The sequence below is a fragment of the Gardnerella sp. KA00127 genome, from assembly GCF_049244125.1.
Lineage (GTDB): Bacteria > Actinomycetota > Actinomycetes > Actinomycetales > Bifidobacteriaceae > Bifidobacterium > Bifidobacterium swidsinskii.
In genome coordinates this window covers 807,400-922,742 of record NZ_CP058377.1, presented here as the reverse complement: position 1 = coordinate 922,742, position 115,343 = coordinate 807,400, and the positions used below count along the sequence as shown (strand labels likewise).

90 protein-coding genes, 5 tRNA genes, 4 pseudogenes and 1 riboswitch (2 of these 100 only partly in view) are annotated in these 115,343 nt (G+C 38.2%); of the genes and pseudogenes, 59 read left to right on the top strand and 40 right to left on the bottom strand.

Features of this window, described 5'->3' with window-relative positions:
• Both HXT48_RS03635 and HXT48_RS03630 read left to right on the top strand, forming a co-directional pair.
• Nucleotides 1-73 carry the 3' portion of a DUF3791 domain-containing protein gene (locus HXT48_RS03635; protein ID WP_004111475.1) on the top strand. The gene continues 155 nt to the left of window position 1, outside the view, so only the last 73 of its 228 coding nucleotides appear in the window; its start codon lies beyond the left edge, outside the window; the stop codon is at nucleotides 71-73.
• Nucleotides 74-193: 120 nt separating this feature from the next.
• Complete coding sequence (locus HXT48_RS03630; RefSeq protein WP_421792960.1) at nucleotides 194-2,395, top strand: InlB B-repeat-containing protein; 2,202 nt, start codon at nucleotides 194-196, stop codon at nucleotides 2,393-2,395.
• Nucleotides 2,396-2,431: 36 nt separating this feature from the next.
• Here the strand turns inward: HXT48_RS03630 and HXT48_RS03625 are convergent, their stop codons facing one another.
• Nucleotides 2,432-5,095, bottom strand: a complete 2,664-nt coding sequence (locus HXT48_RS03625; protein ID WP_421792958.1) for a DNA gyrase/topoisomerase IV subunit A — start codon at nucleotides 5,093-5,095, stop codon at nucleotides 2,432-2,434.
• A 161-nt stretch (nucleotides 5,096-5,256) separates the two neighbouring features.
• On the opposite strand from HXT48_RS03625, the gene HXT48_RS03620 reads away from it, so the two are divergent.
• On the top strand, nucleotides 5,257-6,516 hold the full coding sequence (locus HXT48_RS03620) for an alkaline phosphatase family protein (RefSeq protein WP_004111479.1): 1,260 nt from the start codon (nucleotides 5,257-5,259) through the stop codon (nucleotides 6,514-6,516).
• Between the two features lie 133 nt (nucleotides 6,517-6,649).
• Here the strand turns inward: HXT48_RS03620 and sepH are convergent, their stop codons facing one another.
• On the bottom strand, nucleotides 6,650-7,858 hold the full coding sequence (sepH, locus tag HXT48_RS03615) for a septation protein SepH (RefSeq protein ID WP_012914123.1): 1,209 nt from the start codon (nucleotides 7,856-7,858) through the stop codon (nucleotides 6,650-6,652).
• Between the two features lie 158 nt (nucleotides 7,859-8,016).
• Between sepH and HXT48_RS03610 the strand changes: the two genes are divergently transcribed.
• The 3 genes from HXT48_RS03610 to HXT48_RS03600 all read left to right on the top strand — a co-directional run bounded on the left by HXT48_RS03610 (nucleotide 8,017) and on the right by HXT48_RS03600 (nucleotide 11,264).
• Nucleotides 8,017-8,310: a DUF4193 domain-containing protein gene (locus HXT48_RS03610; protein WP_004111484.1), complete on the top strand. Its 294-nt coding sequence runs from the start codon at nucleotides 8,017-8,019 to the stop codon at nucleotides 8,308-8,310.
• A complete protein-coding gene (gene dut / locus HXT48_RS03605; protein WP_012914124.1) occupies nucleotides 8,311-8,790 on the top strand; it encodes a dUTP diphosphatase in 480 nt (159 codons plus the stop codon).
• A 122-nt stretch (nucleotides 8,791-8,912) separates the two neighbouring features.
• On the top strand, nucleotides 8,913-11,264 hold the full coding sequence (locus tag HXT48_RS03600; protein ID WP_012914125.1) for a RelA/SpoT family protein: 2,352 nt from the start codon (nucleotides 8,913-8,915) through the stop codon (nucleotides 11,262-11,264).
• A gap of 89 nt (nucleotides 11,265-11,353) precedes the next feature.
• Here the strand turns inward: HXT48_RS03600 and HXT48_RS03595 are convergent, their stop codons facing one another.
• The 12 genes from HXT48_RS03595 to HXT48_RS03540 all read right to left on the bottom strand — a co-directional run bounded on the left by HXT48_RS03595 (nucleotide 11,354) and on the right by HXT48_RS03540 (nucleotide 23,938).
• A complete protein-coding gene (locus tag HXT48_RS03595; RefSeq protein ID WP_004119480.1) occupies nucleotides 11,354-11,635 on the bottom strand; it encodes an HU family DNA-binding protein in 282 nt (93 codons plus the stop codon).
• Between the two features lie 205 nt (nucleotides 11,636-11,840).
• Nucleotides 11,841-14,276: a lysylphosphatidylglycerol synthase transmembrane domain-containing protein gene (locus HXT48_RS03590; RefSeq protein WP_012914126.1), complete on the bottom strand. Its 2,436-nt coding sequence runs from the start codon at nucleotides 14,274-14,276 to the stop codon at nucleotides 11,841-11,843.
• Nucleotides 14,277-14,291: 15 nt separating this feature from the next.
• Nucleotides 14,292-15,734 (bottom strand): adenylosuccinate lyase, encoded by a 1,443-nt coding sequence (purB, locus tag HXT48_RS03585; protein ID WP_012914127.1) that lies wholly within the window; start codon nucleotides 15,732-15,734, stop codon nucleotides 14,292-14,294.
• Between the two features lie 62 nt (nucleotides 15,735-15,796).
• Nucleotides 15,797-17,404: an alpha/beta hydrolase gene (locus HXT48_RS03580; RefSeq protein WP_012914128.1), complete on the bottom strand. Its 1,608-nt coding sequence runs from the start codon at nucleotides 17,402-17,404 to the stop codon at nucleotides 15,797-15,799.
• Nucleotide 17,405: 1 nt separating this feature from the next.
• Nucleotides 17,406-17,594, bottom strand: coding sequence for a hypothetical protein (locus HXT48_RS03575; RefSeq protein ID WP_041160494.1), 189 nt, complete (start codon nucleotides 17,592-17,594; stop codon nucleotides 17,406-17,408).
• Nucleotides 17,595-17,704: 110 nt separating this feature from the next.
• The gene (locus HXT48_RS03570) at nucleotides 17,705-18,295 is read right to left on the bottom strand and encodes a DUF6466 family protein (RefSeq protein WP_012914129.1); all 591 of its coding nucleotides are present in this window, start codon (nucleotides 18,293-18,295) and stop codon (nucleotides 17,705-17,707) included.
• The gene (locus tag HXT48_RS03565) at nucleotides 18,292-19,407 is read right to left on the bottom strand and encodes a vWA domain-containing protein (protein ID WP_012914130.1); all 1,116 of its coding nucleotides are present in this window, start codon (nucleotides 19,405-19,407) and stop codon (nucleotides 18,292-18,294) included. Before HXT48_RS03565 ends, HXT48_RS03570 begins: the two co-directional genes overlap by 4 nt.
• Nucleotides 19,404-20,540 (bottom strand): vWA domain-containing protein, encoded by a 1,137-nt coding sequence (locus tag HXT48_RS03560; RefSeq protein ID WP_012914131.1) that lies wholly within the window; start codon nucleotides 20,538-20,540, stop codon nucleotides 19,404-19,406. The genes HXT48_RS03565 and HXT48_RS03560 overlap by 4 nt, the downstream gene beginning before the upstream one ends.
• Nucleotides 20,540-21,067, bottom strand: coding sequence for a hypothetical protein (locus HXT48_RS03555; protein WP_012914132.1), 528 nt, complete (start codon nucleotides 21,065-21,067; stop codon nucleotides 20,540-20,542). The genes HXT48_RS03560 and HXT48_RS03555 overlap by 1 nt, the downstream gene beginning before the upstream one ends.
• A 1-nt stretch (nucleotide 21,068) precedes the next feature.
• Nucleotides 21,069-22,010: a DUF58 domain-containing protein gene (locus HXT48_RS03550; protein WP_012914133.1), complete on the bottom strand. Its 942-nt coding sequence runs from the start codon at nucleotides 22,008-22,010 to the stop codon at nucleotides 21,069-21,071.
• Nucleotides 22,007-23,131 (bottom strand): AAA family ATPase, encoded by a 1,125-nt coding sequence (locus HXT48_RS03545; protein ID WP_041160574.1) that lies wholly within the window; start codon nucleotides 23,129-23,131, stop codon nucleotides 22,007-22,009. The genes HXT48_RS03550 and HXT48_RS03545 overlap by 4 nt, the downstream gene beginning before the upstream one ends.
• 90 nt (nucleotides 23,132-23,221) lie before the next feature.
• Nucleotides 23,222-23,938, bottom strand: coding sequence for a uracil-DNA glycosylase (locus tag HXT48_RS03540; RefSeq protein ID WP_004106746.1), 717 nt, complete (start codon nucleotides 23,936-23,938; stop codon nucleotides 23,222-23,224).
• Nucleotides 23,939-24,065: 127 nt separating this feature from the next.
• Here HXT48_RS03540 and HXT48_RS03535 point away from each other — a divergent pair, with 127 nt between their 5' ends.
• Together HXT48_RS03535 and groL are read left to right on the top strand one after the other, a co-directional pair.
• Nucleotides 24,066-24,734 (top strand): LytR C-terminal domain-containing protein, encoded by a 669-nt coding sequence (locus tag HXT48_RS03535; protein WP_012914135.1) that lies wholly within the window; start codon nucleotides 24,066-24,068, stop codon nucleotides 24,732-24,734.
• A gap of 200 nt (nucleotides 24,735-24,934) precedes the next feature.
• Nucleotides 24,935-26,560 (top strand): chaperonin GroEL, encoded by a 1,626-nt coding sequence (groL, locus tag HXT48_RS03530; RefSeq protein ID WP_102155205.1) that lies wholly within the window; start codon nucleotides 24,935-24,937, stop codon nucleotides 26,558-26,560.
• A 122-nt stretch (nucleotides 26,561-26,682) separates the two neighbouring features.
• On the opposite strand, the gene HXT48_RS03525 is transcribed toward groL, so the two are convergent.
• Nucleotides 26,683-26,976 carry a WXG100 family type VII secretion target gene (locus tag HXT48_RS03525; RefSeq protein WP_004111519.1) on the bottom strand — a complete coding sequence of 98 codons (294 nt, stop codon included), beginning with the start codon at nucleotides 26,974-26,976 and terminating at the stop codon, nucleotides 26,683-26,685.
• Between the two features lie 52 nt (nucleotides 26,977-27,028).
• Between HXT48_RS03525 and HXT48_RS03520 the strand changes: the two genes are divergently transcribed.
• The 6 genes from HXT48_RS03520 (at nucleotide 27,029) to HXT48_RS03495 (ending at nucleotide 35,429) form a co-directional block, all read left to right on the top strand.
• Nucleotides 27,029-27,934, top strand: a complete 906-nt coding sequence (locus tag HXT48_RS03520) for a hypothetical protein (RefSeq protein WP_012914137.1) — start codon at nucleotides 27,029-27,031, stop codon at nucleotides 27,932-27,934.
• A gap of 78 nt (nucleotides 27,935-28,012) precedes the next feature.
• Entirely contained in the window at nucleotides 28,013-28,753 is a 741-nt protein-coding gene (locus HXT48_RS03515) for a response regulator transcription factor (protein ID WP_004111521.1), read from the top strand.
• Between the two features lie 2 nt (nucleotides 28,754-28,755).
• Nucleotides 28,756-30,702 (top strand): sensor histidine kinase, encoded by a 1,947-nt coding sequence (locus tag HXT48_RS03510; RefSeq protein ID WP_102155203.1) that lies wholly within the window; start codon nucleotides 28,756-28,758, stop codon nucleotides 30,700-30,702.
• A 191-nt stretch (nucleotides 30,703-30,893) separates the two neighbouring features.
• Nucleotides 30,894-31,283, top strand: coding sequence for a cold-shock protein (locus tag HXT48_RS03505; protein WP_064621422.1), 390 nt, complete (start codon nucleotides 30,894-30,896; stop codon nucleotides 31,281-31,283).
• A 17-nt stretch (nucleotides 31,284-31,300) separates the two neighbouring features.
• Nucleotides 31,301-32,689, top strand: coding sequence for a DUF3027 domain-containing protein (locus tag HXT48_RS03500; protein ID WP_102155201.1), 1,389 nt, complete (start codon nucleotides 31,301-31,303; stop codon nucleotides 32,687-32,689).
• A 151-nt stretch (nucleotides 32,690-32,840) separates the two neighbouring features.
• On the top strand, nucleotides 32,841-35,429 hold the full coding sequence (locus HXT48_RS03495; RefSeq protein WP_012914140.1) for an ATP-dependent Clp protease ATP-binding subunit: 2,589 nt from the start codon (nucleotides 32,841-32,843) through the stop codon (nucleotides 35,427-35,429).
• A gap of 91 nt (nucleotides 35,430-35,520) precedes the next feature.
• On the opposite strand, the gene HXT48_RS03490 is transcribed toward HXT48_RS03495, so the two are convergent.
• Together HXT48_RS03490 and HXT48_RS03485 are read right to left on the bottom strand one after the other, a co-directional pair.
• Entirely contained in the window at nucleotides 35,521-36,204 is a 684-nt protein-coding gene (locus tag HXT48_RS03490; RefSeq protein ID WP_119504414.1) for a DUF4190 domain-containing protein, read from the bottom strand.
• A 308-nt stretch (nucleotides 36,205-36,512) separates the two neighbouring features.
• The gene (locus HXT48_RS03485) at nucleotides 36,513-36,653 is read right to left on the bottom strand and encodes a type IIL restriction-modification enzyme MmeI (RefSeq protein WP_421792953.1); all 141 of its coding nucleotides are present in this window, start codon (nucleotides 36,651-36,653) and stop codon (nucleotides 36,513-36,515) included.
• Between the two features lie 632 nt (nucleotides 36,654-37,285).
• Between HXT48_RS03485 and HXT48_RS03480 the strand changes: the two genes are divergently transcribed.
• The 4 genes from HXT48_RS03480 to HXT48_RS03465 all read left to right on the top strand — a co-directional run bounded on the left by HXT48_RS03480 (nucleotide 37,286) and on the right by HXT48_RS03465 (nucleotide 44,596).
• The gene (locus tag HXT48_RS03480) at nucleotides 37,286-39,256 is read left to right on the top strand and encodes an ATP-dependent nuclease (RefSeq protein ID WP_421792951.1); all 1,971 of its coding nucleotides are present in this window, start codon (nucleotides 37,286-37,288) and stop codon (nucleotides 39,254-39,256) included.
• A 14-nt stretch (nucleotides 39,257-39,270) separates the two neighbouring features.
• The gene (locus HXT48_RS03475) at nucleotides 39,271-41,016 is read left to right on the top strand and encodes a UvrD-helicase domain-containing protein (protein ID WP_421792949.1); all 1,746 of its coding nucleotides are present in this window, start codon (nucleotides 39,271-39,273) and stop codon (nucleotides 41,014-41,016) included.
• 671 nt (nucleotides 41,017-41,687) lie between these two features.
• A complete protein-coding gene (locus tag HXT48_RS03470) occupies nucleotides 41,688-42,638 on the top strand; it encodes a recombinase family protein (RefSeq protein ID WP_421792947.1) in 951 nt (316 codons plus the stop codon).
• Nucleotides 42,635-44,596: a hypothetical protein gene (locus HXT48_RS03465; protein WP_410310535.1), complete on the top strand. Its 1,962-nt coding sequence runs from the start codon at nucleotides 42,635-42,637 to the stop codon at nucleotides 44,594-44,596. Before HXT48_RS03470 ends, HXT48_RS03465 begins: the two co-directional genes overlap by 4 nt.
• A gap of 429 nt (nucleotides 44,597-45,025) precedes the next feature.
• Here HXT48_RS03465 and HXT48_RS03460 read toward each other — a convergent pair.
• Nucleotides 45,026-45,121 (bottom strand): annotated as a pseudogene (locus HXT48_RS03460) (type I restriction endonuclease subunit R); the annotation flags it as partial.
• Nucleotides 45,122-45,412: 291 nt separating this feature from the next.
• Between HXT48_RS03460 and HXT48_RS03455 the strand changes: the two are divergent.
• The 8 genes and pseudogenes from HXT48_RS03455 (at nucleotide 45,413) to HXT48_RS03420 (ending at nucleotide 53,636) form a co-directional block, all read left to right on the top strand.
• A complete protein-coding gene (locus HXT48_RS03455; protein ID WP_421782530.1) occupies nucleotides 45,413-46,234 on the top strand; it encodes an SMODS domain-containing nucleotidyltransferase in 822 nt (273 codons plus the stop codon).
• A gap of 1 nt (nucleotide 46,235) precedes the next feature.
• Nucleotides 46,236-46,790 carry an SLATT domain-containing protein gene (locus tag HXT48_RS03450; protein ID WP_421782532.1) on the top strand — a complete coding sequence of 185 codons (555 nt, stop codon included), beginning with the start codon at nucleotides 46,236-46,238 and terminating at the stop codon, nucleotides 46,788-46,790.
• A 22-nt stretch (nucleotides 46,791-46,812) separates the two neighbouring features.
• Nucleotides 46,813-48,275, top strand: a pseudogene (locus HXT48_RS03445) (RNA-binding domain-containing protein).
• 601 nt (nucleotides 48,276-48,876) lie between these two features.
• Nucleotides 48,877-49,437 (top strand): hypothetical protein, encoded by a 561-nt coding sequence (locus tag HXT48_RS03440; protein ID WP_012914150.1) that lies wholly within the window; start codon nucleotides 48,877-48,879, stop codon nucleotides 49,435-49,437.
• Nucleotides 49,438-49,446: 9 nt separating this feature from the next.
• Nucleotides 49,447-50,373, top strand: a complete 927-nt coding sequence (locus HXT48_RS03435; RefSeq protein WP_174182812.1) for a hypothetical protein — start codon at nucleotides 49,447-49,449, stop codon at nucleotides 50,371-50,373.
• A 431-nt stretch (nucleotides 50,374-50,804) separates the two neighbouring features.
• Nucleotides 50,805-51,026 (top strand): annotated as a pseudogene (locus HXT48_RS03430) (recombinase family protein); the annotation flags it as partial.
• 203 nt (nucleotides 51,027-51,229) lie between these two features.
• A complete protein-coding gene (locus HXT48_RS03425) occupies nucleotides 51,230-52,630 on the top strand; it encodes a hypothetical protein (protein WP_102155182.1) in 1,401 nt (466 codons plus the stop codon).
• A 214-nt stretch (nucleotides 52,631-52,844) separates the two neighbouring features.
• Nucleotides 52,845-53,636 (top strand): hypothetical protein, encoded by a 792-nt coding sequence (locus HXT48_RS03420; RefSeq protein WP_421792945.1) that lies wholly within the window; start codon nucleotides 52,845-52,847, stop codon nucleotides 53,634-53,636.
• 100 nt (nucleotides 53,637-53,736) lie between these two features.
• Here HXT48_RS03420 and HXT48_RS03415 read toward each other — a convergent pair.
• Nucleotides 53,737-54,033 (bottom strand): annotated as a pseudogene (locus tag HXT48_RS03415) (hypothetical protein); the annotation flags it as partial.
• A gap of 188 nt (nucleotides 54,034-54,221) precedes the next feature.
• Here HXT48_RS03415 and HXT48_RS03410 point away from each other — a divergent pair.
• The 5 genes from HXT48_RS03410 to HXT48_RS03390 all read left to right on the top strand — a co-directional run bounded on the left by HXT48_RS03410 (nucleotide 54,222) and on the right by HXT48_RS03390 (nucleotide 58,957).
• Nucleotides 54,222-55,082: a hypothetical protein gene (locus HXT48_RS03410; RefSeq protein ID WP_012914156.1), complete on the top strand. Its 861-nt coding sequence runs from the start codon at nucleotides 54,222-54,224 to the stop codon at nucleotides 55,080-55,082.
• A gap of 457 nt (nucleotides 55,083-55,539) precedes the next feature.
• Nucleotides 55,540-56,841, top strand: coding sequence for a hypothetical protein (locus tag HXT48_RS03405; protein WP_004109077.1), 1,302 nt, complete (start codon nucleotides 55,540-55,542; stop codon nucleotides 56,839-56,841).
• Nucleotides 56,842-56,980: 139 nt separating this feature from the next.
• A complete protein-coding gene (locus tag HXT48_RS03400; RefSeq protein ID WP_004109059.1) occupies nucleotides 56,981-57,121 on the top strand; it encodes a hypothetical protein in 141 nt (46 codons plus the stop codon).
• Nucleotides 57,122-57,190: 69 nt separating this feature from the next.
• Nucleotides 57,191-57,358, top strand: coding sequence for a hypothetical protein (locus HXT48_RS03395; protein ID WP_012914158.1), 168 nt, complete (start codon nucleotides 57,191-57,193; stop codon nucleotides 57,356-57,358).
• Nucleotides 57,359-57,619: 261 nt separating this feature from the next.
• Nucleotides 57,620-58,957, top strand: coding sequence for an ATP-binding protein (locus tag HXT48_RS03390; RefSeq protein ID WP_102155180.1), 1,338 nt, complete (start codon nucleotides 57,620-57,622; stop codon nucleotides 58,955-58,957).
• Between the two features lie 267 nt (nucleotides 58,958-59,224).
• Here HXT48_RS03390 and HXT48_RS03385 read toward each other — a convergent pair whose 3' ends face one another.
• Both HXT48_RS03385 and HXT48_RS03380 read right to left on the bottom strand, forming a co-directional pair.
• Complete coding sequence (locus HXT48_RS03385) at nucleotides 59,225-59,557, bottom strand: type II toxin-antitoxin system RelE/ParE family toxin (protein WP_033888429.1); 333 nt, start codon at nucleotides 59,555-59,557, stop codon at nucleotides 59,225-59,227.
• Entirely contained in the window at nucleotides 59,554-59,859 is a 306-nt protein-coding gene (locus HXT48_RS03380) for a type II toxin-antitoxin system RelB/DinJ family antitoxin (protein ID WP_004109047.1), read from the bottom strand. Before HXT48_RS03380 ends, HXT48_RS03385 begins: the two co-directional genes overlap by 4 nt.
• Before the next feature lie 485 nt (nucleotides 59,860-60,344).
• Between HXT48_RS03380 and HXT48_RS03375 the strand changes: the two genes are divergently transcribed.
• The gene (locus HXT48_RS03375; RefSeq protein ID WP_102155177.1) at nucleotides 60,345-61,103 is read left to right on the top strand and encodes a hypothetical protein; all 759 of its coding nucleotides are present in this window, start codon (nucleotides 60,345-60,347) and stop codon (nucleotides 61,101-61,103) included.
• Nucleotides 61,104-61,828: 725 nt separating this feature from the next.
• Here the strand turns inward: HXT48_RS03375 and HXT48_RS03370 are convergent.
• The 5 genes from HXT48_RS03370 to HXT48_RS03350 all read right to left on the bottom strand — a co-directional run bounded on the left by HXT48_RS03370 (nucleotide 61,829) and on the right by HXT48_RS03350 (nucleotide 70,688).
• Complete coding sequence (locus tag HXT48_RS03370; RefSeq protein ID WP_102155175.1) at nucleotides 61,829-65,131, bottom strand: type I restriction endonuclease subunit R; 3,303 nt, start codon at nucleotides 65,129-65,131, stop codon at nucleotides 61,829-61,831.
• A 55-nt stretch (nucleotides 65,132-65,186) separates the two neighbouring features.
• Entirely contained in the window at nucleotides 65,187-66,140 is a 954-nt protein-coding gene (locus HXT48_RS03365; protein ID WP_102155173.1) for an Abi family protein, read from the bottom strand.
• A 111-nt stretch (nucleotides 66,141-66,251) separates the two neighbouring features.
• Nucleotides 66,252-67,478, bottom strand: coding sequence for a restriction endonuclease subunit S (locus HXT48_RS03360; protein ID WP_421793186.1), 1,227 nt, complete (start codon nucleotides 67,476-67,478; stop codon nucleotides 66,252-66,254).
• Nucleotides 67,475-69,121, bottom strand: a complete 1,647-nt coding sequence (locus HXT48_RS03355; RefSeq protein WP_102155169.1) for a type I restriction-modification system subunit M — start codon at nucleotides 69,119-69,121, stop codon at nucleotides 67,475-67,477. Before HXT48_RS03355 ends, HXT48_RS03360 begins: the two co-directional genes overlap by 4 nt.
• A 703-nt stretch (nucleotides 69,122-69,824) precedes the next feature.
• Nucleotides 69,825-70,688, bottom strand: a complete 864-nt coding sequence (locus HXT48_RS03350) for a DUF3800 domain-containing protein (protein ID WP_102155165.1) — start codon at nucleotides 70,686-70,688, stop codon at nucleotides 69,825-69,827.
• A gap of 152 nt (nucleotides 70,689-70,840) precedes the next feature.
• Here HXT48_RS03350 and HXT48_RS03345 point away from each other — a divergent pair, with 152 nt between their 5' ends.
• Nucleotides 70,841-73,147, top strand: coding sequence for a KAP family P-loop NTPase fold protein (locus HXT48_RS03345; protein ID WP_102155163.1), 2,307 nt, complete (start codon nucleotides 70,841-70,843; stop codon nucleotides 73,145-73,147).
• Between the two features lie 66 nt (nucleotides 73,148-73,213).
• On the opposite strand, the gene HXT48_RS03340 is transcribed toward HXT48_RS03345, so the two are convergent.
• Nucleotides 73,214-74,245: a hypothetical protein gene (locus HXT48_RS03340; RefSeq protein WP_421793185.1), complete on the bottom strand. Its 1,032-nt coding sequence runs from the start codon at nucleotides 74,243-74,245 to the stop codon at nucleotides 73,214-73,216.
• Between the two features lie 367 nt (nucleotides 74,246-74,612).
• On the opposite strand from HXT48_RS03340, the gene HXT48_RS03335 reads away from it, so the two are divergent.
• The 14 genes from HXT48_RS03335 to HXT48_RS03270 all read left to right on the top strand — a co-directional run bounded on the left by HXT48_RS03335 (nucleotide 74,613) and on the right by HXT48_RS03270 (nucleotide 89,619).
• A tRNA-Gly gene (locus HXT48_RS03335) sits at nucleotides 74,613-74,685 on the top strand.
• A 28-nt stretch (nucleotides 74,686-74,713) separates the two neighbouring features.
• Nucleotides 74,714-74,784: transfer RNA gene (locus HXT48_RS03330), tRNA-Cys, on the top strand.
• Between the two features lie 30 nt (nucleotides 74,785-74,814).
• A tRNA-Val gene (locus tag HXT48_RS03325) sits at nucleotides 74,815-74,886 on the top strand.
• 39 nt (nucleotides 74,887-74,925) lie between these two features.
• Nucleotides 74,926-74,998, top strand: a tRNA-Val gene (locus HXT48_RS03320).
• A 258-nt stretch (nucleotides 74,999-75,256) separates the two neighbouring features.
• Nucleotides 75,257-75,346, top strand: a riboswitch (TPP riboswitch).
• Nucleotides 75,347-75,539: 193 nt separating this feature from the next.
• Nucleotides 75,540-76,781 (top strand): hydantoinase/carbamoylase family amidase, encoded by a 1,242-nt coding sequence (locus HXT48_RS03315; protein ID WP_102155159.1) that lies wholly within the window; start codon nucleotides 75,540-75,542, stop codon nucleotides 76,779-76,781.
• Between the two features lie 306 nt (nucleotides 76,782-77,087).
• Nucleotides 77,088-78,572 carry an allantoin permease gene (allW, locus tag HXT48_RS03310; RefSeq protein WP_102155157.1) on the top strand — a complete coding sequence of 495 codons (1,485 nt, stop codon included), beginning with the start codon at nucleotides 77,088-77,090 and terminating at the stop codon, nucleotides 78,570-78,572.
• Between the two features lies 1 nt (nucleotide 78,573).
• Nucleotides 78,574-79,950 carry an allantoinase AllB gene (allB, locus tag HXT48_RS03305; protein WP_102155154.1) on the top strand — a complete coding sequence of 459 codons (1,377 nt, stop codon included), beginning with the start codon at nucleotides 78,574-78,576 and terminating at the stop codon, nucleotides 79,948-79,950.
• A 73-nt stretch (nucleotides 79,951-80,023) separates the two neighbouring features.
• Nucleotides 80,024-80,221: a sulfur carrier protein ThiS gene (gene thiS / locus HXT48_RS03300; RefSeq protein ID WP_421793183.1), complete on the top strand. Its 198-nt coding sequence runs from the start codon at nucleotides 80,024-80,026 to the stop codon at nucleotides 80,219-80,221.
• Nucleotides 80,222-80,845, top strand: coding sequence for a sulfur carrier protein ThiS adenylyltransferase ThiF (gene thiF / locus HXT48_RS03295; protein WP_102155153.1), 624 nt, complete (start codon nucleotides 80,222-80,224; stop codon nucleotides 80,843-80,845).
• Entirely contained in the window at nucleotides 80,835-81,602 is a 768-nt protein-coding gene (locus HXT48_RS03290) for a thiazole synthase (protein ID WP_004108959.1), read from the top strand. The genes thiF and HXT48_RS03290 overlap by 11 nt, the downstream gene beginning before the upstream one ends.
• 143 nt (nucleotides 81,603-81,745) lie before the next feature.
• Nucleotides 81,746-81,821, top strand: a tRNA-Gly gene (locus HXT48_RS03285).
• Between the two features lie 201 nt (nucleotides 81,822-82,022).
• The gene (locus HXT48_RS03280) at nucleotides 82,023-85,466 is read left to right on the top strand and encodes a tetratricopeptide repeat protein (protein WP_421793181.1); all 3,444 of its coding nucleotides are present in this window, start codon (nucleotides 82,023-82,025) and stop codon (nucleotides 85,464-85,466) included.
• 133 nt (nucleotides 85,467-85,599) lie between these two features.
• Nucleotides 85,600-88,488, top strand: coding sequence for an NAD-dependent DNA ligase LigA (gene ligA / locus HXT48_RS03275; RefSeq protein WP_421793180.1), 2,889 nt, complete (start codon nucleotides 85,600-85,602; stop codon nucleotides 88,486-88,488).
• 3 nt (nucleotides 88,489-88,491) lie between these two features.
• The gene (locus tag HXT48_RS03270; protein ID WP_064621697.1) at nucleotides 88,492-89,619 is read left to right on the top strand and encodes an Mrp/NBP35 family ATP-binding protein; all 1,128 of its coding nucleotides are present in this window, start codon (nucleotides 88,492-88,494) and stop codon (nucleotides 89,617-89,619) included.
• A gap of 93 nt (nucleotides 89,620-89,712) precedes the next feature.
• Here the strand turns inward: HXT48_RS03270 and HXT48_RS03265 are convergent, their stop codons facing one another.
• Nucleotides 89,713-91,083 carry a DUF349 domain-containing protein gene (locus tag HXT48_RS03265; protein WP_064621586.1) on the bottom strand — a complete coding sequence of 457 codons (1,371 nt, stop codon included), beginning with the start codon at nucleotides 91,081-91,083 and terminating at the stop codon, nucleotides 89,713-89,715.
• 96 nt (nucleotides 91,084-91,179) lie between these two features.
• Between HXT48_RS03265 and hisS the strand changes: the two genes are divergently transcribed.
• The 12 genes from hisS to HXT48_RS03205 all read left to right on the top strand — a co-directional run bounded on the left by hisS (nucleotide 91,180) and on the right by HXT48_RS03205 (nucleotide 106,148).
• Entirely contained in the window at nucleotides 91,180-92,580 is a 1,401-nt protein-coding gene (gene hisS / locus HXT48_RS03260; RefSeq protein WP_004108947.1) for a histidine--tRNA ligase, read from the top strand.
• A gap of 88 nt (nucleotides 92,581-92,668) precedes the next feature.
• Nucleotides 92,669-94,465, top strand: coding sequence for an aspartate--tRNA ligase (gene aspS, locus HXT48_RS03255; protein WP_012914188.1), 1,797 nt, complete (start codon nucleotides 92,669-92,671; stop codon nucleotides 94,463-94,465).
• 146 nt (nucleotides 94,466-94,611) lie between these two features.
• Nucleotides 94,612-95,424: an amino acid ABC transporter ATP-binding protein gene (locus HXT48_RS03250; protein ID WP_012914189.1), complete on the top strand. Its 813-nt coding sequence runs from the start codon at nucleotides 94,612-94,614 to the stop codon at nucleotides 95,422-95,424.
• 70 nt (nucleotides 95,425-95,494) lie between these two features.
• Nucleotides 95,495-96,328: a glutamate ABC transporter substrate-binding protein gene (locus HXT48_RS03245; RefSeq protein WP_102155150.1), complete on the top strand. Its 834-nt coding sequence runs from the start codon at nucleotides 95,495-95,497 to the stop codon at nucleotides 96,326-96,328.
• A 1-nt stretch (nucleotide 96,329) separates the two neighbouring features.
• Nucleotides 96,330-97,007 (top strand): ABC transporter permease subunit, encoded by a 678-nt coding sequence (locus HXT48_RS03240; RefSeq protein ID WP_004574250.1) that lies wholly within the window; start codon nucleotides 96,330-96,332, stop codon nucleotides 97,005-97,007.
• Between the two features lie 5 nt (nucleotides 97,008-97,012).
• The gene (locus HXT48_RS03235; RefSeq protein ID WP_064621584.1) at nucleotides 97,013-98,098 is read left to right on the top strand and encodes an amino acid ABC transporter permease; all 1,086 of its coding nucleotides are present in this window, start codon (nucleotides 97,013-97,015) and stop codon (nucleotides 98,096-98,098) included.
• A 209-nt stretch (nucleotides 98,099-98,307) separates the two neighbouring features.
• Complete coding sequence (locus HXT48_RS03230; RefSeq protein WP_102155148.1) at nucleotides 98,308-99,747, top strand: UTP--glucose-1-phosphate uridylyltransferase; 1,440 nt, start codon at nucleotides 98,308-98,310, stop codon at nucleotides 99,745-99,747.
• A 292-nt stretch (nucleotides 99,748-100,039) separates the two neighbouring features.
• Nucleotides 100,040-101,959, top strand: a complete 1,920-nt coding sequence (locus HXT48_RS03225; protein ID WP_004108930.1) for a helix-turn-helix transcriptional regulator — start codon at nucleotides 100,040-100,042, stop codon at nucleotides 101,957-101,959.
• 2 nt (nucleotides 101,960-101,961) lie between these two features.
• Nucleotides 101,962-102,303 (top strand): hypothetical protein, encoded by a 342-nt coding sequence (locus HXT48_RS03220; RefSeq protein ID WP_102155146.1) that lies wholly within the window; start codon nucleotides 101,962-101,964, stop codon nucleotides 102,301-102,303.
• Nucleotides 102,304-102,330: 27 nt separating this feature from the next.
• Entirely contained in the window at nucleotides 102,331-104,964 is a 2,634-nt protein-coding gene (locus HXT48_RS03215; protein WP_102155144.1) for a DEAD/DEAH box helicase, read from the top strand.
• Nucleotides 104,965-105,073: 109 nt separating this feature from the next.
• On the top strand, nucleotides 105,074-105,421 hold the full coding sequence (locus HXT48_RS03210; RefSeq protein WP_004106625.1) for an RNA polymerase-binding protein RbpA: 348 nt from the start codon (nucleotides 105,074-105,076) through the stop codon (nucleotides 105,419-105,421).
• Complete coding sequence (locus HXT48_RS03205) at nucleotides 105,414-106,148, top strand: HAD hydrolase-like protein (RefSeq protein ID WP_012914194.1); 735 nt, start codon at nucleotides 105,414-105,416, stop codon at nucleotides 106,146-106,148. Before HXT48_RS03210 ends, HXT48_RS03205 begins: the two co-directional genes overlap by 8 nt.
• A gap of 645 nt (nucleotides 106,149-106,793) precedes the next feature.
• Here the strand turns inward: HXT48_RS03205 and HXT48_RS03200 are convergent.
• From HXT48_RS03200 to tsf, 12 genes are all read right to left on the bottom strand, one after another.
• Nucleotides 106,794-107,399, bottom strand: a complete 606-nt coding sequence (locus HXT48_RS03200; protein ID WP_102155140.1) for a MerR family transcriptional regulator — start codon at nucleotides 107,397-107,399, stop codon at nucleotides 106,794-106,796.
• The gene (locus tag HXT48_RS03195; protein WP_102155138.1) at nucleotides 107,377-107,817 is read right to left on the bottom strand and encodes an FHA domain-containing protein; all 441 of its coding nucleotides are present in this window, start codon (nucleotides 107,815-107,817) and stop codon (nucleotides 107,377-107,379) included. The genes HXT48_RS03200 and HXT48_RS03195 overlap by 23 nt, the downstream gene beginning before the upstream one ends.
• A gap of 18 nt (nucleotides 107,818-107,835) precedes the next feature.
• Entirely contained in the window at nucleotides 107,836-108,672 is an 837-nt protein-coding gene (locus HXT48_RS03190) for a DUF881 domain-containing protein (RefSeq protein WP_004108919.1), read from the bottom strand.
• Nucleotides 108,673-108,675: 3 nt separating this feature from the next.
• Nucleotides 108,676-109,008 carry a small basic family protein gene (locus HXT48_RS03185; protein ID WP_004106615.1) on the bottom strand — a complete coding sequence of 111 codons (333 nt, stop codon included), beginning with the start codon at nucleotides 109,006-109,008 and terminating at the stop codon, nucleotides 108,676-108,678.
• Between the two features lie 2 nt (nucleotides 109,009-109,010).
• Nucleotides 109,011-110,060: a DUF881 domain-containing protein gene (locus HXT48_RS03180; RefSeq protein WP_081378935.1), complete on the bottom strand. Its 1,050-nt coding sequence runs from the start codon at nucleotides 110,058-110,060 to the stop codon at nucleotides 109,011-109,013.
• A gap of 15 nt (nucleotides 110,061-110,075) precedes the next feature.
• On the bottom strand, nucleotides 110,076-110,684 hold the full coding sequence (locus tag HXT48_RS03175) for a CDP-alcohol phosphatidyltransferase family protein (RefSeq protein WP_064621630.1): 609 nt from the start codon (nucleotides 110,682-110,684) through the stop codon (nucleotides 110,076-110,078).
• A 123-nt stretch (nucleotides 110,685-110,807) separates the two neighbouring features.
• The gene (gene rpe, locus HXT48_RS03170) at nucleotides 110,808-111,473 is read right to left on the bottom strand and encodes a ribulose-phosphate 3-epimerase (RefSeq protein WP_004108916.1); all 666 of its coding nucleotides are present in this window, start codon (nucleotides 111,471-111,473) and stop codon (nucleotides 110,808-110,810) included.
• A gap of 79 nt (nucleotides 111,474-111,552) precedes the next feature.
• Entirely contained in the window at nucleotides 111,553-112,470 is a 918-nt protein-coding gene (lgt, locus tag HXT48_RS03165) for a prolipoprotein diacylglyceryl transferase (protein WP_004108913.1), read from the bottom strand.
• Between the two features lie 42 nt (nucleotides 112,471-112,512).
• Nucleotides 112,513-113,544, bottom strand: coding sequence for a phosphatidate cytidylyltransferase (locus HXT48_RS03160; protein WP_004108908.1), 1,032 nt, complete (start codon nucleotides 113,542-113,544; stop codon nucleotides 112,513-112,515).
• Nucleotides 113,545-113,577: 33 nt separating this feature from the next.
• Nucleotides 113,578-114,132 carry a ribosome recycling factor gene (gene frr, locus HXT48_RS03155; RefSeq protein ID WP_004106603.1) on the bottom strand — a complete coding sequence of 185 codons (555 nt, stop codon included), beginning with the start codon at nucleotides 114,130-114,132 and terminating at the stop codon, nucleotides 113,578-113,580.
• A gap of 19 nt (nucleotides 114,133-114,151) precedes the next feature.
• Nucleotides 114,152-114,901 (bottom strand): UMP kinase, encoded by a 750-nt coding sequence (pyrH, locus tag HXT48_RS03150; protein WP_004108906.1) that lies wholly within the window; start codon nucleotides 114,899-114,901, stop codon nucleotides 114,152-114,154.
• Between the two features lie 174 nt (nucleotides 114,902-115,075).
• Nucleotides 115,076-115,343, bottom strand: partial view of a translation elongation factor Ts gene (gene tsf / locus HXT48_RS03145; protein ID WP_004106601.1) — the 3' end only. Its footprint extends 584 nt past the window's final position; the window shows 268 of its 852 coding nt (coding positions 585-852); its start codon lies off the right edge, out of view; the stop codon is at nucleotides 115,076-115,078.

Sequence of the window (115,343 nt, the reverse complement as noted above, 5' to 3'; positions counted from 1 at the left end):
TATGAGCGACGGATATTTGGTTCAAGATTTGCTTGATGAGATGCATAATTCTAAAATGTGTGTTAATGCATGACTTTTGTAATAAATTAAACGATTGTGTGATATACCATGCTTGCATTTGTATTTCGACTATAAAGCGTACAATGTGTATACGTTTTTACATTATCTCGTTATCTATTTTTTAAGAGGGTAAATGAATAAGAGAACTGGTCTTATGTTGACTGCCACTATGATGGGTATTGCTACTGCTGCTTGTGCTTTCTGCATGGGGCAAAGTGCGAATGCTGCCGAAACTTCAGCTTCTTCTGGTGTTAATACGACTGTAAATTCTTCTACAAATAATTCTTTTACCACAGCTTCTAATACAGAAACTTCCTCTACAGAAGGTTCTTCTTCCGTAACTTCTTATAACGCAGCTTCTAATACGCCCAATGGGGGGGCTGCTTTAGATAGCACTTCCGCAAAACCTTCTGGAAATACTGTACCTTCCAAGTCTAGCGAAACTGCAAAAACTGCCGAAACCACAAAATCTACTAAATCTTCTAAAGCTTCTGAATCTGTAACTGATGCTGAAAATTCTGAAAATGCTAGACTTACACAAACTCTTATAGATGTAAGCAATACTAATCTTCAAACAAATAATCGTGAAGATAGAAGCGTACACGCATCTGCAGAATCTAAAGCAGCATCAACTGATTCGGGTACTACAGATGATGCATCTTTAACTTGGACGAAGGACGACTTTAACATTTCTGACGATGGTAAAACTATTGGAGGTAGGAAAAATGTTTATTATCCGGAGACCGGTCAAACGGTAAATGAGTATGTGGACGGACTTAGTGCCAAAGGCAAGGAGAAACTTAAGAAAAATCATCATGTTGTGATTCCTGAGGGTATTGAGGTAATTCATGAATGTGCTTTTACCGGTCAGGCTGACAAAGTCGGGAATAAGCATAAACACGTTGACGGCGAGACTTATATTGAGGGTGTCACTCTTCCGCAATCTCTTAGAATAATAGAATATGGAGCTTTTGGTTGGAATAAAATTAAAGGAACCGTTGTTATTCCAAAAAATGTGGTTTCAGTAAGCGATGCAGCCTTTGTTGCTAATGAAATTGAAAAAGTTGTGTTTGAAGGCGTGCTTGATGATAAGGGAAAAGAGCACGATACAGATACTAATCCGTATTATCTTGCTGGAGTTGGTAGTGTTGCTTTCCAAGGTAATAAAATTTCTGAAATTGTCGTAAAAGGTAATTTAGGACAATATAAGTTTCGCTCAGGGGAAAATGATTCACCGTTTGACAATCAAAATCCTGGACCTTTCACTATTGAAGTGGGAGAGGAATACAAAAATCCTATCAAAATTACGCAAGAAAGCGCTGGTCATACAATCAGTGTTATGGAGGGTTTTGAGGAGAATGGAAATCCTGTAACGATTGACCTCTCACCATATTTTAAGAAAAATGCTGATGGCAAATATGTAGCTGTAAAAACTGGCACACTTGAAGGTCAGTGCATTTTTTATGACTTTGTTCAGCGTGTGCCTAGGATGATTGGTAGATCGCGTTTTACATACAACATTGTTCCTAAAGCTACGATTTACACAGTTACTTTTGTAAATGGCGCTAATTCTCATTATGCTTCTGTGCAAGTTAAGGAAGGCAAGAGCATAAACGATAAGAGTGTTGATAGTCAGTCTATGCCTAAAGATCCTACGAAGATTGGGTACACTTTTGAAGGGTGGAATGAAGATCAAGACGGTACTGGTGCAGTGTTCCTTGCCAGCACTAGTGTAAACAAAAATTTGAAAGTTTACTCTATTTTTAAGAATTACTTACCAGTTATTACAGTTCAGAATAAGACTATTACTGAGGGTGATTCACTCGATTTGAATAGTCTTGTTGTGTCTGTTAGTGATATTGAGGATAATTCTATAGCAACTAAGGTTAAGCGTATTAGTGACGGTGGTTTTAATAACAATGTTCCAGGTGTTTACACTATCACGTTTAGCGTAACGGACAATGGCGGTGCTACTGCAACAGCAGTTGCAACAGTAACTGTTAATAAGAAGCCAACGCCTCTAATTCCACCAGCTCCTGCGCCGGAACCGGAGCTAACTCCAACTCCTGTTCCACTTCCTGAGTCGTCGGCCCCTGTCGCTCCAGGTCCGATTCTGACACCCTCTGAGTCTGAGACAGAACCTGAGTCAGCTCCAGCTCTTTCGCAACCCGAGCAACCGGAAGCTAAGCGCGTTGTTAAGCATCTTCCTAAAACTGGCTCTTCAGTAGCTATGGTAATAAATTATTTGTTTGCATCTGTGACTGCAGGAATTTTTGCACTTGTAGAAGCTAGAAAATCACTTCGCAGATATTCCAAGCATGCTCGCAAAAACTAGCTTTAAAAAGTGTAAAACTAGCAAGCAAAAACATTACTACCCAATGTGCGCAATTGGGGAAACGAGTTCAGTTCCAGAAGCATCCCTACGCATATCTGGCTTAGGTAACTCAACATTGCTTCCGCCTTCTGTAACGGCTTGCAATGGATAGTATCCAACGTACGCGTGTATCAACGTATCTTGACCTTTAAGGAATCTTTGCGAGCGCACGCCACCAGTTGCGCGACCTTTTGTTGGGTACATGTCAAATGGAGTAATCTTTGCAGAACCGTTTTCGGTTCCAGGAAGAGCTTCACTGTCTCCAGCAACGGTGAATACAACTGTTCCAGAAGCGGAGAATAAACCATTTTCACCTTCTTCGTAATGCCACTCTATTGATTTTTCTGGCACTACTGCGAAGGTTGCAACTTTAGCACCTTCTGCTAAACGAATGCCTGCCATTCCGCCTGCTGTGCGCCCTTGAGGTCTAACTTGTTTAGCGTCAAAGGTAAGTAATGAAGAATCACTACTAATGAACACGAGTCTGTCGTTGTCTTTTGCTGGAGCTGCGGCAATAACGGTGTCGTCGTCTTTTAAGTCAATTATGCTCCATGAATCCATGGTAGTTGGAGCTTCAAAATTCCATCTTTTAACTACACCGTTTCGTGTTCCAATTGCAAGTGGAGTAGCGTTTTGTGAGGCATCAAATGCTATTGCTGAAACTACGCGTTCTCCTCTTACTGGATCCGTGCTTTGCGTGAAAGTTAGCAGTTCTTGTGCTTTTACTCCGTGGTTGAGCAGCGCAGGTTTTCCTTCTTCATAGTTAAGTTGTGGCAAATCTGCAACATGAGCTAGAACTAGTCGACCAGATGAAGTAACAAGAGCACAAGTTGAACGCGTTGTTGTTGCAAACATTGTTTTACAAGGAGTGTTAAATACGTTGTTGTTGTGCGAATTCCAATGTTCTAACACTGCAATGCTTGTTCTGGCAATTAACCCTGAAGTGCTTAATGCTACTGCGCAAGGTTCGTCACTTAATTGCATTGCAACAGAAGATGCGTCAGCTTCTCCAGTTTTACGAGCTGCATTAGCTGCTGCAGCCAAATCTGCTTGAGTTGAAGTAATTTTATTTGCTGATTGCACAGCTTTAATCGCAATATCCTCACTGTTTTTATTTATGCTGGAGGCTACTGGAGTAAAACTACCATCTTCATTTTCGTCAAGCAAAATTGTTCTGCGTGGAGTATCCCATTGTTTAACTGCAGAATCCATATCTGCTATTACGACGTTGTCGAGTTTAGCTTCAGAACTTAATATTTGATTTAGCTCTTCAATTTTTTTGAGCAAATCGTCGCGTTCAGCTTCGAGCTCTATTCGGCTCATTTTAGTAAGTCTGCGAAGACGTAAGTCAAGAATATACTGTGCTTGAATTTCATCAAGATCGAATACTTTAATTAACTTAGTTTTTGCACTATCTGCATCTTCAGATGAACGAATGACCTGAATTACTTCATCAATATCAAGAAGTGCAAGAAGCAAGCCATCAACCAAATGTAAGCGTTCTTGAGCTTTTTTGCGCCTAAATTCGCTGCGTCTGCGTACCACGGTTCTGCGGTGAGAAATCCAAACGTCTAATAGCTCTCGCAAGCCCATTGTGTGAGGTCTACCGTCAACAAGTGCAACATTGTTAATAGTAAAGCTCTCTTGCAAAGGAGTGTGCTTAAAAAGTTGAGCAAGCACAGCGTTAGGATCAAAACCTGTCTTAATCTCAATAACAATACGAGTTCCGTTATGTCGATCTGTTAAATCAATAGCACCTGAAATACCGTCTAATTTTCTTGATTTAACTCCTTGAGAAATTCTTTCCAAAACGCGCTCTGGGCCAACCATAAACGGAAGTTCTGTAACAATAATAGCTTTTTTGCGAGCAGTAATATTTTCGATATGTGTTGTAGATCTTGTAGTGAATGCTCCGCGACCTGTTGCGTAAGCTTCGCGAATGCCACTTCGACCAATGATAATTCCTCCGCTAGGCCAGTCAGGTCCTGGAACTAGTTTCATAAGATCATCTAGGGTTGCATCAGGATGTTTCATAACATATTTTGCTGCAGCAACTACTTCGCCTAGATTATGCGTTGCCATATTTGTTGCCATGCCTACAGCAATTCCAGAAGCGCCATTTACTAAAAGATTTGGAATAGCTGCAGGAAGCACAGTAGGTTCTTTTAGTTTATTGTCGTAATTTGGTACAAAATCAACTGTGTCTTCGTTGATATCCGCGTTCATACCTAGTGATGCAGGAGCTAAACGCGCTTCGGTGTATCGAGAAGCTGCTGGACCGTCGTCAAGAGAGCCAAAATTACCGTGTCCGTCAACAAGTGGCAAGCGTAGGGAAAATGGTTGAGCTAGACGAACCATTGCCTCATAGATTGCAGAATCACCGTGAGGATGAAGTTTACCCATTACTTCACCAACAACACGCGCTGATTTCATATAAGCATGATCAGGACTCAAATTCATATTGCCCATTTGATACACAATGCGTCGCTGCACTGGTTTCATTCCGTCTCGTGCGTCCGGTAAAGCTCGAGCATAAATAACTGAATAAGCATATTCCAAGAAGGATTTGCTCATTTCTTCGTTTAATGGTGTTTCAACAATATGCTCTTTAACTTTTCTTGGGTCGAAAGCTTGCTGTGTTGAGTGATGGCGTGAGGGCATATTTAGAACTCCTTGAATGACATTACGGCTATCAATCTTACCAATTTATATGCACAAACAGCATGTTTTTGCTGAATTTTTCAGCAATTTGACTAGTTATTTATATAAATATTTGTTATTCGCGTTTTGTTCAATGCAATATAAGTGGTTCAATAGTAAGTATGAGTGCTGAAATACCGTCTGAAAATGATCTTTTGCAATTTGTTGGTAATGTTAAGTACGGTGATTTTTCTAATTCCGCAGTTAATGAAAATTTTTCTTACGATTTTAATGAAAAAAATCTTGGTGGAGCGTTACATATATCTTCGGTTCTTCCAGCTTTAAGTGATGCAATAGATGCTCCTGTTAAAACAGCTATTCATAACGATCCACACGCTTTGCGAGAAAGTCTTGGTTTCCCTAAATCTAATTCTGCAATTGTAGTGTTAATAGATGGTTTAGGATACTGGAATATTCTTATGCGCAAAGGTCACGCTCCTTATTTACGATCCTTGCTTAACGAATCAATAAATCAACGACCAATTAGCACGTGCGTTCCAAGCACAACTGTTGCTGCAATGGCTACTTTTGGAACAGGCACATGTCCTGGTCTTACTTGCATGACCGGTTACACGCAAAAGAATTCTCAAACTGGTAAACTTGCGCAGCTTATTCAATTTAATGATGCGCCTGATCCGCTAGTTTTGCAGCAAGAGCCGACTATATTTGAAAGTTTAGTTTCTAATGGAGTCCGTGCAGATAGCGTGGGATTACCAAAGTTTGAAAATACTCCTCTTACCAAAGCTGCTTTTCGTGGAGCAAATTATATTACTGCTGGAACTCCTAGAGCTCGCATTCTTAAGGCTGCTAATAACAGTAAAACTCCAGGTTTAACTTATATGTATTTACGTGACGCTGATAAAACCGGTCATAATTATGGTTGGGATTCTCAGCAGTGGGTTTCTGTTTTTGAGCAAATTGACGAGCAGTTGCGTCTTTTGCGAGCAAATTGTGCTCCTGGAACATTAATTGTTATTACTGCAGATCATGGGATGATTAAATCCGATCCCAATAAGCGAATTGATATTGCTAAACATGATGAGCTGATAAAAGGCGTATCGATGGTTGGCGGTGAACCTCGTTCTGTAATGTTGTATGCTAACAGTGACGCAAATCCTGAAGATATTATTTACCGTTGGCGTGAATATTTTGGAACTAATGCAATTGTACGCAGTAAAAAACAAGCCATTGACGATGGTATTTTTGGTTTAGTAAACAACAGGGCAGAGGATGTTATTGGCGATGTTATTGTGCAAGCTTGTGGAGCTTACACAATTGTTGATTCTCGCATTCAATCTGATAAAGCTATGAGTTTACCTAGCGTTCATGGATCGATGACTCATATGGAAATGGATATTCCGTGCCTCATAGATTTAGTGTAAGCGATTTTTGCTTCTATTATTGAAAATATTTTATAAATCGTAACTTAGCAAATAAAATGTGTGACACTCAAATTTTACTAAGAGTGTCACACATATTGTTAATAAGCGAAAAATTTATTTTTAAACTTCTTATTTAGCTTTCGCCAAATAATATTTCATCCCAGCTTGGTACTGCTGCTCTTCCAGCTTTACGTTTATTGTGCTCAGAAGATGATTTTTCTTGGCCATTAGTATTAATTTCTTGATTATTTTTAGCAGAATTTTGATTACTTTCAGCAGCATTTTTTTGCAAATTCGTACTAACAATATCTGCTTTTTCAGCATTTTGAACTTTCGCAGCCAATGATTTTTGTGCTTCATTAGACGCATTGACGATTTTGCTATTCGTTTCGTTTCTATTAATAAATTCAGCATCTGGTTGTATTAGCGAAGTCTGCTGAGGATTATCTTCTTTAATAAATTGCGTATTTGTTTCAGTAGAACGCTTAGAATAGCCTTTTTCTAATACTTGCTGTATGTCAGAATTATTGTCCTGATTTTCGAAGGAAGATTGGGCTTGTGCATCTGCAAGTTTGTCACTGTTTCTAAGTTCCCATTGAGAAACAGCTCGTTCGATTCTGGCAGAACGAATAGAATTTCCTGGAAGCTCTTCAGTGTTGAATGGGAAATTAATGCTTACAGTGTCTCTATAAGCTCCACCATATGGAGATTGTTTAGAAGTATCCGCTGCATTAACATCTTCACCAAGCAATAATCTAGACGAAGGGTTCGCGCATGTAACAGAGTTGTCATGCATGTTCCATGTCCACTCAGCTTTAATAGTGCGAGTAGCAGTTTTGAAAGTAGCAGTAATTCGCCATGGCTCTAATCCTCTGCGCGTTGCTTTCCATTGCACTGTTTCCATGCCAATATGTGCTTTAGCTAATGTTCTTTCAATTAAATCTGCAATAGTGCGCATATTGCTTTGTTTAGGAGCAGGTACTAGAAGGAACTGCTCAATTGCATACTGCTTTTCGGTTTCAACGCCTGCAGAAAAACGCCTAACTTGTGCTTCACTAACGTTGTATCTTTGCGCCACATGTGAAGGTGCAACTCCTGCGCGAATCAATGCCTGAATTTGCGAAATAGGCAATGTTGCATTAGATTGCATAGAATTTGTGCCAGCATCTGCTGAGTTATGTTCATCGCTGTTTTTACTCGTAATTTTATGTGAACCAGCGATGGCGCGTTCCAGCGTGTCGTCCACTTGAATACGTAACGGCGTGTTTTCACAAATGAAAATCAAATTACCGTCTGCGTCAATATGGTCGAAACTCGCCTCTTTTGGCGGATTTTCAAGCATTATGCACCACTTTCTTCGCTTTTAACAATACTATTTATATACTTTAGTCCATACACTGCATTCTTTACCATTTTATTTAAAATAAAAAATGTGTAATATACGGGGTAGCATTCGTGTATGCTATGCGCGTAAGTAGCTTTAAAAACGAAAGGACCATAATGGCACAGGATTATGATTCTCCTCGTAGCAAAGATGAGGACGAAGAGTCATTGGAAGCTTTGAGTAAAGGTTCTCAAAATTCAAACAGCGATATTGACGATGATGAAAATGCTATTGCTGAAGACTACGAGTTGCCAGGTGCTGATTTAAGTAACGAAGATGCATCCGTAACTGTTATCCCTATGCAAGGCGATGAATTTATTTGTTCTGAATGCTTCTTAGTTAAGCATCGCAGCCAGTTAGCTGAAACTAATGCTGATGGTCAGCCTGTTTGCAAGGAGTGCGCAGCTTAAATGGCATATGACGAGACCTATACTGGCCCCGAACAGGTTGAGGTATTAATTAAGTATCTCGATGATGAAACATCTACATTACAGCCGCTTTACTACGCGCATGCAGGTGATGCAGGTGCCGATTTAAGAACTACCCAAGATTTTACTTTGCGTCCTTTCCAGAGAGCGCTTGTTCCTACTGGAGTTGCTATAGCTTTACCTGCAGGTTACGTTGCTTTAGTGCATCCTCGTTCTGGTTTAGCAGCAAAACAGGGTGTGACTGTGCTAAATGCACCTGGAACAGTTGATGCCGGGTATCGTGGTGAAATTAAGGTTCCTCTTATTAATTTAGATCCTGAGAACACAGTGCAATTCCATAAAGGTGATCGTATCGCTCAAATGGTTATACAACGTTATGTAGAAGCACAATTTATTCCCGCATCTAAATTACCTGAATCTGATCGCTCTGATAAAGGTTTTGGCTCCACTGGCGTACAATAATCTTTTTATAAATATCCGACCGGTTTTTAAAACTGAGTCGGATTTATTGTATGTATTTTTTGTTTTGGTAGTGTATTGAGCGAATTGCAGGTAGGATTGTAAAAAGTACCAGGAGGTGCCAAATGGGTGAACTTCAAGAGGATGTAAAAGGATCCAATAGGCTCGGATGTGAAATCAGCGAAGATTCTCAAAATCCATTATTGCCAATATTGAGCATGTGCAAATGGCATCATCCTAATGAGGATATGAGCATTCTTCATAGAGCTTATGATCGTGCTGTAAAGCAGCATACAGGTCAAAGACGCAAATCTGGTGAGCCATACATTATTCATCCTCTTGCTGTAGCTCAAATTCTTGCAGATCTTGGAATGGGACCAATTGTTGTTGCTTCAGGATTATTACACGACACTGTAGAAGATACAGATTACACGCTAGAAGAATGTCGAGCTGAATTTGGCGATACTGTAGCAGGTCTTGTAGATGGTGTTACAAAAATATCCAACATGGAATATGGCGAAAGTGCTCAAGCAGAAACTATTCGTAAGATGGTTGTTGCAATGAGCCGCGATGTGCGAGTGCTTGTAGTAAAGCTTGCGGATCGTTTGCATAATGCTCGTACTTGGAGGTATGTTAAGCCATCAAGTTCACATAAAAAAGCAAGAGAAACTCTTGACGTATATGCGCCTCTTGCTAACCGTTTAGGCATGAATGCAATTAAAACTGAACTTGAAGAGCTGAGTTTTAAAGTATTGTATCCAAAAATTTATAATGAAATTGTTGTTTTAGTTGCTCGTAGAGCAGGTCAGCGTGAAGTTTATTTACGACAAATTCTTGAAGAAATTAATGCAGATCTTGCAGAACAACATGTTAAAGCATCGGTAAAAGGTCGACCAAAAGATTATTTCTCTATTTACCAAAAGATGATCGTTCGAGGTCATGATTTTGCTAATATTTACGATTTAGTTGGTGTGAGAATAATAGTCGATTCTATTCGTGACTGTTATGCAGCATTAGGTGCAGTGCATGCTCGATGGAGCCCTGTTCCAGGACGTTTTAAGGATTACATTGCAACTCCAAAGTTGAATATGTATCAAAGCTTGCATACTACAGTTGTAGGCCCTGGTGGAAAGCCAGTAGAGATTCAAATACGCACATGGGATATGCATAGGCGTGCTGAATTCGGCATCGCAGCTCATTGGAAGTACAAAGCTAATGGTCAGGCTGGTCGCGCTTTAAGTAAGCCTGATAATGATGATTTAAAACGCGAAAATAATATTGATGACAAAAAAGAGCTTAGCGAAGCAGATAATCTTAAGTGGATTCAACAGCTTGCTGATTGGACTAGTGAGACTCCAGATTCAGATGAATTCTTAGGTTCATTAAAACAAGATCTTGGTGCTTCTGAAGTTTATGTTTTTACTCCAAAGGGGAGTATTGTTGCGCTTCCGCAGGATGCAACTCCTGTTGATTTTGCATATTCTGTGCATACTGAAGTTGGTCACCGCATGATGGGTGCGCGTGTAAATGGACGCTTGGTTCCTCTTGATACGAAACTTTCAAACGGTGACACTGTAGAGGTGCTTACTTCAAAGTCGGATACAGCTGGACCATCTCGCGATTGGCTGAGTTTTGTAAAATCTCCTCGTGCTCGAAATAAAATACGTCAATGGTTTAGCAAGGAACGCCGCTCTGAGGCGATTGAAGAGGGCAAGGATGAGCTAACTCGCGCTATGCGTAAACGTAACTTGCCTTTAACTACTTTGATGACGCAGCAGGCATTAATTGGCGTTGCTGATGAATTGAATTTGCCTACTAATGTTGAGTCTTTATATGCGGCTATTGGCGAAGGTCAAGTTTCTACACAGAATGTTATTTCGCGTTTAGTAAAAGATGCGGGCGCTGATGAAGTTGCAGAAGAAGTAGAACAAGAAGCATTGCCTTTACGCCATGTTGAGCGCAGCCATAAGTCTAACGGTGCTTTGGGAGTATCAGTTAAGGGTGTTGGAGACGTTTGGGTCAAGCTTGCAAAATGTTGCATGCCAGTTCCAGGAGATATGATTATTGGTTTTATAACACGAAACCAAGGTGTGTCTGTGCATAGGACTGACTGCCAGAACATGCTCGATTTGCAAAAAACTCAATCAGAGCGCGTTATTCCTGTTCAATGGACTAGCGATAAAGGCTTGTTCTTGGTTAAGGTCCAAGTTGAAGCATTGGATCGACAACATCTTCTTTCGGATGTTACTCGCGTTCTTTCAGATCATGGAGTAAATATTCTTTCCGGAACTATTGCTACAGGCGATGACCGTGTTGCAACAAGTCAATTTACCTTTGAAATGGCAGATCCTCAGCACTTAGCAACTCTACTTGCTGCTATCCGTAAAATTGAAGGCGTTTTTGACGTTTACCGCATTACGGGAGCAAAAGATAGCGCAGAGCCGCGTTTGCGAAAAATGGAACGAGGAAATCTATAAAAGATGGGCACCCCAGCTTTGGAGTGCCCATCTTTGTTTTTGCGCAAATAGTATTTGTTTAATGTAATAAATACGAAAAACGCTTAATTTCAGGCAGTAACAGCCTTCTTCAACAAGGAGCCAGCGGAAATACGTACACCGTAAGAAGCTGGAATCTTGATGGTTTCACCGGTACGCGGGTTGCGGCCAGTGCGCTCAGCACGCTTTACGCGTTCTGCGGAGAACAGACCAGTAAGCTTCAAACCTTCACCGGACTGTAAAGCCTCAACGAACACATCCTGGAATGCGTTGACGGCGGCTTCGGCCTGTGCCTTGGTCAGGTTGGACTTCTGTGCGATCTTAGAAACGAGATCAGACTTGTTGTATGCCATGCAGCATCCTTTGTGTCAGGGGACCTTCTCTTCAAAGGTCACGTTCATACTAGATATTAGTACATTTTCCCTACAAATGTAGCCATTTTTGCAATTTTCTTAATATTTTTTATTTATTTTTTGCTATTTTTTATTTAAAACGTACTTGCATTGAAACAGATACGATATTTGCTAATAAAAATACACAAATGTTTGTAAATCTCACTTATATAAGCTCATTATTGCTGAGCCACTTCATTGCAAACGCGCCTAACGGAATTCTCAACCAGTAGAACATAAGCCTATACAGAAGAGTGGCAGACAAAGCAACTGTTGGAGGAACACCTACAGATGTAAATGCGAAAGTAAGAGAAGCTTCAACAGCACCCAAGCCGCCTGGCGTAGGCACTGCCGATCCAGCAGCGTTAGCAAGTAAGAATAGTAAGATTGTTTCCCAAGGATTTGCGTAATATCCAAATGCAAGCAAAGAAATCCAATAACCCAATCCAATGCATGAAACAAGCACAATAGCACCAAAAGAGCCTGCAATAAGTTGCATAGGATGTGAAATAAGTTCCTTAATTTGATGGCCGTAATCAGATAATATTGGCAAATAATGCTTTCGAATTGCTTTACGAGCGGACGGAATAACCATTAAAACACAAACTATAAGTGTGATTATTCCAATGAAAGTAATGAGCATATGAGTAGGAATCATTCCAGAAAGCACATTTTTACCAGTGAAAACGCCTATAGAAAGTAATACTAAAGTTGTCATTAATGCTTGAATAAGCCATACTGCACTAGTAATTGCTGTAGCTTGAGCTGAAGTGTACCCGCTTTTCTTTAATAATTGCATATTTACAAATGCAGGACCAACACCAGCAGGCATAGAAACTGCTGTGAAACCAGTAGCTGCTTGAGATGCAAACAAAACATGTGCAGAAGGTTTTTGATCATCCATGAATGAGCCGAGAGTAATTGCAGATCCAATCCAAGCAAACATGCTGCAAGCAAAGCACATAAATACCATTACATTATCTGCGTGACGCAAGGCAGCAAATACTTCCTGAGGATGCCACTGTGTAGTAATAACAGCGACAGCAACAATCGAAAGAACCAAGCTAACAAAGAAACGTATATTGAAGCGCGCTAAACGCACAGTATCATAATCTTCTTCATCTGTGTGTAAAGCAACTATTTGACTTAACTTATTGCAAAGATTTTGGAAAACTTTTTTATTCCAAGATGGCAAAGATCTCGTGGAAGCAGGAATAGCAGCTTTCTGCATAAAAGGCAATAGTGCAGATAACTTTTCTGCACCCCATGTGTTAATAGCAGCTTTAAGAGCAGTGTCAATATCTGTGCAAGATGCAATAAGCGTTAAAAGCTGAACTTTATCAAGTGCAATATTTGTATCATCGCTGGCAACGTCGCCGTTTTGCCAACCTGCAATAACTGGTGTTCCGTCTTCAAGCCTAGCAATAGTTTCAGGAGTGATGCGTCTATGCGTAATACCGCGAGTGTTAGCAGCATCTACATAACGCATTAATTTTGCTGCATCATCAATAGTTAAAGTGTTCAAATTGCAAGGCAGTAGAGCGTTAGAAGCGTGAAAAACCATTATTGAAGATTTATCACTGTCGCTTACTCCATAAACATTCGCTGTTGGCAAATGCATATTTCGTAAAACAAGAAGCATAGAAAGGTGGTGATGAACAGAATGTCTAGCAGAACGATCTCTACGAGTTGGTATATCTACTAAACGCACCCACTGCCATAATTGATTTAAATAACCTGGTAAATGAACTTGATTATCTAATACTGAAATTACATAACGTATGCCGTGGATGTCTGTTGCATCATACAATCTTGAATTTTCAATTAAATCGTCATCAAGACTTGAACGAAGAACTCCAGTATGATCAGCTTGCTGAGTTCTACGAGTTAATTGAGTAAGATTATCTATGCCAATATTTTTTAAAGCAAGAACAATATCGTCACCCCAAGCACCCTTACTGCGTGTGCCTTTTGCGAAACGAATAAGCGTACCAATTGCTCTTCCTAAGCAACATGATACAAGAATAGCAGAGTAGGAATCCCAAGATGAAAATAGAAGTATTGCTGTAACAATGAATAAAGCATTCCAGCCCCACATTACATGCTTATATTCGCGTCTAGGACCACTAACTGTAAGAAAAGCAACCAGAACAGCATACATGTCTGGAAGCAAATCAGCCCAAGTGTTATTAGACCGCATTTGTAAAGATTCAATCAAAGCTATATTGTGTGTAGAAAATATCGCAATAGATAACAGCCATACTGAACCATAACTTATAAACAGCGTAATAACAGAAATAGCGGTATCAATCCAACGCCTGTCAGAAACCATGTGTGCAATAACTTCTGCAACAACAATAAGAGTAAGACCTTGCTGTATCAGAACAAATGAAAGATTATTAAAAGATAATCCTATAATTTGAGTAGCACTTCGTGCATCAATCTTCATAGCATCAGCCGTTGCTGATAAACACATTGACGACAACAAAGTAAAAACGCCAATTACAACTGATGATATTGCATACAACAAATCAGCCCAACTACGTACTAAGCTAGGCTGAGTATCTTCAATAACAAGATTTGGATTTATGCTAGATTGCATGGCTTTACCGTCTACTTAATCAATAAAGTCCACCAATTGTGAAGCAAATCCAGTGTAAGATTCTGGTGTCATTGCTTGCAAACGAGCTGCAGTATTGGCATCAAAGTTACGAGATTTAATGAATTCTTCTACGTCACTTTGTGAAATATGGTGACCGCGCATTAATTCTTTTACTTGCTCATATGGTCGTTCCATACCAGGTACGCCAGCAATTTCTTCAGCACGCATTGCTGTTTGAATTGGCTCTCCAAGAACTTCCCAATTTTCGTCTAATTCTTTTGCCATAAATTCTTTATTAGGATGAATAGACTTCAAACCGCCTAAAAGATTATTCAAAGCAAGAAGAGCATAGCCGAAAGCTGAGCCAACATTCCTTTGAGTAGTAGAGTCTGTAAGATCACGCTGCCAGCGGCTTTCAGTAAGAGTTGCACATAATGTGTCAAACAGTGAGCAAGAAATCTCAAGATTAGCTTCAGCGTTCTCAAAACGAATAGGGTTAACCTTATGAGGCATAGTAGAAGATCCTGTAGCTCCCTTTACAGGAACTTGCACAAAAATACCTCTGGAAATATACATCCATACGTCAACTGCAAGATTATGCAGAATATGGTTTATGTGACTTACAGTGCTATAAAGTTCAGCCTGCCAATCGTGGCTTTCAATTTGAGTTGTTAATGGATTCCATTGGAGACCCATTCTATTTTCAACAAACTCTTGAGATACGCTAATCCAATCAACTTCTGGGAAAGCAGCTAAATGAGCTCCAAAAGTTCCTGTAGCACCATTCAACTTTCCTAAATACTCTTGAGTATCAAGATGACGAAGTTGACGACGCAAACGATATGCAAACACTGCCAATTCCTTACCTAAAGTAGTTGGAGTAGCAGGCTGGCCATGAGTTAACGAAAGCATAGATAAATCTCTATATTCGTTAGCATTCTTAACTAAATAATCAACTATCGCTTCTAAATTCGGACGATAAACGTTTAAAACAGCTTGCTTTACGCAACGCGCAATAGAAAGATTATTAATATCTTCACTTGTGCATGAAAAATGTACTAAAGTTTTTAAATTTGAAAGCTCAGTAGCATGACCAAGCTTATTTTCTGCTTCGTCTAACGCATCGTCAATGTAGTATTCAACAGCTTTAACATCGTGATGAGTAATAGCCTCATGCGCAGCATGACGAGCAATTCCTTCAGCATCAAAATTTTCAGGAATAGAACGTAAATATGAGCATTCTTCATCAGTTAAAGGATTAACACCCTTAACAATTGGCTGGAATTGATTAGCTTCATAACCATTTGCGAGAAGAATCATCCACTCAACTTCTACACGCATGCGCTCGCGATTTAACGCAGGTTCGCTTAAATATTCAACGAGTGTGGATGTTTGATTATGATAACGTCCATCGAGAGGAGTCAGAGCTATTGCAGGAGAAATATCGGTAAGCTTCATAGTTTTAAGGTTACATCATGCTGCGAATTAGCTTAATTTTGCTCAATAAGAATTTAATTATTTTATTTTTTCATTACTCCTTGCCACAATGTAGTACTTTGCAATTTGCCATTAATAGTATTCTGAAAATGTCGATCTTGCTCGCGCACACTTTTAGATCCGAGTTGAAGAGCATCTTCATAAGCTGCAGTATGGTAATGCAAATCATGAGTTAAAGTTCTTTCTTCTGGAACGTCATTAACGAATATTCCGTCATTATTGAATTTTTTAGTCGAATATTGTTTGCCAGAAAAACGCGTGACTCCAGGAGGTAAAGAACGCTTAGATTCTTTAACATGAATTGCATGTCCATGAATAGTCACCCAATTATTTCTACGAGGATTCTCTTTGCCATCTAAAGAAGGCACAATCTCATCGTCCATCTCAATACTAGTAACCCAAGTTTTCTTAGGAATTGGATGATTTGCAATAGGAGATCCAGCAGTAACAACATGCTGTATGTTGTACTGTTTAGAGTAATCGCTTGCAATGCTTGCTGCAACAATGCCTCCCTGAGAATGTCCTACTAAAGCAACAGGCTCGTTAGGTTTAATTCCAGAACGTTTCATAGCTTCTACAACCATTCGAGTGCTATCAGCTTGTTTTCTAACTAAAGAACTATGACTCATTACTTCTGTGTTTTGTGCCCAACCAAAAGGAGAGTGTGCTTTACCGTCAGTGCCTGGAATTATTACTAACCATGACGAACTGCCATCGCTGCGCTTAAAACGTTGAATTGCAATAGTAGCAGCATCTGGATTAACAAGTGGTGGTCTAACGCCCAAATTTTCGCTTCCAAGTTCCGTTAAATTTTCTAAAGTTTCAAGCAGATTACGTCCAGGTCTAGCAAGAACAGATCCAGGTTTTCTCCACGTCTCATTTACTTTAGTGAGAAGTAAATTATTACCTTGCTTTCGATCATTAATAGGCGCGCTTACGAAGCTAAGAGCACTAGAAATAAATGGAATAGCTTGTGATAAATATTTTTGAGCATTGGATAAAAAGTTTAGTGAGGTTTCACGCTCTTTTTTATTTATGGGGCCTTTCGCATTTCCGGCAATAAATATTGGCAAACTTGTAATAGGATTTAAAATAAGGTGCTGCGATAAACCTCGAATAATTCCTTGTTGTATATTCTTAGTTGTGTAGGACCATCTAGCAAGATTTTGGAAACCTGAATGATTTTTATTATCTTGATTAACGGCGAAACCTGCGGACAATAAAACATGTAAAGCAAAAATAGGGTTTGCAAGAGCCAAGAAAGAAATTTTATTGTCTAACTCGTCTTTTGCACGAAATTCTGCATCTTCATACAAATTATTTGCTCTTGCAATAAGAAAAGCAAGATTTTCTAAATTTTGAGACATTAAATAACATTTATGAGCATATTCATGACATATGCTTTCAGTTAAAAATGATTGCGAAGAATCATGAATATATGCTCCTGATTCTTTTTGTATACCATAATTTTGACCGGCAATAACCATCGCTGCATTAAGCCATAAATTTTTTAGCGTAAGTAATTCTTTAGCAATATTATTGAGTTTTCTGGAAAAACTAATATACGCTTCTCTATCAGCAACGCTAAGCGTCATTCCACCTACAACAGAGGACTTAACTTTCCAAGACATACTATATTCCTCCGCGAATGTTATATAACGCATACGCTTGTGCAGAAATATTTTTCATACTATGACGAAAATGTTCGGCTGCAAGCCCTTGCCAATCTTCTAATTCAGTCGCTGCGGATTCTGCCATAACGCAGCGAGCGCACTCTTGAGTGCGTTGTATAAGCCATTGCCATTCGTAATATGTGTGCATAATCGTTATTACACACGTTTATTAATGAAAAGTCACTAAAAAATATTCAATGTGGTTAAAAGGTTATTAATACTTATTGCTTCGCTTATAGATAATCGTTGAAGATTTAATTACCAAGGCTTATTGCTGCTTTCATCAGTTTTAGTACGTTTTTCTGTCTTTTCTAAACCTTGCTGGTCTTCTTGATTCTGTGAAGATTGAGAATCCACATGATCGTTCTGTTTTAGCAAGTTTTCAACTTTATTGCGCTGAGCATTGCTCAATTGAGGGTTAGACGAATCTGACTGCTTTTTATCTTTAGAAGAATTGTTAGAATTATCGTTTTTAAAATGATTGTTATGCTTTTTCGGTTTCTGTTGCTTATTAGTATTGTTTTGATTCTGCTTTAATTTTTCTGTTAACTTTCGTGATAATTCAGCATTTTTGTCAATACTATTTCGAAGTTGAGGAAGCAGTATCATTTCTTGAGATTTAGCATCATCAAATTGCGCATCAGTTTGCTGTTGCTGAGTTAAAAGCACATTCTTGTCGCTATCGATACTCTTAGCAGATTTTATGTTAGAAATAAGGCTATCCGTAGCAGTATTATACGCGTATTGTGCTCTCCAATTTACGATAGCAAAATACGCTACGAATATCGCAATAATCAAGAACAAAAATGTAACAATGCGAATAATTGTGCGACTAGACATGTGCTTCATACTAATTTCCTTGAAGTTATAAACCACGACATTAATTCCCAAATTAAAAGTATCGACGCAAATATTGCAAACGGCCAAATAATTGGTTCAGGTCTCAAACGAGGTTTTGCTGTCTCGTTCATTCTCCATTGGTGTGAGAGAATTGGTTTTGCTTCGTCTCCAAATGTTACGTTTAAAGATGAGTGCATATACTTGCCGCTAAGTTCATCGGCAATATTTCGTAAGTTCTTTTCATCGAGCTTTGAAATGCCAGGATTTCCTGTAGCCGGATCAATAACCCATTGATTAGAGGTATTGTCTTCGCTGTAGTCGTCAAGTTGCAGCTGTGTTTTTTCCAAAGGTATTTTAGCTCCTTTAGATGAGCCTATTCCAATAACAAATGCGTTAGTAATATAAGCTCTGAGCGATGAAAATGTGCGGCGTTTTCGTTGAGTAGTTTCCTCACCGTCACTTAAAATATACAAAACTGTTGTATCATCTGGATGAGCATCATGTATAGTTTTTGCAGTAAGCAAAGTTTGATCTATAGGAGCGTCAAGACTAGTTCCAGTAGCTACGCTAGTTGGCTCAGTTCGTAGAGTATTTATCCAATTGTCAACTGCTCTAGCATCAGGCGTTAATGGGACATCAACAGACGTAGAAGCACCAAAAGAAATAGCAGCAAAACTTGAGTTAGCATAGGATTTTGTTATTTGATGAATAATATTCCTTGCTGCTTCAATACGCTCAATCTTACTATTTTTTGCATAATCAGCGTCTTTTGCTCTCATTGAACCTGTTATGTCTAGAGCAATAATCACATTTGTTGCATTTACTGCTCTTTGCAAAGTTGAACGCATAATACTTGGAGATAGCACGCAAATTATTAGCATTATACATATGCCAATACGTCTTAATCTCATGCAAAAAGTTTCATCACTTGATCCAGGTTTCCTACGTATAGGCACAATTTCAAAAAACATTGCTGCCAACAAAACCAATATTGCAATAATCGCAATAATCCAACCATATGACGGAGAAAAAACCAACTGACCTGCTTGAGAAGTGTCAGAAGCTTCAGTTTTAGCGTGTGCAAACAGTAGGGTAGTAGCAGAAAATAGTGTTGTTGTCATCGCTTCATCCTCTTTGCAATAGCTAGCCAAATCACAACGCTAAACACAGTAAACAAAACCCAAAGACCAGGATCGTCACTAAATGCAGACTGAGCAGCGCCTTGAGGAATTGCTGTATGTCTTTTTTCAATTTCTTTTACTAAATTAATAACAGAATCAGAATTGCGTTGAGAAAGGAAAATTCCACCATGAGATTCAATAAGCTGTTTCATTTCTAACGTAGTGTCATCATTCTCATTCTGTTTTGCGCCAGAATATAATCCGTCGACAGTAATTTTAGCTTGCTTTGTTAAATCTAAAGCTTGCTTTAATGAGTAAGTTTGTTTTCCAGAAACAACATTATCTGTAGCAAGAACAATGGAAGCACTTCTATTAAAACGGCTTTGTATTTTATGGTTATTATGAACAGAACCATAAATAAAACCTGGAAGCATTGCTGCACAACTAACTAAACCGTCTCCAATAAGCGATGTTGCGTTTTTGCGATTTTGAGTTCCTTCAAGCCAGTCAGAAATTTCCTGATATTGGCGTTGTTGTAAACGATTAATACGACTTTGCGATTGAACTCCGCCAAGCAAATTTGCAGCATACTGCAATTGTTTTTTAGCTAGTCGATAATCGTCAGTCAGTGGAAAAACTGTCCTAGATGTGGAGTTAAAAATGCTCAATCCAATGCGTTCACCCTGAAAATGCTCAATAAAATTAAGATACGCTTGAATCACTTCGCGATCATATGGTAGAGCAGAACCTGAAACGTCTAAGCATAAAACAATGTCTCTAGAACTAACTTGCTCGTTCGCATTAAACACTCGTGCTGGCCTGGAAGCAACAGCAAGCGCACTGCACAAAGATACTACCAATGCAGCCGTAGCAAACCTTCTAAACATTCGCCACATATACCATGAATGACTAGTAGTAGTTCCTTGTAGATCATTGTCAAAAGTAAAAGTATAGAATTTTCGCGTAATATTACTAGTTTGACTCTTATACTTCTTTTTTAAAATATTGCTACGAATGGAATCTAAAATTAGTAAGACAGCAAAAATTGATGCAGAAACAACAACGCCTGCAACAAAAAGCAATGGCCATTGCCATCTCCATGGCCATATGTATTCCCAAACATTATTACTCATCAACGTTTGTCCTTCGTTTGCCAGCCTTCAAGCAATACTAAAACCCATTCAGCAGCCTGCTCAACAGTAGTATTTCGCGCTTGCTCGTTTGCTTTGCGATCAGCAAATTCTGGAGGATACAAAGCAGATATTGTTTGGCGTAACATATCAGCACCTTTTTTATTGCGCCATTTCAAACGTAAAGAAGCCAATTCTCCCAAAGTGTGAGTTTGAATATCTTCACCGCTCATCTTCGAAATATAAGATCTAGCAATAGACGCCAATTTTGCACAAGCCTGATCTTTAGTAAGTTCATTGTTATGATACTTCTCAACAATCGCATCAATATCTTTACGCCAAGCTTGTTTGTTTACATTATGAACGTGAACTGCTTCTGTAGAATTGCTACTTTCAGTTAATTTTTTTGGCTTTTTAAAAGAAAAATATAAAACCGCAAAAGCAATAAAGATAACAACAAGCGATGCAGAAAGTAGTATTAAAAAAAGCGTTTCATCATGTAAAGGCTTTTGAATATCTTCCAGGCTCATTCTATTCAACCTCCTTGTTAAATGAGTCAGCAAGATAATTTGTACGGCTCACTTTTTGTGCAGAAATATGGAACACTTCTTCACTTGAAGAACCATGAATTATTGAAGATTGAACACCAAGCAGCATATCGTATAAAGCGTTTATTCTAATATTTCTACGAGCTTCGACTTCATTTTTATTTGATTCTTTTTTCAAAAACACTGGTACTTTACGTAAAGTAATTCCATCAAATATTTGCAAATCAATTGCAGCATCAAAAGGATTAATAGGAGAGACAACAATAACTACAAGCTTATGATTTTGCGTAATTTTACGCAAAGATTCAGAGTTATGAGCTTGTAATGCATACTCATCAGTTATTAAAACTACCAGACCATTATTGTCAATATTTTTTAGTAACGAAGTAAGCAACGCATCAATGTCTCTGGTATTCCTACGAGTATTAAGCAACGTATAATCTAGATTTCGCTCAAAATCAGAAAGATTACTAGCAGAATGAACATTGATAACGTTTTTTCCATCTGCACACAACAAAGAAACAGCATCATGACGTTTTAAACTCAAAGATGCAAAAAAGCATGCAGAGTTAGACGCAACTTCATACAGAGATTCTCCAGAAACACAAGCTCCATTCATATTGATGCTTGTATCTAAAGCAATCCAAGTATGAGAAGACGAAGTACGCTCTCTAGAAGACACCATAGGTTGTCCAGTTCGAGCACTCGCAGACCAATTCATCATGCGAGCTTCATCTCCTGGCTGCCACGCGTGTATGTCAATAACATCACCTGTGCCAAAACGTCTGTGCGAAGGATGGTCTCCCTCTAATAAGCCTAAAGCTTTACGCGCAATAGGCAAATCAATTCGCTGATCCAAAAGCTCAATTTTGCGACGCACGGCTTTAGCAGGTTCAGATAATACTAACCGCTTCGTACGCATCATGGCACAGGAACCGTCTTAACTAATGCATCAATTACTTGATCTGTAGTAATAGAATCAGCTAAAGCTTCAAAAGTTAAAAGTATGCGATGCCTTAACACTTCATGCGCAAACAATTTAATATCTTCAGGTATCACATAATCGCGTCCAGAAAGTAAAGCGTGAGCTTGAGCAATACGAATAAGTGCAATTGATGCACGAGGGCTAGCTCCCATACGAACCAATGAATTAATCGTAGGAAGTGGATGCGTACCTTCACCACGAGAAGTGGCAACAAGATCAACTACATACTTCATAACTGCTTCAGAAACGTGTATGTGACGCGCTGCAGTACGCATAAAAACAACATCTTGCAAACTTATGCGTTGAGTATTTAGCTTTGAAGGATCAACGACATCCAATCCTCGTTGAGTAAGTAATTGCAGCATACGAACTTCCTCGTCAGGATTAGGGTAAGTCATAACTGCTTTTACCATAAAACGATCCATCTGGGCTTCTGGAAGATTAAATGTTCCTTCTTCCTCAATTGGATTTTGCGTAGCAATAACCATAAATGGTTGAGGCAGAGGAATTCTTTCGCCTCCAATAGTTGTTGCTCCTTCTGCCATAGCTTCAAGCATTGCAGATTGAGTTTTTGCGTTTGAACGATTAATCTCATCCAACAAAATAACATTTGCATGGATAGGACCAATTTGCGTAGTAAAATGTTGGGAAGCAAAATCAAAAACTTGAGTACCAACTAAATCTGCTGGCATTAAATCCGGAGTACACTGCACACGACGGAAACTACCTGACATAGCTGTTGCAAGAGTTTGAGCAGCAGTAGTTTTTGCGAGACCTGGTACTGATTCAATAAGAATGTGTCCGCCTGCAATAAGAGTAAGAATAAGAGACTCTCGTAAAGCGTCTTGACCGACTAAGGTTTGTGCAAAACGTGCGCGCAAAATATTTGCAATTTGTTGGCAACGACGTATGTCATCACTCGAAATAGTTGCAGTGACTTGCGCACTTGTATTAGAAACAGCAGACGGCTGAGGTACAGCTGATCCAATGCCAAGCTTAGAAGCAATTGAAGTTTTATCGGTTAACGGTTTCTTCTGTGGTTGCGGTGGAAATAATGCCATAAGAGACATTTTAACCGATATGCAGTACTGACATGTTCAAAAATGGCATTTTTATTGTCTTTATAAGATAATTTGCAATATTTAAGACAATTAGATTTCTTGAGAATCTAGGGACCAATTAATTGGCGAAACTCCCATATTAATTAAGGCCTGATTAGCTCTTGAAAATGGATGCGATCCAAAGAATCCTCGCATTGCAGAAAGAGGGCTTGGGTGCGCTGATGTAATAAGAGTTGCATTCGTCAGCAAAGGAGCCAAACTTTGCGCATTACGACCCCATAAAATAGCTACAAGCGGCAATGGATTACCATTGCAATCAGTTCTATTGTTTAATGCTCGAATAGCTGCATCGGTTACAGGCTCCCAACCTTTTCCTTGGTGGCTATTTGCCTTACCGGCCTCAACAGTTAAACATCTGTTAAGAAGCATCACACCCTGCCTGGTCCACGGTGTTAGATCTCCACTTTTTGGAGTTTCTACACCTAAATCGTTTACTAATTCTTTATAAATGTTTATGAGACTTTTTGGCAGTGGGCGCACTTTTGCAGCTGTGCAAAAACTTAAGCCTACTGGATGGCCCGGCGTTGGATATGGATCCTGGCCAACAATTAAAACTTTAATGCTTTTTAGTGGAATAGAAAAAGCACGCAAAATGTTGTGGCTAGCAGGAAGAATATGATGTCCGCTTTCTATCTGCTCTCGCAAAAATACTCCCATTGCGCGTATTTGTGGCTCAACTGGCTTTAATGCTTCAGCCCAATCAGGATCCATTAGCTCGTTTAAGGGTTTAATATTTTGAGGATTCATATTGCTACTGTATGTCAAGGCATACCATAAAAGGAAATCAATCAAATTTTCTAAATTTGTGCTTTGTGCTAAGCATTAGATAGTATAGATTCATTATTGTTTAAATGATTTTATAAGGAGTGCAATTATGGCGCGAAATAATCAGAACGTGTCGTATACGCCTGATGCTTTTGATGAGCCACCAGAGGGACCGATTGGAGTTCATCGTGGAAATCCTGCGTGGTATGCCGTAATACTTCCTTATTTTGTTGCATTAATTGTTGCAGCGGTTGTTGGTGTTTTGGTTTGGGCTATCGCTTCTGGCGAAATCTCACATCTTCCGTTGCCTTGGAATCATCAGCAACAATCATCTCAATCAGCATCGCCTTCTAAGACTTCTGAAAACAAAAAGTCGGTTAAAAGCGACGAAGATAAATCTTCTGAAGGCGGAGATGACGACGATAATAAATCTGAAGAAAATAAATCAGATAGGAAAGATGCTGGTGACTCTAAGGATAATTCAGCAAATGATTCTAAGACGCAAACTTCACTAGATAAATCAGTTGCTGTGAAAGTTCTTAACGCAACCAAGATAAGCGGTCATGCTGCTGCTGGAGCAGATAAGTTAAAGCAAGCGGGATACGCAAATGTGACAGCTGGGAATCCAACTGGTAAAGTCCCAGGCGAGTCTGTTGTTTGGTATAAAGACGATTCACAAAAAGCTGCAGCTGAAGATATTGCAAAGACTTTAGGTATTAGTGCTGTCGAAAATGAAAAACAAATCGTTTCTCCGATTGTAGTTGTGCTTTGCAAGTAATATTTTTAGCATAAAAATAACCGGTTAGAATTATTTTCTAACCGGTTTTTATGTATAAACGCCAAAAAAGTTGGCACTCGGGTACATAGAGTGCTAATCTTCAAATTAGCACTCAAGCCTTGAGAGTGATAATAAGCAGCTGACGGCTTATTACTCAAGATTGCAGTGAAAAGTTCATAAATAACGTATGTGGAGGAACTATGGCAAAGATTATTGCCTACCAGGAAGACGCCCGTCAGGGTATGCTCGCCGGTTTGGATAAGCTTGCAGACACTGTTAAAGTTACACTTGGTCCAAAGGGTCGCAACGTTGTATTAGATAAGACTTACGGTGCACCAACTATCACAAATGATGGCGTTTCTATCGCTAAGGAAATCGATCTTGAAGATCCATACGAGCGTATTGGCGCCGAACTTGTTAAGGAAGTAGCTAAGAAGACTGATGATGTTGCAGGCGACGGTACTACAACTGCTACTGTTTTGGCACAGTCTTTGGTGCATGAAGGTTTGAAGAATGTTGTTGCAGGAAGCAACCCAATCGCTCTTCGCCGCGGCATCGAAAAGGCTGCTGAAGCAATCGTCAAGGAATTGCTTGCTTCTGCAAAGGATGTTGAGACCAAGGAACAGATTGCTGCTACTGCTACGATTTCTGCAGCTGATCCTGAAGTTGGCGAAAAGATCGCTGAAGCTTTGGATAAGGTCGGTCAGGATGGTGTTGTCACAGTTGAAGACAACAACAAGTTTGGTCTTGACTTGGACTTCACTGAAGGTATGCGCTTTGATAAGGGCTATATTTCCCCTTACTTCGTCACTAACGCTGACGATCAAACTGCTGTTCTTGAAGATCCATACATTTTGCTCACTTCTGGCAAGGTTTCAAGCCAGCAGGATATCGTCCACATCGCTGAGCTTGTTATGAAGTCTGGCAAGCCATTGCTTATTATTGCTGAAGATGTTGATGGTGAAGCATTGCCAACACTTGTTTTGAACAAGATTCGTGGCACTTTCAACACTGTTGCTGTTAAGGCTCCAGGATTCGGCGATCGTCGTAAGGCTATGCTCCAAGATATGGCTATTTTGACCGGTGCACAGGTTGTTTCTGACGACCTTGGCTTAAAGCTCGATTCTATCGACGCTTCTGTGTTTGGTCACGCAGCTAAGGTTATTGTTTCTAAGGATGAAACAACTATCGTTTCTGGTGCTGGATCTAAGGAAGATGTTGATGCTCGCGTGGCTCAGATTCGCGCAGAAATCGAGAACACTGATTCCGATTACGATCGCGAAAAGCTTCAGGAGCGTCTTGCTAAGCTTGCTGGCGGCGTTGCTGTTATTAAGGTTGGCGCTGCTACTGAAGTTGAAGCTAAGGAGCGTAAGCATCGTATTGAAGATGCAGTTCGTAACGCTAAGGCTGCTATTGAGGAAGGTTTGCTTCCAGGCGGTGGCGTAGCTTTGGTTCAGACTGCTGCAAAGATTGAAAAGTCTCAAGCAATCACAGAGCTTAAGGGTGAAGAAGCGACGGGTGCTGCAATCGTGTTCCGCGCTGTAGAAGCTCCAATCAAGCAGATTGCTCAGAACTCTGGCGTTTCTGGAGATGTTGTGCTCAACAAGGTGCGTGAGCTTCCAGAAGGCGAAGGCTTCAACGCTTCAACCAACACTTACGAAGATTTGATGGCTGCTGGCGTTACTGACCCAGTTAAGGTAACTCGTTCTGCTCTACAGAACGCTGCTTCTATTGCAGGTTTGTTCTTAACCACTGAAGCTGTGGTTGCTAACAAGCCAGAAAAACCAGCTGCAGCACCACAAGCTGGTGCCGACATGGGCTACTAAATTAAAAGTTGTAAAAATTTTATAGCTGAATAGCTCATAGACTGAATAGCTCATAGTAAATGGCGGTATGCTCGCAAATGAAGTATACCGCCATTTATATTTCATTAGATTATTCAGACTATTCAGCCCATTCCAAATAGGGAAGTAGCTTGAGCTTCCGCATCAAGATACACTCCTGACGCATGTTGCATAGCTTGCTGAATTGCTTCTAATGATTGCTCCATTTGTTGTTGCGCCGCTCGCCACTGCTGAGCGGTCGACGCAAATTGTGTAGCCGCCGATCCAGTCCACACGCTCTGCAATTGCTGTAAATTGGTATACATCCCGTTGACTGCATCTCTAATTGCACTAACCGAGGTTCCAACGGCTGCCGCAGCCTGCTGAATTTGCTCTGAATCAACTCGAAATTGTGCCATATTTCCCCTCCATTTGTTTTGCGTCTAAATAAACGCTTTTTTATAAATTATTTTGCGAAACATTCCAAATAAATTAAGCAAAGATTTTTATAATGCTACTTTTACTTGTGTGATGTCACGCTATTATGAATATATGCCATCAAAAAACTACGAAAAAGATTTATGCACCAATGTGGTTAAAAGCTTAGCTTGCACGCGTATTGCAAATTTTAACTACCAGCATTCTCATTCAAAACTATTTTTAGCTAAACGCGTATTGCTTTTATTAATGGCATTTTTATTTAGTTTTTCTTTTATTCTTCCAACTCTTCCAATAAATTCGCTCATATTTTTACCTTTAAATAGAGTAAATACAATTAATGCATATGCTGAAAGCAATGAGCAAAATTCTGGAATAGTTGCAACAGACTCAATAACAGACACAGAAAATTTGCTTGGGGATTCTGTCAGTAAAGTTGCTGACATGATTGAGACAACAAAAAAGCGTACAGGAGTAAATGTTAGGCTCTTATATTTGTCTACTTTTGGAAATACAAAAAATTCATCAAAATGGGCTAGTGATTTGTTGATTAGTACGCTTCCAGCTAAAAATACTGTGCTGCTTGCAGTAGCAACTCATGATGGAAGATTAGTTGTAGCTGTTTCGCCTAATTCCGATGAATGGCTCAAAAATAAAAATACTGTAGACTTGTTATCCGATGCAGCTTATAAGCCATTAGTAAGCACAACTGGAACGCATTGGGATCAATCTGCAATAATGATGATGAAACAAATAATGCGTGCAAAACGTACGTCAACAACTTCTTCTGCAAGTCTTATTTCTACAATTATTATGCTATTAATATTGTTGGCATTATTCTCAATAGTCGCGATTATTCTGTTTAGAAAGAATCGCATACAACGTCAAATACTTGCTGGTGTTAGAAAAGCTCGTAGAAGGCACGCTCGTCACAGGTAGACAAAAATATTCGATAACTTGTTTTATTTTCAGCAATTATTCAGGAAACATTCAGCTTGATAAGTGATGCTAATCAATATGAGTAAGAACGTTGAAGCATCTATTGTCGTGGTCGATGACGAGCCATCAATCCGTGAACTTTTGGTAGCATCTTTGCATTTTGCTGGGTTTGAAGTAGAAACTGCTGCATCCGGCTCAGAAGCTGTTGAAGTAATTGAACGAGTAAATCCAAATCTTATCGTTATGGATGTTATGCTCCCAGATATTGATGGTTTTACTGTTACGAGGCGTATTCGTCAAAATGGAATTAAAGTTCCTGTATTGTTCCTAACTGCAAGAGACGATACACAAGATAAAATTATGGGTCTAACCGTTGGTGGAGATGACTACGTTACAAAGCCATTCAGCTTGGAAGAAGTAGTGGCAAGAATACGAGCAATTCTTCGCAGAACACAAGAACCTGATGAAGAAACTCATATTATAAAAGTTGCGGATCTTGAGATTAACGAGGATTCTCATGACGTAACTCGATGTGGCGTGCCAATCGAACTTAGCCCAACTGAATACAAACTACTTCATTATCTTATGGACAATGAAGGTCGAGTTCTGTCAAAAAGCCAGATTTTGAATCACGTATGGCAGTACGATTGGGGCGGAGACGCAGCAATCGTTGAATCTTATATTTCTTATTTAAGAAAGAAGATTGATGGCATTGAAATTACTGATGATTCAGGAAAACAGCAAAAAGTAGTTCCTCTTATTGAAACTAAACGTGGCATCGGTTATATGATTCGAGAGCCTAAGGCAGGTCAAGCCTGATCATGCAATCTAGTAATAATAACTACAATAACGCTGAATCAACTATTAGCAACAGCACAAATAATAACTCTAAAGATGATTCAGATGTTAGAACTGCTGGAAAAAGTGTTGCGATAGAGCTAAGTGAAAATAACAAAAAAAACAAAAAGCCTCGTAAAACCTGCTGGCTACGTCGTCGCATAAATGCAATACCACTGAGTACGCGTTTAGTTGCATGTACTCTTGCTATTTTAACTGTAGCCGCTTTTTGCATATCACTATCAATTCAGCAGCTCGTAGGAAATTATTTGCTAGAAAAAACTGATGTACAATTAGCAAGTCAAGCGCAATTTGTTTATGACAATGTTGATTCATTGCGCATGAAAAACTCAAATCAATCTTCAGTAGGTCCAAATAATTACTTTATGCAAGTTAGAGATACGCATAATAAAATTATTTCTACTCCATTAATACCAATTAAAGGATCGGTTGTTTCGGTTCCTAAACTTCCTGCAGACGGTTTTGATAGTAAAAAAATTGTTACCCACAAGCCTTACACAGCACCTGCAATCGTCAAGGGGAATACTAATAAAGTCGATGCAATCACTAAAAAGGCTGCAACAGCTCCATGGAGAGTTTTAGTATTAACGTGGGGTCAAAAAAATAGCTATAATTCAGAGTTAAGTGTTAGCGGTTATGTCTATATTGCTTTATCTCTTAGCGATCAAATTGATACCGTTAGCACACTTACTCGTTACTGTATAATGGTGAGTATTGCAGTTATTTTGTTTGGAGCAGTATTTTCAGCAATTATTATTCAATCAGCTTTAAGACCGTTAAAACGAATTGAAAAAACAGCTTCAAAAATTGCTTCTGGAGATTTAAGCAAACGAGTTCCATCTGCTCCTGAAAATACTGAGGTTGGATCTTTAGCAGCTTCTCTTAATTCTATGCTTGCTCGTATTGAAAGAGGATTTAATGAGCAAGAAGATATGACAGAAAAAATGAAGCGATTCGTTTCAGATGCAAGTCATGAATTACGTACTCCATTAGCTGCAATTCATGGATATGCTGAGTTATATACAATGTGGCGCAACATGCCAGGAGAGCAGGAGAGAGCAGATGACTCTATTGCCCACATTAAGGCTTCTAGCGAGAGAATGACTGAACTAGTAGAAGATTTGCTTTCTTTGGCGCGTTTTGATGAGGGTCGTGGAATTAATATTTCACAGCAAGTTAGCTTATCTCCAATACTTTCTGACGCGGCTAATGATCTACATGCTCTTGATCCTGCTAGATCCGTTCAACAAGGCTATTTAACTATTTCGGATGAGTGGAAGCTTATGAGTTGCACAAATTGCGATTTTGAGCGTAAGCTCCAATTCCATGTTGGTACACTTCCAACTGTTACGCTACTCGGTGATGGTGCTAGATTACGCCAAGTAATGACAAATATCGTAGGAAATATTCATAGATACACCCCTGTTGATTCTCCTGTAGAAATTGCAGTAGGAGTTATGAAGGCGTCTATAACTCCAAATGAATTATCTAAATTACCTTCTGTAAAAGAATCACTGAAGGAGTTTTTGGAAGCAGCGGAAGTCAGCCAATCTACTGATACGGGTCATAAGTATGCTGTAATTCGAGTTGTTGACCATGGCCCTGGAGTTCCAGAAGAATCATTGTCTAGAATTTTTGAGCGTTTCTATATTGCTGACCCATCAAGAGCTAGAGAAAAAGGTGGAACTGGCTTGGGTATGGCAATTGCGCAATCTGTAGTAAAAGCACATCATGGTTTTATTTGCGCAACTATATCTTCTCCATTAGAAGCATCGACCAATTCTAAAACTAATCTTGATGACACTATGGATGGGTCTGAGCAAATAGATGTTAAAGCTCATGGCCTAACTCTTACTGTAGTTCTGCCAGTTAATGAAATCGATGAGCCTTCTAAAATTGTTAACGATTAAAATATTGGCATTAGCAACACTTGCGTAGGTTAAAAAAATTTTATTGCCCGCGTGTATGCGCTACAATGTAATAAGGAAACAAGTAATAACAATATTTGGTACACTATCTATAAACCTATCGCATATGCTGATACTTTATGCCTTGTGCACTTCAGCGTGCGAAATGAGAATTATTTGGAGTGAGGTGTGTTATGCCCAATGGGCGCGTGCGTTGGTACGATACGCAGAAGGGGTACGGCTTTATTGTTGGAGATGATGGTAAGGATGTTTTCTTGCCAGCAGCAGCATTGCCAGTTACTGTAAAAACTTTACACAAGGGTACACGAGTTGAGTTTTCTGTAATTGAAGGTCGCAAAGGACCACAGGCTATGGGCTTGAATGTTATTGCAACAGCACCATCGCTTGTAAAGGCTACTCGTCCTAAAGCCGAAGATATGGCAGCTATTGTAGAAGATCTTATTAAGCTTCTTGATTCTGCTGGTAATGGTTTGCGTCGACGTCATTACCCATCAACTGTTGAAAGCAAAAAACTTGCTACATTGTTGCGTGCAGTGGCAGATAATTTTGACGTTCAGGAATAGTGTCTGGAATATTATTTATGACTGATGAAGTGATGGATCCACAAGAACTAGCTAGAAGTATAGCTGTGGAAACTTCAGAACGTACTGATGCAGTAGGAGATTTTGTATCTTCTATAGAGCTTGGCGACGGAGTTACAGACTTTCGTTTCGTAAGCAATTTAGTTGGGTATGAAGGCTGGCAGTGGTCAGTTACGTTGTATCATGATGAAGAAACGCAACGTTGGACCGTGAACGAATCAACGCTTGTTCCTACTGAAAATTCTTTGCTTTCACCACCATGGATTCCGTGGAAAGACCGCTTGAAACCAAGTGATCTTTCTGTAATGGACTCTATTGGCACATCTGAAGACGATTCTCGACTAGAAGATGGCTTCCGTCAAGTAAATAATATTGATGATAATAATTCTGAAAAGAATATAGAATCAGCAAATTCAGATGATTATTCTGAGTCTAAAACTGAAGATGACGCTAAAGCTAATACTAGCGAAGAAGATGCAGACACAAACGCAAACGCAGAAAAAGATATTAATCAAAATCAAGAATCTTGCGATGCAAATAATGATTTTGACGAAGATCTTGAAGAAGCTGTTTCAACGCTAAGACTGTCTCGCAGACGAGTAATGACTGCGGAAGCAATTTCGCAAACAGCTAAACGCTGGTACGCAGGTCAACATGGCCCAAAGTCGTTATCTACAAAAATTGCCGATGGCAAAGCATGTTCATCATGCGGATTCCTCATTCCTCTAGCTGGAAGTTTAGGCTCTATGTTTGGCGTATGCGCAAACATGTGGAGCCCAGACGATGGGCGAGTTGTATCGCTTGATCATGCTTGTGGTGAGCATTCTGACATTGAACCACCTGAGCCATCGCAGCTTTGGATTCAATCTGAACCTGCATACGACGATTATCATATTGACATTTTGCAACAAGCTCCACGAGATGAGCGAGCAGACGTTGAGCTTATTGAGGAAGCAATCGAAGACAGTAAGATGCATCGTCGTAAGCGCAGAAAATTAGATTCAAAATTGCGCAACAAAAAAGAAGCCTCAACAGACAAAGATGAACAAAATAATTTATCTGAATCTGATTTAATAGACAATTCAACTATTGACGAAAAATCATATGAAAATAATGATGACAAAAATCGCGAAATTGAAGTTGAAAATCAAACTGAAAAAATTGAAGAGACTGTAGCTAATGAATCTGAAAAATTTGAAAAATCCCAAAAAGATACAGATTATCCTGATTCTTCAGAAGTAAACTTAGTAGACGAAAATTCTGTTACAGAAGAAATACCGTTAACAGGAAAAGTGGAAGAGTCACAAGAATCTGAAGACACTTCAAAAACTACAGCATCCACATCAATGCGATTATATAAAAGAAAATCTCGCAGACAACATAAGTAATTATGCAAGAAACGAGAATATGAATATTTAGGTTCATCATTCATGATTATTGTGATGCTATGGAATGCTGTACGAATGAATAAATATATACGACGCTTCGCGTCATGGCGACTCGTTACCATGGAATGAAAGAAAAGAACGGAAGGTAGTTATGTTTGAACGGTTCACTGATCGCGCACGACGCGTGATTGTGCTAGCTCAGGAAGAGGCTCGCTCACTTCAGCACAATTATATTGGTACTGAGCATATTTTGCTCGGGCTTATTCGCGAAGGTGAGGGCATTGCCGCGAAAGCGTTAAGCTCAAAAGGCGTAGGCCTAGAAGGCACTCGCAAACAGGTTGAAGAGATGATCGGCAAAGGCACTGTTTCGCCTGCTGGTCATATTCCTTTTACGCCTCACGCTAAGCAAGTGCTTGAACTGAGTTTGCGCGAAGCTCTTCAGCTTGGTCACAGTTATATTGGTACTGAGCATATTTTGCTCGGGCTTATACGCGAAGGCGAAGGTGTGGGCACGCAAGTACTTATAAAGATGGAAGTTGATCTTGGAGACTTGCGAAGCACTACTGTTGATTTAATTCGTGGAGATAATGCTCCTAATGGTAGCGAGAAGGGCGAGTTAGCTAATGCTGGAAGTGTGCAAGATAAGCGAAATCAATCCGGCTCTGCTCTTCTTGATCAATTTGGACGCAATTTAACATTTGAAGCTCAAGAAGGAAAGCTTGATCCTGTTATAGGTCGTTCTGAAGAAATTGAACGCGTTATGGTTGTACTTAGCCGACGCACGAAGAATAATCCTGTGCTTATTGGAGAGCCTGGAGTTGGTAAGACTGCAGTTGTAGAAGGTCTCGCACAGAAAATCGTTGAAGGCGATGTGCCGGAAACGTTAAAAAATAAGCAAGTTTATTCTCTAGACTTAGGTTCAATGATTGCAGGATCTCGCTACCGTGGCGATTTCGAAGAGCGCTTGAAAAAAGTGCTTAAAGAAATTAAAACACGCGGCGATATTGTGCTTTTTATTGATGAGATTCACACTATTGTTGGAGCAGGTTCTGCTGATGGAGCTCTTGGTGCATCCGATATGCTTAAACCAATGCTTGCGCGTGGAGAGCTACAGACAATTGGTGCTACTACTACTGACGAGTATCGCAAGTATATTGAAAAAGATGCTGCTTTGGAGCGTCGTTTCCAGCCGATTCAAGTTCCAGAACCTACAATTGCTGAAACAATCGAGATTCTTAAAGGATTGCGTTCTCGCTACGAAAATCACCATCATGTAACTATTACCGATGGAGCTTTACAGTCTTCTGCTGAGCTTTCTGATCGTTACATTCAAGATCGTCACCTTCCAGATAAGGCTATTGATCTTATTGATGAAGCTGGTGCGCGCTTGCGTATTAAGCGCTTGACTCAGCCGCCTGAGCTCAAAGAATTAAACCATAAGATTGCTAAGATTTCTGAAAAGAAAGATGAAGCAATCAAGCAGCAAGATTTTGAAGAAGCTGCCAATCTTCGCGACGATCAAGAAAAGCTTGAGAATGAAGCTGCAGAGAAGGAAAAGGCTTGGCGCGAAGGCGAGTCTAATGTCAAGATGGTTGTTGATGAAGACATGATTGCTTCCGTTGTTTCAAGCACTACAGGCATTCCTGTAGTAAAGCTTACTCAAGCGGAATCACAGAAGCTTCTTCAAATGGAATCTGAACTTCACAAGCGTATTGTTGGTCAAGATGAAGCTGTGTCTGCTTTAGCTCGCTCGATTCGTCGTGCTCGAGTTGGTTTGAAGGATCCTAAACGTCCTTCTGGATCGTTTATTTTTGCTGGTCCTACTGGAGTTGGTAAAACTGAGCTTGCCAAGGCGCTTGCAAACTTCTTGTTTGATGACGATAATGCCTTAATCAGAGTTGACATGTCAGAGTTTGCAGAAAAGTATGCTGCGTCTAGGCTTTTCGGTGCTCCTCCTGGATATGTTGGATATGAAGAAGGTGGCGAGCTTACTGAAAAAGTTCGCAGAAAGCCATTCTCTGTGGTGCTTTTCGACGAGATTGAAAAAGCTCATCCAGATATTTTCAACACGCTTTTGCAAGTACTCGATGACGGTCACTTAACAGACGGTCAGGGTAGAAAAGTGGACTTTAAGAATACGATTATTATTCTTACCACCAATCTTGGTACTCGCGATATTGCGAAGGCTGCAAATACTGGCTTTACACTTGGAAATAACGCTGATTCCACGTATCAGCGCATGAAAGATCAGGTTAATTCTGAGCTTAAGCGTCATTTCCGTCCAGAGTTCTTAAACCGTTTGGACGACACTATTGTGTTCCGTCAGCTTACGGAGCCAGAAGTTCGTCAAATTGTTGACATGGACGTGAAGTTGCTTAACGACAGGCTGTTTGATCGTCACATGTCTCTAGAAATTACGGATGCCGCTAAGAATTTGCTTGCACAGAAAGGCTTCGATCCTTTGCTTGGTGCACGTCCGTTGCGTCGCGTAATTCAGCGAGATATTGAGGATACTATTTCTGAAAAGATTTTGCTTGGTGAACTTTCTGACGGCGAACACATTAAGGTGGATGCTGAAGGCGAAGGATTGCTGGGGGAGTTCACAATTAAAGGCGAAAAGTTTGAGACAATAGACACAACTGCTGCTGTTGCTACTGAAGAAAATAAGTCTGAAGAAAATAAATCTGAGGATAATAAGTCTGAAGATAGCGAAAAAGAAGATAGCAATAAGAATAAGTAAAGTTACACAATAACTAACTGAATACACTAAAAGCCCGGCGCGTAAACTCGTCGGGCTTTTTGTTTGAATAAATTTTATAAAAACGTATAAATTACTTAGCAGTTGTGTCAGACGCAGTGCACATTACATTAGCAGAAGTTCCAGTTGCGCTCTTATGAGACACTTCTTTGCCATCAACAGTAATTGAACATTCAACTTTGTAATTGTCTGGCGTTGGATTATCAACGTCTATTTTTGGCGATGCCATGATTGTCCAATCCTTTTGAGCATCCTTGCCAGTAAAGACTTTCTCCCAAACACCATTATTTGTGCTTTCATTGCTGTTAGAACCAGAAACTAATAAGTTAATATCAGTTGGAGCAGTGCCCTTAACTTGAATCTTCATCTCTTTAGCATTCTCATTGGCAATACCTTTTGCCATATTGTCTAGCTTTTTACTTGCTTTATCTAAGCCAGACTTAGCTTTATCTATAGAAGCACTAAAACTTGCTTGCATAGATAAAGTAATTACTATTGAAAGGATACCTAGAACAAGACCAGCGATTACCATTCCATGACCACGCTTGTGTCCTTTTTTACCAGTTGATTTCCAAGAGCATCCAGCAAAAATTATAGCAAGAATTCCAAGCACAAAGCACATATTATTAATAATTGGAACTACAGAAAATACAATGCTAATAATACCCAATACAAGCGCAGATACTCCAAGCCCACTCAAATGCTTGTTATTGTTATCATTATTCACTGGAGACATTTCCATATTCTCCCCATTCATCTTTCTTCCTTTCTTAATTCGATTTGAAAATTATGCAAAATTAGAGTCAGCCCCAAAATTTGCATACAACACAATAAAGTTTATTCACTTAAAAAAAAAAGCAATATTTTTTTCGAACTATGTGGATAAAAGGTTCAGTTACGAGTTTCACAATTCAACTGCGTATTGTTTCAGAAGAATGAATATGCTAGAAGGTCACACAAAACTTGTGACCCTCTGCTAACAGCAATCAACACTTCTTAATATAAATCCTGACTTGTAGAAACTACAGATTTGTTTTTAGTTTTGTGGGTTTGTTTATATTAAATTCATTCCTTAGTCATGTGAATATAGGATTTGAAGAGAATTTCTAGGCGCTCGTCGTTATTAGTGCAAGGCTTTGTAGCACCTAAAGCAACATCTACTATTTTATCTAGCTCGTTGTGAGCTTTGCGCAAATCTGGAGGCATGTAGGTCGGTCTAGTTTCTTAACTCTTGTGTGCAATGAAACTTTTCCTTCTGAACTCTGAAACTATTGCTTTCTGTGTTATATATCCCAACACTCACCATGTTGAGACAATCGTGTTGCTTTCCAAACTAGATTCAAAGAAATATATTAGTGTAGAACTTCCGATGGATGATATGGACTTAACAAGTGCCGAAAGTAAAGCAACCTATAAATAAATTCAAAACTATGTTTTTAAGAAGCTTGGATTTAAGGTATCTAATTTATATATAGCACAAGTAAAAGAAAAATGTGGAATTAAAGAAAGAGAAAATTATAATAAACCTAAAAGAGAAGACTTAAAACAACCAATTTGTCCAATAGAAAAAGAAGAGGCAATAAAAGATGCGTTTAGATATTTTCAGATGATCTAATAGATGTTTGCTAAAGCTAAAATTTCAAAATTAGTATTTGAAAATGTTTAAGTTTAGTATCCTATTAATAATTAAATATTGAATAGAGTAAGTCTATTTTAGCAATAGGTGAGCACTATTATATAAATATAAATTATCAGAATATGAAATTGATTTTTCGAAGAAAAGATTAAGCCTATGGAATAATGTTAGAGTTAAAAAAAATAGTGAAAGGATGGCTAAAATGCGATTATCGAAGATAAAGATTAAAAACTACAGATTGCTTATTGATGCCGAATTGGATGTCGATGCAAAAACAACCCTTATTGTTGGCAGGAATAATACGGCCAAGACCTCCTGCAGTAACTGTATCAACACCGTGCTACAAGGAAACGATTTTTCATATAATGATTATCCTATATCAAAGCGAGAAAACCTCTACAACCTGTTTTTTCAGTTCATGGAGAAAAAATTGAGTTATGAAGATCTCTGCAGAGGAATAGAACCTATTTCTATAGAGTTTGTAGTTGATTATTCATTGGATGATCAAGATACAAAATTGGGGGCATTATCACCTTTCATTATTGACGTTGATGTGGATACCACTACAGCGTTAATTCGTGCGGAGTATCAGTTGAAAACTGACGAAAGCAAACTGCGGGAACTGTTTAAGGATAGTTGCTATAGTAATGATAAATTTGCGCCCAAAGCAGAGGAAATGCACGCTATGCTTGCAACCAATTTTTCGAGGTTGTTTGGCTTAATTATCTATGCGGTTAATCCAAAGAATTTAGAAGATTGGCAAGTTAAAAGTCATAGAGAACTTAAAGACCTTTTCCCTTATTATCCGATTCCTGCAGAACGCATACTTGGAGAAGATGGTACTCAAAAGAACGAGTCCCTTAGTTCGTTGATTGCGGACTATTTCAGCTTGAACGAGGAAGATTTGACACCTGATATAGCAGAGAAAGTCAAGGAACTCCGTGCAGTAGTTGATGGTGCAAACAAAAATGTGCAAAAAGAAAGCGATCGAATACTCAGTGACTTGGTCAGCAAGGCAGTTGGTTTTGGATATCCTAATGTTGAAGAATTGCAGCTTGGTGTTACTACTGAGTTAAAAATTGACGATCAAATAAAAAACCAGACACGGCTTTCATATAGCTCTGGCGCCGGTGACGAAAGCCTGCCCAGCTCCCATAACGGATTGGGGTACAAGAATTTGATTAAAATGGAATTTCTCTTGGCTGCGTTTGCACAAGATGTTGAGAAAAAGGGAGACGCCTGCATTCCATTGTTGTTCATTGAAGAACCTGAGTCACATATGCATCCTCAAATGCAGCATGCGTTTGCGGAGCATTTAGAAAAATTCCTCGATAAAATTACAACTGTTCATATTCAGACGTTTTTAACTACTCACTCTGCACATATAGCGAATACTATGGATTTCTCTAAAATCCGGTATGCGAAAAAGTCTAAATCTGGAGTTGTTTATAAGAACCTTGATATTTTTGCGAGAGAAAATGCTGACAACATGGATTTCATCAAGAAATACCTTACCCTTAGCAGATGCGATTTGTTCTTTGCAGATAAGATCATTTTTGTTGAGGGTGCTTCGGAGCGGTTGCTGCTACCGGACATGATAGAGAAATGCGAGAAAGAAAAACTGTTTGATTCAGAAAAATATAAACTGCCCGCACAGTATTATGCTTTGATCGAAATTGGAGGAGCATACGCATACAAATTCATACCTTTTGCAGACTTCCTTGGACTCCCTTGCTTAATCCTTACGGATATAGATTCTATGATAGATGGCAGAACAAAGGCTGTTGTCAGCAAAGGTAAGACTACCTCCAATGCAACAATAAAATGGTGGATGCGCAAAATTAAGGGTATTCCGCAGAATAGTAAAGATAAGATTTACCTTGCGGATATCACCGCTGCAACAGATGCAGAAAAGACTTTGGGGAAATGTCATATTGAATATCAAACTTCGGAAAATGGGATATGTGGCAGATCTTTGGAAGAAGCCATCATGAATGTGAATCGTAGTCATTATGGGTTCACAGAACCTGTTGCCGAAGAAGATTTGGAGTTTACTGAGAAAAGAAAGACGGACTTTGCACTCAATCTGATTTGCAACAATCCTAATTATTCTATTCCTCAATATATTAAAAATGGTTTAATATGGCTTAATCGGCAGCGAGTTCTTGAATGAGGAGGTATTGAGAATTGTCTAAGAATTATGAGTATTTAAATTATAACATAGCTAAGGCGGAAGCAGATAAAGTCGACGAACAAATAATTTCTGCACTCAAGGCTGGGCGTAGCTTCCGCGTGGAGGCAGGCGCTGGTTCTGGAAAAACCTACTCACTAAACCGTGTAATCGAATGGATTCAAGCAAATAAGTGGAATGATTATCGCCGAAAAAAGCAGAATGTAATATGTATTACATATACAAATGCAGCTGTTGATGTGATTTCGCAGCGCTTATCCCAAGATTCATTTATTCTTCCGTCAACAATCCATTCATTTGCTTGGAATGCAATCAAGCAGTATCAAAGTACCCTTATTAGCATTATCGAGAATGATGCGTCATTAACAACGACGGAAACGGACTTCAGCAAGGTGTTAGAGATTCGTTATACTTTAGGACACCGTTATGTATCCCAAGGAGTTCATTACTTGCACCATAATGATGTTTTGAAACTTTTTTGTACTATGCTGGATAATGCAAAATTTCGCCGTGTTTTCTCTGACAATTATCCGTTGATTTTAATTGATGAATACCAAGATTCCTACAAACCGATTATCACACGTTTTATAAACTTTTTTATTGCAGAAGGAATAGGCCCACAATTTGGCTTTTTCGGAGATGCATGGCAAACTATTTACCAAACCAACAACGCTTGCGGTGCGATAGAGCACAGCAAGCTTCAGGAAATTAAAAAGGGTTCAAACTTTAGATCAGCTCCCAGAATTGTGAAGGTTTTAAATGATATTCGCCCAGATTTACCACAACAATCTGCAATAGATAATTTTGAAGGTGAAGTAGTTGTTGTGACTTGCGATGATTTTTCTGGAGAACGTCGAACAGAACGGACATTCAAAGACGATCTCCCCGCAGAAGAACTGAAATCCAGACTGTTCCAGCTTTCAGAACACATCAAGAAAAACGTGTCAAAGGATGAAAATATCAAAATTTTGATGATTACTCATAAGGTTCTTGCCACACAGCAAGGATATGAGCGTCTATTAGCCATTATTGATGATGGACTCCGAGATAAACAAGATCCATTTTTGCTATTCTTCATGAATACCGTTGAACCGATATATGAAGCACTCAGCACATCAAATATGCAACTTCTGTTTGATACGCTTGGAATCATACGATATCCTATCACGAAAAAAGCTGATAAGATGAAATGGAAAGAGTTTGAGTCGCAGCTAAAGAAAGCTCGTAATGGCAGAGCCATTGATGTTATCAACACTATCGTAGAGACAAAGTTAGTGCCTATTCCATCATTGGTTGATGGATACTACCATCTATATTTTGATGCCCCTGATACAATCTATGGATTGGATGCAACAATCCAGGATGTTTTAGATTTAGATTACAGTCAATTTAAGGCGGCCATTGAATTTCTGTACCCTGAATCAGAGTTTTCGACAGAACATGGTGTTAAGGGCGAAGAATACGATAATGTTGTCTTCGTTATCAGTAAGGGATGGAACCAATATCAATTTGAGACTTATGCACCTATGATAACTGGGAAAGTTCCAATACCAGTAGGTAAAGAGGCATCATATGAACGAAATAGAAATTTGTTTTATGTATGCTGCTCAAGACCAAAGAAAAGATTATTTTTATTTGTTTCAATACCTCTTAATTCCACTTTTAGAAATTTTCTAATCGATATAGTTGGATTAGAAAATATTTATACATTTAATGAATATTTAGATAATAAAGCCAAATAAAATGTTGGTTTGAACAAATCTGAAAAGAAAGTTGTTTCTTTACTTATTGAAGATTCAGCTTCCACTTCAGATGAGCGAGCAATTTAAATTGGTTTAACAAAAAGAACCATAGAGCGAACATTTATTTCTTACAAAATGAAAAAGTCATCGAAAGAATCGGAACAAAACGTGATAGAAGATGGTTTGCAATAAAATAGGAAAATAATCCTCATAGATATATTTTATGTTGATATTTACATGTGGGAGTTTGGACAAAAGTTCGTATGTCGAGAGTGTCGTATTGATGTCTAGGGCTGATTAGGTGGGTGCAAGTTTGCCCTTGTGTAGCAAGGCTTAGCGAGGGCTATCGTTAAAAGGTTTAATGCGAAGCGGCTTTAAGCTTACTTCTCGCGGTTTTTGAGACCAGTTTTGCTGTTTGAGGGAAGATATCAACGTTCTAGGGTCGAGTGCACAGGATGTTAACGTACTTCGCTTGCGTTGAAAGCACACTGTGCTTTCAACTTTGAGCAAGCTCAGCGAATCGAAGTGCATTCGCGAATTATATTTAATCGCTCATGCAAGTCGATTCGCCACTTTGCACCCAGCTGGTGAAGTGGGAAAATAAGGTTTAGGCTAATTATCGTGGAGAAGAAATCTAAGTTTCGTTAGTCTAAAAATAAGGAGAGATGGCTATGGATAAGATAGATGAGCTAAATAGTGATGTGATAGTCATCAAACCTAAGCGGGTTGTTAAGGATTATGCTGTGGGTATTTATGCTCGTGTGAGTACGAATCGTAAAGAGCAGCTGGATAGTCTTTCGACTCAAGTGTCTGGTCTTACTCGTCTTGCTGCTTCTCACATGACTTGGTTTGTTGCTGATATTTTTCTTGATGTTGCTTCAGCTAAGGTTGGATCTTCAAGAAACGAGTTTAATCGAATGATTGAAGAATGCGAGAAAGGTAATCTTGATATTATTCTTACTAAAAGTGTGAGCCGTTTTGGTCGTGATACGAAAGAAGGATTAGAGGCTATTAGAAAGATTCGATCATGTGGTACAAGGATTATTTTTGAGACCGATAAGATTGATACGGAAACTGTCGATGATGAACTTTTAATCAGTGTGGTTCAAGCTTGTAGTCAGGCTGAAAATGATTGGCGAAGTGAAAATATACGCTTTGGCTTAAAACATAGAGCAGAAGATGGCACATCAGGTCTTTATAGTAGGGCTTGTTATGGTTATAAAAAAGATAAGCATGGAATGCTTATTATTGATGAAGAGCAAGCGAAGGTAGTGAGAGCTATCTTTGATTGGTATCTGGAAGGTTTAAGCGTTGGTAGAATTATTGAAAGATTAAAAAGTAAAGGTGTTAAGTCTCCAAAGGGAAAAGACAGTTGGAGTAAACGGGCTGTTGAGAGCACTTTGACTAGGCGTAAATATACAGGCGATGTGGCTATAGCTGATTCAGGCGGTTCTGACAGGCAATATTTGTATTCGGATCATCATTCCGGAATTATTTCTAAAGAGAAGTTTGAAGCCGTTGAGCTTGAGATGGCGGCTCGGAGTAATGTAGAGGTTTTAGAAGACGGAACTATTATTAGAAAGAAGAAAAAATATAGCTCAAAGAGAGGTACTAAATTATGATGGGAAACTTAAAAGACAAATTATGGTATCTATTTGTTGTATGTTTAAGAAAATTTATGGAAGCTTTATTTTTTGCTTATGAAATTATAAGGCATCCGATAAAAAATATTTCAATATGGTTAGTAGGATTGTTGGCGCTACTGATTTATGGAAATCTATCTATAGGAATAAAAGGAAAAGATATGTTTGTTATGTCTGCTGGATTGGTATCAATAATTACATTCATATCGAACTTTTTAGAGAAGCAGACGATAGATATTGATAATAAAGATAATTTCTACTTAGGATATAATATAAAAAAATTGAAATTTCATAAAAATTTTTGGCTTAAAAAATTTAATGAACTTCCAGTTAAACTTCTGTTTTGGGCGATTGCTATTATTCCAATTATCACAATTTTTGTTGAGTTAAAATACAAATCTAAAGTATTAAATGAGATGGTTGAAATAATAGTTGCACATATTAAATATATAGATTCAATATGGCTTGCTACATTCATAGTTAGCTCATTTTATTGCACCGCAATTTTGATAGAGTCAGTGAATTTATCAAGAAAAAATTTCTCTCAAAGTTATTTATATAATATAACTAATAACTTTGAAAGGCGCATAATTAAAATTGAGATAGAGCGGTATTTTAAAGAAATGTTTAATAATATTTTCAATATTAAAAGCAGATTAGGATTAGAAAATAATTTTTATAGCAATGTTGAAAGCGTCATTAATTGCATTGTTAATACTGGGGATGCAGTTAGTGCAAGTGATTCTGAAATTATAGAATTTTATAACATTGCATTTGAATGTGAAGGGAATAAGATAGACGATGTACTAAGTAAAGTGTATAAATACGCAGAATGTAAAAAAGATAAAAAAATAAAATTTTTTATTTATACTCATATGCTTAGCAAAATTTTGGAACTACTTAAATTGTACTATCACACAAAATGGAATATGATAACTAAATTACATGTGTTACCGTCAAGGATTATAAATATTGCAATTCAAGATTTAAAGAGATTGTTGAAAATAGAGACAAAGTTGCATGGAAATAAAGAATATGAAAATATATTTTGGGAAATTTACACAAGGAATGAGAATTATTTTAGAGAAGATAAAAAAAGTAACTTCTGCATTTCAAAAATATGTGAAATTTTAGAAAAAAAGTTTAGAGATATTAAATTCCTAGATTGTATTAATAATATGGATACAATGATGAATTTGTTTGATGTCTTAAATAAGATAGATAGTCAAATTGAAGAGGATAGATATTTTTCGCCAATATTTAGTACCATATTTAAACATACTATTGATAATAAAAATGAAGACAATGAGTTTGTTCAATTATTTTATGATGAGATGAAAAAACAGGGTTTACCAGAATATCTTATTAGCAAAAGAAATGAGGTTACTAAGAATATATTATTGAGTGGGTACTTGATATCAAATGATATTCTCGAGTATCTTCTAGGCTTTATTCAATTAGAAGATGCTATCGTAGTATTGATTTTTAGACTTGCTTATTCGAAACGTTCTGGTAGAGGAATAATGACAGTTGATGAATTTAAAGTTTGGAAAAGTGCATTCAATAAACTTACAGTAAGAAAAGATATTGATGAGTTAAAAGAATCAAAATTTATAGATGAAATATGTAGAGAAATTTCAAAGTCAGATGTTTCTCATTTTATATTTTGTCAATTTATTAAATGGATGTGGTCTTCATTATTTGAAAAATTTGATGAAAAGAAATATGAGGAATTCATAAGGCTTGGTAAAGAAGGAATTAGAAGAAATTTTAGTCTAGATAGTTATATTATTGTGAGATTGCTATTATGTAATTATTACTATAGGTCGTTAAGTGTTTATGAGTTTAAAAAGAAAGCTAATAAAAAGCAAATAAAAATTGAAGTAAATAGTATTAAAGATATATTAAATTTAAATAAAGAATGCGTATATATTTAGTGTCTTCAAATTGCCTAATCGAGATAGAAAATAACAGGTGTAAGCCAACCGATGATCATGCCTATAAATAGGCGAAAAGTATGGAATTAAGACATGATTTCAAAAACGCCTAACAACCTCACGTCGAGAGTGTTGTATTGATGTCAAAGGCTGATTAGGTGGGTGCAAATTTGCCCTTGTGTAGCAGGGGTTAGCGAGGGTTATCGTTAAAAGGTTTAGCGTATGGCGGCTTTAAGCTGGGTTCTCGCGGTTTTTGAGCGTGATTTTGCTGTTTGAGGAAACATATCAACGCTCTAGGGTCGAGTGCACAGGATGGATAACGTTAAAAAGTGCACCCACTTTGCACCCACCCTGCACCCACCTTGTGGAGTGGGAAAATAAGGTTTAGGCTAATTATCGAAGTGGTTCAATTACGATAATTATGCAAAACTATAGATCTGTTCTATCAGTCCACAGCTCACACTGAGTCATTACTGTTTGAACAGCATCTTCCATACCTTCAGGAGGATAGTGGTGCTCCTTAAGAAACATAAATAACCGACGGAGGGCATGGATGACGCTGTTGCTACTGTAATGCTTCAGTGTGACCTCTGGACGGACAACAATGATATGGAGCATCGGGTAGTTAACTATAGTGAGGTACTGAAAGAGAGTAATAATCAGGAATTGATTATGGTTGCCGAAGACAGAGGAGCTTATGACAATAATAAGTGCTGATACAGCTGATATAACGAAAAGAAGATGTTGTGGTTTCTGGCGGCTTTCGAATAGAGTTTCCTGATAATCAAAAGGCAAAAATGAAATGGAGAAATAATTATGAGTTCAAACGTAATAAGACATGATAACATTATCCCTTTAGTAACGCGTCAAAGCATAGCAAGCAGATATCATACGGTTACGAAAGCTATAAATCAAGAGTTTTGGAATTCAACGAGTGAAACCACACATAGTCTCTATGTTGGTTCTTATGGAAGAAACACAGCAATAAATACAAGCGACATAGATATACTTGTTGAAATTCCGGAAGCTGAATATAATCGGTACTCATATTCTAAATGGAATGGGCAATCTCGACTTTTACAGGCTGTGAAGAACGCGATTGAAACTTCCTATTCAAGAAGCGATATTAGGGCAGATGGTCAGGTTGTTAAAATTGCCTTTTCTGATGGGATGAAATTTGAAGTGTTACCAGCGTTTCCGCAGACAAGTTTGGGTGGTAGTGTTTCATACAAATATCCAGATACGAATATGGGAGGAAACTGGAGAACAACAGATCCTAAGTCTGAGCAAAAAGCAATAAAGGGAAAGAACAGCTCATCTAATGGGTTATTGTGTGCTACTTGTAAGCACATAAGAACGATCAGAGATGATTCTTATTCGAGCTATCATCTGTCAGGAATTTTAATTGATTCCTTTGTATATGTTGCGATGGGAGAATGGCATTTTACGGATGGAGATAGCAATTCCTCAAGCCAACCAATATCGTATGAACAGGCATTACTTAATTATTATAATCATATTCCATGCAACGGAATATCTGCGTCAAGTCTATATGCTCCCGGAAGTGGAATGTCGATTGATACTACAAAGGGATGGGATGTCCTCGGCAAGATCCTAAATAAAATGGTATCGGAGTAAAATGGAAAGTGATAAAAGCTATAGGGCACGATTAAAAAATCAAATAAAGGATGCTTGTGGAAAAGTTATATACACATATACTGCGCATCACAAATTAGCTGATCGACTTGAGAAAGAAAATAAGTATGTGAAGAATGCACAGATTATATTGACCACACTTTCTTCTTGCGGATTTTTTGCCAGCATTATAACAAACAAGGTCATATCGACATGGGTAGGTGGAATTACTGCTGTATTGTCTTTGTGCCTAAATCTATATGCCAAGGAATATAAGATTCAAAATGAAGTAAGCCAGCATCGAAATGCAGCAAATGTGTTGTGGGGTATTCGAGAAGAGTATGTTTCCTTATTAGTTGATTTTGAAGTGCTTGACGATAGTGAGATACAAAAAAAGAGAGATGCTCTTTGTAATAAAGTTTCAGAAGTCAATAATAATTATCCTGCAACTGATGAGAGAAGCTACAGGGCTGCGCAGAAGGCTTTGCAAAAGGAAGAAGAACAGACTTTTAAGGAGAACGAGGTTGATTCCATTTTGCCTAATGGAATTGATAAGTGAATAATCGAAAGGGGTGAGTTATATGATACTCCCTGAAAATTTGATGAATTTGATTCGTCAGGGCGAGGGGCTGACAGTCGAATTCAAAAAATCAACAACAGATATTACGAAGGATGTCTATGATACCGTTTGTTCTTTTTCTAATCGGGATGGCGGTCATATTTTCTTTGGTGTGAAGGATAACGGGACGATTCTCGGTGTTGATAAAGACTGCGTTGAGCAGATGAAGAAAAATTTTGTTACTACGATTAACAATGAGAGAAAAATGTATCCGCCACTCTATTTGACTACAGAGGAATATGAGATCGATGGGCGTATTGTTCTTTATGTCTATGTCCCGGTTGGAAAAACCGTTTATCGCAATGCGGGCAGAATATTTGATCGCAATAATGAGTCGGACATCGATATTACAGATAATGCGGACATGGTTTTCAACCTTTATGCTCGTAAGCAAAGTACCTATTTTGTGAATAAGGTCTACCCTGCCATCCCGGTTTCAAGCCTTCGCCATGATCTTATGAATCGGGCAAGGAGAATGACGAGAGTGAATACTGAGCACCATCCGTGGGTTGACATGACGGATGAGGAGATGCTCAGAAGCTGTGGGCTTATACTTGAGGATCCGGAAACGAACCAAGAAGGTATAACACTTGCGGCAGTCTTGCTCTTTGGTACGAATAACCGTATCATGTCGTGTTACCTCAGCATAAGACAGACGCTATTTTCAGAGTGTTCAATGTTGATCGTTATGATGACAGGGATGTGGTGATCACAAACCTGATTGAAAGCTATGATCGTCTGATGGAATTTGGAAAGAAGCATCTGAATGATGTTTTTACATTGGATGGTGTCCAGCGGATAAGCGCCAGAGATAAAATCCTGCGTGAGATTATTTCCAACCTGCTCATGCACCGTGATTTTTCCAGTGGATATGTACCAAAGCTTGTCATTGAACGGGATAAGATTACAACAGAGAATGCGAACCTTGCGCATGGGCACGGAAACTTGAATCTGAAAACATTCAAGCCATTTGCAAAGAATCCGCCGATAGCAAAAGTGTTCCGTGAGATCGGTCTTGCTGACGAACTGGGAAGCGGTATGCGCAACAGCTATAAATACACGAAGATGTATTCTGGTGGAGAGCCTGTCTTTACAGAGGCAGATGTTTTTACGACAGTGATTCCTCTTTCTGAGGCGGCAACGGCTACAGTCGGGCCGACCGAAGAACTTGATCCAAGGGAACAAGATAGGGAACAAGATAGGGAGCAAGTAAAGGAGCAAGTTACGATACAAGCTCTCCTTCAATTTTGTATCGTTCCTCGTAGTCGGAAAGAAATGCAAGAATTTATGGGTCTGACCGGTAGAAGAAACTTTTCTGAAAAATATATCAAGCCTTTGCTTAGTGCAGGAAAAATAGAAATGACGATACCAGATAAGCCAAACAGCAGGAACCAGAAATATAAAAAAGTAAACATTGAAGATTAAAAAGCGACCATTGGAGACAGAAACCATATATCGAATAGAGGAAAACGGACATTCAATGTATAGTTTTGGTTTCACAAATAGGTATGCCGAGACGATGGGATTTCGGACTTATTCCCTCAGAGCGAAGTCTTGAGGCGGTTGGTAAATCTGTGCGTTTGCATATTATTAGGCAGGAACATGGTCTTTGACCTGTTTCCGAGAACGTATGAGGGCAAAAATCAGTGTGTTTCCGGGCAAAAATGCGCTTTGACCAATTCCAGCTAATGAGCACGAATCTGGCTACACACTCGACACCAAGATGAAGCAGTCGAGTCATACAGAAAATCAGTAGCGCTTCTTTGCAAATCTCACTGAATCGCAATAGCGTTTTGATGATTTCTACTGTGCCTGCAGCCTGTTGTAGCGTTTTCGTTCTGACATTTGTTTGTGTTCATAAAGGTGAGTGTAAGACTAAATAATCTTGTTAGAAAGAAAAAAATTGTGTTAGTTTGCAATATTTAATAAAATACTCTCATTGGTGTAGCATACGCAAATAACAGTACCCGACGCGCATCTTAACAATGCGAATCAATTCGGGTTTTCTGATTTTTGAGGAGAGAGAATGATGCGTAAAGCAATGAAAATGTTATCTGTACCGATTGTTAGTGTCTCACTAGTATTGTGTTCAGCTGAAGTGTCTTCCGCTAACACATTGACAGAGCGCGGTAACTTCACATATGCTGCTGGTAGCCTATCTTCTACTACAACTATGACAGATGCAGACTTGGATGCGTTGATCCGTGCATTTGAATCAGTGCCTGCTGATTTGCAGTATGCTAATCCACGTACAACTTCAAATTATGAAGCACGCTTAAATGCAGCATTGCATGGCTTAACATTTAAGTCACTGATGCGTAGGAATAGGGTTTCTATGTTTGGACATTACGCACCGATGGTTAATTGGGTCGGATGTGCATTAGCGATAGCTTCATTTGTATTTCAATATGGTGTGCCTATTGCTAAGGCACTTGGTTGGCTGAAGCGAGCGAAGCAAATATATAGAACTGTGTCGGCTATCTGGAAAGCGCGAGGAGAGCTTAAAGCTCATCTTGGTTCTGATGGAGCTAAGTTTTTGGAAATGATTCTCGGTATCGAGCCAATTACTCGTAATTGCCTTTCCTAGGGTTAGATGATGGGTGAGACGAATGTAAGGCCAGTGCTTTTCAAGCATGCTTTTTGGGATAATGTGATTATAGAAACTGTTGCTGGCATTTGCACTCTTATTATTTCGCTTCTTGTACAACAGTTCGTAGGGCACCGCGTACTAGGTTGGGAAACTGTGGTCATACTCGCGTTGAGTGTTGTGGTGTTTTCGCTGCTAAGTACAGCGTATCTGCAGTGGGACAGGCATCGTAGACCAGATGACAGGTCTGGTGATTTGCTCATCGGAATCATCGATTTTGTGCTCAGGCTGCTGGTGACCTCTGGTATTGCTTCATTGCTTGTTTCCAATACTACGCTGCTAAGCATTATTATTGGCGCAGCGATTACTAGTGTGTTGCTGTTTGTTTTTGAAAAGCCTTGGCAGCCAGGTATGACGGATGCGCAATTACAGGAAGCTTCAAAGAAATCGGTTGAGCTTGGCGTTCAAATGCTTGAAGAAGAGCGCGTAAAGCGCGCCGAGGCGAGAAACATGATTGCATTACAGCATGCGAGCGCAGGTAAAACAGGCACTCCTAGAAGTACGTCTTTAACATTCTCCTCGTTAATCGTTGCGAATATGCTGATGGAAGCAGTATGCGATGTTGTCACATTTTTGCTTGCATTGATACTGCAATGGTGGATGCTTTGTACTATCGATGGCTGGCGCACGCTACTCGTCATATTCTTGGGCAATATGCTATTTTCTTGCGCGGCGGCTGCGGTTATGGTTCTGATGGGCGCATTGAAGGCTGATCAACAGAAATGCCTAACAAAAAGTTGGCCTTTCTTGGTTATTGTTGTACTGCTTCGACTGCTGATCTTTGGTGTTCTCGCTTGGCTTCTTACGCCGAGTTTGGCATGGGTAAGCGTAGTTGTTGGTATTGTGCTTACCGATATTGTTCTCGTTATCAAGTAGCACCCATGGAGAAGAACTGCAGTAGACGCATAAGATTTTATAAGACTGTTTTCTTCTCTTTTGAGCAAAAAACTCTACGCACGTCAAAAGCGTTGTATTGATGTCAAGGTCTGATTAGGTGGGTGCAAATTTGCCTTTGTGTAGCAGGGCTTAGCGAGAGTTATCGTTAAAGGGTTTAGCCTGTGGTGGATTTAAGCTGGCTTTGCTCGGTTTTTGAACGTATTTTGGCTGTTTGAGGGAAGATATCAACGTTCTAGGGTCGAGTGCACAGGATGTTAACGTTAAAAAGTGCACCCAGGGTGGTTTATGCAGAAGTAACTATAAAAGTAATTACAATAGAAGTCCAAAAAAGTCCTAGTTTTTGCTGTAAGAATTCCCGTGAAAGGGACAGCATATGAACGTTACTAATTAATTCTATATATTTAGTAGATATTTATGCAGATGAAGGTATTTCTGGGACTAACATGAAGAATCGGCGAGAGTTTAATCGAATGATTGAAGAGTGTAAAGCAAGGTATATAAATCTAGTGATTACTAAATCTATTTCACGCTTGGCCAGAAATACTTTAGATTGCTTACAATACGCTCGTGAGCTAAAGGCTAAACAAGTTGCTATTTACTTTGAAAAGGAAAACATCAATACGATGGATGCTAGTTGATGAAGTACGAGCAAAAGATGCTAGTTTAGAGTTAAAGCTGAAAACAGGGCAAGTTATCAATATTAAAAAGTAAGAGAGTCATAGACCTATGTAGGATTGCCTTCTTACATAGTTCTGTGTATCTCTTTTTTGTATAGTATAAGTGATGAGCATGTATAATATATAACAAATTAAAAGTTGGTCGGGGGGTACAAATATTGACTAATTATTTTTTGAATAATGTGATACAAATAAAAAAATATGAGGATTATTATAAACATAATTTTGATATCGATAAAATTAAGCAGGATATTTGCACAAACAAAATAGATATGAATTTAGTAGATTTATTCAGATTTCGAATTTTTTTAGATTCTTGTGTGATGTTGTTTAACAAAGAAAAATTAGAAAAAGATTATTTAAAAGATACTTTTGATCCTAAAAATTATATTGCTAGTATTAAGAATAAATATGGAGAAACGATTAAAGAAATTGAAGACAGATTTAAAATAACTGTTGATGACACGTTTTATTATGAGTTTAATGAATCAGAATTAAAATATAAACCTAAGTCATTATGGGATAGTAGAAAAATTTTAAGAAATTCATTTGCACATATGCAGTACGGATGTTTTATGAGTTATGGAGAGAACGGCCCAATTCCATATTATTTTGCATTCAATAAAGATAAGGGGATTTTAAAAAGCAAGGGATTGGTTATAGAACCACTTTGTCATGAATTAATAGGAAAACTATACTTAAATCAAATGACAAAATCTATTGCCTACAAACATACCTATATTAAATTAAGTGAAGAACTTTCATATTTTATGGAAGTTAAATATAAAGGAAAGCGAAAATATACTCTTGATAATCAGCTACATCCTATGAATAATAAGGTCTTTTCGAGTGGAGAATTTCAAGCTTTAAAAGAATTTTTAGTTAATAATGAGGATTGCTTTGAAATTACTAAAACGGAAATTACAAAAAAAGAATTAACGAAGTATTGTGAAATGTTACATAAATATCTAGGTAAAGATATTACAAAGAATGAGCTAGGATATTTTGTCAAAAGCATCTATGATATAGAAACCGAATTTTCAAATTTTTTAACTCACCTAATTCAGTTGAATGATAGAATCATAGATTATAAAATTGCTATAGATTCAAAAAAAGCTAAGATGATCGATCGAATATTGAAAAGTATTGATGAATTAAAAGAAGACAGTGATTCATGGATAGAATTCCGATGGTTCTTTAAAATTATATATATTATTAATTTTTCATTGAGGTTGGAAGATACTGACCTAGAATCGATAAAATATTCTGTTTTAAACGTAGATGACTTTGAATATGATAGTTCACAAATGGCATTGTTTGTTAAAAAGAAAATATCAGATGGTACTATTAGAAGTAGGGATGAAAAGTTTGGAAACACTATATATATTCTACATAAGATAAGAAATGCAATAGCACATGGTAGAATAAAATTAGAAGTTATTGATAATAAAGTATATTATGTATTTGAAGATTGTTATTATAAAAGAACTGAATTAATAAAAATTGCTGTGGAAAACATGAATCAATTTATAAATAATGTGAATGCGTTAATAAAATAGCAACATGTTTAAGTTGTGTAAATGATGAGTTTAAATGTAGAAAAATAGTATCAGTAATTTGTGGCATCTAAACCACCTACACAACATATCAAATTCAATCCATAGTTATAACCCGACACACGTGGAGTGTGTTTGCCTAATGTCCAAGGCGTAATGTCGAGACGCGTGGAGAGTGTAGTATTGATGTCAAAGGCTAGTATCGAAACGAGTTTGAGTGTACAAGATTGATGTAAAAAATGCACCCCCTTTGCACCTGGCTTTGTATGTGGATTTTACGCAGAAGGAAAGAGAGTTTATTATGGGTAACAATAGTTCGAACGAAGAGTTAAATACTGAAATAAAAAATGCTGGAAAAGCATATTCTGAGATAGAAACATTGAATAAGTATTTAAGTAAATTTAAAACAATTCAAAATCAAATTAACATGCCTACTAGAGGTAGAGGTAAATTCAAAAATTTATATTGGTGGGCAATAAATCTAGAAAATGAAGTGGATATTTACAGTAAATATAACAAAATTTTTTTAATGCCATATACTTTTGGACTTACAGAAGATGATTTAAATACAAATACAAGTACGGATATAATAGATTTGAAAAATTATGAAGAAAATGATGAGTTGGTTGATGAAGAAGGTAATAATTTATTTGATTGCATAAGTAAACAAAAAAATTATAAAAAAGCTAAAATACATTCTAACAATTATAACGTAGATATAACTACAGGTAATTTTCACCCACATGATGCTTTGAAGGGAGTAATAAAAGAAACAGAAATTAAACAAATCATGCTAGTAAGAAATACCTTAAGTAAAAATCAAACTCACTACGGAGTTTTATGCGAAAAAAACAATTGCACTGAAGGCGAAGAAAAAAATTTCATAGTTTTAAGAGATGAAGCCAATAAATTCTACTGCATTCCTAAAAAATGCATAAAACTAGTAAAAGAAAACGAAGAACTTGGAAAAACACTTATTGATTTTTTAAATTCCATAGGAGTTGAATAAATAATATTATTTAGAACTAAGAAATAGTTATCAGATGTAAATGTGATGTGCCCCCCCCAAAAAAAGTTAGACTTTTGTGTTTGAAAAAATAGGGGGGGTATTTTTCATATTCGTGTATAACACGTTTTATAAGAGCGTCTTTGCCAGGGCCTGGTTCAATCATTGATAAGAAATGACGGGATGAAATTGTGGCTAGCAGATCAATTAGATATCGCACGCTTTCATCAGGTCCAAGAATAGTATCTTCTTTACCAATATGTTTAAGGATGTAATGCTTGTAGTATTTAGCCGTACTATTAGGTTTCCAACCATTTTCTTTTAGTTCATTGTATAATTTGTCAAGATCTAAAGTAATGGTGACCTTCGTAGGTAAATTAATGTTTTCATTTTTATCCATGAATTTGTACCTCCTATTGCTGATAACATACTTCAATGTAGAAACAAAGGCAACAAGTAGGTATGTGGAAGGCGCGAGTGGATGGGAAAATGATTGAGGGGTTGCTAAAATGTTGGAAGTATTAAAGGTATATGATATAACATTCACAATTCACAATTCACAAAGATTATTAAGTAGGTGCAATCATTATGGAATTATATGACGGTAAAAAAGAATTTATCTCATTGTATATAAAAAATAGATTCAATAAAGAAGAGCTTGAAAAGTCTTCGAGTTTATTATGGGCAGCTTATTGTAAAACTAATAAAGAAAAGAATAACATAATAGATGTAGATGTATCGAAGTGGGCTATCGATCAATATTTGGAAAAATATTCTTATTTAAAAAATGGTAAGTGTAAAAAACAATATGAAGGTAAGAGTAAACACAAATTTGAAATAGTAAAAGATGGCATAGTGTATCACGGGGATACAATGACTTCATTTGGTAATTTTATAAGAAAGTATTTTGTGTTAACTGAAGGACTTAAAGGTATGCGTAGTGTTGGCAAGATTAGATGCGCGGACAAAATCATTGCGGGTTCAAAATTGCCAAAAAGGATGGAGGATTTTTCAAAGTTAGCACATTCGAAGGGCAATTTAATTCCAGTTCCTTTGTATTTTAATAGAGAGAGGAGTGGAGAATATGCCGATTCTGATTATTGGGATATAGTCATGTATTGTATTTTTAAATGGTGTCATTCATATGATGACAAATATCTTTTTGAATTGCTTAACAGATATAATGGAAATGATCATATGGCTGAGTCTGTATTTAGATTCAAGAAATGGATGGATAATTTTAACAATAATTGGAAGGAATTTGTTCGTTTAAATTACTTAGGTGCATTTGTTGATCAACAAAGTAATTCTTGGTATCCAAAAGAATTTTGGACAAATCATTTTGCGTTTAATAGAAAAATTGATGAATTATCATCTGATGAGTTTTATAAAGCTGTAGATTTAATTTGCAATTGTATTGAAGATCGTAACAAGAATCTATCTATTTGATGAGAAAAGTTTATAGAAACGGTTTTTGAGGTTTATTTTCTTAAGGTAGATTGTTTTATAAGACCTTGAGTGATGCGAACTTAAGGTGAGTTGAATGATTAACTGGAAAATGGTATTACCGAGGTTTCTGATAAGAATAAAGTAAATCTTGGTTGCATAATATTGTGTGCAAAACAGATGGATGTGCTCACTGCGTTGTGCACTGTTCAATGTGTAGAATTATGTGATAAAAAACACTAAAATATGTATAATTATGTGATTAAATGCACCAAAACATGTGATACACGATAAAAGATAACGCAAAATATAACAGAACAGCAGTGAAACTAAGCGTAGAAACAGCCGAGCGTTAATACGGCTGCAATATCTAATAGTGTAATGCAAGATGAAAGGTGAGTAATCATGAAAAGGCTGATTATACAGATAAACTTATAGAACTTGCGCTGAAGGAGAATAATTGAGAAAGAAAGATAATCTACAAGGGGGAAGAGAGAAAGAGAAAGAAAAGCAGGAACATACTCCCACAGATGAGAAAAATCCTCTATATTGTGAATCACATGAGCAAATATGTGAAAACCTTCGCAGTGCAAATAAGGAATTATCCAAGTATAAGGTTTTGCAGCCGAGTGCGGAAATCTTTTCCATCTTAATGATTATTGGAACTGTTTTTATGGCATCCAATAAGCTACAGCTTTTTGGATGGATCACCTATTGTTTTGCAATTCTGCTTCTTGTTGTAGTTTCTCTTATTTGGGTTATTGGTGTTATTTGGCAGCGCAATCTACACAGCCGTTTTAGTAGTGCAAATGTAGAGCGTAATAAATCTTTTCTTAGCTATGGCAAGCAACGGTGGAAGGGTAGAATCTCGCTAATTCTTTGTTGCTTTTTTGTGTTAAGTGGTATTCTAACTGCATTCTTTGGAATAACTGCGGTACGTCTTCCAAATCAGTGGCTTTTGCAGACTTGGGTATATGTTATATGCGCGGCAATGCCAGTTGTTTGGATGATTACGATTGCTCTTGTATGTGTCTTCTATAATCTCTATCTTATTTCGCGTGTACGGAAGATAGGTATAAGAATTGTACTTCGTTGTCTACATGTTCTGCTTTGTGTATTGATTATCTTAGGTCTTGGATTTTTTGACGTTTTGTTTATTGTTGGCAGATATTCTGTGAAACAAAATGATAATGGTACATACACAGAGCACGTGGACGATATGTATGCTCCTTTTGAGTATTATCTTTATAAGTCTGAAGGCCCGTTTTTCCTTAAGTATCTTCGACCAATGAAAGATTCAACTGATACTGATCCAAAAATAAGTGAATCTGAGTGGTATAGCAGAATTGATCGTAATAACAGGAAAGATACAAGATTAAAAGATACAAGATTAAAGGTTGAAGAGCCAGATAAAAATTACGATTTGCATGATTCCGCTGAGCATGATTTAGAATCAAAGAAGGAAAGAAATGCAGCGCTTAAGATATTTGATAAGTATTTTGCGGCGAAAGGCTTTGCGTTCAAGGAGAACTATACCGCCAAGGGAGATATGTACTTTGTTCTGAGTGAAAGCCGTTCGGACATTACTTATCTGCAGTATAACAGGGACTCTCAGGATGGAAAATGTGGTCTTTATATTCTGTTTAAGGCTTCAAAATCTTCAAATGGAAGCTGGTCGCCGAGTGATGCTCATATGCAGAGCACCTACACGTATGAATATAGCACTGGAGTAATTGCAGAGAGCAGTAGGGCATATTGGTAGTGGGGCAGAGTGGTTATATGTAGGAATATAAGACTATCGGAAGATTGCCAGATAGTAGCATCCATAGTTGTGTACTCTAGTTGCTTATGTTTTGGAGAACAAAACGGTGTAAAAATTGTAAAAAAGTTCTCTACATTATTTGATTTCTCATGGCAGGGGCTTGTTGGTTATTCCAGAAAATAAGGTTCCTGAGTTTAAGAAGTTGCTTGTTGAGTATTATGAGTGTGAAGATTTGCATGTGATTGCTTCGTTTATGAGGGAATGTTGTTGGAGGCGTTAAACGCGCGCGATGATATTGGTTCTTCTGTTTCTGTAAATCTTGCTGTTTATGAAAGAGTATAGTTTGCTAGTGAATGAAGAGATTAGCGTTGATAATAGTTTTAGTATTGCTTGTAAGTATGTTAAAAGTTTAGGCTTGCAGTCTGTGACGAATGCGTTTGCTTGCGTTCGTGAAGATGATTGGAAAGCACGGTATGTGAAATACATGTTATCGAGTCATAAAGGGCAAGATATTTAGTGCGTGTGAAGTAATTTTTGCTGCGTGTTTTTACGTGTTTTTATGCTCAGCATTGCTCAATGCGTATAATTATGTGATAAAAAACACTAAAATACGTATAATAATGTGATTAAATGCGCCAAAACGTATATAATAATGTGATATACGATAAAAGATACCGCAAAATATAACAGAACAACAGTGCAACTCGCGTAGAAATAGTCAAGCGTTAATACGGTTGCAATATTTAATAGCGTAGCGTCAAGTGAAAGGTGAGTAGTCATGAAAAGGCTGATTATGAGTAAACTTTTAGCATGGAAGAACTCACCGTATCGTAAACCATTGATATTAAAAGGCGTGCGTCAAGTTGGTAAAACTTGGATACTAAAAGAATTTGGTAAGCTTTACTACAAAAATATTGCTTATTTTAACTTCGATGAAAACAAAGAATATAAGCAATTCTTTGAAACCACTAAAAACGTGGAGCGAATTTTACAAAATCTAATGCTTGCAAGTGGTCAAAAAATCGAAGCAGAAAACACGTTGATTATATTTGATGAGGTTCAGGATTGCCCAGAAGTAATAAACTCGATGAAATATTTTTGTGAAAACGCTCCGCAATATCATGTTGCTTGCGCTGGATCGTTGCTTGGAATAACACTTGCAAAACCATCTTCATTCCCAGTTGGAAAAGTTAATTTTATGCAAATAAACCCAATGAATTTCACTGAGTTTTTACTTGCTAATGGAGATGAAAATCTAGCGAAGTATATTAAACAAATCGATAAAATAGAGCAGATTCCAGACGCATTTTTTAACCCTCTATGCGAGAAATTAAAAATGTATTATGTTACAGGGGGAATGCCTGAGTCAGTTTTAATGTGGGCTAAAGCGCGAGATGTAAACGCAATGCAAGAAACGTTGTTTGAGATCATAACAGCTTATGAACGAGATTTTGCGAAACATCCTAGTGTTAGTGAGTTTCCTAAAATATCAATGATTTGGAATTCTATTCCGTCTCAACTTGCGCGTGAAAACAAAAAATTCTTGTATAAAGTTGTTAAAAATGGTGCGCGAGCAAGAGAATATGAAGATGCTTTGCAATGGTTGGTGTCAGCACAATTGGTGTATAAAATTTATAGAAATACTGCGTCGAGTTTACCTATTGCTGCTTATGATGATGTATCTGCTTTTAAGATTTATTTGGCAGATGTTGGTTTGTTAAGGCGATTATCTCAACTTGCTCCGACTGCGTTTGCGGAAGGCAATAGACTGTTTACTGAGTTTAAGGGTGCTTTAACAGAAAATTATGTTTTGCAAGCGCTGCTTACTCAATTTGAAGTGATGCCTAGATACTGGTCTCAAACGAATCCGCCGTATGAAGTGGATTTTCTTATTCAACGAGAAAATGATATTTTCCCTATTGAAGTTAAATCTGAAGCAAATATTAATAGTAGAAGTTTGAAAAAGTTTAAAGAATTATTCCCTAATCAAACGAAATTACGTATACGATTCTCGCTGAATAATCTCAAACTAGACGATGATATGTTGAATATTCCGTTATTTATGGCTGATTACACGGATAAGCTTATAGAACTTGCTCTGAAAGAGAACGATTGATAAAGAAAGATAATTAAAAAAAGGAACGATTAGAAGACATAGAAATAAACTAGTGCAAAAGTTAAAAGAGTGTCAAATCCCACGAAACGTTGCAACCAGCCTAGGGGAGCTTCTAGGCTGTTTTTATGCTCAAGAATCAAGTTATCAAGCCAATCTTAAACCTTTTTGCGATATTTTCCTATCGTTAAAAGGTGCACCCAATATCCATAGTGTGCACTCAAAAAAGTGTGAATACGTTGCCAGTACTTTTCTATCCCAAATCGCGCATTAATTGTTTGAGTCGTTAACAATGTTTTCAATATTTCTGCCTGAGTAGAAGATACGAATAACTGTTACAGTCATTTGGTTTTCGTCTACTTGGTAAAAAACTGTGTAGTTATCGACTGAAACTCTGCGTATTCCCACAGAATGCCAGGGTTCCCACGCTACAGGAGGATATCGCATAGGCATAGTCTCAAGAGAACGTATAGCATACTTAATGCGGTTGACTTGTTTTTCAGCTGTTTTTGGAACTTGTAATGTAAAGCGAATGTATTCGTATAGTTCTGTAAGATCAAGGAACGCTTGCGGAGAATAGATGATGTTATAAGTTGTACTCATGCACCATATTCCTTTGCAAAGAACTGATCTACTTCATCTACACTATATTGTTTGCCAGTCGAAATAGAGTCGATACCCTTTTGCAATTCCTTATCCAACTCATCTCTTGTTAAGCTGCCTAAAGCAGTAGGCTTATTAGTTGGCAAGCGGAGTTCGAATGGCATGCCTTTTTGTAAAACAATCTGGCTGTAAAGCATTTGAATCGCAGAAGACGGTGTTATGCCAAGCTGGTTCAATATGCTTTCAGCGTTTTCTTTAAGATTTGTATCGATTCTTGCATATACAGCATTCGTATTTGACATTGTGTTCGCGTCCTTTCTATGCTTATTTTACAAAATAGTTGCAAGCATACGCAAGCAGATGAAAGCAAAAGTTTAATCACCTGTTCTCGTGTTAAATACTTCATTTGGCAAGTTCCTCATAGACTTTATTGGAGATTCGGAGATAAGGAATTTATGAGGTTGGTCAGCCTTGTAATAAGTAGTAAATGGGCAGGTCTAGTTTCTTAACTCTTGTATGCAATGAAACTTTTCCTTTTGTACTCTGAAACTGTTGCTTTTATACTTTGAAACTGTTTGCTTTCTGTGTTATATGTTTCGCAAGCATCACGCTACTTGAGCCTTTTGTTAACACGTTAAAAATTGCAGTGGGTTAGACAAAAGGATTACATATCAGTTTTTTGTCTCAATGAATTTGTTCGTACGCTGATTCTATTAAATACGTAAGCTGATTCTATTAAAATAGTTTCATAATCTTTACGCACTTTTAATGAGGAGAGTGTTTAGTTATGGGATATTCAGTTACACAACGCATTAAAAGCATTAAACAACCTTATGGTGGATATTTGCCACGAAAAGAATTTGTTGAAGAATCATTAGGCGAAGGAATAGAAGACTTATACGATAAAGAGAACATTCACCCAAGTTTAGTTGGTATAGTAGTTGACTACATGACTCGTTTAATGTCTGGATCGAGTGCAATAGACGCGTTTAAAATTTCCTTATTGGGCGCAATGATTATAAACGAACACGATAATGCATCGAAACTTATGTCTGGCATTAAAGGACTTGGCGATGAAGATATAGTTAACGCCGTCAAACTTGTTGGATTCGACGTATGCTTTAGATATGGTCCTATTGGCTACAGGCCTTTTGACGAAATCAATCCCGATGAGCACACAATCCAGAACATCAGAGTTATGGTTCAGCGCTCGCTTCATTTTCTTGAGTGTTATGGCCCGAAGGTGCTTGATGGTTTTACGCTAGAGGGCGGTTACACTGATACGGTAAGTGCTGGCGATGGTGATTTTATAACAGCAGATACTTTGTGGGATTTTAAAGTTTCTAAAGAAAAGCTGGATAAGGATCAGACTCTTCAACTGCTTATGTATTGGCGTATGGGTTTGCGTTCTATTCATCCAGAGTTTCAGAATATTAAGTACTTGGGTATTTATAATCCTCGCATGAATAAGGTTTACCGAATTGCTGTTGAAAACATATCCGAGGATGTTATACGCGAAGTTGAGAAAGATGTGATTGGGTATTAGGATTAGGCGGTTTTGCGTACTTTAAGCTGTTTTGCGTACTTAGTGAAGGCTATCGCTAAAAGGTTTAATGCGCTGCGGCTTTAAGCTGGTTGATTCAGAAAGTAGTACGTAGCAATCGTTAAACACCGTTATTTTCTCAGATAGTTGACTGAGTTGTAACGGTGTTTAGATCTTGGCTTATGCCACCAATAATATTCACCAGATTGGCTTTACACACTTTTTGGCATATAACCCCAATGCTTAAATTGCAGAGACGCTTACCAAAAAAAGAACCCCCAGATTTGAGCACTGTTAGTAGGCTTAGGGGGGCTGCTGTCACCAGTGAGTTTATCACTATTTCTAGATATTCGCTATTACTATTCAACGACTCAAAATAAAAGTGGGAGCCGAAACTATGTCAACTCCCACAGGTGTGTGTCCGCAAACGCACACCGCAATTACATTTTCATTATACTTTATAGTGTTTAAAAGGTTAATTAATAAGTTCTTACTAAAAACGCAACAGCAATCAACACTTCCTATAGTGAAATGAGCTTGTTGCACGTATAAATGATTATAGACAAGTTATAGTCAAAGAAAAAGCGTAAAGCTCTAGGTTTTTGTTCCTAGAGCTTTACGCCGACCGAGTACTCCCAATCCATTTGTTCTAATAGTCTATCATCATTAATCAAAAACGGTTAATAATTTGAGCCTATAACATCAAACTTTATATACTTGCACTGTGATTAATCTATATGAGAATCATCTAGCGTATTTTTATTAGCTAAAGGATTATAAACGCCAAAATATTTAGCAAATAGTGTTTTAAGTGCTTCAGTAACACGTTTTTCTATGATTCTTCGTCTTTTTCCTGCTTCTCCAAATCGCGAAATCGCAGGAAGTGTGGAGTCAATTCCAGTTCCGAATGTTTTTAATTCGCCATCATTGAAAGCATCTCGAATAACGTCATACGTTTTTGTTTTGTTAAGATTTTCTTTGTTAATCAAGCTTGCTAAATCTGTTTTAAATTGTTTATCAACAAAATTGTTCCATTCTTCATTAATATCTATATTTTCTACATTTTTAGTATTACTATTACTTAATTCAAGGCCGTAAATACTACCATCAAGCTGTTCAATAAATTGTTTTATAAGTTCCTTTTTACTGCGCAATTTTGTGCTAGATCCTATTGCCTTTTCAATATCCAGTTTTTGCTCTCTGGTGTTACAATGATTATTTTTATACTTGTTTACAAGAGCAAGAATGTAATCAATATTTACTTCTACTTGTTGTACAAGTTCCATTTCAAACACAACATCGTCTACAATGTCAGCCGCTTCGTCTTCTTTACGCTTCCATTCTTCACGTAAATCCTGATATTCGCTCAAGTAATTTTGCATATCGCGTTCGGAGACTATTTCTTTGCCACCATACTCGTCAAATGCTCTTAGCATATTTTGTGCTCGCAAAATTTTACCAAGTAGTATTACAAATTCTTTTTGCCTAGGCTCACCTTCTAATCGCAAATTGTTAAGTGGATAATCATCTTTAAGCGTGTTAATAAGATCAAAATATCCTAAATAATGTTTTCCATTGCTATCGGTGTAGCCGTAATATAATTCGTTAAAAGTAGGGCACAACACAATTCCTTGCGCATCTTTATCTCCAAAAAGACTAATAGCTTTATTAACTTGATTATGTAAGTCTCTAAAACAAACAATATTCCCAAAAGTTTTGATTGAGTTAAGCGTGCGATTTGTTCTGGAAAATGCTTGAATAAGACCGTGCATTCTCAAATTTTTATCTACCCAAAGCGTGTTTAGCGTTTTTGCATCAAATCCAGTGAGGAACATATTTACTACAATAAGTATGTCAATTTCCTTGTTTTTCATTCTCATTGACACATCTTTATAGTAACTCTGAAATTCACTGTTTGACGTATCATAGTGCATTCCAAACATTTGATTGTAGTCGTTTATAGCATTTTGTAAGAATTCTCGCGAATTTTCATCAAGATTTGCCGTACTTTCTGGATTCTCTTCTCCAAGAACATAGTCTCCCATGCTTCTTGCATCTGTAGAATCAGAATATTTTTCATTAGGAGAGTAGCTAAAAATAGTAACAACTTTTAAGCGCTCATCTTGAGGTAACTTTTCTTGTTGTTTTTTGAACTCCGTATAATACAATTTTGCAAGCTCAATGTCGGAAACAGCAAAAATTGAGTTGAATCCGCTTACTATTGTATTCTCTTTTATTGTTTCAACTTTTGTGTTATTACTTTTATATTCAGCAGATTTTCCACTTTTACTTTTAGCAAGTTCTTCAACATTCACAATAATTTTGTGATTGTAATTTTTCTCATTTCTATATGTTTTTCGGCTAAAATTATTAAGAATATACTCCGTAATATTATGTATACGCTTATGGTTTGTTATTACTTCTCGACGTCTAATGTCTGTTACTAATTCATCTGTTTTCTTTTCAAGAACGCTAGAAGTTTTAACAGTAGATACGTATTCTACTCGGAAAGGCAAGACGCTTTTATTATTAATTGCGTCAATAATCGTATAGCTGTGAAGTCTGCTTCCAAAAGTTTGCTCAGTTGTAAAAAGATGAGCAGTATCTGGACCAAAAGCATTTTCTTCAAAAATCGGGGTTCCAGTAAACCCAAACATAAGACTTTTGTTAAAATGATTTTCTATATTCGAATGCATATCTCCAAACTGGCTACGATGGCATTCGTCAAAAATAAACACAATATGTTTGCTGTACACTTCGTGAGTCGGATTGGAATTAATAAATCTTGTTAGCTTTTGAATAGTAGTAACAATCAGTCTTGATTTCTCACTATTATCGGATAATTGCTCAGCTAATATAGATGTAGAAGTATTACTATTTGCGCATCCTGGTTTAAAATTGTCATATTCTACTATTGTTTGATAATCAAGATCTTTACGGTCAACAACAAATAAAACTTTATCGATCAGATTACCGCCACTTGCATTTTTAAGTTCATTAACAAGCAGGGCTGTTTTAAAACTCGTTAAAGTTTTCCCAGATCCTGTTGTATGCCAAATATATCCGCCGCCTTCAATCGAACCATATTTATTGTAATTATCAGCATATTTTATGCGATTTACTATGCGTTCTGCAGCTGTAATTTGGTACGGTCTCATAACCATAAGCTTTTTATCTTTAGTAAATACGCAATATTTAGTGAGTATGTTTAGTATTGTGTTTCTCGCAAAAAATGTTTGCGTAAAATCACATAAGTCACTTATCACATTGTTTTTTGCGTCAGACCAATTTATAGTAAACTCAAAATTGTTTATTGATGTGTTTGCATTGCTTATTTTGCTATCGACTTGTTTTCGCGCATCGATTCTAGTGGAATTAGAATAATACTTTGTGTGAGTACCGTTTGAAATAACAAAAATTTGCACGTATTTAAATAAGCCACTTTCTGCCCAGAAGGAATCGCGTTGGTAGCGCTGAATTTGGTTGAATGCTTCTCGAATAGGAATGCCTCTGCGCTTTAGCTCAATATGAACCATTGGTAATCCGTTTACTAGAATTGTCACATCGTAACGATTTGAGTAGCTAGGGGAGTTTGGATTGGATTCGTTTGTGTTAACAGAATATTGGTTTATTACTTGCAATATGTTGTTATGAATATTTTCTTTGTCTAATAAGCAAATGTTTTTTGTTTCGCCATCATCACAAACAAAACTTTGCTTCGTACTTCCTTTTTGAATCTTCTCAGTTTTTTCAGCAATGCCTTCAGCATCGTTTGCTATGCAAGAAGAAAAGAAGCGATTCCATTCGGAGTCTAAAAAATGATAGTTATTGAGCTTTTCGATTTGCACGCGAAGGTTTGCTATAAGATCTTTCTCATTGTGAATGTGAGCGTACTCGTAGCCTTGGGATTGCAAAATGTTAATGAACTCTTCTTCGAGTTGTGCTTCGCTCTGATAGCTTGTGCTTGTGCTTACTTTCGGAGTAAACATAGACATTACTGTACTATCTTGATCTTCTAATATGATTTTCATTGTAGCTGCTTATCCTTTTAAATAATTTTACTCATTTATATTCTACAAATTTAAATTATCTCCAATGTAAATGGTTAAATATTCCATTTTTATATTCTTCATTTTTATTCAGAAATTCTTTTATTTCCATCTCATAATTATGATTTTTTTCTATTTTTGATACTAAATACATTAAATTTACTAATGCTGCAGCAATAGATTTATCTGTATAGCCGTTTAATAAAGAAGAATTTTTAACATCACGAATTGAAGGAGTTGATATTACAGTTTCCTTATACCATAATCTGCAATGATGAGAACACAAATTGCGCAAGTACACTATTGAATGGATTGATTCAGAAGATTTACGAATTTCTGTTTTTAACCCCATTGAATCAAAAAGTTTTCGCAACACATTAGTATCTTTGTACAAAGAAATCATTCGTGAAATAGTATCAAATGGAAAAGCTTCAACGGCAGCCCATATTGGTATAGGTTGTTTCTTACTCTTGTAATGTTTTATACAAACTTCGTTAGATTTTTCCAGCCATTTATTCATATTAGATAAAAGATTATTTATGCTTATATTAGATTTTTTAATATACGAATCTGAATTTAGGTATGTATATGCTCCTCCAGAGTTTGCAACGTGATATGCAAATCTAGATCTTAATGTTAACTCTACTTGTGCGGTACCTTTAAGAATAATTGTTCGCAATTCTTCATCCATTTTGTACGGAACAAGAAAATCAACGTCTTTGCTGCCTGGCTTAAACTGATTATTGCCAGAAGAAGGATCGACTTGAAACACTCGAAAATACCCAGATAATCTATAGTAGTTGCAGTTATATAGCATACTTTTTAAATTATTTTCATCTGTAACTACTAATTCTCGAGTTTTCATGAGTTGAATCATATCGTCAATAGATTTTGGAGGCTTTGAATCAGCTGAAAAACAAGAAGAACCCCCAGGTTTGAGCACTGTTAGTAGGCTTAGGGGGCTGCTGTTATCAGCAAGTCTATCAGACATTTTTTACCTCCTCAATCTCTTCGGCGAGTCTCACTAGAAATGTAATTTATATAAATTGTAATACTAGATACGCTTTTATAGTTTACTTTACATAAATTGTGCATAACTACATTACGCACGCTTGAAGGTTAGGAGTTGATCGCGATAGTACTCGTACTGCTTGCGTCTAGCTTCGATTTCTGCAGGCAGGCCTTTAGTTAAATCATTGCACAACGCGTCAAAGCGATCCAGAATTTGTACGATTTGGCGCTGTACTTCAAGCGGCGGAACTGGGATTGTTATTCCTTTAATTGATTCTGTGCTAGCATGAACGACCTTGCTCTTAACTTTTCCAGAACTTTTTTGCAAACGAGCATCAGTAGTTGATAATGCATAACTCAAATACTTAGGATTTTGATTATGTTTTACAACAACGATATCTCCACCAGCTAAACATTTTTCATTACCAACATAAGCGCATGATTTAGCAATGTCTTCAACGCTCTCACCAGTAATTGCAAATAGAATATCACCATGCTCAAAATACTTTTTATTTGTAATTAAAGATTCATTTGTATGCGAAAAGCAAGAATCAAACCATAAATTATATTTAGTATAAATTTCCCCATATCTAACGCACGGTATTCCAGTAGAAGTCACCTGATCCTTTTTAATTCCATAACCTCTGAATACATCAGTAGCAATATCGCCAATCTTCTTATACTCCACACCATTAGGGAAGTAGCGTTGGATAAGCGAGTGTAGAGGATTATTGTCGTCAAATGTGAGCAATGTATCTCGATAGTATTCGTATTGCTTTTTACGAGCTGTAAGCTCTGCTGTAAGCTCTGCTGTAAGCTCTGCTGTAAGCTCTGTAAACGTATCTAAAATCCGCACAATCTCCTCTTGCACATCAAGCGGCGGCACTGGGATTGTTACTTTACTCATAACATTACTCATGAGTTTTGCATTACCCATGCCCGAACTTACATAGTTCTTCGCATGAATTGTCAACGCATAATACACATACTTAGTGTCAACTTGACAATCTGATATATCAATAACGCCACAAACATTTGTCACACTGAATTTACCGTCACGATAGAACACTGTTCCAGCATTAGCACCATCAGTTGTCCATGTCACATACTTACCGTCAAACATGTAAGTAGAAATCGCACCAAATTGACCATTATTTTCTGTTTGAGACGAGTAAACAGGATACTCACCTGAATTATCATTTATAAAGCTTTTCGACATTACTTTACCACGAGAAAGCGTAGCAATATCGCCAATTTTCTTATACTCCACACCATTCGGGCAAAGCTCAGCGATTAAATCCTCAAGCCTGCTAGTCATTGAGCCACCTCGCTATTATCAAAGTTAACGCTGCCAGCTTCAATCTCGCTTACAATCTTCTCAATCTGTTCACGCAACTCCTGCTCGCGATCGCAAATCGTTGCAATTTGCGCGTTAAGCTCCGTAATATTAATCTTTTCGCGAGTATCTTCCGCTTCAACGTATGTAGAAACGGAAAGATTGTATTTATTTGATTTAACTTCTTCTAAAGATGCCACGTGCGCAATATGCTCCACATCTTGCCTAGAAGTGTACCACTTAACAATCTGCTCAATGTTCTCGTCCGAAAGCTTGTTACTATTCGTTGACTTTACAAACTCTCGGCTCGCATCAACAAACAGTACAGAAGTATCATTCCGCTTGTTTTTACGCAAAACCATAATGCACGTAGCAATCGAAGTGCCAAAGAACAAGTTACTTGGAAGTTGAATCACGCAATCAACAGCATTATGCTCAACTAAATATTGGCGAATCTTTTGCTCGGCTCCGCCTCTATACATAATCCCAGGGAAGCAAACAATAGCAGCTGAACCTTTTGGAGATAAATGCGCTAAGCAATGCATTATAAAAGCCATGTCTGCCTTGCTTTTTGGAGCAAGCACACCTGCTGGAGCAAAACGAGGATCGTTAATCATTACAGGATTAGAATCTCCCTCCCAACTCGTGGAATAAGGAGGATTAGAAACAATCAAATCAAATATAAAATCATTTTCATCTTTACCTTGATCATTATCGTTGTCTCTTGCAAACTGTTGATTAATTAAAGTGTCGCCAAGCGTAATACTAAATTTTGAAAAGTTTATGCCATGCAAAAACATATTCATTCGGCATAAGTTGTAGCTAGTAACGTTCTTTTCTTGACCGCAGAACTTATACGAAATATTTTCAAGACCAAGCACAGTCTTAGCTTTTAGTAGCAAAGATCCAGATCCGCACGCAGGATCGTATACGCCGTTAACTTGCTTTTTTCCAACTGTTCCAAGCTTCGTAAGAAGCATAGAAACCTCAGCAGGCGTAAAGTATTCACCTCCGGACTTTCCGGCGTTAGATGCATACATGCCCATTAAATATTCATACGCATCACCAAAAGTCTCAATAACGTTATTTTGCAAGTTTCCAAGTCTCATGTTTGCAACAACTTGTAGCAATTGCACAAAACGTTTGTTTCTTTCTTCAAGAGTGTTGCCAAGTTTAATATTGTTCACGTCGTAATCTGAAAATAGACCAACAAAATCTCCATTTGATTTAGAACCTTGAGATGATTGTTCAATACTTTTAAAAACGTGGTTTAGTGTAATATTCAAATTAGAGTTATTCGGAGCATTTTTTGTTACATTGCAAAACAGTTCGCTAGGAAGCATGAAGAAGCCTTTTTTGTTAATCATATCTTCTCTAAGGAATTCTGCATCCTCGTCGCTAAGTTTTGCGTAATCAAAGTTAGGATCGCCGTTACCTTCTTTTGCAGCTCTATGCTCATCTTCATTAATAAAATTGCATAAATCTTCAGAAATATAACGATAGAACATTGTGCAAAGAACATAAGTTTTGAAATCCCATCCATCAACAGAACCTCGCAAATCGTCGGCAATCTTCCAAATCGTGCGATGTAATTCCGCGCGTTCTTCTTCTTTGCGAGTGTCCATTAGTGTGACTCCTTGTGTTAAAACTTATGCAACATAAATAATATAGGTAATTTGAAATATAAGCTATACTTGTTGCGCTTAAGTATTTGATACATTATTTATGCCGATTGCAGTGTATGCTGCAGATTTGGCTGAATCTCTTGACGTTCGCGAGCGCCAAGCAGGATTAAACATGCTCTCGGAACTACTTACTAAACATAATCATGCAATAAAATAATAAAAAATCACACCTTACGATTGCACAGTAAGAATGATTATAAAAGATTAAGATTTCTAAAATCAAAACTTACTAAAGACTCGATATACTGGGACACTTTAGATGCAGAACATAAGCTAAATGGCTTAGACACACTTGAAACTCTCACAGAACACGCTATATAACGTTTAAAGTTGTTTTATATAGACATTTCGTTGTATTTAAATATGTTAGAATTAAGTCTTTCAAGCATTGCCGGTATATGAGCCAATAATTTATCTTGAAAGCATCGCGGCTGAACATATCAAAACTGTTTCCTTAACGCAACAATTTTGATACGCTTGCGTACTATCTATATAAATTAGATTTAATACATAAACAAAGTTGTGCGATAAAGAAATATTCGGTATACTAGCTACTAGGAGTCTCCCTGCGTTGAAAGTCGGCTTCATGCCGTCGGTTGATTTACTCACCTTAGGCGTTGTGTGGGGCTCCTTTATTTTGCCGTTACCTCTTATTTTTGGCTCTCAACCAGCAATCCACATTTAGTGGATTCCTCTTTGTACGGTAATTTTCTGAATTTTTATAATGTTTTGTATCATAAAGGTCAAGTACAAGAGGAATTTTATTATTGTTTAGAAGTAAATTGTAGAAATATAAATCACCCTTTTCAAAGACTCTTTGAACTGCCCACAATGCGTAATCAGTTATTGCCAATAACGGCTCATTCGAGTACGGTTGCGTATTGAATTTAATGTTTGACGCATCTATATTCGGAAGATTATTAGTGCTGTTTCTAGTTCTTTCTTGTGCAATGGCTAACGAACGTTTCAGATTAACATTTGATGTAGTGTTTCCCCTTCCAGCTATATTTAGTACCAATTTAGGATATTTTCCTTTATCCTTAATTAAGTGAGACATTAAATTGGCATATAATTCTGCTTCTAGATTATTTTCAGGTAAAAGATCCGATAAATATGTAGATTTTCTAGCAACTACAACTTGTGTAGTGAAATCAATATTTGAACATATAAAGTTAAAAAACAAATCTCTTAATTGTTTAGGATCATTTTTTGCGTGAGGATAATATTTTCCTTCTTTTTTAATAAGCTTTTTTACGCTTTCAATATTATTGAAATTACTATCATTTTGTATTTTTGTACAAAAATTTATTATCTTATTACGAGCTGCGCTAAGATCCTCTTTAACGTATGTCATACCAATCATAAAAGACGCAGAAGCGCCAAGTCCAACAGTGATTGTATTTCCACCCCTTACTACCTTCTCATGTTGAAAAGTCATGTCTCCAGATTCATCAATGAACCTGTGAAAATCTTGTAGTTCATATTTTTTAATCATCTCTTTTTTCATGCATAAATTTTACCACACAAAGTTAATGAAAATTAGTTAAAAGTATCTTTGTTGATAACTTTTTATTAAATTTTGATATTCAATCATTTATATTTCTAAAAGCAATACATGAATATAATATATTGTAAATATACAAATGATGGAGAAAGAATATGAGCTACGTTGCAGATAAACCTATTGAAAAAGCTGATGAAGATTTATTGGGAAGATTTGATTTTGCGAAACAATTTGGAAAATCGATTTGCGAATATGATAGCGAAGATGGTCTTGTAATCGGTTTGTATGGAAAGTGGGGTAGTGGCAAGACATCTATTATTAACATGGCGATATCTGAGATTCCAATAAACGAAGACGAAGCCAAAAAAGTAGAGAAAGAAAAATGGTATTCAAAATTATACAAAAGAATAAGAAGATTCGATACTTCACAAAAAACTGAAGAAGAAAATCAAAATAATAATCCAATAATTATGAGATTTTCGCCATGGAACTATTCAGACAAGAACAATTTGATTAGTTTATTTTTCCATGAATTGAAGAATAAACTAGGTGTAGCTAAAGGCGAAGAGAATAAAGAAAAAATCGGAAAGGCTATATGTCAATATTCCGATATTATTGACGTTTCATTATTTATTCCAGTAGTTGGGCCTGCAATCGCTCCTATATTGAAAACTATTGCCAAATCAAAAGGAGCTAAATTGATGCAAGCTCCTAGTTTGTATGAAGCTAAAGAAAAATTGTGTGAGGCGCTAGAAGATTTTAACCACAAAATAATTGTTTTTATTGATGATATAGATCGATTGACTACTCCTCAAATTAAAGATATTTTCCAATTGGTGAAACAAGTAGGCGATTTTCCAAACATCATTTATGTACTTACGATGGATAGGGAAATTGTTTGCAATGCTTTGTCTGAATATCACAATATTGACGGAGATGAATATTTAAAGAAAATTGTTCAAGTTTCTTTTGAAGTTCCTGAAATTGATAAATCACTACTGCCTGAAATCCTAAAAAACAGACTCAGCGGAATTATACAAAAAAATGATTACGAAGAAAAATTTGAAAACAATAATTATTTCGAAAAAGTACTTGAAAATTGCGTGAATCCATATATCAAAAATATAAGAGATGTAAATAGATTGATTAACGCGTTCCAATTCAAATATGACGCTTTATGGAAGGAAACATCATTTGTAGATTTATTAGCTATTACTGCAATAGAAATTTTCGAGCCTAAACTATATGAATGGATTGCATATAACAAAAATATGCTTTGCGAATGCAAAGAGCATAGTTATTTGATGATAGAAAATGATGATAATAAATATTTAAAGCAGTGTAATGAAAAATTTAGTAATTTAGGATTTGACTTTAACAGAGTAATTGATATTCTATCAACCTTATTTACACGATTTGCAAAAGATATTAATAAAGATAGTTTTGTAAAAGACTTTACTAAAAAACACTCAACAAAATATCAATCTGAAGAAGAACTTACTAGTAAAATGCGTGTTGGTTCCGCTGAGAAATTTGACTTATATTTCAGTTTTAATTTATCAAGTATAAAAATTCCAAGAGAAGAAATTATTAAATGCGTGAACGATTATAATTATTTCACTTTGAGACAAAAAATTAAGAATTTTAATAAAGATGGTAATATTATACTCTTTTTAGACAATATAAAAGCGCTAGTTCTTGATAATAAAATATTAAATAATAGACTTGCTTTAGTTGCATCAGAATTATTTGAATTGCAATACGAATTTAAAGACCCATATCCATCTGTTTTCTATAACACGTCTGCAGCTGAATATTCAGAACACATATTATTAAACATAGTCGCTTGCATTGATAAAGAAAACGACAGGTATGAAATTATTAGTTCTGCAGTTCAAAATATTAATAAATACAACATTGGCACAACATCTACGATAATTAGAGATATTGGATTTGCCTACAAAAAATATGGATGTGAAGACGAGCGTAAAGATTTCCAATTCATTAACCTTAAACATTTAGCAGATATTGAAAAAATTTATGCTACAAAAATTAAATCTATTTCATATTCCGAGGATATATTAAATTCTTATCAATTCTGTGTGGCGTTTTACGTATGGAAATGTATTGATAAAGAAAGTGCCATTTCATATGTTAAGAATATATTTAATAATGAGAAGAATAAGCTTAAATTCTTATGCTTAACAACATATAATAGTTTAACGGGCTGGAAATTTTATTCAGAGAATTGCTTTAATCTAGTTTCTGAAGAAGAATTTTATGATTCTATAAAAAATTTTGATAAAAGCAGATTAGACGAATTCACTAAAGAAGAGCAAATAATATTAGCTTCGTTTACCATAAACTACGAAAATAGAGACAATGATCATTTTCTTCATGCGCAAGAAAAACAAGCTATAGAACTCATAGAAAAGTGGAAATCTGAAAGTAAGAGTAATTAAGAGTGTATACAGTTCTGTCTGAAGTTCCATTACAGCGTTGTAAGGAATTTCAGACAGAGCTACAAACTACCGTACTTTGCGCCAACGCAATCTATCGTCGTTCGCGCCTAGTTTACACATCATAAGAGTTCCTCGTATAGTCACTCCTTGTTGTCCGGAAGTAGAGCAGAAGCTTCCAGGATGTACTAGAGGAAGTTGCTGTTGTTGAGGCTGCTGAGGAACAGTAGCTGGTTGTTGGGTAGGTGCTTGTGCCTGCTGCTGAACTGGTGCTTGGACAGGTTGTTGATTCTCTTGCTGTTCTTCTGCGTTCCTATTTTCAGATTGTGTAGAATTTGAATTGGAACTATCTACAGATGATTTGTTTGTTGAATTCTTTTTTGTGCCTGTTTTGTTAGTGTTAGTTTGATTTTTATTGTCAGAATCCCCATTTGAAGACGACTTTGGTTTATTTTTATTATTATCTTTGGAACCCTTGGATTTGCTATCTTTATCTTTTTTGGCAAAAATTGAATCCTTTTCAATTTCGCAAGACAAGTCATTCTTTTTTACGGAGCAGATTTCGTCAGAGTAATGATTTATGGCAAATTCTATTTCTGTTTCATCAAACTTAAGGTCTTCAAGTTTTGACTTTGCGTCTTCTTCAGTTAAATTATTATCATCTTCTACAAGCAGCCTTAATTTTCTTACTGCCACATTGTTGAAATCGTAAGTGTCGTCTAAATAATTTATAGCAGATTCAGAATCTTTCGCGGAGCATCCGGAAGTTGTCATCTTTTTCTTAATAGCGTTCAAGGACAAAAAGTCGTCAACTACATAGTTTTTTGCTATATTTTTACATTCTGATGCACTTAACTTGGTTTTAGTGTTGTTTGGTTTATTTTGCTGAATCGAACCTATGACCCCAGCTGCTAAAAAGATTATTAATACAGTTAGGAGTATATGTTTAAGTTTTTTAGATTTTGTATTTTTTGGATTTTTTGCATTATTTGGCTTGTGAGACATGTTGATCTGGCTCTTATCATATGGTGTAGCGCTGTTATTTATAATTTGAGTTTTTTGTACGTCACTATTTTTGTCAGAAACATCATTGTTATTCATAGAATATCTTTCTCTGCTGTAAATATTTGATATATCTTATTGCCGTCTTTATGAGTACTGTTACAGTTTAACCGCATTTTGCTTATTTTGTGAATAGAATTTATGTTAAATATTTTCTATTCTTCAAATTAGAAAAATTTGTAAGCTTATGAAGATTAAGTGCGTATCAAAACTGTTTCCTTAACGCAACAATTTTGATACACCTTCGCCGAATAGAATATATGACACACCAACAGACACGCTGAAAAACACGCCAAATAGCACACCAAACGACACGCCAAAATAGGCGAGGGCTTGCATTTGTAAATATTTCGGGTATAGTAATTACTCGTGCTTCGGCGCTGACATTGTTCAGTAAAGTTGCATTGCGGACATAGCTTAGTTGGTAAAGCGCAACCTTGCCAAGGTTGAGACCGCGGGTTCGAGTCCCGTTGTCCGCTCTAGGTCCGATGAGTTATTCGACCTTACGGTGGGTTAGCCAAGCGGTTAGGCAGCGGCCTGCAAAGCCGTATAGATGAGTTCGACTCTCGTACCCACCTCGATTAAGCTTCAAGCTTAATAAACAACCTGGGCGGTTGGCGCAGTGGTAGCGCACTTCCCTGACACGGAAGGGGTCACAAGTTCGAACCTTGTATCGCCCACTCGAAAGGATTGCCTTTCACGCATAATTAAAAAATTTTGGGTGATTGGCGCAGCGGCTAGCGCACTTCCTTCACACGGAAGGGGTCATAGGTTCGATTCCTATATCACCCACAATATGTTCGCAGTGTAGAAGCACTGCGTTTTTTGTTATCTGGCTATTTTTTATTTCCTAACTTACATATGAAAATTTTTCGCAGCCAAACACACATGCAACCACAAATAGAAGCAATATCTCATAGCAGTCAGTCAATCAATCAACCAACCAACCGACCAGCCAAGCAAGCAACCAATCATTTCTTCACAGAAACACACATACTAATGTTCATTTTGAGTTCATTTAATATCGTGCTATACTCGTCCGAGTACAAGTGAAAATTGCAGGGGTACTGGAAACAGTTGAGAAACACCCTTTGAACCTGTTTTGTTAAGACATGCGTAGGGAGCAATTACAATAAGTGATTTCTTTCTGTCACGATTTTCGTGACATCTTGCGTTGCCACAAAGTAGTAGCAATTACACGAGTATCAACTAAACAATTAAAAAAAAGATTTAAAAAACAATTAAAAACTAAAAACCAAACACCAAAACCAAAAAATATCCGCCTGAATGTCACTTTTGGGAAAACTTGCACAAGTGAGGAGGAATACTGCACATGATTGATAGCAGCATAAGTGCTGAAACTATAGAATCGGCCATAAGCTGGCTTGCAGGATTCACAGAAAAACCAGGAGAACAAGGAGTTACTCGACCTCTTTACACAAAATCTTGGAAACAGGCTCTTTTTGCTCTTCGTCAACGATTTGAAAAACTCGGTATGACTGTAGAATTCGACCAAGTTGGAAACCTAATTGCAACTGTTGAAGGATGCGAAAAACCAGAAAGCATAATAGCTTGTGGATCGCATATTGACACAGTTTCAAGAGGAGGTCGTTTTGACGGCCAACTTGGAATAGTTGCAGCCTATTTAGCAATTAAGAATTTACTTACTAGATATGGAAAGCCAAAGAAAAGTCTTCGCATTATCTGCTTAGCAGAAGAGGAAGGCTCACGTTTCCCATACGTATTCTGGGGTTCAAAGAATTTCTTCGGACTAGCCCAAAAAGAGGACGTAGAAAATATTTGCGACAGCGAAGGTGTTCCTTTCGAAACAGCAATGCGTGAAGCTGGGTTCAATTATCAAACAACTCAACCTAAGTTCGCAAATCTTGAAGCCTGGATTGAGCTACACATTGAGCAGGGACCAACGCTTTACAGCAATCACGAAGATTTAGGTATTATCACTAGCATTGCTGGTCAGCATCGTTGGGATATTCATCTTAAAGGCGTACAAAATCACGCTGGCACAACAATGATGTCCTACAGGCACGATGCAGTAGATTGCATGTCTCATATAATCGCCAAGAATCTTGACAAAGCCAAGAAAGCAGGCGACCCACTGGTGCTTACTTTCGGTAGAATCAGCGTAGTTCCAAATCAAGTAAATATTGTTCCTGGAGAAGTTACTTTTTCAATGAACTGCCGTCATACAGATAAAGCTTTTCTTGATAAATTCTTGCAGGAACTCGACGAGGATATTCACGAAACTGCCAAGTCTTATGGCATTACAGCGCAGATCGATAAGTGGATGTCTGACGATCCTACACCACTTAGCGACGATATTATTAATCTTTTGAAAGATCAAGCTAATAAGCAAGGTTATGCATACAGGGTCATGCATTCAGGTGCTGGTCAAGATACGCAAATTTTTGCTCCGTTTGTAAAATCCGGAATGATTTTCGTTCCTTCGAAAGATGGTATTAGTCACGCTCCAGAAGAGTACACAGATCCACAAGACGCTGTTCACGGGGTAAAGCTTTTACGAGATGCTCTGCATAGTTTGGCTTATGAGGACTAACGAAAACCAACTAAAAGATAACGAAAACCAAAAAGAAATGGAAATTTAGGAAGGACGCAAAAGGCATATACTATGCAAACTTCACTGCTTAGTTAACCGCAGCGAAGAAAAGTGAATATCGAATGAGAGTACAACGCTTATTCACGAATAAGAGGCTGATACGAAGGGGCGCACCACCACGGGTACGACATCCTTTCGTATCTTTTTTATTTTTGAGCAAAGTTGCGATTATTACTTTCAAAAAACTCAAAACACAAAACACAAAAAAGAATCAAATTTACAAACAAGAAAAGTAAGGAGGTGCGCATGCAAATTAGTAAACTGCTAAAAGATGAGCCAGTAGCTAGTAAAAACTTGGAATGTTACCGCGAGCGCGGCTACACCAACGAAGATTTACTGCCAAAGCCGCAAGAAAAACGCACAATGAGCGCTCTTAATTTCTGCACTTTGTGGATGCAGTCTGTACACAATATTCCTAATTATGCTGCAGTTGGCGCATTCCTTTTAATGGGATACTCTCCAATTTACGTAATGATTGGTATCATGCTTGGCGCAATTCTTACAGCAATTGTCATGGTTGCTAACGGTGTTGTAGGTTCCAAATACGGCATACCGTTTTCTATGCATTTGCGCGCAACATACGGAAAAGCAGGCGCTCAGCTACCAGGATTCCTTAGGGGAGTAGTTGCTGCAATCTGCTGGTATGGCATTCAAACATATATAGGTGCGAAAGCTTTAGAGATTCTAGTTGGCAAAATTTGCCCTGAGTTTCTTACTTTTGGAAACAAAATACCATTCGTAGGTTCGCACATACCTATTATTATTTCCTTCGCAATATTTTGGTTGCTTAACTTGGCGATTGGCTTAGGTGGAGGAAAGACTCTTAATAAGCTAACTGTAGTATTAAGCCCACTTATTTACGTTGTTTTTGGTTGCATGAGCGTATGGGCTATTAGCTGCGCTGGTGGATTATCTGCAATCATGCAGTATCATGCTACTGTTCAAGCGCCAACTAATTATGATCTTGGGCTTTTCATGATGATGGTTGTAAATTCTGTACTGGGCGTTTGGGCTGCTCCTGCCGTTTCTATTGCTGATTTTACGCAAAATGCAAAGTCAACTATGGCTCAACTAAAAGGTCAAATTGCTAGCTTCTTGCTAAGTTACGCGCTTTTTGCCTTTACAAGCGTAGTTATTTTAGTGGGCGGATCGCTTTTTTACCATGAAACTATTACAGATGTTCTTGTTATCATAAACAAGTGGGATAGTCTTCCTGCAATTGCAATAGCTACTGGGTTGCTTCTACTTACTACAGTTTGTACAAATGCTACTGGCAATATTGTTCCTGCAGCATACCAGCTAACTGCTTTAGCTCCGCGATTTGTAAATTATAAGCGTGGCGTAGTTATTGCAGCTCTTGTAAGCACTGTGTTAATGCCGTGGAAGTTTATGGCTAATATTACAGGCTTCTTGAATCTTATTGGTATGCTTTTAGGCCCAATTGCAGGTGTTCTACTTGCTGACTATTACGTAGTAAAGCGCACGCATATTGATCTTGATCAAATTTATTACGATACAAATAGCTCGTCAAAATCTGCTTATTCTGGAACTAACTGGATATCTTACACTTCTACGATACTTGGGCTTTTATTTGCTCTTTCCGGACAGATAATTCCTCTACTTTCACCGCTTACTCAAATCTCATGGATTGTGGGATGCGCTGTAGGTTTCGTGTGTCAAATATTACTATCAAAAGTTTTTCAGCCAACAATGGCTAAAGAAAGGAAATAATATGAACTACGATGTAGTAATCACAAACGGTTTGGTTGTATTCGATAATGAAGCAACTAAAACCGATATAGCAATTAAAGACGGCAAGTTTTCCGCTTTTGGAAGCAACTTTGCAGCAGAAAAAACTATTGACGCGACTGATTTAATAGTTGTTCCTGGAAAAGTTGATTCTCATGTTCATATTAATGCTCCAGGCGGCGGCGTTCGCGACGATTGGGAAGGTTTTGTAACCGCAACTTCTGCCGGCGCAAAAGGCGGTATTACTACAATGCTGCAAATGCCTTGCAATCAAATTCCTGCTACTACTGATGGAAAATCATTTGAGGCAGTTTTAAAGGAGGCTGAAGGAAAACTAAAAGTTGACGTTGGTCAAACTGGTGGTTTGGAGCCACAAAATCTAAACGGTGGAATATGCGAGCAAGATAAGCAAGGTGTTGTTAATTACAAGGCATTCCTTGGAACTACAGGCGACAAGGATTTGCAAGTTGATTTATACAATTGCGACGATTACTCCTTGTACACAGGTATGCAGCAGATTGCAAAAACCGGCAAAATTTTGATTATGCATTGCGAAAACGCTCCTATTACAGACCAGCTTGGAAAGAAAGCTCATCAAATGGGAGCTAGAAAGCTTTCTGAGTTCGTAGCAACCAGACCTGTTTTCACTGAAGTTGAAGCTATTGAGCGCGCTTGTCTTTTTGCTAAAGAAACTGGATGCAGAATTCATATTGTTCATGTTTCTTCACCAGAAGGCGCTCAAGCTGTTGCTGACGCTCGTAAGAATGGCGTTGATGTAAGCTGCGAAACTTGCAACCATTACCTGTATTTCGACACTTCTGAGCTTGACGAGATTGGAAATATTGCTAAGTGCACTCCGCCAATTCGTGACAAGGAAAACCAGAATGGCTTGTGGGAAAAGGTTTTTGACGGTTCTATTAACTTCATTGTTTCCGACCATTCGCCAGCTCCTTTGAGTTTGAAGCAAACTGATGATGCTTTCACAGCTTGGGGTGGTATTGGTAGCGTTCAAAACGATGTTGATGTGTTCTTTGATGAAGCTGTGCAAAAGCGCGGAATGTCATTAACTCAATTTGTGGCATTGAATTCTAGCAATTCTGCAAAACGCTTTGATTTGAAAGGAAAAGGCAGCATACGTTTGGGTTATGATGCAGATCTTGCATTCATTAAACCAAATGCTCCTTATGTTCTTAAAGCTGAAGACCTTGAGTATCGCAATAAGTTCAGCCCGTACGTTGGTCGCACTATTGGCTGCCAGGTGGTAAGAACTTTACTTCGCGGTGAAGAAATTTACAGCAAAGAAAATGGCGTTTGCAAAGGCTTCAAGGGCAAGTTTATTCTTCATCCAGCTAAGGATTAGGTAGAATCTTTAAACGTAATATTTAAACGTAATATTCAAAACTTAAAGCATATTCTATAGAAAGGAGGTAAGTGTGCTGAAACTTAATCACGATACTGTGGATTATGTTGAGAACGAGAATTTACTTGAACTACTTAAGCGCGAAGGCTACGACAGTACTTTTGTTGCAATAGAAGTTGATGGTGAATTAGTAAAACGCAAAAATTTTGAAACTTTCATAGTTAAAGATAACGCAAAAATTGAAGTATTTAGCATTATGGGAGGAGGATGAATGGAAAGTGACGATATTCGCGCAAAAGTTCTTAAACGTCAGCTAAAGGAAGATAATGATTTGTTTGCTCAACAATCAGTTTCAATACTTGGCTGCGGCGGTTTAGGATCAAATATTGCGTTGATGCTTGCGCGAGCCGGCGTAAAAAAGTTGTACATTTACGATTTTGACAGTATCGAGTATTCGAATTTAAACCGTCAAAATTATACGATTAACGAAATTGGACAACACAAAGTATATGCTACTAAAGCGCGACTTAATGAAACTTTGCCGTACGTTGAAGTAGAAGCTTTCGTACAAAAAGTTACGCCGGAATCGTTAGATGAAATTGCTGAGCGCTCCGACTTGTTTATTGAAGCATTCGACAATCGCGAATCAAAAGCAATGGTTCTTGACTATTTCATGAATCATCCTAACAAATATGTTATTACCGCTTCTGGCTTATCTGGACTAGGAGATATTAAGAACGTAAAAATTAAGCATCTTTCAAACGTGTGCTTAGTAGGTGATTTTAAGTCTTCTCCTGAAGAAGGCTTGTATTTGCCTTATGTTTCGATTATCGCAAGTTTAGAAGCGTTAGAAGCGTTGAAATGGATAAAAAATGGAGGAAATTATGGAGAATGAAGATTATTTAGAATTAGGTGGTAAGAAGTTTACTTCTCGATACATTTTGGGTTCTGGAAAGTATTCTGAGGAGCTTATTGATGCCGCAGTAAATAGTGCTAAAGCTGAAATGATTACTGTAGCAATTCGCTATAGCGAGAAAGCTGCAGGAATTTTAAAGCATATTCCAGAAGGCGTTACCATTTTGCCTAATACTAGCGGATGCGTAACTGTAGAGGAAGCAGTTAACACTGCACATATTGCTCGCGAAATGGGTTGCGGAAACTTCATCAAGCTTGAGATTATTCCTGATCGCAAGTATTTGTTGCCAAACAATGAAGCTACTTTGCAAGCAACAAAGATTTTGGCTGACGAAGGCTTTACTGTTCTTCCTTACATGTATCCAGATTTGTACTTTGCTAAGGCAATGCGCGACGCTGGAGCTGCTGCAATTATGCCTCTCGGCTCTTTGATTGGCTCTAACAAGGGTCTTGAAACTAAGAAGTTTATTCAGCTTATTATCGACGAAATCGATCTTCCTGTTATTGTCGATGCCGGCATTGGCGTTCCAAGCCAGGCTGCTGAAGCAATGGAAATGGGTGCTGCAGCTGTAATGGCAAATACTGGAGTTGCTACTGCAAACGATATTGTGCTTATGGCTAAAGCATTCAAGCTTGGTATTGAAGCAGGCCGCGCAGCTTATCTTGCAGGCCCTGGTCGAGTGCTTGAAAAAGGTGCAACACCATCTTCTCCAAAGCGCGATGACGAAAGCAAGTAAGCAAACAAATAAAATAAGTCTTCAACTTAAAACACTGAAAATCTGAAACAAGTAAGCCTTACAAGTGCAGCCAGTACTTGTAAGGCTTGCGACATACCTAATTTGCACTTTTTATGAAAATGATATAAGGTATTCACTTATTTGCGGACATAGCTTAGTTGGTAAAGCGCAACCTTGCCAAGGTTGAGACCGCGGGTTCGAGTCCCGTTGTCCGCTCCATTTTTTCTCAATATTCGAAGCCGTCGTATTCTCTTATTAGCAATCTATTGATGAAATAATTTCGATAAATAATGTCGCGCATTTTATAACATGCATAATTTCTTATATACTAAAATAATGTGATTAAACGCCACATTATGTGCGCTAAAAATATAAAACAAAAACTCACATGCCACAAAGCAAAGTGAAAGAATGGGGATTATGACTAACAACATGCAAACTACTGAAAATTCAGAATCTCAGGAAGATAGTATGTTGCAACTACAAGAATCTCTTAACTCGTTGTGGTCAGAAGGCAATCCAATAGATATTTCGTCGCGCGCTAAAAAGTACGTTATTAAAGATTTTCCACAAACAAATATCAACAATCAATTAGGCTGGGTTCAACTTAACAAGAAAAAAGAATACACGTCAATTGGATTATTTAAAGAAGACGGAAGAAAATTCCTTCAACTAGCAGTAGCAGATTCAGAAGGGCGAATATTTCTCGGCAGCAAACTTAGCTACGAAGATATTCAAGACATGAGACCGCAACTTTCATTTGTAGAAAAAAATAATTCTTCACTGAAAGATTTACACCGTTTTTATGGAAAACAATATAAAAAAACAAAAATTACTCTAAAATGTGCATTTTCGGAAGCGTTTGACGAAACGTACACCAAACATACAGACTATGATATGGATAATATCGTAGAATCCTATTTAAATGGCGACGCAACCGTAGAAGATTTTCTCGCTTCTTTAGAAAGCAGTAAGTCTAAAAGCGCGTTAAAACCAGAACAACGCTCTAAAACTTTTGCCGGAAAAATAAACCACTTTTCTAAAACTTTTTCAAAAATTAGAAAAGAAAACGTATTTTGCGTATCAAACGGAGACTTAGTTTTACAACTTTCAGAAGATGACGGTTTAATTAAAATCGGATCATGGATGTCACACGGGTTCGGAACTAAAAAAACTTATACTCTCGAAGAGTTACGAACTAAACTTCCAGAAAACTTACGATGCAATCTTACATACAGAAATGCAATAACAATAGCATTCTTTGCAGCATTATTCATTCCAGATATACACAAGTCTTTAACTGGATTTGGTTACAGCAATGTACTTCGCAGACTAGAACACGAAGCACCTTTAGGAGCAATACGAAGAAGTGTAGAAGACATAAAAATAGCGAAAAAAGAAAATTTAAGAGTTTCAGGTTTAGAAGAATATTTTGAAAAATTAATGCGCTCAACTGGAGCTTTAGAAACAGAACGCAGCCTGGAAGCAGTGCATGGTGCAGAACGCCTACACATGCAAAAATCTCAGCAAACAGAAGCAAACTACTTACTTTGGGATGATGCTTTGGAACCAAATGCTGCACTCAAAGTACTTAAAATAGAAGGCGCTATTAACCGTTTATATTCAATTTATGATTGTCTGCAAATTAACTCCATTATGGGAGGAAAAACTTGCGAAAATACTATAAAAGAAGAGCAGGCATCACAAATCGACATGGCAATGATTAAAGATGTTGCTTTTGCAGCAAGCGGTTCAATAGGTATGCAATTTTTTGGCAATCCTCTGATGGACGACAAAATAAGACCTATTTTGCACATGTGGAGAAGAGCAAAGCAGGTAAAAAATAACGATAAGTATTTCAATAAGATAGATAACGACAGTGAATGGTCCTATAGGCAGCGTCTTTCTAATCTTATTAGAAGTGTATACTTGCCGTTCCGTTTTGACGCGGAATTCCGATCTAATTTAGAAGATGGTAACGTGGCAATAAACCTTACTACAGCTGGAGCTGCACTTATGCCATCTGTAGCTTACGCTAATGAGGATAAATCTTGGAAAAATCTGAACGACGACGATAAAGAAAAACTAGCTACAAACTACAATCTTCAAGTTGGAATGATAATGTCTACTCTAGCTTTTGGAGCAAGCGGTAAAGTAAAAAATGTTTCTATACGCTTAGATTCAATAGGCTTAGAAGAGATGGTTACAGCACAAAACAATGCTATGAACAATCTTGTAAATCGTACTCTTAATGCGCTTAACGTTATGAATAGTGACGCTGCAAATAATGATTCATCCAAGCCAAAAGGAGATCCAAAAGACGGTGACATTCATGGAGACCCGTCTAAATTGCAAGAAATGCAGCAGACTAATATTAGTAACGCAAACAAGACAAACAATAATGTCATATCAATGCATGCGAGCGCAAGCAGCCAAGAATTAAACTCAGAAACAGACACAAACGCAGATTCTAACGAAAATCAACTGTCCGAAAACAGCATGGATAAGTCTAAAGAAGAAAATTCATTTGCAGCTTTTACTACAGCACCATCCATACGAGCTCTAACTACAGTTACGTTTAGCAGAAACAGATTTATAAAACTTATTCACCAAAACGGATTAAATAATCCTATAAAAACATACGAAAAATTTAATGCCAAATTAAACATTGATTCTCATGGAAAATTAAATACCATCGAACCAGATTTTGATGTTCACAGTAGCCGCTTTTCTCCTCATGGATCACAAGAAGAACCTGAATTTTCTGACAAAATTTTTACAGCAGATCAGGAAAGCATACTGGGAACACAATACGCACAAGGGCTTTCTATACAACGTGAAGATCTTCTGCAACAAGCTGTTGCCGACTTCCATCATATTGCTTCAGAACTTATGCCAACAACTGCACAAAAAGCTCACGAAGCTATGAGTATTATTGAAAGCATTGACGATCCTGAACTTAACGCTCAAGCAGATTCAATAACGCGAGCGCTAATTGACGAAACAGATTTACCTAATCTTTCATTTACTACAGCAAAACGTATAAGAGATATTCGTACAAAAGCTCACGAACAGTTTATGAATGGGGACCTTAGCGAGGCTTTAAAAGAGTACGAAAATTCTGTAGCACAATTCGATACTATGTTTACTAGCAGCGAAGCTGTACCAAGATACTTTAATTCCTACGCTGAGAGAGTAATTTATAATCATCTATTTGCAACTAAAGAAGAACGAACAAGACTTATTCCTGACGGTCTTTTCTACGCGCATATGGAACTTGCTGATTTACTTTCGCAATTAAACCAACATGACGAAGCTTTACGCCATTTAAATATTATGGTTTCGTACGCTCCTACTTACGCTCTTTCTCATTTAAGATTAGCTGATATACTTGCGCAAAAAGAGGATTGGTCATCTGTTATTGCAGCTTGCATTAACGCTTTGAATGTGTCTCTCGATAGGGATGACGCTGCTTTTGCTTACTATAAGCTCGCTTATGCGGAATGGATGCAGAATAATTTCCTCATTGCTGCATCTTCATATAGAATGGCACAATACTTAGCTCCAGGAAAGATTGAGCCGCTAGAAATGGAACTTGATGAGCTTCTTTCTAGAATGAGATCACAGTGCAAGCTAATACCGAGCAATATACATGAAGCACAGATGGCTCTTCTTTCTGAAGACGTACCAGCTTGGCCTGATATTGAAGCAGAAGAGATTATTGATAAAGCAGCAAAATTAACTGTGAACGATGGAATGTTTGTAATTGCAAGAACTTTATGTGTTGCAAATATTCGAATGACTTCTAACGAAGATCTAAGTAGCACAGTACAAACACAGTTCTTAAGATCTTTAAACGCTTAAGAAATAGAGCAAGCAGTTTTAAAATTTATTAGCTTAATACTCAATACATCATTGAATAGTTTTTACTGTGCTTATACAGTCTTATTAGATACTGTTTATAGGCATTAGTAAAACGTAGCTGAAGGGAATATTCATGAGTGAAAATAGTATTCGCGAAGAGTCAACAGAGAGCGAACAGTTATCGCTTTTTTACGATTTTGACGAGCAAACTATATCTCATGAAGCGCCAAAAAACGAAACTAATAGCATAAGTACAGTTAAAACAGAGACTGTTACTCAGGCTGATAGCAAAACTGATAACAAAACTGACATGCATGAAGCGAATGAGTGGAACTCTACAATAGACACCGAAAAGTGGATTGTAAACTTGAAACCAACAGACACTGATGCGTTGACTCTCGGAAATTTGCAGCCAGCGACGCTTACTATAGAGCAAGCTGCGAAACTTTGGGCGAAATTGGCAGCTTGGGTACAATCTGATCAAATTGCTTATTATGTAGAAGATTCTCCAACTAGTTCAGACGCAGCATACGATGCAAGAATGCGAGCGCTAAGCTCTTTAGAAGCTGCCTTCCCAACTTTAGATACTCCTCAATCTCCAACACATCGCGTAGGTGGAACTTTTTCTAACGATTTTACTTCTGTAAAACATCCGTCTCGAATGATGAGTTTGGATGACGTATTTTCAATTGAAGAATTACATGATTGGTATAACAGCGTAATTCGCGATTTACAATGGGATGAATCTCAACCTCTTCCTATGACTTGCGAAGTAAAAATTGATGGTCTTGCTTTAAATCTTATTTATCGCAACGGTACTCTTGAACAAGGTCTTACTAGAGGCGATGGCGTAACTGGCGAGGATATTACATTAAACGTAAGAACGATTGAAGCAATACCAACACAGCTTCATTCTGACAATACTGACGATATTCCTGAGTTCGTGGAAATTCGTGGCGAAGTTTTTATGAAATGGGAAGACTTTAGAAAATTAAATGATGAACAAGAAAATGCTGGACGAGTTGCTTTTGCAAACCCTCGTAACGCTGCAGCCGGCTCTTTGCGCCAAAAAGATCCACGAATTACAGCCACGCGTCGATTAAGCTTTTTTGCACACGGACTAGGTGAGCTTCGTTGGAAAGAAAATACAAGCCATAACAACAGTGAAACAAAATTTAATCAGTCTGACGCATATAAGTTCTATCAACAGTGGGGAATACCTGTTTCTCCATACACGAGAAAAGTCACAAATTTTTCTGAAATAGAAGAAATGATTGACTATTACAGAGAGCATAGAGCAAATATTTTGCACGCTTTAGACGGCATAGTTGTAAAAGTTGATGACAGAGCATTACAGCATCAACTAGGAGCTACTTCTAGAGCTCCACGATGGGCTATTGCATACAAGTATCCTCCTGAAGAAGTTAATACTTATTTGAAGGATATTATTGTCCAGGTTGGAAGAACTGGAAGAGTAACTCCTGTAGCTGTTCTTGAACCTGTTACTGTAGCAGGATCGACAATTTCGCGTACAACTCTTCATAACGCTTACGAAGTTGAACATAAAGGTGTGCTAATTGGCGATACTGTCGTAGTTCGTAAAGCTGGGGATGTTATTCCGGAATTAGTCGGACCGGTACTTAAAGCTAGGGAAGGGCGAGAAAATGAACTTAGAAAGTTTGTTATGCCAGAATACTGCCCATCTTGTGGAACTAAGCTAGCTCCTGCAAAAGAGGGAGATAAAGATATTCGTTGCCCAAATGTAGAAAACTGTCCAGCTCAACTTACAGAACGAATAATTCACTTGGCTTCCAGACAAGCTTTTGATATTGAAAATTTGGGCGATAACGCTGCGCTAGCTCTCACAAATCCTGAGGATTGCAGGCCTACAACTGCAGAAGCTTACTGCCCAGATATGGATAAAATTATAATTCAGCGAGGCGCAACTCAACAACCATATATACCTTCACCAGATTTAACGCTACCTGAACCACAAACTCCAGTACTTAGAAATGAAGCTGGATTATTTAGTATTACTGCCGACGATTTACAAAATGTAATGGTTTGGAAAGAAATTCCTCTTGTTGAAGAGTGGAAAGAAGTTAGTAAAGACGGTAGCTTTAAAAAGCGTACACGCAAAATAGGCGGATCTGGTCTTTGGCATCAAGTTAGAGCATTTTGGACTCGCACAATCGAAGCAAAGTTATCTACAAATTACGAAGCAGCAGAAACTTCCGAAAAAACTACTTCACTAAACGAACAATGGGATCCTCAATATCCTAAATTCCAGGTTCCAATTGACGCTAAAGTAGTACTTTGGAAAAATAAGCGCATTACTAGAAATGCTAAAACTAGCGACAACACTAAAGAAACAATAAATGTGCCATGGTATACAAGACCTTCTGAAACTACTCGTAGCATGCTTGAAGAAATAGCTCAAAAAGGCAAAAATGCAGCACTGTGGCGAGTTTTGGTTGCTTTATCTATTCGTAGACTAGGTCCACCAACTGCACGTCTTATAGCGGCAAATTTTGGATCTTTAGACAATATTTCCAAAGCATCTATTGAAGAACTTACACAAATTGATGGAGTTGGTCCTGAAATTGCGCAAGCAGTATACAACTGGTTCCAGCAAGCTAAAGACCCTGCTAATTGGCAATTTGAAGTATTAAAATCGTGGCAAGAAGCAGGTGTAGTAGGGAAAGTTGAAACATCATCTTTCGCTCAAACATTAGTAGGTAAAACAATAGTTGTTACAGGATCTTTGCAAGGATTTACACGAGACAGCGCAAAAGAGGCTATAGTCTCAAGAGGCGGCAAAGCATCAGGATCAGTAAGCAAGAACACATATTGCGTTATTCTAGGCGAAAATGCAGGATCCAAGGCAACTAAAGCGCAAGAACTCGGCATTCCTATGCTTAACGAACAACAGTTTAATGCTCTTTTAAAAACTGGGAACTTAGAAGAAATACTACAAATTGCAAATAATACTGTGTCAAATCTCATTGCTGAGGAATCATAACGCATGAATACAAGTGAACTCGAAAAACAAGTTTACGATTTGCTGGGTAGCGTTATTGATCCAGAATTAGGTCGCTCTGTTACCGAATTAAATATGGTAACTGGAGTGCATGTGATAAAAAAAGCTGAAACTATTGATGCAACAAAGTTTGCTTATGATGTAGAAATAAATCTTGAACTTACTGTGCCAAATTGCCCTCTTGCAGAAGTGATTACAGGACGAGTTCAAGAAGTTATATCTAAATATCCTCAAGCAATACTCATACCGCACGTTAACGCTACTGCAATGAGTAAAACTAAATTAGAAAAGTTAGTTGCAGATTTAAAAGCTGAACGCAAAGAAAATCCATTTAATAAAGCTGGCACTCGCACGAGAATTTTTGCTATAGCTTCTGGAAAAGGCGGAGTGGGAAAATCTTCTATAACTGCTAATTTAGCTGCAACTTTTGCAGCATTAGGTTACGATACTGCAGCTATCGACGCCGATATTTACGGCTTTTCTTTACCGCGAATGTTTGGAGTTAATTCTCAACCAACAAATTTAAACGGAATGCTTATGCCTGTAGTTGCTTGGGGAGTAAAGCTTATTTCTATTGGAATGTTTGCTGGAACCGATCGTGCTATTTTGTGGAGAGGACCACGATTACAACGTTCTTTAGAACAGTTTCTTTCCGATGTTTGGTGGGGCAACCCCGATGTTTTACTTCTTGATTTAGCTCCAGGCACAGGAGATATGGCATTAGCTGTAGCACAATCCTTACCAAATGTAGAGCTTGTTGTAGTAACAACTCCACAGCCTAGTGCATCAGATGTGGCAGTTAGATCAGGTCTTATGGCTTTGCAAATTCCTGTAAAAGTTCGCGGAGTTGTTGAGAACATGAGCTGGTTTGAAAATAACGGCGAGCGCTTAGAATTGTTTGGTTCAGGAGGAGGAAAGAGAGTAAGCGAACAACTTTGTAACGCTCTTGACACTAATGTGCCTCTTTTAGCTCAACTTCCTTTAGATCCTGCGCTTAGAGAAACTGGTGAAGCAGGGCGACCTGCTGTTCTAACCGAAGATGGAAAATTGGCAGATTCTAATTTAGCTAATACTTTTATTCATTTAGCTAAATCTTTAATAAAAAACTCTTAAAAGCAAATAAATCTTAAAATACAGCCGAAAAATAAGTATGGGGTCGCTTGATTTTTAAGCAACCCCATACTTTTAATTAGTTATAAAACTAATTTACTTAACAGCGTTAAGCCACTGCTCTTTAGTAGCCTTTTCAGCTTCCAACTTAGCTTTACGCTTATTATCGGTTTCCTTAGCAATAGCAGCGTTAAGCTCTTCGAGTTGCGCTTCCAACTGTAAAGCAAAACTGGATTTACGAGCATTAGCTTCAGGATCAGCCTCACGCCAAGCAGCGTCTTCAACAGCCTTAATCTTTTTATCAACGTCGTTCAAGCGAGACTCAATACGACGCATATCTTCACGAGGAACGAAACCAATAGCATCCCATTCTTCCTGAATCTGAGACAAAGCCTTACGAGCCTTCTTAGCAGCTTCTTCATTTTCTACTGGCAACAAAGCCTCTGCTTTTACGAGCAAAGCTTCCTTCTTAGCAAGATTTTCGTGTTCTCCAGCATTAACCTTTTCACGGTCATTTTGACGAGCATGATAGAAAGCATCAGCAGCTTCGCGGAACTTAGCCCACAAAGCATCATCGTGCTGACGACCAGCATTGCCAGCTTTCTTCCAACGATCCATCAAAGCATTGAACTTCATAGAAGTTTCACGCCAATCTTTTGAATCTTTTAAGCTTTCAGCTTCTGCAATAATAGCTTCCTTAAGCTGCTTAGCAGTATTACGCACATGCTCACGTTCTTTAACCCAAGAATTGCGAGCCTGAGAGAACGCAGAACGAGCCTTTGAAAAACGCTGCCACAAAGCATCGGCATCAGACTTATTTAAGTGAATAGTAGTACGCTGATGCTCCTGCCATTCGTCAAATAAAGCACGTAACTTATCGTTTAATTCACGCCAGTTTGTAGATTCATTCATTTGTGCTACTAACGATTCTGCACGTTCTACAATATTTGTACGTTCTTTCAAAGCTTTTTCTAGAGCTTCTTTTCGAGCTTTAGAGATTGCTTCCTTCTTTTCATTACCTTTTGCAGCCAATTCGGCGTGTCGCGCACGTAAAGCAGCAATATCGCCTACGGCAGCAGGATTTTCCAATTCAGCTTTCAAAGTATTAAGCGTTTCGTCAATTTCTTTTGCTTTTACATTGGAAGCTTCCAAGCGCTTAGCGAAAAGATCAAGCTTAATCTTCAAATCAAGATAACGATGAATATAGAAAGTCAACGCTTCTTCAGGAGTGCCAGTGGAGTATTGACCAACCTCACGCTCAGCACCGTTTTCAGTAACGTAAACAGTGCCATTTTCATCAACACGGCCAAAGGTTTTTGCGGCTTTAATATCCTCTTCACTATAAGAAATGGTTGGTGCTTGAGCAACAACACGAGTCTTATGCGCGAAGCTTGCTGGAGATGGAGCAACTGGCTTTGGCGCGGTAGTAGTTTTAGTAGTTTCTTCAGGTTTAGTCTGTTCGGTCACGGGACGACTCCTTACAGCAGATGCACGGTAACATTGTTACGAATAAGTATGACGGTAAGCCATGATTTTTCCGCAACACCACCTATTATAGTGGACATGGTACAAGGCTCATCAATATCGGGTTTCCCTGAATGGCTTCCTAGTGAACGCGCTGTTGAACAGCAAGTAATTGACACACTAAGAGAAGTGTTTGAACTCAACGGTTTTATTGGAATTGAAACACGTGCAGTAGAACAGGGTTCAAGCTTATTAAAAAAAGGCGAAACCAGTAAAGAAATTTATTTATTGTCGCGTTTACAAGAAGTTGGTCACGAATCCGACACTCCTGTAGAAGAACGCATTGGTTTACATTTCGATTTAACAGTTCCGCTCAGCCGTTACGTCGTTGAGCATACTGGTGATTTGACGTTCCCATTTAAGCGCTGGCAAATGCAAAAAGTTTGGCGAGGGGAGCGTCCACAAGAAGGTCGTTTCCGTGAGTTTGTTCAAGCAGATATCGATGTAGTAGGAAATGGCGAATTACCTTCACACTACGAAGTTGAACTTCCACTTGTTATGGTTGAAGCTCTTGAACGTTTACGTAAGTTTGGTCTTCCTAAGGCAACTGTTCATGCTAACAATCGAAAGCTTTCTGAAGGTTTTTATCGCGGTATTGGATTAAGCGATATTGAGGGAGTTCTTCGAGAAATCGATAAGCTAGACAAAATTGGTGCTGAAGAAGTATCTAAGCTTTTGGTAAAAGAATGCGGCGCTACGGCTTCTCAAGCTGATGCATGCTTAGAATTAGCTGAACTTACTGCCGAAACAGGAGATGAGTTGAAGTCTCGTTTCGACGAATTATGCGATAAGCATAATATTTCTCGAAGTGATGATAACGAGTCTTACGTTTTAGCTTCTCAAGGTGTTGAAACTCTTGCGATGATTGTAGACGAAGCAGCACGTATCCGCCCAGGCGCTGTTGTTGCTGATTTGAAGATTGCTCGTGGACTTGACTACTATACTGGTTCTGTTTACGAAACTTTCCTTGACAACGCAGAATCTCTTGGTTCAATTTGCTCTGGCGGTCGTTACGATAATTTAGTTTCACAAGGCAAGAAGAAGTATCCAGGCGTAGGACTTTCAATCGGCATGTCTCGACTGCTTTCTTATATGCTTCACACTGCAGGTGCTACTGTTTCTCGAGTTTCTCCTGCTGCAGTACTTGTTGCAGTTTGGAATGAAGAAGATCGCCCTGCATGCAATGCTATTGCTAAAACTTTACGAGATCGAGGCATTGCAGCAGATGTTGCTCCTAGCGCAGCAAAGCTTGGTAAGCAAATAAAATATGCTGACAAGCTCGGCATTCCTTATGTGTGGTTCCCTGCTGATAGCACTGAATCAGAGTCATCTCACGATGAAGTAAAAAATATTATTACTGGCGAACAGGAAACCGCGGATGCCACGTCTTGGCAACCGGATACTGTTTATGCCCGGCAGACAGTTTCTTGCGCTAAATAATGTCTTGCAAATTTGCTTGAATATTGTGCGCAAAATCATGTCAATAGAAACAAATGAATATCAATTAGATTGTAGAGGAAGTGGACTTATGAGCCAGACGGCGTATCGCACACATCATGCCGTTGAAGTGACTGAAGAATTAGTCGGGCAAAAAGTAACCATCGCTGGTTGGGTTGATCGTCGCCGCGATCATGGTGGAGTTGCCTTTGTTGATGTCCGTGATAACACAGGCTTAGTGCAAGTTGTTATTTACGATGAAGAAACTGCACGACCATTGCGTAGTGAATTCGTTGTGCAAGTGACCGGCGAAGTTCGCTTGCGTCCAGATGGCAACGAAAACGATCATTTAGCAACCGGTAAAATTGAGATTGTTGCAGAAACTGTTACTATTCTCGCAAAGTCAGACGCTTTGCCATTCCAGGTTTCAACAGCTTTGGAAAACGAGTCCGAGAACAAGCTTCCAAGCGAAGATGTTCGTTTGAAGTATCGTTACCTTGATTTGCGTCGCCCATCTATGCAGCGCAATTTGAAGCTTCGCTCTGATATGGCTAAGGCTGCCCGCCATGCTTTGGAAGACATGAACTTTACTGAAGTTGAAACACCAACTTTCATTAAGTCAACTCCTGAAGGTGCTCGCGACTTCGTTGTTCCAGCACGATTGGTTCCAGGCTCTTGGTACGCACTTCCACAGTCTCCTCAGCTTCTAAAGCAGTTGCTCATGGTTTCTGGCGTTGAACGCTACTATCAGCTTGCTCGTTGCTATCGCGACGAAGACTTCCGTGCAGATCGTCAGCCTGAGTTCACTCAGCTTGATATGGAAATGAGCTTTGCAAGTCAGGAAGACGTTATGGCTATGGCAGAGCGCGTTATTGCCGCTATTTGGAAGGAAGCAGGTCACGAAATCACTCTTCCTTTGCCTCGTATTACTTGGCAGGAAGCAATGGATAAGTATGGTTCCGATAAGCCTGATTTGCGTTTTGGAAACCCACTTATTGAGTTAACTGACTACTTTAAGAACACTCCATTCCGCGTGTTCCAAGCTTCATACGTTGGCGCTGTGCTCTTTAAGGGCGGTGCTGCAACTCCTCGTCGCCAATTTGACGCTTGGCAGGATTGGGCTAAGCAGCGTGGAGCTAAGGGATTGGCTTACGTTGTGTTTGGTGAAGATGGCGAGTTAAAGGGTCCTGTTGCTAAGAATCTTAGTGAAGAAGAGCGCGCAGGTCTTAAGGAAGCTGTTGGAGCAGAAGATGGCGATGCAGTGTTCTTCGCAGCAGGTTCTCGCGAGTCTTCGCAGCTTTTGCTCGGCGCAGTGCGCGTTGAACTTGCTAGCCGCGCAGGATTGCTTCACCCAGATGAGTTTGCTTTCACTTGGGTTGTTGACTTCCCACTATTTAAGCGCACTGATGATCCAGATGATGACGACGTTGCCGTTGGCCACTCAAAGTGGACTTCTATGCACCATCCGTTTACAATGCCATCTGCTGATTGGATCGATAAGTTTGATAAAGATCCAGAGCACGCTATGAGCGATTCTTACGATATCGTGTGCAACGGTAATGAAATGGGCGGCGGATCCGTTCGTATCCACCGCGACGATATTCAAGATCGTGTGCTTAATGTTCTTGGAATCGATAAGGCTGAAGCTGACGAAAAGTTCGGCTTCTTGCTTGAAGCTTTCAAGTATGGTGCTCCACCTCACGCCGGTATTGCTTTGGGCTGGGATCGTACTGCTGCAATTTTGGCAGGCGCAAGCTCAATCCGCGACGTAATTGCATTCCCTAAGGCTGGCGGCGGTCGAGATCCTCTAACCGGCGCTCCTGCTCCAATTTCTGACGAGCAGCGTGCTGAAACTGGTGTTGATTACGATCCAGAAGAAGACGAGTAAATAAAAATACTTGTAAAAAATGTTATTGACAAGCCGTTGATTGTTGATTTTATGATCACAATCAACGGCTTTTTTGTAACGTAAGAGTTACAAAACGTAACGATAGTGATAAATAGCCGTAACACAGATTAGCTAAACTTCTTGTTATGGATAAGCAAGTATCAAAGTCAAATCCAAACGCCGAGGATATGACTAATCGCACTATTTCAGTGCAAAAAGCGGCAAATCCCCTCGTAGAACTAAGTCATGTCGAAAAGCATTATGGAAAACTTCATGTGCTTAAAGACATCAATCTGACCGTTAACAAAGGCGAAGTACTAGTTATTATCGGTCCATCTGGTTCTGGTAAATCGACAATGTGTCGCACAATTAACCGTCTCGAAACTATTGATTCAGGTGACATACGTATTGACGGTGAGCCACTTCCTCAAGAAGGAAAAGAACTTGCAGCTTTGCGAGCAGAAGTTGGTATGGTATTCCAGTCCTTTAATCTTTTCGCTAACAAGACTATTTTGGAAAATGTTACTCTTGCCCCAATGAAAGTGCGCCATATGGATCAGCAAAGTGCTGAATCTCTTGCTATGGAATTGCTCACTCGAGTCGGAGTTGATAATCAAGCAAACAAAATGCCTTCACAACTTTCCGGCGGCCAGCAGCAGCGTGTTGCAATTGCTCGAGCTCTTGCTATGCAGCCAAAAGTTATGCTTTTTGACGAGCCTACATCTGCACTAGATCCGGAAATGGTCAATGAAGTTCTTGATGTCATGGTTGAGCTTGCAAAAGAAGGCATGACTATGATTTGTGTTACCCACGAAATGGGATTTGCACGCAAGGCAGCTGACAGAATTGTATTTATGGCAGATGGTCAAATTCTTGAACAAGGCACTCCTGAAGAATTCTTTGAACATCCAAAAACTGATCGTGCAAAAGATTTCCTTTCCAAGATTCTTACGCATTAATCTGCTTTTTTGTTTTATCTTTCAGTAAAAATTCTGAAACTTTAAAACAGTTCTTACGAAGGGAAAAGATATGAAAATATTACAAAATCGCATTTTTCGTGCGATACTAGCGATGCTTTGTACCGTATGCTGCGTTATGCCGCTTACAGCTTGCGATCGTAGCGATGGTAAAAAAGTCATACGCATTGGTATTAAATTCGATCAGCCTGGTATGGGTTTCAAAAAATCAGGAACTTACGTTGGATTCGACGTTGATGTTGCTAAGTACGTTGCCAAAAAGCTCGGCTATTCAGAAGATCAAATCGTATGGAAAGAATCACCATCTAAACAGCGTGAAACAATGCTTCAAAACGGTGATGTAGATATGATTGTTGCAACATATTCCATTACTGACGCTCGCAAGAAAATGGTTTCGTTTGCAGGACCTTACTTTATTGCCGGTCAGGATTTGCTAATTCGAAAAGATGAGCATAAAGTAAGCGGTCCAAATGATTTGGACGGAAAGCGTTTATGCTCAGTTTCAGGCTCAACATCTGCAATTGCTATTAAGGAGCGTTACTCTTCAAAGGTACAGCTTATGCAACAGCCTGGTTATGCAGAATGTGCAACTGCATTATTCTCAGGAATTGTAGATGCTGTAACTACCGACGACATTATTCTTGCTGGTTTAGCAACCGCTTCTCGAGGTCGTTTAAAGCTTGTAAACAAGCCATTTACCGCAGAATATTACGGAATTGGCATTAAAAAAGGAAATACAGGCTTAGCTAAGAAAATTAATGCAGCCTTAAAAGACATGATTCGTAACGGATCATGGAAAAGAGCTCTAGACGACAATTTACGAGGCACTGGCTTTAAGCCGAACGCAAAGTATAATCCGCCAATTCCTCAAGAAGGAGAGAAGTAATATGCAAGATTTTATGCAGCTATTTACCTCCTACAATATTCCAGGAGCATTCTTGGTTAATATTGAAATAACTTTATGGAGTGTACTTTTTTCATCAATTATTGGCGTAATTCTTGTTACTATGCGCATTTGCCCTGTTTCATCATTACGCATGATTGCTACAGTTTATGTTGAATTGTTTAAAAACATGCCACTTACCATCATTATGGTTTTCATGGTTTTAGGCGTTTACGCTCAGCTTAAGATAGGATTCTCCTCAATTTTTGAAGTGAATTTCTTCTGGCTGGCAATTGCTGGATTGTCGCTTTATACTGCAGCATTTGTTTGCGAATCTTTGAGATCTGGTCTTAATACCGTGCCTGTTGGCCAAGCAGAAGCTTGCCGCGCTCTTGGATTAAATTTCTTCCAATCTGCAACACAAGTAATTCTTCCACAAACTTTCTGCGGTTCAGTAGCACCATTAGGTAATACATTTATTGCTTTGCTTAAGAATTCTACAGTTGCTGCTGCAGCATCAGTTGCCACTGAGACTTCAACAATGATGAGTGAAATGATTGAGAAACATGCAGATTTGATTGTTCCAATCTTCTTAATTTTCGCTTGCGGATACATTATGCTCATCATTCCTATCGGCATTTTGACTACTTATTTGTCAAATAAACTTGCTGTGAGAAGGTGATAACAATGGCTAAACAACGTGAACAATCATTATTATTCGATACTCCAGGTCCAAAAGCTCTTAAGAAAATTCGCATAGCTAATATTATTGCCGGTTGCATTTTTGTTATTTGCATTATTGCTATTCTCGTTCGTTTGAGCAATCCTCCAGAGGGAGAAAACCAACTTTCTTGGACGCTTTGGAATCCTGCACTCGAATCTGAGGCCTGGGTTGATTTTTATCTTCCTGGATTATGGATGACACTAAAAGCATCGTTACTTGCAGTAGTTGGTTCTATTGTATTTGGCTTATTCTTCGGACTTTGCCGTTTACTACCTAATTTTATTATTCGTAGTATTTCCGCAATAGTAGTAGAATTTTGCCGCGCAGTACCAGTATTGATGCTTATGATTTTCTTGTGGAGAGCATTCGCACTTTCTGGTATGAAAGAATCATCATACTGGGCTGTTGTTTTGGCACTGATTATGTATAACGGTTCTGTTGTTGCAGAACTTGTTAGATCAGGTGTTGGCAACTTGCCAAACGGTCAAAGAGAAGCTTCACTTGCATTAGGATTGAGCGAGTACCAATCATTGACACAAATTGAAATGCCTCAGGCAATTATTGCTATGATGCCTGCAGCAGTAACTCAGCTTGTAGTTGTTTTGAAGGATACTGCACTTGGTTCAATTATTATGTACACTGATTTGCTTCAGGAATCGCGCAGACTCGGATCAATGTACTTTAATATTTTGCAAACATTAAGCGTTGCAGCAGTAATATATTTCCTTATTTGCTTGGCATTGTCTTGGTTTGCACAATGGTTGCCATCGCACTTGAAGAATCGAACTGCCGCTCCAACAGAACCAGAGCCTGTTGCTCCAATTGCTATTATGGATCCTTCTAATGTGAACCAAATGGCAGTTGCTAGCGAAGTTAAAGAGCTTCCTTATGGAGGTACTCCACGTAAGTATCACGTACATCATCGCGGTACGAACGCTTCTATTCACCATTGGCGTCACACTCGTTACTTGCAAGGCTACGACGAGCATCATCTAAAAACTGGCGATGAACCGGAAGAAAATGATGACAACAATGCAGAAAATAACTAAATTTCATATTTAGTGGTGTTTAGTAGCAAATTTTCTCATAAGCGCAGTCGGTATTTATTATTGGCTGCGCTTATTATTTTCTATCTTGCAATTTCTAACTTTGGTAGAATCATAATAGTATTTCAAAATAACCGTTAAAAGCAATATTTGCGCAGCAACGCACAAATCGCTAAACTATTAAGGTCACATGCATACGAGGAGGCTTTTACATGGATGACGCGTTTGAGTTGTCCGCTGCAAAGATGCGCGAACAAGGCATGAGCGAAATTGCTATTGAACAATTTAAACACTTATATAATGCTTGGAATTTAGATAAATCAGGGGATAAGTCTGCGGAGTTTATTCGCGAGAGCACGGTTGAACCTATTAAAAGCGTTCCAACTTTCCACGAAATTTACGAAACTATTGATCACGACAAAGCTGTTAACGCATTCGCAAAAACTGCTTTTATTAAATTAAATGGCGGTTTGGGAACATCTATGGGCTTGTCTTGCGCAAAATCTTTACTACCAGTTCGTAGGCATAAAGCTCGCCAAATGCGCTTTATTGATATTATTATTGGACAAGTTCTTACAGCTCGTCAGCGATTAGGAGTTAATCTTCCGCTTATTTTCATGAATTCTTTCCGCACGTCTCATGATACTTTGCAAGTACTAAAACGCAATCGCAAGTTTGTGCAAGACAATATGCCTGTAGAAATTATTCAACATCAAGAACCAAAATTAGCAGAGGAAACTGGAGAACCGGTTTCTCACAAGGAAGATCGATCTCTTGAATGGTGCCCTCCAGGTCACGGCGATATTTTTTCAACTCTGTGGGAATCTGATTTATTGCATACTCTTAAAGAAAATGGAATTGAGTATTTGTTTATTTCAAATTCTGACAATTTAGGTGCTAGACCGTCGCGCACTCTTGCTCAACATTTTGAAAATACTGGCGCACCTATCATGATTGAGGTTGCGAAGCGAACTCAAGCAGATCGTAAGGGCGGTCATATTGTTAGGGACGCGAAAACAGGAAGACTAATGCTACGAGAAATGACACAGGTTCATCCTGAGGATCGTAGAAGCGCACAAAGCATTAAAAAACATCCATACTTCAACACAAATAATATTTGGGTTCGTGTAGATGCTCTAGAAAAAAAGTTAAAAGAGCACAAAGGGATTTTGCCTTTGCCTGTTATTTTTAATCACAAAACTGTTGACCCAACTGACGAAAGCAGCACTCCGGTAGTGCAATTGGAAACAGCAATGGGAGCAATAGCTTCACTTTTCGATGACGCAATTTGCGTAGAAGTTGATCGCATGCGTTTCTTGCCTGTTAAAACAACCAATGACTTATTTATTATGCGATCAGATAGATTCCATCTTACTGATTCATATGAAATGGAAGATGGTAACTATATATTTCCTGATATTGATTTGGATCCACGTTATTACAAAAACATCAATGATTTCAACGAAAGATTCCCATATTCTGTTCCAGCTTTAGCTGCTGCAAAATCAGTAACTATTAGGGGAGATTGGACATTTGGAAACCAAGTTTCAATGTTTGCTGACGCTGTTTTAGAAGATACAGGAGAACCAAGTTATGTGCCAAATGGAGAATTCGTGGGACCGCAAGGAATTGAACCAGACTCTTGGGTTTAAAGCAGATTTCTTGCAAATATGCGATTTTTATTGATAGTAAATAAAATTATCTATAAAAAAATTATATGGCGTGTCGCGAAAAAATGGCGTATTTTCAACGTTGTTGATGTTCGTGTGAATAAAAAATATATAATTATTAGAAGTTTTTTAAAAAATGTCCACACGTACCGCAAAACACCATTAAAATAGAAAAGGTGTGCGCAATATTGCAACACAAGTTTTGCTGCATTTCGTAGTCGCTTGTATGCAAGGCGCATAAGTAAATTGATACAAACATGATACGTGAGGACTAATGGTAGAAGGAAGCAACGGAAGGCGACGTTTTTCCGACAAATGGGGCAAACACGAGTTAGATGTACTCGCTGTATTGTCTTCCGCATTCCCGCAATGGCTGACTTCGCGTCAAATTGCACAGCGCGTAAAGGCATATGCAGATTCATACGGTGAGCTTGCAGATCAAGCAGCTAAAGCAGCATTCGCAAAACAGTTCCAGCGAGATCGCGCAAAGCTTGCTGCTATGGGTATTGCAATAGAGTCTAGGCAGCCAGAATATTCTTCGAAGTCCGAAGGTCAAGACTTTGCGTCTTATCGTTTGCAATTAGGCGATGAGCCTCGCGTACGTTTACGTTTCGACCAATCTGAATTACCAGTTTTAGCTGCAGCAAATTATCTTGCTCGTTCAATGTCTATTTCTTCTCTTGATTCAGGTCAACACGAGCAACAGCGCACTTCTCGCACTGCTCCTAGAGTTCCACAAACTCCTATTCCTGGCTTAGGATTAGATTCAATCGCACCTGGTCTTGGAACACAAATGCTACCTGATTCATTGGTAAAAGTTATTGATTCTCGCAGATTTGCCGCAACTGTGGATGTCGATGGTGAACATTTAAACGTTGCTTATACTGATGCTGATGATTTAGCGATGTTCGTGCTAGAACATCCTGGATCTAGCGTAGTAAGCCCTCAAGAAGCAGTTGATGCTTTCCATCGCCGTTTGCACGCAGCAGTTAATTTTGCTCAATATGACGAAAATGAGCAAAAAGATGAAGAAGGTGCTATACAAGAAGCGCAAAATATTGAAGAACAAAATAGCAACACTGATAAATCGCATACCAAAAAAGGCTCTTCATTCCAAACTGGAAGTGAAGTAGATCGTAGGCTTCGATTGATGCTTTTCTTGTCTGCTCATCTTGGAGAGGAATTCCCATTAGACGAGCTTGCTGAGCGTTTTATTGGTAGACCAAAAAGCGATGATGAACTTCGTCGATTTGTTACAATTCTTCACAAGGATATAAATACTCTTACTACTGTTTCTGACGATGGGGAAATGGCCGGAAGCCAATTCTTTGATATAGATTGGACTCTTCTTGAGAACGAGGGAATTGTTTCTGCTACTAACTCTTTAGGATTGGAAAGACTTGCTGGAATTTCACAGCAATATTTGAGCATGCTTACTGCGTCTGCTAATTATTTGGCGCATTCCTTGCTTTTGCCTATTGAACAGCGCACACAAGCTGAATCCTTGTATAAGCGTCTTCGCCGTCATGTTCTTCCTGGTCAAACTCCATGGCTGAGTTTAACAGGTTATGAAATTGAGCCTCGAAATTGTTCTATTGTTCGCAGTGCTATTAACTCTGGATCTTTACTAGATATGGAATACACTGACGGGGCAGGACGTATTCGTCGCAAGATTGTTGCACCGTCGAAGATTTACGTTGATGAAGGCGTTTACTATGTTGCAGTATGGACTGATGTAGAGCAGCAAACACCAGAAGATAAACGTGAATTTGTTGCTAAAGATACGACAATTAATAAAGCGAATGGATTGCCTCGCATTTGGCAAGTTCTTCGCGTAGCACGTATTGAACGTGCAGAAGTTGTAGAGCCTGTATCTCAAGTTAAAATTCCAGATGTGCCAGTTAGTGAACTTCGCAAGTGGAGCTTTGATAACGGAACTGAAACTTGCTTCATTACCGATGAAACAGAATTGAACTTTTTGAAGAATCTTTCTGGAGCCACTATGGAAACTTGTGGCAGCGGAGTAAAAGTCCATCTTACTGTTTCTTCTGATTCATGGTTCGTTGCTTTTTGCATTGCTCACGCACGTCATATTACAGCTGTTGCTCCTGAAACATTGCGCAGTATGATTATTGCTCGCGCTCAACGTGAATTAAGCGTTAATCACGCTGATAATGCGAATACAGAGGAATAACAATGCCTTGGTGGATTTGGCTACTCATAACAGTTTTTATGCTGATAATGGTAGCGCTAGGAGTTGTTATTGTCGTTTTAAGCGCAATAAAAATAGCTAAGGTCTGCTTTGGTATTTCTGAAGACGTTTCTTCTAGATTTGAACGTTTGCATGAACCAAATAAAGAAGATAATGAAAATCCTCGAGATCCATTATTTACACTTCCTATTAAAGATGCAACGAATCGATATGAGCGAACGCACACAAAAGTTATTGAGCGTCATCAAAAAATTCGCGAAAATCACCGTAAAATATGGCAGCATTGGGATAAAAAATCTCTTCGCGAAGAAGACATTCAGCTATAGCATATAAGAAAGCGACTAATACTTTTTATGTCTCATTTATCACAGAAAAAAGACTGCAAAAATAAATCAGGCAATCCAACTGACTGCAATGAGAATGATGTAGTATTATCTCCTTCACAACGTTTCGCAGCTTTTAAAAATACAATGAAGCACGAGCACTCGATGGCATCTAAATTTGAGCGTTCTTTGTCTTTTGAACTTGATGATTTTCAACTTGAAGCTATTGATGCACTAGAAAATGACAATAATGTTTTAGTTGCTGCTCCTACTGGAGCTGGTAAAACTGTTGTTGCGGATTTTGCTGTATTTCTTGCGCAAAATCGCAATGTAAAAGCTTTTTACACAACGCCTATTAAAGCTTTAAGTAATCAAAAATATCACGATTTCTGCGAACAGTACGGCTCAGACAGAGTAGGGTTATTAACTGGCGATACTTCTGTAAATCCTGAAGCAGACATTGTTGTAATGACTACTGAAGTTTTAAGAAATATGCTTTACGAGCATTCGATTACGTTGCAATCTTTAGGTTTTGTCGTTCTTGACGAAATTCATTATCTTGCAGATAAATTCCGCGGAGCTGTGTGGGAAGAAGTTATTATTCACCTTCCGAAATCGGTGAAAATTATTGGGTTGTCTGCAACTGTTTCAAATGTTGAAGATTTTTCTGCATGGCTAGAATCAGTGCGTGGAGAAACTCATTTGGTTGTCGACGAACACAGACCTGTGCCTTTAGAAAGACATGTTGTTATTCAAGAGGATTCTGCAACTGAGCCTGAGTTACTCGATTTATACGACCATGACAATAATGGAAACGTAACTAAGCGCGTTAACCCTGCATTGACTAGGAAACTTAATGAATTTGAGTACCGAGCTCGTCGCCGTAAAGAATCTTACAGCGATAGCAAATACCGTTACAGAAAAGGTAAGAAACACAGAGTTAACGGGGGAGTTGCACAGTTAGATAAATGCGCGAAACGACATACTCCTCACCGCTGGGCTGTTATTGACGAATTAGATTACCTGGGAATGCTGCCAGGAATTTATTTTATCTTCTCTCGTTCCGGATGCGATCAAGCTGTTCAACAATGTTTAAACGCAAGATTAATACTTACCTCTGATGAAGAAATGTACGAAATACGTAAAATTGTCGACAGTATGGTTGCAAATCAACTTTCTAAAGAAGATTTACACGCTTTAAGCTTTGAACGTTTTCGTTTTGCTCTCGAACAAGGATTTGCAGCACATCATGCCGGTATGATTGCATTATTCCGTCACATTGTTGAAACACTATTTGAACGCGGACTTATTAAAGTTGTTTTTGCAACAGAAACACTTGCTTTAGGCTTAAATATGCCAGCTCGAAGCGTTGTTGTAGAAAAGCTAGTAAAATTTGACGGCACTGGGCATGTACCTCTTACGCCTGGAGAATTTACGCAACTTACAGGTCGTGCTGGAAGACGTGGAATTGACGATATTGGTTACGCAATTCTTGTAGATCATGCTGATTTCGCCCCTCAACAAGCTGCAGCACTTTCTAGTAAACGCGTATACCCGCTACATTCCAGCTTCGTTCCTACGTTTAATATGGCAGTTAATTTGCTGAACTCAAGCGATGCAGACACTGCTAGAACAACACTAGATCGTTCTTTTGCTCAATGGGAAGCTAATGCTTCTGCTGAACGTTTACATAATCGCATGAACGAACTTGAAACAGCTCTTAAAGGCTATGAAGAAGCATTCCACTGCGAACATGGGGATTTTGCTGAATTCTTACAATTACGTATGAAGCTTAAAGAAGCTCAACACGATCAACGCCGTAAACTTAAACATACTTTATTCCGCACAGATGCAGAACGCACAGCAGCGTTTAAAGCGTTGGATGATGTTATTGCAAATCTTAGAGAAGCTGAGCGAACGCATCCGTGTGCAGGTTGTGCAGATATTCAACAACATTTGCGTTGGGGCTACCATTGGATTAGAGAACATAAGGAACTTGATCAAGTACGTGAACGCTACGAATCTCGTACTGGTTCTGTTGCTAGAACTTTTGACCATATTTGTGACGTATTGTACAGTTTGGATTATTTACAATCTGAAGATTCTTCACAAAACCAAATTTTGCACCTTACTGAGCGCGGTCAATTGTTAAGAAGGTTGTATAACGAACTAGACATTGTATTTGCTGAAGCTATTTGCGAAGGAATTTTTAATGATCTTTCGCCGCTTGAATTATTATCGTGCTTGTCTGCATTAGTTTATGAATCTAGAGGACCTGCAGGGGGAGAACCTAGACGATATCCAGGCGGCAAGGATGGCGCGATATTTAATACAGTATTGCGAATGAAAGAATTATTTATGCGTACTAGCGCATTATGCGCAGACGCTCATTTGCCAGCGTTAAGACCGCTTGAATTTGGTGCTGTAGATATTATGTACGATTGGGCTAATGGTGCTGATCTAGCTGAAATTTTGCGCAATACCGACAGCACTGGAGGAGATTTCGTGCGTCAAACTAAACGTCTTATTGATTTACTTACTCAACTTTTTGCAACAGGAGAATATTTACAAGCTATAGATGGCGTAGATAAAAATCTTGCTTCATGCGCTTATGAAGCTGCAAAACTATTAAACCGTGGAGTTGTAGCATACTCAGATGTATAAGTATGAGCATATACAAATAAAATGCATGTATTTTGTATATATAAATCGTTTTTATATATATAGTCCGTGCAATTCGGTAATTTTATAAAGTACTACACAAGGAGATACTATGGCAGAACGCAGTTTACGCGGTATGAGCATTGGTGCGAAATCATTGGAATCTGACGATAATGTAGATTTCGCTGCACGAAATGATGTTGTGTATGTGTGCCCAAAGGGGCATCGCACGATTCTTCCTTTTGCTCAAGGCGCAGAAATTCCTGAAGAGTGGGAATGCCGCTGCGGCACGATTGCACATCGCGAAGGCGACGATGATCGCCCAGATGATGATTTCAACAAGCCGTCTAGGACGCATTGGGATATGCTGCTTGAACGTCGTAGTGAAGAAGAATTAAAAACTTTACTAGACAAGCGTCTAAAAATGCATCATGAGGGCTGGATTCCTGACTATGAGTGAATTCTCAGTGTCTTCAGGATGTACTAGTCGTCACATTATTCTGCTTGATCTTGATGGCACATTAACAAAGTCAGATGCTGGTATTATTACTTGCGCAAAGCTTGCATTGAAAGAGTTGAAACAGCCTATTCCGGACGATGCTGAAATGCACCGTTTTATAGGTCCTTCAATTTTAGAATCTCTTCAACGCAATAATGTGCCTGAATCGCTGCTAGCAAAGGGACTTGCTACGTATCGCAAGTATTATTCTGAAGTAGCAACTTTTGATGATCCTAATAATCCTGGTAAAAAAATTCCAGGATGCCTACTTAACAAAGTATACGATGGAATACTTGAGCAACTTACAAAACTTCGTGAAGCTGGATATTATTTAGCAACCGCATCTTGCAAGCCAGAATATCAAGTAAAGCCTATTTGCGAATATTTTGGTTTGACGAAGTATCTTGACGGAATTTATGGCGCGAGTAAAGATATGTCGCGTATTAGCAAAACTCAAGTTATTCGTTATGTTTTTGATGTGATTGATTACAATCCAGAAAAAGGCGACAGAGCTTTGATGGTTGGAGACCGCTGGACTGATGCTGACGGAGCAAAAGATTGCGGCTTGGATTGCTTGGGATGCGCTTGGGGCTATGCTGAGCCTGGCGAGCTTGAAGCACACGGATCTTACAGAATTATTGATAGCGTAAACGAATTAAACACTGCAATTTGCGAATATTTCGCTTAATCTAATCAGAATTTTTGTCGTAACGGCTTTTTCTTTACACCCTCGTAAAGTTTCGGTCGTTTTTTAGTGAGAAAACGACAGTTTCTTTACAACGCTGCACAGTTTCTGCCGGTTGAGCTTATTATTTGACTAGATTTACTTGATATTTATCCGATAATGTACGTTATGTCAAATTAGAGATAATAATCAAACGCAACCAACAAAGTCTCACACTACTATCAAATAATATCCCTACGATATACTTCTTGCTAAATAATCTAAGACTTGCAACTTCGGTACGCACAAAATAGCATTGCAAAAATATTAGCAAAAATAAGCGCGATAATAATCGCATATGACGCAATCAGCGTTGATCTCATTAATAACCAATAATCATCACAAACAAATCCAAAATCGCGAACAATATGCAAAAGCATGTATGCAAGCATTGCGCAAGGAAGCCCACAACAATGCGTAATAACAATACTCCAAGGCATTAAACCAATAGAACTTCTCTTATTACTATTGCTAATACTATTTGATTTCAAATAAGCATTTTTTCGAAATTTTACTAAAAAACGCACACAAGTAAATGTACTATACAAAAACAATGATACTGAAGCAAACCAGCAAATAACAGCGATAATAACAACTACGAACATGCCATTATCCCCACGTTTCCTGAACAAGACTCCATGAGTTTGAAGATGTATGAGAAGTAGGTTTTGAATAAGATTTGTGAGTAGACTTACTACTTTTTTCTTCAACTTGCGTAGCATCAACAGAATTTTCAGAAGATAAGTCCTCTTCCACTCTAGAAACAATGCGACCAACAGCAATAGCAAATACTGCTAAACCAGAAGCAAGCATACGACGCATATTATCTTGATTCTCATCGCACTCTTGAACAGATTGACCATCACAAATAATAGTCATATTTCTTAAGCGTTCTTCTGAGTATCGATTAAGAAAAATAATAGCCGTAGTAACATTAACTAAATTAACGCCAGCATCAAGCAGCCTTTTAGCTACAGCCATAATCGCAATGTCCTTAAAAGAATACAAACGACGAGAACCAGAACCGCTAGATGCATGAATTGAAGGCTCTATAATGCTTTTACGAGCCCAATAATCGAGTTGCCGGTAAGTAATACCGGCAACCTTCATAGCGACACTACCACGGTATCCTGAAGCGTGATCAGCAGACAAGGAAAAGTTAAAAAGCTCCCCCTGTACTGCATTAATCACATTATCGGACTGTGACTGCGTCATGTGCGAAAAATACCAGTCTGAATTTGCCAATCATAATTTCATCGCCATTATGCAGCACTGATTTATCAACACGTTCACGATTTACATACGTACCGTTTAGGCTTCCAGAATCTGAAATGCTAAACACGCCATTATGGCGCTTAAACACTGCATGCGCACGCGAAACAGTAGAATCGTCTAACAAAATATCAGCATGCGAATCACGTCCAACTGTTACTAAATCTTCATCGAGAAGATAGCGAGAACCAGACACTGCTCCCCTAGTTGAAATCAACAACGCAGTACCAGGAAGTAATTTCGCTATAGTATCAAAATCATCCTGCTGCATAGGACGATCTGAAGTTGTATTCATTGGAATATGAATAGCTGGCATACCAATAATAGTGGTTTCGCCAGCTGTAGGAATCGGTTCAGTCATACTTGCTATTCTACCTTGTTACTCGACTGGTTTTGCATATTCGTACTGTTTTGGTTCGCGTGTCGAAGTAATTTCTACTTCATCAGGCACTGAAACCATTACAGAAGAACCAAATTTAATTTTTAAACGCGACCCAACACCGCCTGCAATATTAACAGCATTTTGCAAATTCTGAGGGTCACCAATTGCTTTCACAATATAAGGAGGATCAATTATAATATTGTCGCATATAAGACCATGTTTAGTTTGCGAAATATAGCTTGAAGTAACTATTCTTACATCGTTAATAGACATAACTTCTACGCCAGCATTTCGCAATTCCTCTATTAGCTGAAACATCGTAGCGGCATCAATATTCTCTTTTTCACCTGCAGTAATGTGAACTACAATACCTTTACCTACTGCCGGCAGACGTCCAGAAATAAGACCATTTGCTTGAGCATTCTGCTGAGCAATACGACGAGCTTCATCTTGTTTATCTACTGCTTCACGCAACGAATTAAGCTGACCTGTTAATTCACTTTTTCGGCTTTCCAAACTCTGAATTTGAGAATGAGTTTCTGTAATAAGACGAGTCAATTCTTCTTCGCTCATTGTTTCATACAAAAGTGAGTTGCTACGATTAACTTGAATCATGTACGCAAAACCTAATAAAGCGCAGAGCAACATCATTAAAAAGCCCGTAAATATACGCGCTCGAGTAACGTGACCGCTTAGTGAAGATTTTACTTTACGATGAACTGCTGGGAAAGATCCAGTTTGAGTTTCATCACTTTCACGATCATGCGATTTTTGACGACGCATTTTATGAAGAATATCATCATCTTGTGGAGAATGAGAAAACATTGAAACCATATGCTAACTCCTGAAGATGAAACGACGAATTGCAGAAACGTTAGAGAAAATACGAATTCCTAAAACAACGATAACTGCAGTTTGTAATTGCGCACCTACGCCAAGCTGATTTCCAAGCAAAACAAGCAACGTAGCTGCTATAACGTTTGAGAAGAATGAAATAACAAAAACTTTATCCGAAAAGTTTCTTTCAAAATATGCACGTGCAGCACCAAGCAACGCATCTAGTGCTGCAACGACCATAATAGGTAAATAAGGTTGAATGACAATCGGAATATCTGGATGAACAACAACTCCAATTAATACTCCCAAAATTAATCCAAAAATCGCTGCCATGCTTATCTCCTAATTCTCTCATTGGCAAAACTAATATCGCCTGTGTTTGCTGCACTGAGTCGTATAACTCTCGAAGGTGAAACCTGTGGATTAATGCCTGCATTAACTAAAGATGCGTACCATTTCATGCGTTTCATATCATTACATTGTTTAATTAAATCATCAGAATCGCCAATAACTTCAATAACATATGGACTTTGAGTTTGATTAACTCCAATAAGAATAGTTTGACCAGCAACACGAATAGAAGTTTGCGCTCCAAGTCTATGCCCGTTAACAGAAATAGCTTCAGCACCTGCTTCCCACAATAATGACACAAATTGTTGAATATCACGATCTGTAACTAATCGCATTCTTGCGCCATTACTTTCGCGAGGTAAAGAACCGCTATTCACATCGCTCGAAGCAGAAATAGGATTAGCAATAGTCAAAGTAATCCCAGAACCTTCTACAGCATGAGTGCCATTAACCATATCATCTGATTTACTAACTTCATCCTCTTCAGGCGTAGTAATTTTTTGCGACTCATGATCTACGTTATTTCTCAATGACGTTACTTCTTCTACAAGCTTATCGAAACGAGACGTATAGCCAGACAACTCATTAGCTAATGAAGAACGTATTGCTTTTCTAGGATCAGTGTGCAATTTGCGAACAAACTGGCTCCCAACAGTACCAATAGAAACACACAATAAAAATACTATAGCTCTAGTGAACCACAGATTAAACGGTTTAACAGGTTGTTTACTTAATCTTGCATCCATAAACATTGGATCAACTGGACGATTAGTTAAATCATCAATAAGACGCAAAGCATAATCGTCAATATAACGTCTACGATCATGATTGTGAGCAAAACCACTGGAAGACATTACAACATGATGCGTTGAAATACCAGTAAATGAGTGCGAAAATAATGCCCTACGCCTAGTCAGCGACATCCCATCAGGAGCAGCAAAAGACATTGGCATAGTGCTTTTATGAGACGTATGTTTTACATCTAAATCTTTGATACTATCTTTTAAACTAACAAATTCATCTTGCTTAGTCATATGTGCGTACACGCCTTATTTAGTTTTTGTTGACTTAGCAAGTAACAAATAAGCTTGCATATAGTAAAGCAGACCAGCATACCAATATAGAGCAATACCCCACACTCCACATGCAAGTGCAGCAGCATAAAGTACGAGCATAGACTCAGTAGGTACAGCATAAACAATCATTAAAGAAACAATTGAAAGCATAAGAAGTGCTGTGCCAGCTTTACCTACAAAGTTAACAGGCAAAGGACCATAATCTCTTTGCGCAAGTACTATTACAAGTACAGCCATAATAGCATCACGCAATACTACTAATAAAAGTGCCCACCAAGGGATAATCATTGCAACAGCTAAAGCTAACGTACTGCAAAAAATTAATAGACGATCAGCTATAGGATCAAGAATTTGACCCAACTTACTAACTTGATTCAAAGTACGAGCAATATAACCATCAAGACAATCAGAAAACGCAGATATTGCTAAAACAATAAGAGCAAAAGTCATCTGTTGCTGTGTAATAAGCCAAGCAATATAGGGAATTGAACATATGCGCAAAAAACTGATTAGATTAGGTATTGTCAAAACTCGATTCATTGCTTCAGGACTATATTCCTGATTAATAACGAACTTAGTCATAATATCTTCCTCATACGAAATCACACAATTAATCAGCATATATTCGCATCAAAAAAACTCGCTTGTTGTGCAATACTTAATATGTTGGGGACATATTTCATGCCCCCAACATACATCTAATATTTATTCACGCCAAGCAGCTTTTGCAGTATTGCGAATAGCTTCAATCGCTTCTTTAGGACTTTCTGCTCCATAAACTGCAGAACCTGCAACAAGCACATCAGCACCAGCTTCAGCAACTATTGCTGCAGTTGAAGGGCTAACTCCTCCATCAACCTGAATATGAGTATTGAGACCACGACGAGTAATTTCGTCACGTAAACGGCGAACCTTATTCATTTGATTAGCTAAGAACTTCTGTCCACCGAAACCAGGCTCAACAGTCATAATAAGAACCATATCGAATTCATCAAGAATATCGAAAATAGGTTCAACTGGTTCCGCAGGGCGCACAGCAAAGCAAGCTTTACAACCCATATCGCGAAGCTGACGAGCTAATCTCACTGGAGCATGAGTAGCACCCATATGAAAACTCACAGAAGCAGCTCCAAGTCTAGCATATTCTGGAGCCCAACGATCTGGATCCTCAATCATCAAATGTACGTCAACTGGAAGTTTAGTAACCTCACAAATTCGCTTAACAATTGGTTCACCCAAAGTCAAGTTAGGTACAAAGTGATGATCCATTACATCGACATGAACAAGATCCGCATTAGATATTGCATCGAGGTCACGCTCAAGATTGCAAAAATCTGCGGAAAGAATGCTAGGTGCTATTTGTATATTCATGTGTACTATTCTAGAAAATGCAAGCGACTAGTTTTATAAAAACAAGATTTTTAAAATTGCTTTTTCAAATACTTGAATCTTACTTACTAGAAGTGTTCTGAGACTCACGTTCTCTTTCGTCTGAAGTTATATCTATAAGTCGTTCAACAAGAGACTCACGAGTACTAGTACTCTTTTGCAGCAAAGCAAAAACAATAGTTGCACACATGAATACGATAATAGAAACCCAAACATTAATGCGCACACCTAAGAAAACATGTGAAAAATCAATTCGCAATGCCTCAATCCACACGCGTCCAATTGTGTACCACATAACATAAAGTGCGAATACGGAACCGGCTTTTAACTTCTTAGCTATAACTTTGCCAAAATAAATAAGCAATGCAGCACCGATGAAATTCCAAATCATCTCATATAAAAATGTTGGATGAAATAATGTGCCTTCTGGGCACGTTAACCCATCATAACATCTTTCACTATGACCTATTGCTTGAGTAGTATCATAATTTAACTTCAAACCCCACGGCAAGTTAGTAGGAGCTCCGTAAAGTTCTTGATTAAACCAATTCCCCAATCTTCCTATACCTTGAGCAATAAGCACAGCAGGAGCTGCACAATCAGCTAGTAATCCAATAGGATATTTACGATACTTGCATAATACACAAGCAGCCAATGCGCCTAAGAATATACCGCCCCAAATTCCTAGACCACCATTCCAAATTCTAAAAATTTCTAAAAAATCACCATTAGAGCCAAAAAACTTTTCTGGAGTTGTAATAACGTGATACAAACGCGCGCCAATTATTCCAGCAGGAAGACTGACTAAAACAAGATCAAGTATCTGGTTAAAATCTCCTCCAAGACGCTTCCATCGACGCGTAGTAATCCACATTGCCATCAAAATACCGGCAAGAATACTAAGAGCGTAAAACTTTATGTTTACAAAGCCAAGAGAAAATTGCGAAATACTTGGCGACGGAATAAAACAGACTGTCATGGCGTCGATATTAGTCTAAGCCCACGATTGCGACAGATAAATTCAGAAATGAGCAAGTTGCAAAAGCACAAGCAGCACAGGACCGCACAGCAAAATAGAATCTACTCGGTCAAGAACACCACCATGACCTTTTAGCAAATGTCCCATGTCTTTAATACCAATATCTCTTTTAAGCATAGAAGCACACAAGTCACCGAATGTGCCAATAATTCCAGAAGAAATACCCATGACTAATGGCATCCACCAGAAATTGAACCAAGAGGAACCATAAAAACCTGCAATAATTGCATATGCGCCTATAATTGCAAAAAGCATTGAGCCTATTAAGCCTTCTACAGACTTCTTAGGAGAGATTCGCGGAGAAAGCTTATGTTTGCCCAACCATGCACCAGCAAATAATCCGCCAGTGTCACTTAATGCAGGTAAAAATACCAAAAGCATAGCGTGAGCAACTGCGTATTTTGTATTTGTAAGAGCTAATACGATGCAAGAAGCTAAAAGTGGAATGTACAACACCACGAATAGCGAAACAGACGTATTCGTAAATAAAGTATGTTCGTATGATGAGCGGTTAGAACCATCGAGCTTTTTTTCTACAGCTTGCATCGTTCTATCTGAAATAGTACTGCTAAGAGTCGCACAAATTACTGTAAGAAGCAAAGATGCAGTAATTCCACTAGCCATAGCAACAGCATGCCATTTTGCATAGTATGTTGCAAAAATAGTTACAAGCGAACATATTGATAACGTCACGAAAGGAATACGCAAACCGAGAGTTGCAAAATCAACATGTAATTCCCACAATGCCAGAACCATAAAAATGGCCATAAGCACGATAAAGACATCAATGCTAATAATTAAGCAAGAAACAATTGCAACAACTAGTATTGCGGCGGTAGCAACTGCCTGAGGCATATTCCTGCCTGTGCGACGATTAATATCACTTAAAGTTTCATGGGTGCCATGTGTAGCAGTATCTGCTTTGTCAGAAGACAATCCTACTTCTGATGCAGTTTTTTCAGCATTTGCTTTACTGACTTCATTGACAAAATTATGCTGTTTTATTTGACTCATACGGCACCCATTCAGTTTGAAACTACAAAAATCTCAGACTTCCATAATTTCTTTTTGCTTACCTTCAAGCAAAACGTCTAAAGAATCAGTAACTTGCTTAGTTACTTTATCAAGCTCTTTTTGTAAACGATCGCCTTCATCTTCGCCAAGTTCACCATCTTTAACAGACTTGTCAATAGATTCCTTAGCTTTGCGACGAATATTGCGAACTGCAACTTTGCCTTCTTCTGCTTTATTCTTAGCAAGCTTGACGTATTCCTTGCGACGCTCTTCCGTGAGCTCTGGCATAGTAACACGAATAACATTGCCATCACGATTAGGGCTTACACCTAAATCAGAATCGCGAATAGCCTTTTCAACAGCATTCGCTTGAGAAGCGTCAAAAGGCGTAACTGAAAGAGTTCTAGGCTCTGGAACACCAATAGATGCAACAGCTTTAATTGGAGTTGGAGCACCATAATAATCAACCATAATTCCGTTTAGCAAAGCAGGATTAGCACGACCGGTGCGAATACCCATAAAATTCTCTTTAGTAGCTTCAACAGACTTATTCATCTGTTCACGGGCTTGATCAATTATTGCTGACATGTGTTCTCCTTTATAATATTTAAGCAAATGTTGGCTCTGCATTAGACACTAATGTGCCAATAGATTCTCCAACAAGAGCACTAGTTACGTTACCTTCGCCCTCAAGACCAAACACACGAATTTTTTGATTATTATCGCGAGCCATAGAAAGCGCAGACGCATCCATAACAGCTAAACCATCAACGATAGCGCGCTTGTAGTTTAATGTTAGGAACTTACGAGCAGTAGAATCTTTACGAGGATCAGCACTATATACGCCATCCACACCATTCTTGCCCATAAGAACTTCATCGCAATGAATTTCCAATGAACGTTGAATAGAAACAGTATCAGTAGAAAAATATGGCATTCCGGCACCAGCACCAAAAATAACCACACGACCCTTTTCAAGGTGACGAATTGCTTTCAACGGAATATAAGGTTCTGCAACCTGACCCATTGTAATAGCAGTTTGTACGCGAGTTGCTTGCCCTGCTTGCTCAAGAAAATCCTGAAGAGCCAAGCAGTTCATTACAGTGCCCAACATACCCATATAATCACCACGGCTACGATCAATACCTGCTTGCTGCAGTTCTGCTCCCCTAAAGAAGTTACCGCCGCCGACAACAATAGCAACCTGAACGCCTTGATTCACTGCAGCTACTATTTCGCCAGCAATCCTACGAATGACATGAGTATCAATACCAACAGCACCACCACCGAATGCTTCTCCAGAAAGCTTTAATAAAACCCTACGGGACTTTCCTTCATCCGTTTGTGCAATAGCCATACAGATTCCTCCAGTCATAACGGCGAATGAGGTATATCTTTGTCAGTTTATCTATCAATAACGACACTCAAAACGCACGTTAAGCTGGACAATGAATATAAAAATGGGTTGCGCACAACTTGTGCACGCAACCCTATATACAAGAACAAAAATAAATTCTCATATAATTAGTGCTTATTCAGCAGCACCTTTGCCAACCTCAACGCGAGCAAAGGCAAGAGCGGTGCCGCCAACTTCCTTGAACAAGTCACCAACGCTCTTGGATGGATCCTTAACGTATGCCTGCTCGAGAAGTACAGTTTCCTTGAAGAAGGCGTTCATACGTCCTTCAACAATCTTTGGAACAATCTTCTCTGGCTTGCCTTCAGCTAAGGACTTCTCGGTTGCAACGCGACGCTCAGATTCCAAAACTTCTTCTGGAACATCTTCACGGCGAAGCCAC

What these genes read in the sequence shown, in the direction of transcription:
- HXT48_RS03245 (WP_102155150.1), top strand. Translation starts at nt 95,495, where the DNA reads ATGAAAATATTACAAAATCGCATTTTTCGTGCGATACTAGCGATGCTT.
- HXT48_RS03370 (WP_102155175.1), bottom strand. Translation starts at nt 65,131, where the DNA reads ATGAAAATCATATTAGAAGATCAAGATAGTACAGTAATGTCTATGTTT.
- HXT48_RS03465 (WP_410310535.1), top strand. Translation starts at nt 42,635, where the DNA reads ATGATGGGAAACTTAAAAGACAAATTATGGTATCTATTTGTTGTATGT.
- HXT48_RS03290 (WP_004108959.1), top strand. Translation starts at nt 80,835, where the DNA reads ATGGAGAATGAAGATTATTTAGAATTAGGTGGTAAGAAGTTTACTTCT.
- HXT48_RS03470 (WP_421792947.1), top strand. Translation starts at nt 41,688, where the DNA reads ATGGATAAGATAGATGAGCTAAATAGTGATGTGATAGTCATCAAACCT.
- sepH (WP_012914123.1), bottom strand. Translation starts at nt 7,858, where the DNA reads ATGCTTGAAAATCCGCCAAAAGAGGCGAGTTTCGACCATATTGACGCA.
- HXT48_RS03345 (WP_102155163.1), top strand. Translation starts at nt 70,841, where the DNA reads ATGAGCTACGTTGCAGATAAACCTATTGAAAAAGCTGATGAAGATTTA.
- HXT48_RS03380 (WP_004109047.1), bottom strand. Translation starts at nt 59,859, where the DNA reads ATGTCAAATACGAATGCTGTATATGCAAGAATCGATACAAATCTTAAA.
- HXT48_RS03175 (WP_064621630.1), bottom strand. Translation starts at nt 110,684, where the DNA reads ATGACTAAGTTCGTTATTAATCAGGAATATAGTCCTGAAGCAATGAAT.
- HXT48_RS03205 (WP_012914194.1), top strand. Translation starts at nt 105,414, where the DNA reads ATGAGTGAATTCTCAGTGTCTTCAGGATGTACTAGTCGTCACATTATT.
- HXT48_RS03390 (WP_102155180.1), top strand. Translation starts at nt 57,620, where the DNA reads ATGAAAAGGCTGATTATGAGTAAACTTTTAGCATGGAAGAACTCACCG.
- HXT48_RS03555 (WP_012914132.1), bottom strand. Translation starts at nt 21,067, where the DNA reads ATGAGCCTGGAAGATATTCAAAAGCCTTTACATGATGAAACGCTTTTT.
- HXT48_RS03450 (WP_421782532.1), top strand. Translation starts at nt 46,236, where the DNA reads ATGGAAAGTGATAAAAGCTATAGGGCACGATTAAAAAATCAAATAAAG.
- HXT48_RS03230 (WP_102155148.1), top strand. Translation starts at nt 98,308, where the DNA reads ATGGATGACGCGTTTGAGTTGTCCGCTGCAAAGATGCGCGAACAAGGC.
- HXT48_RS03210 (WP_004106625.1), top strand. Translation starts at nt 105,074, where the DNA reads ATGGCAGAACGCAGTTTACGCGGTATGAGCATTGGTGCGAAATCATTG.
- purB (WP_012914127.1), bottom strand. Translation starts at nt 15,734, where the DNA reads ATGAAGCTTACCGATATTTCTCCTGCAATAGCTCTGACTCCTCTCGAT.
- HXT48_RS03160 (WP_004108908.1), bottom strand. Translation starts at nt 113,544, where the DNA reads ATGAGTCAAATAAAACAGCATAATTTTGTCAATGAAGTCAGTAAAGCA.
- HXT48_RS03505 (WP_064621422.1), top strand. Translation starts at nt 30,894, where the DNA reads ATGCCCAATGGGCGCGTGCGTTGGTACGATACGCAGAAGGGGTACGGC.
- thiF (WP_102155153.1), top strand. Translation starts at nt 80,222, where the DNA reads ATGGAAAGTGACGATATTCGCGCAAAAGTTCTTAAACGTCAGCTAAAG.
- HXT48_RS03185 (WP_004106615.1), bottom strand. Translation starts at nt 109,008, where the DNA reads ATGGCAGCGATTTTTGGATTAATTTTGGGAGTATTAATTGGAGTTGTT.
- HXT48_RS03525 (WP_004111519.1), bottom strand. Translation starts at nt 26,976, where the DNA reads ATGGCACAATTTCGAGTTGATTCAGAGCAAATTCAGCAGGCTGCGGCA.
- HXT48_RS03280 (WP_421793181.1), top strand. Translation starts at nt 82,023, where the DNA reads ATGACTAACAACATGCAAACTACTGAAAATTCAGAATCTCAGGAAGAT.
- HXT48_RS03410 (WP_012914156.1), top strand. Translation starts at nt 54,222, where the DNA reads ATGGAATTATATGACGGTAAAAAAGAATTTATCTCATTGTATATAAAA.
- HXT48_RS03485 (WP_421792953.1), bottom strand. Translation starts at nt 36,653, where the DNA reads ATGCCTCCAGATTTGCGCAAAGCTCACAACGAGCTAGATAAAATAGTA.
- HXT48_RS03435 (WP_174182812.1), top strand. Translation starts at nt 49,447, where the DNA reads ATGGGTGAGACGAATGTAAGGCCAGTGCTTTTCAAGCATGCTTTTTGG.
- HXT48_RS03355 (WP_102155169.1), bottom strand. Translation starts at nt 69,121, where the DNA reads ATGGACACTCGCAAAGAAGAAGAACGCGCGGAATTACATCGCACGATT.
- HXT48_RS03630 (WP_421792960.1), top strand. Translation starts at nt 194, where the DNA reads ATGAATAAGAGAACTGGTCTTATGTTGACTGCCACTATGATGGGTATT.
- HXT48_RS03385 (WP_033888429.1), bottom strand. Translation starts at nt 59,557, where the DNA reads ATGAGTACAACTTATAACATCATCTATTCTCCGCAAGCGTTCCTTGAT.
- allB (WP_102155154.1), top strand. Translation starts at nt 78,574, where the DNA reads ATGAACTACGATGTAGTAATCACAAACGGTTTGGTTGTATTCGATAAT.
- pyrH (WP_004108906.1), bottom strand. Translation starts at nt 114,901, where the DNA reads ATGGCTATTGCACAAACGGATGAAGGAAAGTCCCGTAGGGTTTTATTA.
- HXT48_RS03340 (WP_421793185.1), bottom strand. Translation starts at nt 74,245, where the DNA reads ATGAATAACAATGATGTTTCTGACAAAAATAGTGACGTACAAAAAACT.
- HXT48_RS03250 (WP_012914189.1), top strand. Translation starts at nt 94,612, where the DNA reads ATGGATAAGCAAGTATCAAAGTCAAATCCAAACGCCGAGGATATGACT.
- HXT48_RS03240 (WP_004574250.1), top strand. Translation starts at nt 96,330, where the DNA reads ATGCAAGATTTTATGCAGCTATTTACCTCCTACAATATTCCAGGAGCA.
- HXT48_RS03480 (WP_421792951.1), top strand. Translation starts at nt 37,286, where the DNA reads ATGCGATTATCGAAGATAAAGATTAAAAACTACAGATTGCTTATTGAT.
- HXT48_RS03490 (WP_119504414.1), bottom strand. Translation starts at nt 36,204, where the DNA reads ATGAATGGGGAGAATATGGAAATGTCTCCAGTGAATAATGATAACAAT.
- HXT48_RS03365 (WP_102155173.1), bottom strand. Translation starts at nt 66,140, where the DNA reads ATGTCTGATAGACTTGCTGATAACAGCAGCCCCCTAAGCCTACTAACA.
- HXT48_RS03610 (WP_004111484.1), top strand. Translation starts at nt 8,017, where the DNA reads ATGGCACAGGATTATGATTCTCCTCGTAGCAAAGATGAGGACGAAGAG.
- HXT48_RS03375 (WP_102155177.1), top strand. Translation starts at nt 60,345, where the DNA reads ATGGGATATTCAGTTACACAACGCATTAAAAGCATTAAACAACCTTAT.
- HXT48_RS03570 (WP_012914129.1), bottom strand. Translation starts at nt 18,295, where the DNA reads ATGAAGCACATGTCTAGTCGCACAATTATTCGCATTGTTACATTTTTG.
- HXT48_RS03590 (WP_012914126.1), bottom strand. Translation starts at nt 14,276, where the DNA reads ATGCAATCTAGCATAAATCCAAATCTTGTTATTGAAGATACTCAGCCT.
- aspS (WP_012914188.1), top strand. Translation starts at nt 92,669, where the DNA reads ATGAGCCAGACGGCGTATCGCACACATCATGCCGTTGAAGTGACTGAA.
- HXT48_RS03560 (WP_012914131.1), bottom strand. Translation starts at nt 20,540, where the DNA reads ATGAGTAATAATGTTTGGGAATACATATGGCCATGGAGATGGCAATGG.
- HXT48_RS03545 (WP_041160574.1), bottom strand. Translation starts at nt 23,131, where the DNA reads ATGGCATTATTTCCACCGCAACCACAGAAGAAACCGTTAACCGATAAA.
- HXT48_RS03190 (WP_004108919.1), bottom strand. Translation starts at nt 108,672, where the DNA reads ATGGTTTCAATGTTTTCTCATTCTCCACAAGATGATGATATTCTTCAT.
- HXT48_RS03600 (WP_012914125.1), top strand. Translation starts at nt 8,913, where the DNA reads ATGGGTGAACTTCAAGAGGATGTAAAAGGATCCAATAGGCTCGGATGT.
- HXT48_RS03180 (WP_081378935.1), bottom strand. Translation starts at nt 110,060, where the DNA reads ATGACTAAGCAAGATGAATTTGTTAGTTTAAAAGATAGTATCAAAGAT.
- HXT48_RS03535 (WP_012914135.1), top strand. Translation starts at nt 24,066, where the DNA reads ATGGCGCGAAATAATCAGAACGTGTCGTATACGCCTGATGCTTTTGAT.
- HXT48_RS03220 (WP_102155146.1), top strand. Translation starts at nt 101,962, where the DNA reads ATGCCTTGGTGGATTTGGCTACTCATAACAGTTTTTATGCTGATAATG.
- HXT48_RS03455 (WP_421782530.1), top strand. Translation starts at nt 45,413, where the DNA reads ATGAGTTCAAACGTAATAAGACATGATAACATTATCCCTTTAGTAACG.
- ligA (WP_421793180.1), top strand. Translation starts at nt 85,600, where the DNA reads ATGAGTGAAAATAGTATTCGCGAAGAGTCAACAGAGAGCGAACAGTTA.
- HXT48_RS03550 (WP_012914133.1), bottom strand. Translation starts at nt 22,010, where the DNA reads ATGATGCGTACGAAGCGGTTAGTATTATCTGAACCTGCTAAAGCCGTG.
- allW (WP_102155157.1), top strand. Translation starts at nt 77,088, where the DNA reads ATGCAAATTAGTAAACTGCTAAAAGATGAGCCAGTAGCTAGTAAAAAC.
- groL (WP_102155205.1), top strand. Translation starts at nt 24,935, where the DNA reads ATGGCAAAGATTATTGCCTACCAGGAAGACGCCCGTCAGGGTATGCTC.
- HXT48_RS03215 (WP_102155144.1), top strand. Translation starts at nt 102,331, where the DNA reads ATGTCTCATTTATCACAGAAAAAAGACTGCAAAAATAAATCAGGCAAT.
- HXT48_RS03500 (WP_102155201.1), top strand. Translation starts at nt 31,301, where the DNA reads ATGACTGATGAAGTGATGGATCCACAAGAACTAGCTAGAAGTATAGCT.
- HXT48_RS03625 (WP_421792958.1), bottom strand. Translation starts at nt 5,095, where the DNA reads ATGCCCTCACGCCATCACTCAACACAGCAAGCTTTCGACCCAAGAAAA.
- HXT48_RS03620 (WP_004111479.1), top strand. Translation starts at nt 5,257, where the DNA reads ATGAGTGCTGAAATACCGTCTGAAAATGATCTTTTGCAATTTGTTGGT.
- HXT48_RS03575 (WP_041160494.1), bottom strand. Translation starts at nt 17,594, where the DNA reads ATGCACACATATTACGAATGGCAATGGCTTATACAACGCACTCAAGAG.
- HXT48_RS03565 (WP_012914130.1), bottom strand. Translation starts at nt 19,407, where the DNA reads ATGACAACAACACTATTTTCTGCTACTACCCTACTGTTTGCACACGCT.
- rpe (WP_004108916.1), bottom strand. Translation starts at nt 111,473, where the DNA reads ATGAATATACAAATAGCACCTAGCATTCTTTCCGCAGATTTTTGCAAT.
- HXT48_RS03440 (WP_012914150.1), top strand. Translation starts at nt 48,877, where the DNA reads ATGATGCGTAAAGCAATGAAAATGTTATCTGTACCGATTGTTAGTGTC.
- HXT48_RS03510 (WP_102155203.1), top strand. Translation starts at nt 28,756, where the DNA reads ATGCAATCTAGTAATAATAACTACAATAACGCTGAATCAACTATTAGC.
- hisS (WP_004108947.1), top strand. Translation starts at nt 91,180, where the DNA reads ATGGTACAAGGCTCATCAATATCGGGTTTCCCTGAATGGCTTCCTAGT.
- HXT48_RS03495 (WP_012914140.1), top strand. Translation starts at nt 32,841, where the DNA reads ATGTTTGAACGGTTCACTGATCGCGCACGACGCGTGATTGTGCTAGCT.
- HXT48_RS03200 (WP_102155140.1), bottom strand. Translation starts at nt 107,399, where the DNA reads ATGACGCAGTCACAGTCCGATAATGTGATTAATGCAGTACAGGGGGAG.
- HXT48_RS03580 (WP_012914128.1), bottom strand. Translation starts at nt 17,404, where the DNA reads ATGTCTTGGAAAGTTAAGTCCTCTGTTGTAGGTGGAATGACGCTTAGC.
- HXT48_RS03360 (WP_421793186.1), bottom strand. Translation starts at nt 67,478, where the DNA reads ATGACTAGCAGGCTTGAGGATTTAATCGCTGAGCTTTGCCCGAATGGT.
- HXT48_RS03515 (WP_004111521.1), top strand. Translation starts at nt 28,013, where the DNA reads ATGAGTAAGAACGTTGAAGCATCTATTGTCGTGGTCGATGACGAGCCA.
- HXT48_RS03270 (WP_064621697.1), top strand. Translation starts at nt 88,492, where the DNA reads ATGAATACAAGTGAACTCGAAAAACAAGTTTACGATTTGCTGGGTAGC.
- HXT48_RS03595 (WP_004119480.1), bottom strand. Translation starts at nt 11,635, where the DNA reads ATGGCATACAACAAGTCTGATCTCGTTTCTAAGATCGCACAGAAGTCC.
- lgt (WP_004108913.1), bottom strand. Translation starts at nt 112,470, where the DNA reads ATGACAGTCTGTTTTATTCCGTCGCCAAGTATTTCGCAATTTTCTCTT.
- HXT48_RS03540 (WP_004106746.1), bottom strand. Translation starts at nt 23,938, where the DNA reads ATGAATCCTCAAAATATTAAACCCTTAAACGAGCTAATGGATCCTGAT.
- HXT48_RS03235 (WP_064621584.1), top strand. Translation starts at nt 97,013, where the DNA reads ATGGCTAAACAACGTGAACAATCATTATTATTCGATACTCCAGGTCCA.
- dut (WP_012914124.1), top strand. Translation starts at nt 8,311, where the DNA reads ATGGCATATGACGAGACCTATACTGGCCCCGAACAGGTTGAGGTATTA.
- HXT48_RS03225 (WP_004108930.1), top strand. Translation starts at nt 100,040, where the DNA reads ATGGTAGAAGGAAGCAACGGAAGGCGACGTTTTTCCGACAAATGGGGC.
- HXT48_RS03315 (WP_102155159.1), top strand. Translation starts at nt 75,540, where the DNA reads ATGATTGATAGCAGCATAAGTGCTGAAACTATAGAATCGGCCATAAGC.
- HXT48_RS03350 (WP_102155165.1), bottom strand. Translation starts at nt 70,688, where the DNA reads ATGAAAAAAGAGATGATTAAAAAATATGAACTACAAGATTTTCACAGG.
- frr (WP_004106603.1), bottom strand. Translation starts at nt 114,132, where the DNA reads ATGTCAGCAATAATTGATCAAGCCCGTGAACAGATGAATAAGTCTGTT.
- HXT48_RS03195 (WP_102155138.1), bottom strand. Translation starts at nt 107,817, where the DNA reads ATGACTGAACCGATTCCTACAGCTGGCGAAACCACTATTATTGGTATG.